96 protein-coding genes and 1 other RNA gene (2 of these 97 running past the window's edge) are annotated in these 113,852 nt (G+C 68.8%); 41 read left to right on the forward strand and 56 right to left on the reverse strand.

Features of this window, described 5'->3' with window-relative positions:
• Positions 1–1,079, reverse strand: the 5' portion of a protein-coding gene (locus Q9R47_RS04475) for a site-specific integrase (protein ID WP_311232006.1). Its footprint begins 121 nt before the window's first position; only the first 1,079 of its 1,200 coding nucleotides appear in the window; the start codon lies at positions 1,077–1,079; the stop codon falls past the left edge of the window.
• Positions 1,080–1,169: 90 nt separating this feature from the next.
• Between Q9R47_RS04475 and Q9R47_RS04480 the strand changes: the two genes are divergently transcribed.
• Positions 1,170–2,168 (forward strand): DNA-binding protein, encoded by a 999-nt coding sequence (locus tag Q9R47_RS04480; RefSeq protein WP_311232007.1) that lies wholly within the window; start codon positions 1,170–1,172, stop codon positions 2,166–2,168.
• A 72-nt stretch (positions 2,169–2,240) separates the two neighbouring features.
• On the forward strand, positions 2,241–3,788 hold the full coding sequence (locus Q9R47_RS04485) for a hypothetical protein (protein ID WP_311232008.1): 1,548 nt from the start codon (positions 2,241–2,243) through the stop codon (positions 3,786–3,788).
• A gap of 58 nt (positions 3,789–3,846) precedes the next feature.
• On the opposite strand, the gene Q9R47_RS04490 is transcribed toward Q9R47_RS04485, so the two are convergent.
• From Q9R47_RS04490 to Q9R47_RS04525, 8 genes are all read right to left on the reverse strand, one after another.
• Positions 3,847–4,077: a hypothetical protein gene (locus Q9R47_RS04490; protein WP_311232009.1), complete on the reverse strand. Its 231-nt coding sequence runs from the start codon at positions 4,075–4,077 to the stop codon at positions 3,847–3,849.
• Between the two features lie 111 nt (positions 4,078–4,188).
• Complete coding sequence (locus Q9R47_RS04495; RefSeq protein WP_311232010.1) at positions 4,189–7,338, reverse strand: efflux RND transporter permease subunit; 3,150 nt, start codon at positions 7,336–7,338, stop codon at positions 4,189–4,191.
• Positions 7,335–8,843, reverse strand: a complete 1,509-nt coding sequence (locus Q9R47_RS04500) for an efflux RND transporter periplasmic adaptor subunit (RefSeq protein ID WP_311232011.1) — start codon at positions 8,841–8,843, stop codon at positions 7,335–7,337. The genes Q9R47_RS04495 and Q9R47_RS04500 overlap by 4 nt, the downstream gene beginning before the upstream one ends.
• A gap of 12 nt (positions 8,844–8,855) precedes the next feature.
• On the reverse strand, positions 8,856–10,169 hold the full coding sequence (locus tag Q9R47_RS04505) for a TolC family protein (RefSeq protein ID WP_311232012.1): 1,314 nt from the start codon (positions 10,167–10,169) through the stop codon (positions 8,856–8,858).
• A gap of 80 nt (positions 10,170–10,249) precedes the next feature.
• Positions 10,250–10,705, reverse strand: coding sequence for a hypothetical protein (locus Q9R47_RS04510; RefSeq protein WP_311232013.1), 456 nt, complete (start codon positions 10,703–10,705; stop codon positions 10,250–10,252).
• Between the two features lie 63 nt (positions 10,706–10,768).
• Positions 10,769–13,027, reverse strand: a complete 2,259-nt coding sequence (locus Q9R47_RS04515; protein ID WP_404977100.1) for a heavy metal translocating P-type ATPase — start codon at positions 13,025–13,027, stop codon at positions 10,769–10,771.
• Positions 13,028–13,421: 394 nt separating this feature from the next.
• A complete protein-coding gene (locus Q9R47_RS04520; RefSeq protein ID WP_311232015.1) occupies positions 13,422–13,835 on the reverse strand; it encodes a DUF305 domain-containing protein in 414 nt (137 codons plus the stop codon).
• Positions 13,836–13,861: 26 nt separating this feature from the next.
• Positions 13,862–14,200: a four-helix bundle copper-binding protein gene (locus tag Q9R47_RS04525; protein WP_311232016.1), complete on the reverse strand. Its 339-nt coding sequence runs from the start codon at positions 14,198–14,200 to the stop codon at positions 13,862–13,864.
• 301 nt (positions 14,201–14,501) lie between these two features.
• Here Q9R47_RS04525 and Q9R47_RS04530 point away from each other — a divergent pair, with 301 nt between their 5' ends.
• The gene (locus Q9R47_RS04530; protein WP_311232017.1) at positions 14,502–14,873 is read left to right on the forward strand and encodes a hypothetical protein; all 372 of its coding nucleotides are present in this window, start codon (positions 14,502–14,504) and stop codon (positions 14,871–14,873) included.
• A 73-nt stretch (positions 14,874–14,946) separates the two neighbouring features.
• Complete coding sequence (locus tag Q9R47_RS04535; protein WP_311232018.1) at positions 14,947–15,477, forward strand: DUF4148 domain-containing protein; 531 nt, start codon at positions 14,947–14,949, stop codon at positions 15,475–15,477.
• A 98-nt stretch (positions 15,478–15,575) separates the two neighbouring features.
• On the opposite strand, the gene Q9R47_RS04540 is transcribed toward Q9R47_RS04535, so the two are convergent.
• Positions 15,576–16,955, reverse strand: a complete 1,380-nt coding sequence (locus Q9R47_RS04540; protein WP_311232019.1) for a heavy metal sensor histidine kinase — start codon at positions 16,953–16,955, stop codon at positions 15,576–15,578.
• Positions 16,952–17,638 carry a heavy metal response regulator transcription factor gene (locus Q9R47_RS04545; RefSeq protein ID WP_311232020.1) on the reverse strand — a complete coding sequence of 229 codons (687 nt, stop codon included), beginning with the start codon at positions 17,636–17,638 and terminating at the stop codon, positions 16,952–16,954. The genes Q9R47_RS04540 and Q9R47_RS04545 overlap by 4 nt, the downstream gene beginning before the upstream one ends.
• Before the next feature lie 206 nt (positions 17,639–17,844).
• Here Q9R47_RS04545 and Q9R47_RS04550 point away from each other — a divergent pair, with 206 nt between their 5' ends.
• The 5 genes from Q9R47_RS04550 to Q9R47_RS04570 are packed head-to-tail and all read left to right on the forward strand — an operon-like array spanning position 17,845 to position 21,883.
• On the forward strand, positions 17,845–18,105 hold the full coding sequence (locus Q9R47_RS04550; protein ID WP_311232021.1) for a hypothetical protein: 261 nt from the start codon (positions 17,845–17,847) through the stop codon (positions 18,103–18,105).
• Positions 18,102–19,538 carry a TolC family protein gene (locus Q9R47_RS04555; protein WP_311232022.1) on the forward strand — a complete coding sequence of 479 codons (1,437 nt, stop codon included), beginning with the start codon at positions 18,102–18,104 and terminating at the stop codon, positions 19,536–19,538. Before Q9R47_RS04550 ends, Q9R47_RS04555 begins: the two co-directional genes overlap by 4 nt.
• A 20-nt stretch (positions 19,539–19,558) precedes the next feature.
• Positions 19,559–20,971 carry a copper oxidase gene (locus tag Q9R47_RS04560; RefSeq protein ID WP_311232023.1) on the forward strand — a complete coding sequence of 471 codons (1,413 nt, stop codon included), beginning with the start codon at positions 19,559–19,561 and terminating at the stop codon, positions 20,969–20,971.
• Positions 20,972–21,019: 48 nt separating this feature from the next.
• On the forward strand, positions 21,020–21,505 hold the full coding sequence (locus Q9R47_RS04565) for a cupredoxin family protein (protein ID WP_311232024.1): 486 nt from the start codon (positions 21,020–21,022) through the stop codon (positions 21,503–21,505).
• Between the two features lie 39 nt (positions 21,506–21,544).
• Positions 21,545–21,883 carry a copper-binding protein gene (locus Q9R47_RS04570; RefSeq protein ID WP_311232025.1) on the forward strand — a complete coding sequence of 113 codons (339 nt, stop codon included), beginning with the start codon at positions 21,545–21,547 and terminating at the stop codon, positions 21,881–21,883.
• Between the two features lie 119 nt (positions 21,884–22,002).
• On the opposite strand, the gene cueR is transcribed toward Q9R47_RS04570, so the two are convergent.
• Positions 22,003–22,569: a Cu(I)-responsive transcriptional regulator gene (cueR, locus tag Q9R47_RS04575; protein ID WP_311232026.1), complete on the reverse strand. Its 567-nt coding sequence runs from the start codon at positions 22,567–22,569 to the stop codon at positions 22,003–22,005.
• A gap of 98 nt (positions 22,570–22,667) precedes the next feature.
• Positions 22,668–22,859, reverse strand: a complete 192-nt coding sequence (locus tag Q9R47_RS04580; RefSeq protein WP_141649611.1) for a heavy-metal-associated domain-containing protein — start codon at positions 22,857–22,859, stop codon at positions 22,668–22,670.
• Between the two features lie 182 nt (positions 22,860–23,041).
• Between Q9R47_RS04580 and Q9R47_RS04585 the strand changes: the two genes are divergently transcribed.
• Together Q9R47_RS04585 and Q9R47_RS04590 are read left to right on the forward strand one after the other, a co-directional pair.
• On the forward strand, positions 23,042–25,489 hold the full coding sequence (locus tag Q9R47_RS04585) for a heavy metal translocating P-type ATPase (protein ID WP_311232027.1): 2,448 nt from the start codon (positions 23,042–23,044) through the stop codon (positions 25,487–25,489).
• Between the two features lie 65 nt (positions 25,490–25,554).
• Positions 25,555–25,899 carry an H-NS histone family protein gene (locus Q9R47_RS04590; RefSeq protein WP_311232028.1) on the forward strand — a complete coding sequence of 115 codons (345 nt, stop codon included), beginning with the start codon at positions 25,555–25,557 and terminating at the stop codon, positions 25,897–25,899.
• 7 nt (positions 25,900–25,906) lie between these two features.
• Here Q9R47_RS04590 and Q9R47_RS04595 read toward each other — a convergent pair whose 3' ends face one another.
• The 3 genes from Q9R47_RS04595 to ppa all read right to left on the reverse strand — a co-directional run bounded on the left by Q9R47_RS04595 (position 25,907) and on the right by ppa (position 28,662).
• Positions 25,907–26,470 (reverse strand): hypothetical protein, encoded by a 564-nt coding sequence (locus Q9R47_RS04595; protein WP_404977093.1) that lies wholly within the window; start codon positions 26,468–26,470, stop codon positions 25,907–25,909.
• 117 nt (positions 26,471–26,587) lie between these two features.
• The gene (locus tag Q9R47_RS04600; protein WP_311232029.1) at positions 26,588–28,015 is read right to left on the reverse strand and encodes an HD domain-containing phosphohydrolase; all 1,428 of its coding nucleotides are present in this window, start codon (positions 28,013–28,015) and stop codon (positions 26,588–26,590) included.
• Between the two features lie 110 nt (positions 28,016–28,125).
• On the reverse strand, positions 28,126–28,662 hold the full coding sequence (ppa, locus tag Q9R47_RS04605; RefSeq protein WP_311232030.1) for an inorganic diphosphatase: 537 nt from the start codon (positions 28,660–28,662) through the stop codon (positions 28,126–28,128).
• Between the two features lie 241 nt (positions 28,663–28,903).
• On the opposite strand from ppa, the gene Q9R47_RS04610 reads away from it, so the two are divergent.
• Both Q9R47_RS04610 and Q9R47_RS04615 read left to right on the forward strand, forming a co-directional pair.
• The gene (locus tag Q9R47_RS04610; protein ID WP_311232031.1) at positions 28,904–31,009 is read left to right on the forward strand and encodes a sodium-translocating pyrophosphatase; all 2,106 of its coding nucleotides are present in this window, start codon (positions 28,904–28,906) and stop codon (positions 31,007–31,009) included.
• A 90-nt stretch (positions 31,010–31,099) separates the two neighbouring features.
• Entirely contained in the window at positions 31,100–32,518 is a 1,419-nt protein-coding gene (locus Q9R47_RS04615) for a M20/M25/M40 family metallo-hydrolase (RefSeq protein WP_311232032.1), read from the forward strand.
• A gap of 115 nt (positions 32,519–32,633) precedes the next feature.
• On the opposite strand, the gene Q9R47_RS04620 is transcribed toward Q9R47_RS04615, so the two are convergent.
• Complete coding sequence (locus Q9R47_RS04620; RefSeq protein WP_311232033.1) at positions 32,634–33,173, reverse strand: Mpo1-like protein; 540 nt, start codon at positions 33,171–33,173, stop codon at positions 32,634–32,636.
• 189 nt (positions 33,174–33,362) lie between these two features.
• Between Q9R47_RS04620 and Q9R47_RS04625 the strand changes: the two genes are divergently transcribed.
• Both Q9R47_RS04625 and Q9R47_RS04630 read left to right on the forward strand, forming a co-directional pair.
• Positions 33,363–34,085 carry a Crp/Fnr family transcriptional regulator gene (locus tag Q9R47_RS04625; RefSeq protein WP_311232034.1) on the forward strand — a complete coding sequence of 241 codons (723 nt, stop codon included), beginning with the start codon at positions 33,363–33,365 and terminating at the stop codon, positions 34,083–34,085.
• 49 nt (positions 34,086–34,134) lie between these two features.
• A complete protein-coding gene (locus tag Q9R47_RS04630; protein WP_311232035.1) occupies positions 34,135–35,568 on the forward strand; it encodes an aldehyde dehydrogenase family protein in 1,434 nt (477 codons plus the stop codon).
• Positions 35,569–35,581: 13 nt separating this feature from the next.
• On the opposite strand, the gene Q9R47_RS04635 is transcribed toward Q9R47_RS04630, so the two are convergent.
• From Q9R47_RS04635 to Q9R47_RS04645, 3 genes are all read right to left on the reverse strand, one after another.
• Complete coding sequence (locus Q9R47_RS04635) at positions 35,582–36,484, reverse strand: ZIP family metal transporter (RefSeq protein ID WP_311232036.1); 903 nt, start codon at positions 36,482–36,484, stop codon at positions 35,582–35,584.
• Positions 36,485–36,556: 72 nt separating this feature from the next.
• Positions 36,557–37,195, reverse strand: a complete 639-nt coding sequence (locus Q9R47_RS04640) for a superoxide dismutase (protein WP_311232037.1) — start codon at positions 37,193–37,195, stop codon at positions 36,557–36,559.
• A 237-nt stretch (positions 37,196–37,432) separates the two neighbouring features.
• On the reverse strand, positions 37,433–38,815 hold the full coding sequence (locus Q9R47_RS04645) for a gluconate:H+ symporter (protein ID WP_311232038.1): 1,383 nt from the start codon (positions 38,813–38,815) through the stop codon (positions 37,433–37,435).
• 231 nt (positions 38,816–39,046) lie between these two features.
• On the opposite strand from Q9R47_RS04645, the gene Q9R47_RS04650 reads away from it, so the two are divergent.
• From Q9R47_RS04650 to Q9R47_RS04670, 5 genes are all read left to right on the forward strand, one after another.
• The gene (locus Q9R47_RS04650) at positions 39,047–39,817 is read left to right on the forward strand and encodes an SDR family oxidoreductase (RefSeq protein ID WP_311232039.1); all 771 of its coding nucleotides are present in this window, start codon (positions 39,047–39,049) and stop codon (positions 39,815–39,817) included.
• 105 nt (positions 39,818–39,922) lie between these two features.
• A complete protein-coding gene (gene moaA, locus Q9R47_RS04655; protein WP_311232040.1) occupies positions 39,923–41,065 on the forward strand; it encodes a GTP 3',8-cyclase MoaA in 1,143 nt (380 codons plus the stop codon).
• Positions 41,066–41,078: 13 nt separating this feature from the next.
• Positions 41,079–41,729, forward strand: a complete 651-nt coding sequence (gene mobA / locus Q9R47_RS04660; RefSeq protein WP_311232041.1) for a molybdenum cofactor guanylyltransferase MobA — start codon at positions 41,079–41,081, stop codon at positions 41,727–41,729.
• Entirely contained in the window at positions 41,726–43,120 is a 1,395-nt protein-coding gene (gene glp, locus Q9R47_RS04665) for a gephyrin-like molybdotransferase Glp (RefSeq protein WP_311232042.1), read from the forward strand. The genes mobA and glp overlap by 4 nt, the downstream gene beginning before the upstream one ends.
• A 61-nt stretch (positions 43,121–43,181) precedes the next feature.
• Entirely contained in the window at positions 43,182–43,535 is a 354-nt protein-coding gene (locus Q9R47_RS04670; protein ID WP_311232043.1) for a thioredoxin family protein, read from the forward strand.
• Positions 43,536–43,577: 42 nt separating this feature from the next.
• Here Q9R47_RS04670 and rnhA read toward each other — a convergent pair whose 3' ends face one another.
• Together rnhA and Q9R47_RS04680 are read right to left on the reverse strand one after the other, a co-directional pair.
• A complete protein-coding gene (rnhA, locus tag Q9R47_RS04675) occupies positions 43,578–44,027 on the reverse strand; it encodes a ribonuclease HI (RefSeq protein WP_311232044.1) in 450 nt (149 codons plus the stop codon).
• Between the two features lie 96 nt (positions 44,028–44,123).
• The gene (locus Q9R47_RS04680) at positions 44,124–45,014 is read right to left on the reverse strand and encodes a methyltransferase domain-containing protein (RefSeq protein WP_311232045.1); all 891 of its coding nucleotides are present in this window, start codon (positions 45,012–45,014) and stop codon (positions 44,124–44,126) included.
• On the opposite strand from Q9R47_RS04680, the gene gloB reads away from it, so the two are divergent.
• Positions 45,013–45,795: a hydroxyacylglutathione hydrolase gene (gloB, locus tag Q9R47_RS04685; protein ID WP_311232046.1), complete on the forward strand. Its 783-nt coding sequence runs from the start codon at positions 45,013–45,015 to the stop codon at positions 45,793–45,795. The genes Q9R47_RS04680 and gloB overlap by 2 nt on opposite strands.
• A 5-nt stretch (positions 45,796–45,800) precedes the next feature.
• A complete protein-coding gene (locus Q9R47_RS04690; protein WP_311232047.1) occupies positions 45,801–47,348 on the forward strand; it encodes a transglycosylase SLT domain-containing protein in 1,548 nt (515 codons plus the stop codon).
• Positions 47,349–47,432: 84 nt separating this feature from the next.
• Here Q9R47_RS04690 and Q9R47_RS04695 read toward each other — a convergent pair whose 3' ends face one another.
• The 6 genes from Q9R47_RS04695 to dnaX form a co-directional block, all read right to left on the reverse strand.
• Positions 47,433–47,585 carry a DUF3096 domain-containing protein gene (locus tag Q9R47_RS04695; RefSeq protein ID WP_311232048.1) on the reverse strand — a complete coding sequence of 51 codons (153 nt, stop codon included), beginning with the start codon at positions 47,583–47,585 and terminating at the stop codon, positions 47,433–47,435.
• Between the two features lie 165 nt (positions 47,586–47,750).
• Positions 47,751–48,812: an ABC transporter substrate-binding protein gene (locus Q9R47_RS04700; protein ID WP_404977094.1), complete on the reverse strand. Its 1,062-nt coding sequence runs from the start codon at positions 48,810–48,812 to the stop codon at positions 47,751–47,753.
• A gap of 183 nt (positions 48,813–48,995) precedes the next feature.
• A complete protein-coding gene (locus tag Q9R47_RS04705; protein ID WP_311232049.1) occupies positions 48,996–49,400 on the reverse strand; it encodes an MAPEG family protein in 405 nt (134 codons plus the stop codon).
• 49 nt (positions 49,401–49,449) lie between these two features.
• The gene (recR, locus tag Q9R47_RS04710) at positions 49,450–50,049 is read right to left on the reverse strand and encodes a recombination mediator RecR (protein ID WP_311232050.1); all 600 of its coding nucleotides are present in this window, start codon (positions 50,047–50,049) and stop codon (positions 49,450–49,452) included.
• A gap of 30 nt (positions 50,050–50,079) precedes the next feature.
• The gene (locus tag Q9R47_RS04715; RefSeq protein WP_311232051.1) at positions 50,080–50,412 is read right to left on the reverse strand and encodes a YbaB/EbfC family nucleoid-associated protein; all 333 of its coding nucleotides are present in this window, start codon (positions 50,410–50,412) and stop codon (positions 50,080–50,082) included.
• 126 nt (positions 50,413–50,538) lie between these two features.
• Entirely contained in the window at positions 50,539–52,467 is a 1,929-nt protein-coding gene (gene dnaX / locus Q9R47_RS04720) for a DNA polymerase III subunit gamma/tau (RefSeq protein ID WP_311232052.1), read from the reverse strand.
• Positions 52,468–52,583: 116 nt separating this feature from the next.
• On the opposite strand from dnaX, the gene ffs reads away from it, so the two are divergent.
• Positions 52,584–52,680, forward strand: an RNA gene (gene ffs, locus Q9R47_RS04725) — signal recognition particle sRNA small type.
• Between the two features lie 43 nt (positions 52,681–52,723).
• On the opposite strand, the gene Q9R47_RS04730 is transcribed toward ffs, so the two are convergent.
• The 3 genes from Q9R47_RS04730 to Q9R47_RS04740 all read right to left on the reverse strand — a co-directional run bounded on the left by Q9R47_RS04730 (position 52,724) and on the right by Q9R47_RS04740 (position 60,667).
• Complete coding sequence (locus Q9R47_RS04730; RefSeq protein ID WP_311232053.1) at positions 52,724–54,118, reverse strand: TIGR03862 family flavoprotein; 1,395 nt, start codon at positions 54,116–54,118, stop codon at positions 52,724–52,726.
• Positions 54,119–54,175: 57 nt separating this feature from the next.
• Positions 54,176–57,808 (reverse strand): UvrD-helicase domain-containing protein, encoded by a 3,633-nt coding sequence (locus Q9R47_RS04735; protein WP_311232054.1) that lies wholly within the window; start codon positions 57,806–57,808, stop codon positions 54,176–54,178.
• A gap of 162 nt (positions 57,809–57,970) precedes the next feature.
• Positions 57,971–60,667, reverse strand: a complete 2,697-nt coding sequence (locus Q9R47_RS04740; protein ID WP_311232055.1) for a PD-(D/E)XK nuclease family protein — start codon at positions 60,665–60,667, stop codon at positions 57,971–57,973.
• Positions 60,668–60,784: 117 nt separating this feature from the next.
• Between Q9R47_RS04740 and trxA the strand changes: the two genes are divergently transcribed.
• Entirely contained in the window at positions 60,785–61,117 is a 333-nt protein-coding gene (trxA, locus tag Q9R47_RS04745; protein ID WP_311232056.1) for a thioredoxin TrxA, read from the forward strand.
• Between the two features lie 321 nt (positions 61,118–61,438).
• The gene (gene rho / locus Q9R47_RS04750; RefSeq protein WP_208911228.1) at positions 61,439–62,701 is read left to right on the forward strand and encodes a transcription termination factor Rho; all 1,263 of its coding nucleotides are present in this window, start codon (positions 61,439–61,441) and stop codon (positions 62,699–62,701) included.
• 89 nt (positions 62,702–62,790) lie between these two features.
• Here rho and Q9R47_RS04755 read toward each other — a convergent pair whose 3' ends face one another.
• Together Q9R47_RS04755 and sbcD are read right to left on the reverse strand one after the other, a co-directional pair.
• Positions 62,791–66,294, reverse strand: coding sequence for an AAA family ATPase (locus tag Q9R47_RS04755; RefSeq protein ID WP_311232057.1), 3,504 nt, complete (start codon positions 66,292–66,294; stop codon positions 62,791–62,793).
• The gene (sbcD, locus tag Q9R47_RS04760; protein ID WP_311232058.1) at positions 66,291–67,511 is read right to left on the reverse strand and encodes an exonuclease subunit SbcD; all 1,221 of its coding nucleotides are present in this window, start codon (positions 67,509–67,511) and stop codon (positions 66,291–66,293) included. The genes Q9R47_RS04755 and sbcD overlap by 4 nt, the downstream gene beginning before the upstream one ends.
• A gap of 147 nt (positions 67,512–67,658) precedes the next feature.
• On the opposite strand from sbcD, the gene Q9R47_RS04765 reads away from it, so the two are divergent.
• From Q9R47_RS04765 to Q9R47_RS04775, 3 genes are all read left to right on the forward strand, one after another.
• Complete coding sequence (locus tag Q9R47_RS04765; protein WP_311232059.1) at positions 67,659–67,922, forward strand: type B 50S ribosomal protein L31; 264 nt, start codon at positions 67,659–67,661, stop codon at positions 67,920–67,922.
• A gap of 141 nt (positions 67,923–68,063) precedes the next feature.
• Positions 68,064–69,833, forward strand: a complete 1,770-nt coding sequence (locus Q9R47_RS04770) for a hypothetical protein (protein WP_311232060.1) — start codon at positions 68,064–68,066, stop codon at positions 69,831–69,833.
• Positions 69,833–71,197, forward strand: a complete 1,365-nt coding sequence (locus Q9R47_RS04775) for an MATE family efflux transporter (RefSeq protein WP_311232061.1) — start codon at positions 69,833–69,835, stop codon at positions 71,195–71,197. Before Q9R47_RS04770 ends, Q9R47_RS04775 begins: the two co-directional genes overlap by 1 nt.
• 123 nt (positions 71,198–71,320) lie before the next feature.
• Here Q9R47_RS04775 and phoR read toward each other — a convergent pair whose 3' ends face one another.
• From phoR to pstS, 7 genes are all read right to left on the reverse strand, one after another.
• Positions 71,321–72,700, reverse strand: a complete 1,380-nt coding sequence (phoR, locus tag Q9R47_RS04780) for a phosphate regulon sensor histidine kinase PhoR (protein WP_311232062.1) — start codon at positions 72,698–72,700, stop codon at positions 71,321–71,323.
• Positions 72,701–72,891: 191 nt separating this feature from the next.
• Positions 72,892–73,599: a phosphate regulon transcriptional regulator PhoB gene (gene phoB / locus Q9R47_RS04785; protein WP_311232063.1), complete on the reverse strand. Its 708-nt coding sequence runs from the start codon at positions 73,597–73,599 to the stop codon at positions 72,892–72,894.
• Between the two features lie 14 nt (positions 73,600–73,613).
• Positions 73,614–74,315, reverse strand: coding sequence for a phosphate signaling complex protein PhoU (gene phoU, locus Q9R47_RS04790; RefSeq protein WP_311232064.1), 702 nt, complete (start codon positions 74,313–74,315; stop codon positions 73,614–73,616).
• Positions 74,316–74,335: 20 nt separating this feature from the next.
• Positions 74,336–75,109 carry a phosphate ABC transporter ATP-binding protein PstB gene (pstB, locus tag Q9R47_RS04795; RefSeq protein WP_311232065.1) on the reverse strand — a complete coding sequence of 258 codons (774 nt, stop codon included), beginning with the start codon at positions 75,107–75,109 and terminating at the stop codon, positions 74,336–74,338.
• Positions 75,110–75,143: 34 nt separating this feature from the next.
• Positions 75,144–76,028, reverse strand: coding sequence for a phosphate ABC transporter permease PstA (gene pstA, locus Q9R47_RS04800; RefSeq protein ID WP_311232066.1), 885 nt, complete (start codon positions 76,026–76,028; stop codon positions 75,144–75,146).
• Positions 76,025–77,035 (reverse strand): phosphate ABC transporter permease PstC, encoded by a 1,011-nt coding sequence (gene pstC, locus Q9R47_RS04805; RefSeq protein ID WP_311232067.1) that lies wholly within the window; start codon positions 77,033–77,035, stop codon positions 76,025–76,027. Before pstC ends, pstA begins: the two co-directional genes overlap by 4 nt.
• Before the next feature lie 89 nt (positions 77,036–77,124).
• Positions 77,125–78,165 carry a phosphate ABC transporter substrate-binding protein PstS gene (pstS, locus tag Q9R47_RS04810; RefSeq protein WP_311232068.1) on the reverse strand — a complete coding sequence of 347 codons (1,041 nt, stop codon included), beginning with the start codon at positions 78,163–78,165 and terminating at the stop codon, positions 77,125–77,127.
• 234 nt (positions 78,166–78,399) lie between these two features.
• On the opposite strand from pstS, the gene Q9R47_RS04815 reads away from it, so the two are divergent.
• The gene (locus Q9R47_RS04815; protein ID WP_311232069.1) at positions 78,400–79,890 is read left to right on the forward strand and encodes a Ppx/GppA phosphatase family protein; all 1,491 of its coding nucleotides are present in this window, start codon (positions 78,400–78,402) and stop codon (positions 79,888–79,890) included.
• A 105-nt stretch (positions 79,891–79,995) separates the two neighbouring features.
• Positions 79,996–80,553 carry a hypothetical protein gene (locus Q9R47_RS04820; RefSeq protein ID WP_311232070.1) on the forward strand — a complete coding sequence of 186 codons (558 nt, stop codon included), beginning with the start codon at positions 79,996–79,998 and terminating at the stop codon, positions 80,551–80,553.
• Between the two features lie 18 nt (positions 80,554–80,571).
• On the opposite strand, the gene Q9R47_RS04825 is transcribed toward Q9R47_RS04820, so the two are convergent.
• From Q9R47_RS04825 to Q9R47_RS04835, 3 genes are all read right to left on the reverse strand, one after another.
• Positions 80,572–81,036 (reverse strand): histidine phosphatase family protein, encoded by a 465-nt coding sequence (locus Q9R47_RS04825; RefSeq protein ID WP_311232071.1) that lies wholly within the window; start codon positions 81,034–81,036, stop codon positions 80,572–80,574.
• On the reverse strand, positions 81,033–83,201 hold the full coding sequence (ppk1, locus tag Q9R47_RS04830; RefSeq protein WP_311232072.1) for a polyphosphate kinase 1: 2,169 nt from the start codon (positions 83,199–83,201) through the stop codon (positions 81,033–81,035). Before ppk1 ends, Q9R47_RS04825 begins: the two co-directional genes overlap by 4 nt.
• Before the next feature lie 124 nt (positions 83,202–83,325).
• Positions 83,326–84,165, reverse strand: a complete 840-nt coding sequence (locus tag Q9R47_RS04835; protein ID WP_311232073.1) for a GNAT family N-acyltransferase — start codon at positions 84,163–84,165, stop codon at positions 83,326–83,328.
• A gap of 251 nt (positions 84,166–84,416) precedes the next feature.
• Here Q9R47_RS04835 and Q9R47_RS04840 point away from each other — a divergent pair, with 251 nt between their 5' ends.
• The gene (locus tag Q9R47_RS04840) at positions 84,417–86,657 is read left to right on the forward strand and encodes an EAL domain-containing protein (RefSeq protein ID WP_311232074.1); all 2,241 of its coding nucleotides are present in this window, start codon (positions 84,417–84,419) and stop codon (positions 86,655–86,657) included.
• A 19-nt stretch (positions 86,658–86,676) separates the two neighbouring features.
• Here the strand turns inward: Q9R47_RS04840 and glmM are convergent, their stop codons facing one another.
• From glmM to Q9R47_RS04860, 4 genes are all read right to left on the reverse strand, one after another.
• On the reverse strand, positions 86,677–88,011 hold the full coding sequence (gene glmM / locus Q9R47_RS04845; RefSeq protein WP_311232075.1) for a phosphoglucosamine mutase: 1,335 nt from the start codon (positions 88,009–88,011) through the stop codon (positions 86,677–86,679).
• 29 nt (positions 88,012–88,040) lie between these two features.
• Complete coding sequence (gene folP / locus Q9R47_RS04850) at positions 88,041–88,901, reverse strand: dihydropteroate synthase (RefSeq protein ID WP_311232076.1); 861 nt, start codon at positions 88,899–88,901, stop codon at positions 88,041–88,043.
• A 171-nt stretch (positions 88,902–89,072) separates the two neighbouring features.
• Positions 89,073–90,998 carry an ATP-dependent zinc metalloprotease FtsH gene (gene ftsH, locus Q9R47_RS04855; RefSeq protein WP_311232077.1) on the reverse strand — a complete coding sequence of 642 codons (1,926 nt, stop codon included), beginning with the start codon at positions 90,996–90,998 and terminating at the stop codon, positions 89,073–89,075.
• Positions 90,999–91,212: 214 nt separating this feature from the next.
• The gene (locus Q9R47_RS04860; RefSeq protein WP_311232078.1) at positions 91,213–91,869 is read right to left on the reverse strand and encodes an RlmE family RNA methyltransferase; all 657 of its coding nucleotides are present in this window, start codon (positions 91,867–91,869) and stop codon (positions 91,213–91,215) included.
• 21 nt (positions 91,870–91,890) lie between these two features.
• On the opposite strand from Q9R47_RS04860, the gene Q9R47_RS04865 reads away from it, so the two are divergent.
• Entirely contained in the window at positions 91,891–92,367 is a 477-nt protein-coding gene (locus Q9R47_RS04865; protein ID WP_311232079.1) for a YhbY family RNA-binding protein, read from the forward strand.
• A 184-nt stretch (positions 92,368–92,551) separates the two neighbouring features.
• Positions 92,552–93,313 carry a glycosyltransferase gene (locus Q9R47_RS04870; RefSeq protein ID WP_311232080.1) on the forward strand — a complete coding sequence of 254 codons (762 nt, stop codon included), beginning with the start codon at positions 92,552–92,554 and terminating at the stop codon, positions 93,311–93,313.
• 50 nt (positions 93,314–93,363) lie between these two features.
• Here Q9R47_RS04870 and Q9R47_RS04875 read toward each other — a convergent pair whose 3' ends face one another.
• The 7 genes from Q9R47_RS04875 to Q9R47_RS04905 form a co-directional block, all read right to left on the reverse strand.
• Positions 93,364–93,777: a DUF4149 domain-containing protein gene (locus Q9R47_RS04875; protein WP_311232081.1), complete on the reverse strand. Its 414-nt coding sequence runs from the start codon at positions 93,775–93,777 to the stop codon at positions 93,364–93,366.
• Between the two features lie 44 nt (positions 93,778–93,821).
• Positions 93,822–94,298 carry a transcription elongation factor GreA gene (gene greA / locus Q9R47_RS04880; RefSeq protein WP_311232082.1) on the reverse strand — a complete coding sequence of 159 codons (477 nt, stop codon included), beginning with the start codon at positions 94,296–94,298 and terminating at the stop codon, positions 93,822–93,824.
• Positions 94,299–94,517: 219 nt separating this feature from the next.
• Entirely contained in the window at positions 94,518–97,778 is a 3,261-nt protein-coding gene (gene carB / locus Q9R47_RS04885) for a carbamoyl-phosphate synthase large subunit (protein WP_311232083.1), read from the reverse strand.
• Entirely contained in the window at positions 97,771–98,955 is a 1,185-nt protein-coding gene (carA, locus tag Q9R47_RS04890; RefSeq protein WP_311232084.1) for a glutamine-hydrolyzing carbamoyl-phosphate synthase small subunit, read from the reverse strand. The genes carB and carA overlap by 8 nt, the downstream gene beginning before the upstream one ends.
• A gap of 173 nt (positions 98,956–99,128) precedes the next feature.
• Positions 99,129–99,713, reverse strand: a complete 585-nt coding sequence (locus tag Q9R47_RS04895) for an EF-hand domain-containing protein (RefSeq protein WP_311232085.1) — start codon at positions 99,711–99,713, stop codon at positions 99,129–99,131.
• A 246-nt stretch (positions 99,714–99,959) separates the two neighbouring features.
• A complete protein-coding gene (gene cycA / locus Q9R47_RS04900) occupies positions 99,960–101,435 on the reverse strand; it encodes a D-serine/D-alanine/glycine transporter (protein ID WP_311232086.1) in 1,476 nt (491 codons plus the stop codon).
• Positions 101,436–102,048: 613 nt separating this feature from the next.
• Complete coding sequence (locus Q9R47_RS04905; RefSeq protein ID WP_311232087.1) at positions 102,049–102,936, reverse strand: LysR family transcriptional regulator; 888 nt, start codon at positions 102,934–102,936, stop codon at positions 102,049–102,051.
• Positions 102,937–103,100: 164 nt separating this feature from the next.
• Here Q9R47_RS04905 and Q9R47_RS04910 point away from each other — a divergent pair, with 164 nt between their 5' ends.
• The 8 genes from Q9R47_RS04910 to Q9R47_RS04945 all read left to right on the forward strand — a co-directional run bounded on the left by Q9R47_RS04910 (position 103,101) and on the right by Q9R47_RS04945 (position 111,607).
• Entirely contained in the window at positions 103,101–104,624 is a 1,524-nt protein-coding gene (locus Q9R47_RS04910) for a CoA-acylating methylmalonate-semialdehyde dehydrogenase (protein ID WP_311232088.1), read from the forward strand.
• Between the two features lie 164 nt (positions 104,625–104,788).
• Entirely contained in the window at positions 104,789–105,211 is a 423-nt protein-coding gene (locus Q9R47_RS04915) for a lysozyme inhibitor LprI family protein (protein ID WP_311232089.1), read from the forward strand.
• Between the two features lie 75 nt (positions 105,212–105,286).
• Positions 105,287–106,453, forward strand: coding sequence for an acyl-CoA dehydrogenase family protein (locus Q9R47_RS04920; protein ID WP_311232090.1), 1,167 nt, complete (start codon positions 105,287–105,289; stop codon positions 106,451–106,453).
• A gap of 22 nt (positions 106,454–106,475) precedes the next feature.
• On the forward strand, positions 106,476–107,051 hold the full coding sequence (locus Q9R47_RS04925) for an MOSC domain-containing protein (protein ID WP_311232091.1): 576 nt from the start codon (positions 106,476–106,478) through the stop codon (positions 107,049–107,051).
• A complete protein-coding gene (locus Q9R47_RS04930; protein WP_311232092.1) occupies positions 107,052–107,543 on the forward strand; it encodes a TfoX/Sxy family protein in 492 nt (163 codons plus the stop codon).
• Between the two features lie 108 nt (positions 107,544–107,651).
• On the forward strand, positions 107,652–108,551 hold the full coding sequence (gene mmsB / locus Q9R47_RS04935; RefSeq protein ID WP_311232093.1) for a 3-hydroxyisobutyrate dehydrogenase: 900 nt from the start codon (positions 107,652–107,654) through the stop codon (positions 108,549–108,551).
• A 177-nt stretch (positions 108,552–108,728) separates the two neighbouring features.
• A complete protein-coding gene (locus Q9R47_RS04940) occupies positions 108,729–109,448 on the forward strand; it encodes a superoxide dismutase family protein (RefSeq protein WP_311232094.1) in 720 nt (239 codons plus the stop codon).
• Positions 109,449–109,453: 5 nt separating this feature from the next.
• Positions 109,454–111,607, forward strand: coding sequence for a TonB-dependent receptor family protein (locus Q9R47_RS04945; protein ID WP_404977095.1), 2,154 nt, complete (start codon positions 109,454–109,456; stop codon positions 111,605–111,607).
• Between the two features lie 53 nt (positions 111,608–111,660).
• On the opposite strand, the gene Q9R47_RS04950 is transcribed toward Q9R47_RS04945, so the two are convergent.
• On the reverse strand, positions 111,661–112,656 hold the full coding sequence (locus Q9R47_RS04950; protein ID WP_311232096.1) for a tripartite tricarboxylate transporter substrate binding protein: 996 nt from the start codon (positions 112,654–112,656) through the stop codon (positions 111,661–111,663).
• Positions 112,657–112,683: 27 nt separating this feature from the next.
• Positions 112,684–113,852, reverse strand: partial view of a galactarate dehydratase gene (gene garD / locus Q9R47_RS04955; RefSeq protein ID WP_311232097.1) — the 3' portion only. 388 nt of this gene lie beyond the right edge of the window; 1,169 of the gene's 1,557 nt are visible here — the last part of the coding sequence; its start codon lies off the right edge, out of view; its stop codon occupies positions 112,684–112,686.

Consider the following 113,852-nt stretch of genomic DNA (forward strand, 5'->3'; position numbering starts at 1 on the left):
GCCTTGATGTCCATGCTGTTGCTTTGGTGGGTGCCGGCTGTGTGGCGCATCCAGTGCGCTGACGCTTGCTCCACGTGAGCCGCTGCGGCCTCGTGATCTGGCCCCAGGGCGCGCAGGCGCGCTGCGGTTTCGCGGAAGATGTCCTTGACCAACTCGTGCACGCCACTGCGCCCCATGGAGCGCGCCCCCCCGATGAGCGGGAGCAGGAGCGCGAGGGCGTCCCCTTCGCGCGGTAGCGGGCTGAGGTTGTTCGCCTTTCGGTACCGCATCAGCTCTGTTACCAGCTCATCGGTCGCTGGTATCACGCGGGTTTTCTCCCCCTTGCCACGCACCTCCAGCCACCAGCGCTCGCGGCCGTCTACCCCTTTGCGCCAGTAGAAGTCCCCCATGGAGTTGTGGCAGACCTCGGAGATCCGCAGCCCACCGATGTACAGCAGCGAGAAAAGCCACCGGTAGCGGGCCGCCTGCAGCGCCAGGCGAGGTGTGGTGGTCGGCAGCGACTCGATGGTGGCGCGAACGTGGGCCCAATGTTCGTGCGGCAAGAACCTGCTCGTGTTTGCCGGCCGCGCCACGGCTTTTCTTCGCCTAAGGGCCAGAGGATTGCCCGCCAGGTAGCCCGCCTGCACCAGCCAGTTGAAAAGGCTGTTGAGGATGGAGAGCGCCTGCCGCTGACTCTGCCGGTCCAGCGCCTTGGCGAACGGCCGCCAGTGGGGTGAGGACCGGGGCGCCTTCTGGGCGATCTGCATGACCCATCGGTCTGCCGGCTGCGGGTCGCCGAGGAAGGTCTCGTACACCAGGAAGTCCTCATGGGTGAGATCAGACAAGGCCTTGCCGTGCTGGTGCACGCACCATAGCAGCAGCCGCTCCGCCTCCTTGCGGTAGCTGGCCAGGGTTGCCGGTGAGTCCTTGTAGCGGGCCAGCCATGCCAGAACCGCAGAGCGGTCGTCGTTGGCAGCGACTTGCGGTAAGCCCGTGGCCCGGTTGCGGCCATGCTCCCCGGACAGGTGAAGGGGTAGCACCAAGCCCTCCAAAGGCTCAAGATGCGCAAAAACGACCGGGGCGACGATCAAACTGCTCATGAGTCGAATTCTATGGACATTAGAGTAATTATGTCCATAGATTAGAAATAAATTCATTGATTTATACGTTATACGTTGTATTATTTGAAGATGAGCGAAGAATCCGAAATCCAAGCCGAAGTTGAGGCCCTGCGGGAGCGTTTCAGCGACACCAAAACGCTGTATCGCGAGGTGTGCGCGCTGCTGTTTTTTCGATACGGCATCACGCCCACGGCCAGCAAGCTCTATCAGCATGTGCGCAAGGGCTCCATGAGCGCACCGGCCGAAGCGCTGGCCAAGTTCTGGGAGGATCTGCGCGGCAAGGCTCGGGTGGAGATCGATCACCCCGATCTACCGGAGGCGCTTAAAGAGGCCGCAGGCCAGGCCGTCAGCGTGCTGTGGGCCCAATCGACAGGATTGGCACGCGAGGAGCTCGCGGCCCTGCGCGTCGAGGCGCGGGCCGAAGCTGACAGCGCGAAGGCAGCGCTGCAAGAAGCACAGCAGCGAAACGCGGCGATCGAGGCTCTCCTCCAGGAAGCGCAGGGCAAAGTTACCGAACTGGAAGGACGCATGCACCACCTCGGCACGGAGCTGGAACACGAGCGCCGCGCGCACGCCGCCACTACGGCGCGTGCCGAGACCCTTTCGCGCCAGGTGGACGAGTTGAAACTGGAGCAGTCCAAAAGCCGCCAGCATTTCAGTGCGGAGCTGGATAAGGGGCGTGCAGCCATCGACGAGGCCGCCTCCCGTGCGGCCGAGGCTGAGCGCCGAGCGCTTCGCGAGATTGACCGGGAGCGCACCGCCCGCGCTCAGGTGGACAAGCAATTGGAGCAGCTGCGAAGCAAGCTCGCAGAGGCGGAGCGGGATCACCACGCCAAGCTCTTGGAGGCCAATGCAGCGCAAGCAAGATTGGCCTCAGATCTGGAGAGTGCACGATCTTCGCTGGCTGACAGCGCCCGCGTGAACCAACTGCAAGGCGTTGAGCTGCAGCAGGCGCTGCAGGCGGTGGCGCAACACAAAGCGGAGGCAGACACCTTGCGCTCTCTGGTCGCGCAGTTTCAACCGCCGACCAGACCCGTGCGCAAGAAGAAGCTTGCGGACAGCCAATGATTGCTTGCACGTCGGCTGCCAGTCAGCGAAAAAGACCCACGCAGAATTTACATACTTGATAGCGACGATGCAATGGCACGCGACGACTTCACTAAACCCACCAAGAATCAGGCTTATCAACGGGTGGCTGGCCGTTGTTCCAATCCCGATTGCCGTGCCACCACCTCCGCGCCAGTGGGTGAAGTTGATTTCTCCAACGTTGGAGTTGGCGCGCATATTCATGCGGCATCCCCCGGGGGACCCCGATACCTCGCGACTATGACAGCAGAAGAACGGCGTGGTTTTGGCAACATCATCTGGTTATGCCAGACCTGCTCGACGATCATTGACCGGGATCGAGACTTGTACTCAGCAGAACTCCTCCAAAAATGGAAATCTTCGGCTGAAGCTAGCGCTCTGATGGAGCAAGGCAAACGGCTTCCCGACCAGAAGGATATCTATCGGATGGCGGCCATGGCCATGGGGACCCGAACGCCGGGGTTTTATCCAGAAGCCATAGGCAACGTACATAAAGCTCTGGTAGATCAATTGGAAGCGGTGGACCCAAGGTTCACCATTTCCACGGCTTACTCGGGTGGCAACACAACGATTACCGTGGGGGCGAAAGAGGCCGTGTCTTTTTCCATCAAGATTGGAGCGGAATCGGCTGCTGTCTGGCGCAAAGGTTTGCAAGCGGCCATCGACGACGGCCGTGAAGCGACGCTGCCACTCGATGGGGTCGTTTTTGAAGGATCAAAACTCTTTGACGTGCTGCACAAAGATGCCGACCTGGCATCGATAACGATCATGCCAGCGGCGCGTCCAGCCGTGTTGAAGATAATTGCCCCCCAGACCGAACCGCCAATTTTCGAAACCATTAATGGGCAACTAACAGCTGGGCGCAAGCAAATCCGATTTGCAGGCGCTGGATGCGGCGGGCTTCTGGACGTGGAAATAGTTTTCACCCCCACTGGTGGCGATGATGTCCACTCGACATCGACGCTGACGACCAATTTAAAAGCGTGGCAAGGACAGGAGGCTTCCAACCCTCCCTACTTGGACGTATTTATCAGCCTGCTTGAAGCAATTCTTGATCCATCTGCTTCTATTTCATTCGCTTTGGGTGTCGAAGGAAATCAAGTTGCAGCGGGGAATTTTCATACACCCAAGCATATAGAAGAAATGAATGAAACGCTCGCGTTCGCTCACTACGCAAGGCGGGCGAGAAATGTGCTCAGATATCTTCGCAAGAGTGCGCCTATCCACATTTTCGAGAGTATTTCCACTGATGATCATCGGGCTTTGGCGCGAGTCAGCGATATCGTTGAGGGAAAGCTCTCCTACCAACGCTCAGAGATCACCGGTTCACCGACGATGAGGGTTGCGTGTACAGACGGGGGCGAATCACTGATGGAAATCGTGCGCAAAGGCGAGTTTTCGGTCCTGCAGCAGAAAGAACCCGCATCAATGGTCACCATCTATGGGAAACCATACGAAGTTCCCCCGACCACAAGCTACTACGCACCAGTGAGACTGCATATCCTGAGCAAGAAGAAGAAAAAAGATGTCGTTGACTTTCGCCTGCGAATCGAGATGGCGGACAACTTCACAAGTCAAACTTTGTTCGACGTACAGCAGTGATCAGTGAAGGCGCGTGCAACATCCTCGCCTCGACAGGCTAAAAAGGGTGCAGGTCGAATCAGCCAGAGAGAGTTTTCGCCCTCACCAGTCCACTCTTGGGCGAAACCATCACCCGGCCAATTGTTGTGATGTAGGTGACAACTGCTGTTCCCTGAACGCCTGGCGGCGGAAGGCTCGCTTCCACGAGTTCCGCCGCCACAAGCACGCGAATCTTGTCGATTGATTGCTCATCGTGAAAAGTCTGCGGCAAGGGCAGACTGGCCAGTTGCTTCAGAAAATCCCGGGGCATTCATCTCCGCGCAAAACGTTCTTCACCACCAAGAAAAAGGCCCAGCGCAAGGGATGGGCACGAACTTGCACAATGCAAGAGGGAGGGATCGCCGTCGAGGGTCTGCGCACATCAGGCAGGCGCGGTTGTGCCAGCACGGGCAGCTTTTGCCCTGCGCATCAACAGGTACGCTGCGGGGATCACGAACAGCGACAACAGCGGCGCCGTCACCATCCCTCCGAGCATCGGTGCGGCGATGCGGCTCATGACCTCCGAGCCTGTCCCGCTGCTCCATACGATGGGCACGAGGCCAGCCAGGATCACCGCCACAGTCATGGCCTTGGGCCGCACGCGCAGCACTGCGCCCTCCTGGATCGCATCCAAGAGCTGCGCCAGCGTGGGCACTTCACCATTCGGGCAGCGCTCATGCAGCGCGTGCTTGAGGTAGATGAGCATCACAACGCCGAACTCCGCCGCGACGCCCGCCAGCGCAATGAACCCTACGCCCGTGGCGATCGACAGGTTGTAGCCCATCAGGTAGAGGAACCAAATCCCCCCGGTCAGGGCAAACGGAAGGGTTGCCATGATCAGCGCGGCCTCGTCCATTCTCGTGAACGTTAAGTACAAGAGCACGAAGATGATCAGGAGCGTGGCCGGCACCACCACCTTGAGGCGGGCATTGGCCCGCTCCAGGTATTCGAACTGGCCAGAGTACGCAACGCTCACGCCTGGCTCCAGTTTGACCTGGCGAGACACCGCTTCACGCAGCTCGTTCGCGACCGAGGCCAGGTCGCGCCCGCGAACGTCCACGTAGACCCATCCGGACGGACGTGCGTTTTCGCTTTTGAGCATTGGCGGCCCGTCGGTGATGGAGACCGTGGCGACAGTCCCGAGCGTGATCTGCTGGCCCATCGGCGTGGAAATCGGCAGTTGCGTCAGCCTCTGCGGGGAGTCCCGCCATTCGCGTGGGTAGCGCAGGTTGATCGGAAACCGGGCCAAGCCCTCCACGGTCTCCGCGATGTTCTCGCCGCCAATGGCACCTGAGACCATCGCCTGGACATCGGCCACGTTGAGGCCGTACCGGCCTGCCGCCGTGCGGTCAATGCGCACGTCCACATAGCGCCCACCGGTCAGCCGCTCCGCGAGCGACGACGTGACCCCCGGGATGCCCTTGGCCACCTGCTCGATCTGGGAGGCAATGTGGTCGATGACGCGCAGGTCGCTTCCGGTCACTTTGACCCCGATCGGGCTTTTGATGCCGGTCGCCAGCATGTCGATGCGGTTTCGGATGGGTGGAATCCAGATATTGGACAGGCCCGGGATCTTGACGGCCTTGTCCAGCTCCTCGATCAGGCCCTCGGGCGTCATGCCGGCGCGCCATTGGTCCCTGGGCTTGAGCTTGACGGTGGTCTCGAACATCTCCAGTGGCGCGGGGTCCGTCGCGGTCTCCGCGCGGCCCGCCTTGCCGAACACCCGCTCCACCTCGGGCACCGTCTTGATCATGCGGTTGCTCAGCTGCAGCAATTCCGTAGCCCTCTGCGCTGAGAGACCTGGGAGGGCCGAGGGCATGTACAGCAGGTCGCCCTCATCGAGGCGCGGCAGGAATTCGCCGCCCAGACGCGATAGCGGCCAAGCCGTGGTCGCAAGCGCCAGTACGGCGATGAACAGTGTCGCCTTGGGACGGCGCAGCACCCACTCCAGACAGGGCCTGTAGACGGCAATCAAAACACGGGTAATCGGGTTTTTTTGCTCATCCGGGATTCGGCCCCGGATCCAGTAGCCCATCAGGACGGGGATCAGCGTGACCGAAAGGCCTGCTGCAGCTGCCATCGCGTAGGTCTTGGTAAAGGCCAGCGGGCCGAACAAGCGGCCTTCCTGGGCTTCCAGGGTGAAGACCGGAACAAACGATAGCGTGATGATGAGCAGCGAAAAAAAGAGCGCAGGGCCCACCTCTTCAGCGGCTTCGGTGATGACGGTCCACCGCTCCTGGCCGACGAGCGCCTTGTCCGGGTGGGCGTGCTGCCAAGCCTCCAGCTTCTTGTGCGCGTTCTCGATCATCACCACGGCAGCGTCCACCATGGCGCCCACGGCGATCGCGATTCCGCCCAGGGACATGATGTTGGCGTTGATGCCCTGGTACCGCATGATCAGGAATGCGGTCGTGACCCCGAGCGGCAAGGAGATGATGGCCACCAGCGCCGAGCGCAGGTGCCACAGGAACACCACGCAGACCAGGGCGACCACGACGAACTCCTCCACCAGCTTGGTCGTGAGGTTGTGGATGGCGCGCTCGATCAGCGCACTGCGGTCGTAGGTCGTGACGACCTCGACCCCCTTGGGCAGGCTGTTTTGCAGTTCTGCGAGCTTGGCCTTGACGGCGGCAATCGTCTCCTGCGCGTTCTTGCCCGAACGCAGGATGACGACCCCGCCGGCCACCTCACCTTCTCCATCTAGCTCCGCGATCCCTCGCCGCATTTCCGGGCCGAGCTGAATGGTTGCCACGTCCCCCAGGCGAACGGCAATCCCCCCGCGCGTCACGAGCGGTACGGCCCTGAAATCCTCCAGTGTCTTGAGGTATCCGCTGGCGCGCACCATGTACTCCGCGCCCGCCAGCTCCAGCACGGCGCCGCCTGTCTCCTGATTGGCACCCATCAAGGCGTCGCGGACCTGTGCCTGTGTCAGCCCTTGGGCGGCCAGCTTGATGGGTTCGATCACCACCTGGTACTGCTTGACCATGCCTCCTACAGAGGCCACCTCGGCCACGTTGGGCAGGCTCTTGAGTTCGAACTTCAGGAACCAGTCCTGCAGCGCGCGCAACTGGGCGAGATCGTTCTTGCCGGTGCGATCCACCAGGGCGTACTGGTAGATCCAGCCCACCCCGGTTGCGTCGGGACCCAGCGCCGACTTGGCGGTGGCCGGAAGCCGGCCTTGCACCTGGTTCATGTATTCCAGCACCCGCGAACGCGCCCAGTACAGGTCGGTGCCGTCCTCGAACAGGATGTAGACGAAGGAGTCTCCAAAGAAGGAGAAGCCTCGCACCGTCTTGGCGCCGGGTACGGAGAGCATCGTGGTCGCCAGTGGGTAGGTCACCTGGTTCTCAACGATCTGGGGCGCTTGGCCCGGGTAAGTGGTTCGGATGATGACCTGCACGTCCGACAGGTCCGGCAGCGCATCCACAGGCGTGCTGCGTACAGCCCACACTCCCCACGCCGTGAGCATCACGGTGGCCAACAGCACCAGGAACCGGTTGAGGACGGACCAGCGGATCAGGCGCGCGATCATGGCTTGGCCCTTTCGATTGCGGTGATCACGAAGTCCGAACCTTTTTGCTCGAAGGTGAAACGCACCTGCTGCTCGGGTTTCACGGCCTTGGCGATCTCGGGACTTGCCAACTTGAAGGGCATGGTCATCGCCGGCCACTTCAACTCCGGCACGGCATCATGTGTGAGGGTCATCTCCGTAGGGGATACCTCGTCCACAACCCCGCGCACGGTAAAGCGCTTGGGGCCGGGCGCTGCAGCGCTCGTACCTTGGCCAACAGGCTCCTCGGGTCCGCTCGCTCCCGCTTGGGGCGGCACCACGCCGCGCAGGCTGGCCTCGGAATCGATCAGGAACTGCGCCGAGGCCACCACCTGCTGCCCCTCCGAAAGGCCGCTCAGGACCACCAACCGGTCCTCGATTTCGGCGCCCACCTGCAGCTCTACGGGGTGGTACTTGCCGGGGCCATCGACCACGTAGGCCAACGCACGTTTGCCGGTGCGGATCACCGCTTCGCTGGGCACGAGGAGCGCGGGTTGAGCCCGCCCCGGAAGAACCACCTGGCCTGACATCCCCGCCTTGAGCTTTTGGGCGGGATTGGGAAGCTCCAGGCGCACACGCACGGTGCGGGTGTCGCGGTTGGTCTCGGGCAGGATGCTCACGACCCGGGCCTTCAAGGTTTCGCCGGGGAACGCAGCCAGCCGCACCTGTGCATCCTGGCCGATCTGCAATGGACCGCTTTGCGCCTCCGGTACCGCCGCTTCGATCCACATGGTGGACAGGCCATTGACCCGCGCGAGACTCGCGCCGGCAGAAACCGTCATGCCTTGGCGCACCATGAGTTCAGCCACGAGCCCGCCCTGCGCAAAAGTGACCGTGAAGCGGCCCTGCGGTTCGCCTGTGCGTTCCACCTGCGCAATGACCGCTGCCGGCATGCCCAGAAGCGCCAGACGCTGGCGGGATGCAGCGGTCAGCGTGTCATCCTTGAGGGATCGCACCGCCAGGAACTCCCGCTGCGCGGCCACCCACTCGGGCAAAAGCAGCTCCGCCAGCGGGGCGCCGGCAGCCACCACGTCGCCGGGAGCGCGGGCGTACACGCGTTCAACGAATCCGGCCGCGCGCGCCTGGATGATGCTCACATCGCGATCGTTCAACTGCACGGTGCCCAGCACGTCCACGTCAGTTCCGATATCACGTCGCTCGACCAGCGCGGTGCGGATGCCCAGCGCCTGGACGGCTTTGGCCGAGACGCTCAAGCCCGGGCCCGACTGCGCATCCTCGTCCGCGTACTTGGGAACCAGTGCCATGTCCATGTAGGGGGATTTGCCCGGTTTGTCGAACTTCTGGGTCGGCACCATCGGGTCGTACCAGTACAGGACCTTGCGTTCGCTGGGCGCCGCAGCGCCCGAGGCATCCGGACCTGCCGGGTGGCTGGAGCCCAGGCGCCACTGGGCGCCAGCCCAGCCGATGGCGATGCCGATTGCCAGCAAGGCCGCAGCCAACGCGGTTTTCTTGAAAATTGGGGTCATGACGTTCTCCGTTCAGTCGGCGATGAGGCTGTTGAGGCGGGCGATCACCGCATTGCGCTGGGCCTGCAGGTCGATAAGGCGCATCTGGGTTTCCAGCACCTGGGTGCGCGCTGCCAGCACGGCGCCCACATCGCCTTTGGCGGCCTGGTAGCTGCTCAGTGCAAGCTCGGCACGTCCTTGTGCCAGCTTCATGCCGCTCGATTGCAGCCGCTCGATCTGGCTGTCGAGCGCCGCCAGCTCTGCGGCGCCATCGTCAAGCTCCTGCAGGTGTTTGCGCGTGAGGTCCTCCTGCTCGGCTTCCAGGCGCTGGAGTTCGATCTGCTTGGCCCGCGTCTGCGGAGCCTGCCTGCGCTCTTGCTGCCAAGGAAGATCGAACGTCACCTGGAAGGACACCATGTCACCCCACTGGCGTGCGCGGCGGCTGTACGCGATCTCCCAGGACCAGTCGCCGCTTGCTTGCGCTTGCGCTTCCCGGACGTCGGCCAGTGCCATGGCCTGCATGGCGGGGTACTGGGCGATCTCGGCATGGCGGCTCACCTCCGAGCGCAGTTGCTCCACTGTGCGGCTCAGCGGACCGGGGGCGCCCTGCAACTGCTCAGTGGCTCGCGTGCCCACCCAGCGCCGCAAGGCCGATCTGGCCCGCGCACGGTCGCGCTGCAAGTCGTCCCTGCGATCCGCCAGGGCTAGCGCCTCTTGGCGCGCCACCAGCAGATCGCCAGCGGCTGCAGAGCCGCCGGCGATGCGCACCGCCATGGTGTCCTGCAGCCGCTGGTTCTGCGTCAGCATTTCGGCCAGCAGTTCATCGCGCTGTTCGATGGCCTGCGCAAGGATCCAGGCCTGGCTCAACTCTTGGCGAAGCGCCAGCCGCTGGGAGGCCAAGGCGGCGCTTTCGCGCGCGACCCTGGCCTGAGCGCCTGCAATCTGCGCATCGCGCTTGGCCCGGTTGGGAACTTCCTGCATCAGCGCCAGGCGCTGCATGGTCATGGATTCCCGGCTCAGGCTGAAGCGGTCCATGCCGCTGATCGGGAAATTCTCCAACCCCACCGAGAGCTTCGGATCAGGGAGCGTCCCTGCAGATTTTTGGGCACTGCTCGCCGCGTCGATCTGAAGCCGCAGGGCCGTGATCCGGGGACTGTGCTGTTCGGCAAGGTCCAGTGCCTCGCCGAACTCCAATGCACGTGCGGGGTTGCTGGCCAGGCCCGTGGCGGCCAGCACGAACGCCAGGGCGGTCAGATGAAGGGTGTGAGTGCGCGCAGAAACGCGCGGGGCAGCGCGCCGGGGCGCAGCCAGGCACTCGCCAGGAGCGCCGAAACATGAGATGGGCATGATGGTCCTCGGAATTCAATGAGCACGAAGTCGGACAGGTGCACAAGCTGCCCACAGGGCGGCTCGCACGCTGCACGCGCTCAATTCCGGAAGACCTGGTGTGTCAGATAGATAGGGGGGGACCCCTCTCGCTGGTCCGCCGCCGCATAGACGGATCGGGGGTCTGCCAGGCGCTGGGCATCCACTACCTGCGGAAGAAAATAGGCCATCCAGATGGCCTGCGCAGCCATTGCCTGCAGGTCTATGCCTTGCAGAGAAGACACCGACTGGCTGTCATCGTCGCAGTGGGCCCGGCACAGCTGGGGATCCTGCTCATCCATGGTGCCGGCCATTGCGTGGCATTCCGGCATGGAAGCCATCCCCACGGCTTCCTCCATGGCCATCCCTGCCTTTTGCATGGACAGGGCATGGGCTGCGGAGTCGATCTGCGGGCAGGCATAGGCGGACAATGCCACCTGCATCAAAAGCAACGCCGCCACCAGGACGCTGGAAATCCAGCGCCCCCGGCGAGACTTGGGGCTTCTGACGAAGATCATGGCGCGATGGTACCTAATTGGCGGTCCGCAGGGTTAACCCATGTCAACTCCGCGCGTGGTCCCTCAGCCCTTGCGCAGCCTGAGCGCGTTGGCGATCACCGATGCGGAACTCAGGCTCATCGCCAGGGCCGCGATCATGGGTGACAGCAGCCAGCCGGTGAATGGGTACAGCAGGCCAGCGGCAAGCGGGATGCCCAGGGCGTTGTAGAGAAACGCAAACATCAGGTTCTGCTTCATGTTGCCCACCGTGGACTCTGACAGCTCCCGCGCCATGGAGATGCCGCGCAGATCGCCCTTGACCAGAGTGACCTGGGCACTGTTCATCGCGACATCCGTGCCCGTTCCCATCGCAATGCCCACGTCCGCCTTGGCCAGCGCCGGGGCATCGTTGATGCCGTCACCGGCCATGGCCACGACACGGCCCTCGGCCTGGAGCCTGGAGACCAGAGCCAGCTTGTCTGCTGGCTTGACCTCGCCATGGACCTCATCGATCCCCAGCTTCGCGCCCACGGCCTTGGCCGTGGTCATGCCGTCCCCGGTCGCCATCACAATGCGCAATCCCGCCGCATGCAGCGCCGCCAAAGCCTCAGGAGTGCTCGCCTTGACGGCATCAGACACCGCCAGCAGTCCCTGCAATTGCCCATCAGCTGCAAGGTACATGACGCTGGCACCCGTGGCACGCAGCGCTTCGGCCTGCGGCAGCAGAGGCTCGGCCGAGACGCCCGCCTGTTCCATGAGAACCGTGTTGCCCAGCGCGAGCTTGCGGCCGCCGACACTGCCTTTGACGCCGATACCCGAGCCCGACTCGAAATCCTGTGGTTTGTCGAGCGCCAGTCCCTTGGCACGGGCTGCTTGCACGATGGCGTCCGCCAGGGGATGTTCACTGCCCTGGTCCAGACTGGCCGCCAGGCGCAGAACCTCGTCCTCCGACACGCCGGGCATGGCCACGACACGCTCAAACGACGGCTTGCCCTCGGTGAGGGTTCCCGTCTTGTCCACGATCAGGGTGTCCACCTTGCGCAGGTTCTCGATGGCTGCAGCGTCCCTGAACAGCACGCCACAGGTGGCGCCGCGTCCCGTAGCCACCATGATGGACATGGGCGTGGCCAGCCCGAGTGCGCAGGGGCAGGCAATGATGAGGACCGCGACGGCGTTGACAAGCCCATAGACCCAGCGCGGTTCGGGACCGAAAAGACCCCAGGCTACGAAGGTGAGCAGCGCGATGGCCACGACGGCCATCACGAAGTACCCGGCCACCTGGTCCGCCATGCGCTGCATGGGAGCGCGCGAGCGCTGCGCCTGGGAGACCATCTGCACGATCTGCGACAACATGGTCGCAGAGCCCACCCGCTCGGACCGGATCACGAGCGCGCCGTTGGTATTGAGGGTAGCGCCGATCACCGCGTCGCCCGGTCCTTTGACGACAGGCACGGGCTCCCCGGTGAGCATCGCCTCGTCCACGGCGCTGCTGCCTTCGACCACGACCCCGTCCACGGGCACCTTCTCGCCCGGCCGCACGCGCAAAAGATCGCCGACGTGGACATGGGACAGAGGCACGTCGCTCTCTTGGCCATTGGCATCGATGCGGCGTGCCGTCTTGGGCGCCAGGCCCAGCAGGGATTTGATGGCCGCCGAGGTCTGCGAGCGGGCTTTGAGCTCCAGCATTTGTCCCAGGAGCGTCAGCGAGATGATCACCGCCGCTGCCTCGAAGTAGACAGCCACCCGGCCCATCGCCTGGAAAGAGGCTGGGAAAACGCCAGGCGCGACGGTGGCCACCACGCTGTACACGAAGGCGGCACCGGTGCCCAGGCTGATGAGCGTCCACATGTTGGGACTGCGGCTCACGATGGATTGGGCACCGCGCATGAAAAACGGCCATCCCGCCCACAGCACGATCGGCACCGTCAACACAAGCTCTATCCAGCTTTGCGTGGCCATCTCGAACCATTGCAGTCGATGGCCGACCATGGCCAGGAAGGTGACGACCAGGGTCAGGGGCAAAGTCCACCAGAAGCGGCGCCGGAAATCCACCAGCTCGGAGTTCTCGCCTTCCTCCAGCGTCGGCAGCAATGGCTCCAGCGTCATCCCGCATTTGGGGCAGTTGCCGGGGTGGTCCTGCTGTACCTCCGGGTGCATGGGGCAGGTGTACACGGCGCCCGGCTCGGCGGCCGGCCCGGTCGCGGGAGGCGGCGCGCTTTCGGGCGGATGGGCCACGAATTTGTGCGGGTCTTCGATGAAGCGGGAGCGGCACTTTGCACTGCAAAAGTAGTAGTGGTTGCCCATGTGGCCCGTGGAATGCGGCGACTGATCGGTCACTGCCATCCCGCACACGGGATCTTTGAGACCCGGCGGCGGGTTCTGCACCTGCGGACCGTTGCCTGTCGGATGGTGATGTCCGTGGTGACTCCCGTGACCGTGATCGTGATCGTGCGACGTGTCAGCTGCCATGGAAAACTCCTTGTGTTGTTCTGCTTGGACCTGCAAAAGCGACCTCAAGTACAGGAAAGCTTGCGTGACCCTGTGCCCTGCGAGGTAACCGAAAAGCGCATGACGCAACCATAGAGCCTGACACGATGGGAATGTCAAGGGGGATTGGTCTTGCGCTTGATCCATCGCACACCAGCGTTGCGCCATCCGACCAGGCCTCGCCAATGAACGCTGCCCCGGCCCTGGACACGTTCCACGGCACGGGGCAGCAACGCAAGCGTCGAAACGGCTACTTTGCGGATCCAGTGGCCGCCTTGCCACTGCGGGCGAGGAACGCATCCAGCACAGCGATTTCCTTCTTCTGAGCCGAAATGATGTCCTTGGCCATCTTGAGCATCTGTGGGTCCTTGCCGTCGCGCAGTTCGCTCTCGGCCATGTCGATGGCCCCCTGGTGGTGGATGCGCATCATCTGTGCGAAGTCCACGTCTGCATTGCCGGTCATCGGGATCGCGGCCATCTTCTCGTTGTTCTCCTTCATCATGGCCTTCATGTCCATCTTGCCGGCAGCTGCGGAGTGATCCATCCCGCCCTTGCCGGCGGAGTGCGCGGCTGTCTGGGCGTGCAGGGCCAGGGGCGAGGCGAGCGCGCCGAAAACAACGGCTGCGGCCAGGATGCGCTTGTGTCTCAGGACTGGTTTTGGCATGGGGTTCTCCTGCTCGTCCGCGAGCTTCAGTGGCTCGCCATGGCGGCGCACTCATCGGCGCAGCGGTAGCACGCCTTGGCGCAGTCCTTGCAGTGCTGCGCTTCATGCTTGGCACATTCGTCGCCGCAAGCTCGGCAGATCTTGGCGCACAGCGCGCAGATGGCCTGCGCTTGTTCGCTGTTGCGGGCCATCGCATTGGCGGCCAGGCTGCAGATGGCGGCGCAGTCCACATCGAGTGCAATGCACCGGGCCATCATCTTCACGTCCTCTTCTTGAAGACAGGCGGCAAAGCACTGGTTGCACGCGGCAGCGCAGTCGAAACAGGCCTGGATGCAACTCTGATGGGGGGTCGAGGTAGAGGTCATAGGTATCTCCTTGTGATCGTTCGAAGGGGTTTTGCGGAACGCAAATCCTGCGCATTTGCAGCGCGAGGAACGGTCATCTTCTGCGTCAGTGCGCGGCGCGCGCTGTAGGCAAGCGCCGACGATTGACCTCTGGATGGCAGGTTTTTTGCGCTGGGGGCGCTGAGGATTACGAGGAGATTTCAGAACCGTAATCGCAAGGTCATCTCTGGGTTCGCGACCGATTTCTAGACTTCTTTCCATGGCGCAAAAAGCGCTATCTGGAAGGTCCATATCGGGCATCCGGCCACCCAGGAGAACCATCATGAAAACCCGCACCGCACTCATCGCTGCCAGCCTCGCCATCTCGGCCGGCGCATCGTTCGCAACCTCGGTCTACCACCCCAGCGCAAGCCAGGAAGAAGGCGTGAGCCTTGCCGCCGATCACCTGGGCGGCGCGGTCTCGCGCCAAGCCGTACAAGGCGCTGTTATCGCTGCGCAGCAAGACGGCTCTTTGCACTGGATCAGCCGTGGTTACCCGGCCACGTACCCGTTGGTGAAAGGACCGGCCCTCACCAAGACGCGCCAGCAGGTCAGCGGTGAGCTGCAAGCGGCAAAGCGCAGTCCCGTCACGCAAGACGGTGTGCGCGATCTCGGTGGCGAAGCCGGCTGGGTGGATGCCCGCCAACTGCCCTGAGGTCCGCTGACCGCTTGCCACTGAAGTGGCCCGAGCGTCTCCAATGTTCGTCATTCACAACGAAGGAAATCCCATGAAACTCCACTCCGCCCTTATCGTTCTATCCCTCATTGCTGCGCCGGCTGCGTTCGCTTCGGACCAAACAGCCAACTCCAAAACCCGCGATCAGGTGCGCGCCGAGCTGCTGCAAGCGGTGCAAAGCGGCGACATGCTGGCCTCGGGCGAATCAGGCCTGACCCTCAAGCAGCTCAACCCGGGTGCTTACCCCTTGACTTCACCCGCTGCGGGCGCCAAGACCCGTGCACAAGTGCAGGCCGAGCTGGTCCAAGCCATCCAAAGCGGCGACCTGATCGCAGTGGGTGAATCGGGCGCGCGGATGAGCGAGCTGCAGCCCGCACGTTACCCCGCAGTGGCAGCGGGGCCGACGAAGACCCGTGAACAGGTCCAACGCGAACTCGCGCAAGCCATGGCCGAGGGTGAGGTGGTTGCCGTGGGCGAAGACGGTCGCACGCTCCACGAGATGTATCCCGAGCGGTACCACGCTGCGCTCCCGGGCGCAGTGGCGGCCAGCTCTCATGCAAGCCCGCAATCGTCCAGTTTCTGAATCTGGTCTGGGCACGCCGTTGCGGCGAGCCGGGTCACGGCACCTGGCTCACCGGTCTCAGGTCTTTGGTTCGACAGCAAGGATCGCTCGCCGCACCTTCAAGGAAGCGTTCGTGGAAACTGCATGGTGAAGCGGGTCGCATCCTGCTCAGACTGCACCGTCAACTCCCCGCGATGGGCGCGCACGATGGCCTGCGTGATCGACAGGCCCAGCCCTGCGCCGTCCGAGTCCGCCTGGCGGCGAGACTTGTCTGCGCGAAAAAACCGGTCAAACAGCCGGGGCAGCATCTCCGGGTCGATGGCGGGCCCGGCATTGGCTACGTGCACGAACACATCGTTGGCCCTTGCTTCCAGCCTTACCTTGACCGTGGTATCGCTGGGCGCATGCCGGATGGCGTTGGACAGCAGGTTGCTCAGCGCCCTGCGCAGCATGAGCCGGTCGCCCGAGATCTGCGCCGTCCCATCGAACGCGAGCCGCACGTGCTTTTCGTCGGCCAGCGCCTCATAGAACTCAAACAGCGCCTGCACCTCTGCATGGACCGCGATGGGCTCCGTGGTCGGCAGGATCAGGCCATGGTCTGCCTTGGCGAGAAACAGCATGTCCGCCACCATCCGCGCCAGGCGCTGGTACTCCTCGGCATTGGACGCCAGGGTCTCGCGGTACTCCTGCGCGGTGCGCGCCTGGCTGAGCGTGACCTGGGTTTGCGTCATCAGGGTGTTGATGGGGGTGCGCAACTCGTGCGCCAGGTCCGAGGAGAACTCCGACAGCCGGTCAAAGTCGTCCTTGAGCCGGCGCAGCATTTCGTTGAGGGTGGACGCGAGGTCGCTCATCTCTATCGGAAACTCCTGCGTGGGCATGCGCTCGTCCAGCCGTTGCGCGGTGATGGCCATTGCCCTGGATCGCATGGCACGCAGGGGCGCCAGCCCGTTCTTGGCGGCCCACCAGCCCAGCAAGCCGGCGACGAGCGTGGCCAGAAGCACGTATACCACCAGCGCCTGGATAAGCGACTGCATGAAGTGCTTGTGGTGCGCGATATCGAGCGCCACCCAGACTTCCAGCGGCGCACCTGACGATCCTGCCGGCATCATTGCTTGCGTCATTCCCCGGTACTCATGGTTTCCATCCTCCCACGCGGCAACTCCCAGGCGTGCAGTGCGCGTCCTCTGCGCGGTGTCGCGCGGAAACTCGAAGTTTGCGGTCGCGTAGACGACCTTGCCCTCGCGAAGCACGCTCACATAGAGGCCCTCGTGGCTGTGCAGCACATCGTCGAGGCGAACCTGCAGGTCCTGTGCAGAACTCGCCTTGCTGATCACCTCGCGCGTCAGGTGGATTTTGTCGCGCAACGCGTCCCGGTCGAGCTCCACAAAGTGCCGGTCGATGGAAATGGCCACCATGGTGCCCAGCCCGACCAGCACCAGCCCGGAGGCCAGCGTAAAAAATGCCGTCAGCCGGGTCGTCAGCGAATACCGCGCGGTCACTCGCCGTCCTCCGGTGCCTCAAGGACATAGCCCATGCCCCGCACGGTCTGGATGAGCTTGATGTCATAGGCGTCATCGATCTTGGCGCGCAGGCGGCGCATCGCCACCTCGATGACGTTCGAATCGCTGTCGAAATTCATGTCCCAGACCTGGGAGGCAATCAGCGAGCGCGGCAGGACTTCACCGTGCCGGCGCATCAGCAGTTCCAGGAGCCCGAACTCCTTGGCCGTGAGGTCGATGCGCTTGCCCGCGCGGCCCACGCGCCTGCGCAGCAGATCCAGCTCCAGGTCCGCCACTTGCAGCACAGTGACTTCGGTGCCGTTGCGCCCGCGCCGCAAGATCGTGCGCACCCGTGCGAGCAACTCCGCGAACGAAAAGGGCTTGACCAGGTAGTCGTCGGCGCCCAGTTCCAACCCTTTGACGCGGTCTTGCACCTGGTCCTTGGCGGTGAGGAACAGCACGGGCATTTCCTGCCCGCCCCGGCGCAGGCTCTTGAGGACCTGCCAGCCGTCCATGCCAGGCAGCATCACGTCGAGAATCACGAGGTCGTAGTCGCCTTCCTGGGCCATGTGCAACCCGTCCACCCCGTTGTGAACCAGATCGGCATTGAAGCCCGCCTCGCGCAAGCCCTGGCGCAGGTATTCCCCGGCTTTGATCTCATCCTCGACGATCAATATCTTCACAAAAGACTCTCCTGGCGCAAACGTGTGTGGCCGCCAGTGTGCCTCCAGACACCGTAGCTTTCAGCGAGATAACAAAGAAGTAATCAAGCCGTTATGTCCCTGGTAGCAGGCCTCAAACAGAATGCCTTTCATCAAGAACGCATGGTGAAACTATGACCCATCCCTGGCTTTCACGACCTACCTCAAGCTACTGGCTGGCCGCTGGAATGCTGCTACCGTCCCTGGCCCTCGCGCAGGCACCAGATACGGCACCGAAGACGGACTACCCGTTGCAGTACAGCTCGGCCTTCTCGGACTACCAGGCCTACAAGGACCAGCCGGTGCAACCCTGGCGGGAGGCCAACGACAAGGTGGGCGAGATCGGCGGCTGGCGCGCTTACGCCAAGGAAATGCGCCAAACAGCGCCGGCTGGCGGGCAGGATCAGCCAGGCCAAGGCCATGACGCCCACCACGGAGGCAAGCAATGAGCCGGGCCGCGTCCATGCCCCGCACCAAGCTGTTGATCGCGCTGGCCGCCGTGGCGGTCTTGAGCGGCTGCGCCAGTGCGAACCTGGAGCAAAGCCTCTCCGATACCAACACGACCACCAAGAGTTTCACGGACGGGCAACTGAGCCTGGCGCGGGACGCCAAGGAGCGTGATGCCCTGCGCAGCCGTGCCTCCGATCTGCTGAGCAGGCCGCTCAGTCAAAAGGATGCGGTACAGCTCGCCCTGGTCAACAGTCCGGCCCTGCAAGCTGTCGTGGCACAGAACTGGGCGGATTCGGCCGCAGCCGCACAATCGGCGCGTATCGCCAACCCGATCTTGACCCTGGAGAGGGTCCGACTGGGCGATGAAACAGAGATCGGCCGCCTGCTGTCCTTTGGGCTGCTGGATCTGCTCACATTGCCGTCGCGCATCGGAGTCGCAGAGCGGCGCATCAAGCAAAACCAGCTCAAGCTCAGCGCCGAAGTGATCGATCAGGTCACGCAGGTACGCCAAGCCTGGGTCCGTGCGGTGGCCGCGCAGCAGACCCTGGCTTACACCCAACAGGTCTATGCCAGCGCGCAGGCCAGCGCCGAGCTGGCCAAACGCCTGCAGTCGGTGGGCAACTTCAACAAGCTCGACCGTGCCCGCCAGCAGGCGTTCTACGCTGATACCGCTACGCAGCTGGCCAGCGCACAGCACCAGACCACGGCCGCGAAGGAGGAGCTGGTGCGCCTGCTCGGCCTGGACGACAGCCAGGCGGCCATGCTGAAGTTGCCCGAGCGCCTTCCGGCCCTGCCCAAGGAACCCATGTCGGCGCAGGAGGCGGGTCGCCTGGCCTCCCAAGGCCGCCTGGATTTGCAGATTGCCAAGGCCGACTACGAAGCCGCTGCGCGTTCGCAGGGCTGGAACACGGTCACGACGTTCACCGACATCGAGCTGGGCGTGCGGCGCGATTCCGTGTTCGACGCCGCAGAAGGCACGCACCAAACCCGGCGCGGTTTCGAAATCAGCCTGCAACTGCCCATCTTCGACTGGGGCGGCGTCAAGCGCGACGCCATGAATGCCCAGACACTCGCAGCGGCCAACCGCCTGGAGGCCGCAGCACGGTCTGCCGGATCGAACCTGCGCGAGAGCTACTCGGCCTATCGCACTGCTTACGACATCGCCCGCCACCACCGCGACGAGGTCATTCCACTGAGAAAGACCATCTCCGAAGAAAACCAGCTTCGCTACAACGGGATGCTGATCAGTGTCTTCGAACTGCTGGCCGACTCCCGCGACCAGGTCAATTCGGTGATGGCCGCGCTCAACGCCGAGCAGCAGTTCTGGCAGGCCGACGCGGCCCTGCAGGCCTCACTCATCGGCAAACCCACCAGCGCCAGCGTGGCAGGCGGTGGAGGCGGCGGCACCGCCGAAGCTGCTGCCGGTCATTGATCCCCACTAGGAATCCACTCATGAATTCGAGAAGAGACTTTTTTCGGTTTGCAGGTATCGCGGGGGGAGCCGTAGCCGCCGCCAGTGTGAGCCGGGTGGCGATGGCCGCCTTGCCCGAGCCGGTGTTCCAGACGAGTCCGGACACCATGGCGCCCCTCGTGCCCAACAGCGGACGCCCTTACAACCCCGTGGTCACGCTCAATGGATGGACGCTGCCTTGGCGCATGAACCAGGGCGTCAAGGAATTCCATCTGGTGGCCGAGCCCGTGGTGCGAGAGATGGCGCCCGGCTTCAAGGCCCATCTCTGGGGGTACAACGGCCAGAGTCCTGGGCCGACCATTGAAGTGGTGGAAGGCGATCGCGTTCGCATTTTTGTGACGAACAAGCTGTCCGAGCACACCAGCATTCACTGGCACGGCCAGCGGCTGCCCAACGGCATGGATGGCGTAGCGGGCCTGAACCAGCCCGCGATTCAGCCGGGCAAGACCTTCGTTTACGAATTCGTCGCTCGCCGCCCCGGGACTTTCATGTACCACCCGCACGCGGACGAGATGACCCAGATGGCCATGGGCATGATGGGCTTCTGGATCACGCACCCCAAGGCCAAGCACCCGCTCATCGATGAGGTCAATCGGGACTTCTGCTTCCTGCTCAACGCCTACGACATCGATCCGGGCAGCTACACGCCCAAGATCATGACGATGCTGGACTTCAATCTGTGGAGCTGGAACAGCCGCATCTTCCCTGGGATCGATTCGCTGAACGTTCGTCTCAACGACAAGGTCCGCATTCGCATCGGCAACCTGACCATGACCAACCACCCCATCCACGTGCACGGGCACGAGTTCCTGGTCACCGGCACGGACGGCGGGCCCACGCCCAAGAGCACGCGGCTCTATGAGGTGACGACCGACGTTGCGGTGGGGCAGATGCGCCAGATCGAATTCGTGGCCGACGAGGAAGGCGACTGGGCGTTCCATTGCCACAAGAGCCACCACACGATGAACGCCATGGGCCACGACATTCCCACCATGATCGGGGTGGACCATCGAGGCGTGGCCAAGAAGATCAACAACCTCATCCCCGAGTACATGGTGATGGGCGAGCGCGGCATGGCGGACATGACGGAGATGGAAATGCCCATCCCGGACAACACCATTCCGATGATGACCGGCGAGGGTCCTTTTGGCTCGGTGGAGATGGGCGGCATGTTCAGCGTTCTGAAGGTGCGCCGTGACCAGAAACCTGGCGACTACAAGAACCCGGGTTGGTACAGGCACCCCGAGGGCACCGTCGCCTACGAGTACACGGGCCCGGTGGCCGAGCCATCGCGCTTCAAGGCCGAAGGCGGGCAATCCATGCCCCGCAAGGACAAAGGCTCCTCCGATACCGTGGTCAAGGTCAAGAAGCCTTCCGCGCACAGCGGCCACTGAAAAACGTTCCTGAAGAATTTCCCCCGAATCCACTCCAACGAGGTACCTATGCAACGCAACCTTTCCCTGATCGCCGCCTGCGCCCTGGTGGCGCTGTCTTTCAACAGCTTTGCCGGTGGCAACCATGCCGGTGGCCACGGCCATGGCAGCGCTGACTCGGCCATCGGCGAACCCGGCAAAGCCGCCAAGGTCAGCCGCACCATCAACGTCGAGATGGCTGACACGATGCGCTTCACGCCTGCCAACATCGCAGTCAAACAAGGCGAGACGGTCCGTTTCGTGATCAAAAACACGGGCCAGGTCAAGCACGAGTTCAGCCTGGGCACCGAAGCCGAGCTCAAGGAACACTACGAGGTGATGAAGAAATTCCCCGACATGGAGCACGAAGAGCCCAGCAAGATCTCCCTGGCCCCAGGCAAGCAGGGTGAAATCATCTGGCAGTTCACCAAGGCCGGGGATGTGAACTTCGCGTGCCTCTACCCAGGCCACTACGACGCTGGCATGAAGGGCCAGGTCAAGGTCAGCAAGAAGTAATTCATTCCAACGCAATCACATCCACGAAAGGAGCCTCCCATGCGCCAAACCCATCGCCACCTCGCCGCTGCAGCCCTGTCGCTGGCCGCCCTGATCCCCGCTGTAGGCATGGCCCAGGCTGCGGCCGAGCCCGCCAAGACCGCTGCGGCCCAGGCCTCCATGACCGACGGCGAAGTTCGCAAGATCGACAAGGACACGGGCAAGATCACCCTCAAGCATGGTGACATCAAGCACCTGGAGATGCCGGGCATGACCATGGTGTTCACCGCCAAGGACAAAGCCTTGCTCGACAAGGTTCAGGTGGGCGACAAGGTCCGCTTCATGGCGGCGAGCGAGAGCGGAAAGATGGTGGTCACGGCCATCGAGCCTGCCAAGTAAGACTGTGTCAGCGCGGGGCGCCACCGAGCGCTCTGCTACCGATAGCACCTGAACGCGGACAGTGGTCCGCGTCGGCCGTGCGTTTCGTGGGAGGCTGCGTATTGCTGCAGCCGTGTGCATCAGTGTCCGCCGCGATGGATGTGTACGCCGCGCATCCAGGTCATGAGATCCAGGTGGCTGGATGCCGCCGCTGGGCCAGCCGGGGCGAGGTGGGCGCCAGCGCCAGACTTGGCGCTGCGCCGTGACGGCTTCACGAAACTGGCGCTGTGCTTGGGGGCGGATGGGCTCTCGCGCGCCAGGTTGTCCAGAATCGCACAGTCGGCGTGGTCGTCGCCAGCGCAGGCCAACACCAGTTGCTCCAGCGCGGATTTCATCTCCACGATCTCCTTGAGCTTCTCTTCCAGATCGACCAGATGGCGCTCGGCAATCGCCTTGACCTGCCGGCTGCTGCGATGGCTGTCGCCCCACTGGCCGATCAGTTCTGCAATCTGCGGCATCGAAAACCCCAGGCGCCGGGACTGCCGAATGAATCGCAGGACCGAGATCTCGCGCTCGCTGTAGAGGCGATAGCCAGACTCGCTGCGCTCAGCTTCGGGAAGCAAGCCCGTTTGTTCATAGTGGCGGATCATCTTCGCAGACACCCCGGCCGCCTTGGCGGCATCCCCAATGTTCATGAGTGCGGTCATGGTCGCTCCTGCTCAATGAATGAAACACGGTGGCAGGACTGTGCACCTTGCCACCGTGTCAATGTCAATACCTCGAACCTCAGAAACTACCCAACCCCTCAGGCGGGCGGGTAGCCCGCCTCGGACAGCGCCTCGGCGAGAGCCTTGCGGTCCTCGCTGCTTTGTACCGACACCTTGCGGTGGGCCATATCCACCTCGATCTTGCAGTCCGGATCCATCATTTTCAGAGTCTGGCTGACCATGCCGGCGCAGTGGCCGCAGGTCATGTTGGGCAGTTGAAATTCAAGCATGTGCACCTCGTGGAAGAAAGTTACGGCAAGGGCAGTTTTGGGCTTGCCACGGTAGCAAGGTCAAGCGCCAGCAAGGTCGCCCCAAAGCCCGCTGCCTGGCATCTTGAGCTTGACCCCGTGGCAACCCTGAAAGTCTCCCTCGTGCCGGCACTCGCCGGTTGAACTCACCACTGGAGCAACCCATGAATTCCACGATGTCAGATACCCGCGCGCCAGCGTCTGTCTCGACGGCGCACCTGAACCTGCCGATCCTGGGGATGACCTGCGCCTCATGCGTGGCCCGGGTGGAGAAGGCACTCAAGGCCGTCCCCGGCGTTCAGGATGTCACCGTCAACATCGCCACCGAACGCGCGGCCGTGGTGGCTACCCCCTCGGTGACTCTCCCCATTCTGGCTGGCGCTGTGCAAAAGGCCGGTTACGAGGTAGCGCAGGAAACGGTGGAGCTGTCCATCAAGGGCATGACATGCGCCTCTTGCGTGGGCCGCGTCGAAAAAGCCCTCAAGGCCGTCCCGGGCGTCACCCATGCCGAGGTCAACCTCGCAACGGAGCGTGCCCTCGTGCGCTTTGGCGCCGACGCCGATGCCGACCTGCTTCTCAAAGCCGTCGAGAAGGCTGGTTACGAAGCCCAGCCAGTAGGTACCGAGTCGTCGCCGGAATCGCCCAGACACGGTGAGCCGTGGTGGCCTGTGGCGCTGGCTGCTGGTCTTTCCGCTCCCCTGGTGTGGCCCATGCTGGGGATGCTCTTTGGTCAAGACTGGGCCTTGAGCGACTGGCTGCAGCTGGCCCTTGCGACGCCGGTGCAGTTCTGGCTCGGAGCGCGCTTCTACCGCGCGGGCTGGAAAGCGCTTCGTGCGGGTGCGGGCAACATGGACCTGCTGGTCGCCTTGGGCACGTCGGCGGGGTACGGTCTGAGCTTGTATTTGCTCCTCAGACACGCCGAACATGGCACGCCTCACCTTTACTTTGAAGCATCGTCCGTCATCGTGACCTTGGTACTGCTTGGCAAGTGGCTGGAAGCGCGGGCCAAAAGGCAGACCACCGCAGCCATCCGGGCGCTGCATTCCCTGCGTCCGGAGGTCGCACGCGTGCGTACGCCCGCCGGCGACATCGACATGCAGCTGGCGCGCGTCAAAGTCGGTGACACCGTCGTGGTGCGTCCGGGAGAACGGGTGCCTGTGGATGGAGAGGTGCTGGAAGGAGCGAGCCAGGTGGACGAGTCCCTCATCACTGGAGAGAGCCTGCCCGTTGCCAAGCACGTTGGGGATCGGGTGACCGGTGGTGCAGTGAACGCAGAAGGCCTGCTGGTGGTTCGCACCACTGCAATTGGCGCAGAGTCCACCCTGTCGCGGATCGTGCGTTTGGTGGAGTCTGCGCAGGCCAAGAAAGCGCCCATCCAGCGCACGGTGGACCAAGTCAGCGCAGTGTTCGTTCCGGTAGTGCTCGGTCTTGCAGCGCTCACCCTGGTTGGATGGGGAGTGGCCACGGGCAACTGGGAGGAAGCCATCCTGAATGCGGTGGCTGTTCTTGTCATCGCCTGTCCCTGCGCACTGGGGTTGGCCACCCCCACGGCCATCATGGCCGGCACCGGAGTCGCCGCGCGCCATGGGATCCTGATCAAGGACGCCGAGGCCCTGGAAACCGCACACCGCATCAACACCATCGCATTCGATAAAACCGGCACACTCACCGAAGGCCGCCCCACGCTGGCCGCAGCGATTCCTGCCCCGGGGCATGGCGAACAACTGCTCTCGTTCGCCGCCGCTATTCAAAATGGCAGCGAACATCCCTTGGCAAGGGCCGTGATGGACGCCGCGCGTGAGCAGGGAACGATCGTGCCCCGAGCCTCCCAAGTGGCCGCCGTGCCCGGCCGGGGCATGTCTGCCGTTGTCAAGGGAAGACAGATCCGCTTGGGAAGTACGCGCTTCATGAATGAGTTGGGGGTCTCCATGGACAGCCTGGCCCCCACGGAGGCTCAGATGCATGCGCAAGGCAGAACGGTGTCCTGGATCGCGGACGTGACGGAAACCCTCGAACTGATCGGTTTGCTGGCATTCGGCGATACGGTCAAGACGAGTGCACGCGGCGCGGTGGGCCAGTTGCACGGGCTGGGCATCGAGACGGTACTCGTCACCGGCGACAACCAAGGCAGCGCGGCCATGGTGGCGCGTGAACTGGGCATTGACCAGGTTCGTGCAGAGGTCCTTCCAGAGAGCAAGTCCGAGATCGTTTCCGAGCTGCGAGCGCAGGGAAAGCAGGTGGCCATGGTGGGCGACGGCATCAATGACGCCCCCGCGCTTGCGGCGGCCAACGTGGGGATCGCCATGTCCACCGGCACTGATGTTGCGATGCACGCTGCCGGGATCACCTTGATGCGGGGAGATCCTGCTCTGATCGCCGATGCGATCGACATCTCACGCCGCACCTACGCGAAAATCCGCCAGAACTTGTTCTGGGCGTTCGCATACAACGTGATCGGTATTCCGTTGGCCGCGTTCGGTCTGCTCAACCCCATGGTCGCTGGCGCCGCCATGGCGCTGAGCAGCGTGAGCGTGGTAACGAACGCGTTGACGCTTCGGTCGTGGAAGCGATCGTCAGGCGCGCCTGAGGAGGGTAGCTCGCCACAACGCTAAGTGCGAAGCCGTTCAGCGGGTGAGCCCTCTATGATGCGGTTCAATCGTTTCAAGAGAGGTGCTTGGTGCCAAAGACGCTGGGTCAAATGAGGAAACGCCTGGAAGAGGCGATGGGCCGCGCCAACGACGCGGAGGCGATCATTCCACTGATGAAGGAGGTGATCGCTCAGTATGACCTGTTGCCCGGCGATCTGTTCGATCAGGCCCACCCAGCGCCAAAGTTAGCACGGCAAAAACACCCGACAACGCCCAGTACCCGGCCACAGGTACAGGCGGCCTACCAAGATGGCAATGGAAACACCTGGGCGGGGCGCGGGAGGCGGCCGACGTGGCTCAACGAAGCCCTTGAACGAGGGCACACCCTTGAGGACTTCAAGGTCTCCAGCAAACGACTGACCCGAGCTAAGTAATTGATATCTAAGGGGGTTTCGCTGGTAGGTTCAGGTTTTGCTCAAAAACCGAGATTGCCCCCATCTCGGGCGCCGCGCCGGGCAGCCAGGCCAGCACCGCCAGCACGTCGCGGCAGCGCAGCGCCTGCTCGCACGCCCAGGCGGCCGCTGCATCGCGCGCATCGGCCGGCGGCGCCACCCAGCACAGCCGCGCGGCCCGCAGGCCGGCCGCGTGCAGCACCGGGACGAACGGCTCATGGGGCGGCGCCACCAGCACCACCCGCCCAGGCAGCCGCGCCACCGCGCCGGCCAGCGCGGGCAGCACCAGCGGCCATTCGTGCCGGCCCCTGCCGGTAAGCAGCACTTCCGACATGGCTCCCAACGGCCAGCCACCGCCCGGCAACTGCGCATCGAGCGCCGCATGCCCCGATGGCTGCACGCGTTGCGCGGCCAGGCCGATGCCAGCCGTACCGGCGCCGAGCGATGCTCCGCGCCACACTCCGGGAACCTCCACGCATCGTCCCCCGCCGCCCTGGCGGGCCATACCGGCCGACGAAGCGGACGGGGAAGGAAGGAATGCGGGGGTGGCCATGGGCTGGATCGAAGTACTGTTTAAATATACAGCATTCGACCCGGCGCGGCTGTCAGCCGCCGTCCCATTCCGCGGCGCAGGATGCCGCCATGGCCTGCGCGTCGGCGGGCCGCGGCGTCAGGCCGCGGACATCAGCAGCGCGCAGTGGGCGCACCAACCGGCCACGGCGGCATCGGCCGCGTCGGTGCTGCCGCCGCCACTGAGTTCGGGCCAGCGCCGCTGGGTGGCATGGACGATGCTCCCGAGCTGCCAGAGCGCTTCGCCGCGCACCAGCGCCAGTTCCGCCGAGCCCTGCGGATCGCCCTGCAGGTAGACGTCGATCTCGCCCTGCTGGCGCGGATGGGCGCCGGCCTCGACCAGCGATTGCTGGAGCGCCTGCAGCCGCTGGTCGACGAACGCCGCGGGATGGCGGCTGCCGCGGCCCAGCAGGTCCGCCGGCAGGCGCGAGCGCACGTCCGCCCAGCGGTCGAAGGCGCCGCCGAGCGTGTCCAGCACGCGGCCTGCCTCTTCCCGCGGGGGCGACAGCGCGACGGCCGTGCCTCCGCCATCCGCCAGCAGCGGCAGCAGCAGCGCGACCAGGTCCGGTGCGAACTTGCGGTGGTTGAGCCGCAGGCTGAGCGACAGCCGCTGCGCGGCCAGCGCGCTGTACTTCTCGAAGAAGGCGGCCGCCACCTCCGACAGCATGAGGATCTGCCCCATGGGTGAGATGTCCGGCCCGCGCAGGCCCCGCGGATAGCCCGTGCCGTCCATGCGTTCGTGGTGCTCCAGCACGGCCGTCTCGACCGAGGCCGGGTAGGCGCCCGGTGCCCGCAGCAGCAGCATGGCGGTGATCGGATGGGCGACGAGGTGCTTGCGGTCCGGGCCGGTGACCTTGTTCTCGGGATCGTTCCATACCGGATCCATGTGCAGCACGCCGATGTCGTGCAGCAGGGCCGCCTCGGCCAGCAGCGAGACGTCCCGTCCGCTGTCGCCACGGCCCAGGGCCAGATGCACCGCCAGCAGCATCACGCACACGCTGTGCCCGTAGAGCGGGGCGCGCTGTGCGCGCATCACCGTGAGCCGGAAGGCCACGGGCGGGGGCAGCAGCAGGCCGCGCAGCGGCGCCAGCAGGGGCTCCGGTCCCCCATGGGCGCGTGCCAGCAGCGCGGCCAGCCCGCCGCCGCCGTCATGGCCGGCATCGCACTGCCGGCGGGCCTCGGCCTCGACGGCAGCTGCGTCCACGCCGCCCTCCGCTCCCAGCAGGCCGTCGATCGGATCGCGCAACGTATGGTGCACGAGCCGGTCGTACAGGCGGCCATCGATCCGCGTGCCCTGGTCGACGAGCTTGATGCCGGTGTCGCTGTAGATCGCACCGCGGGCGACGACCGGCACGCGCTCGGCCATGTCGGTCACGCTGCGCAGGTAGTGCGTGCCGTCCCGCGCCAGTTCCCGCGCGTCGGCCAGGGCCTGCCGGGCCGCGGCGGCGGATGCCTGGGAAGGCGCCTGCGGGTTGCGCCGGTCGCTGCCGCCGTCGCCGTTCTCGGTGCTGCTTGCATTGTCGTTCATGCCGGTTTGACTATACGGTCACCGAGCGACTCGACAGGAACGAAAAAAAGCCTGCGGGCGCACAGCCGGCAGGCTTTTCCGGGTGGCGCGGCCACGAGGGCCGCTGGAAATCAACCCTGGGACTTGGCGTAGCTGGCCACGCCGTCGGTGATCTCCTTGTGGGCGGCCTCGACGCCTTCCCAGCCCAGCACCTTCACCCACTTGCCTTCTTCCAGGTCCTTGTAGTGCTCGAAGAAGTGGCTGATGGCCTTCAGGCGCACGGGGTTCACGTCGTCCACCGTCTTCCAGCCTTCGTACATCTTCAGGATCTTGGTGGTGGGCACGGCCAGCACCTTGCCGTCCACGCCGGCTTCGTCTTCCATCTTCAGGATGCCGAGCGCGCGGCAGGGCACGACCACGCCGGGGTGCAGCGGGTACGGCGTGATCACCAGCACGTCCACCGGGTCGCCGTCGCCGGACAGCGTCTGGGGCACGTAGCCGTAGTTGCAGGGGTAGTACATGGCCGTGGTCAGGAAGCGGTCCACGAAGACCGCGCCGGATTCCTTGTCCACTTCGTACTTGATCGGATCGGATTCCGCGGGGATCTCGATGACCACGTTGAAGGTTTCGGGAAGCTTCTTGCCAGGGGTGACGTTGTTGAGGGACATGGTTGGGATGGTGAGGGAATGCAGCGCGCATTCTAGAGCGGCGGATATCCGATCTCCCGGTGCGCGCGGGAGGCACCGCTTGCGGCGCGCCGCCCGCAGGCGTACATTGGGCGCGTTGGCCAATCGTCTCCACCCGCCTTCGCGGGCCGATGGGCACGAGGAAGCAACGCAGCGGAAACACCGGCTCCCGCGACGCGTTGCGTGTTTCCTCCCGTGCACCCTTTCGCAGGAGACGACGAGCATGGCTGCCTCCCCGCTTCTTTCCTCCACCTTCCCGGGCCCTGCCGGCCCCGCGTTCTGGCTGGCGCTCGCCTGCGGCGCGGTCGCCGTGGGCTACGGCCTCTGGGCGCGCCGCTGGATCCTCGCGCAGGACGCGGGGAGCGAACGCATGCAGGCCATCGCCGCGGCGATCCAGTCCGGCGCGGCCGCCTACCTCGCGCGGCAATACCGCACCATTGCCGTGGCCGGCGCCGTGCTGGCGGTGCTGATCGCCCTCTTCCTCGACCTGCGCACCGCGGCGGGTTTCGTGCTGGGTGCGGTGCTCTCCGGCGCCTGCGGGTTCATCGGCATGAACATCTCGGTGCGCGCCAACGTGCGCACCGCGCAGGCGGCGGCGCGGGGCATCGGCCCGGCGCTGCAGGTGGCGTTCCGCGGCGGCGCCATCACGGGCATGCTGGTCGTGGGTCTCGGACTGCTGGGCGTGGCCGGCTTCGCCGCCTTCCTGCTGCATGGGGCGCCGCCGACAGCCGGCGTGGGCGCGGCGGCGCAGCTGCATCCGCTCATCGGCTTCGCCTTCGGCGCATCGCTGATCTCCATCTTCGCGCGGCTGGGCGGCGGCATCTTCACCAAGGGCGCGGACGTGGGGGCGGACCTCGTGGGCAAGGTGGAGGCCGGCATTCCCGAGGACGACCCGCGCAACCCGGCCGTGATCGCCGACAACGTGGGCGACAACGTCGGCGATTGCGCCGGCATGGCGGCCGACCTGTTCGAGACCTACGCCGTGACGCTGATCGCCGCGATGGTGCTGGGCACGCTGCTGGGCCTCGCGCCCGGGCTGGCCGTGGCCTATCCGCTGGCGCTGGGCGGCGTGTCGATCCTGGCCTCGGTGGCGGGCTGCGCCGTCGTCCGTGCGCCGCCGGGCATGACCAACGTGATGCCCGCGCTCTACCGCGGCCTGGCCGTGGCCGGGGTGCTGTCGCTGGCCGCCTTCGGCCTGGTCACCTTCTGGCTCTTCGCCGATGCCCCGGTTTTCCAGGGGGCCACGCCCTGGCGGCTTTTCGGCGCCTGCGCCACGGGCCTGGTGCTCACGGCCGCGCTGGTGTGGATCACCGAGTACTACACCGGCACGCAGTACGCGCCGGTGCGGCACATCGCGCAGGCCTCCACCACCGGGCACGGCACGAACATCATCGCGGGGCTGGGGGTGTCGATGCGCTCCACCGCCTGGCCGGTGGTGTTCGTGTGCGCGGCCATCCTGGCCTCGTACTCCCTGGCCGGCATCTACGGGGTCGCGGTGGCGGCCACGGCCATGCTGAGCATGGCGGGCATCGTGGTGGCACTGGACGCCTACGGCCCCATCACCGACAACGCGGGCGGCATCGCCGAAATGGCGGAGCTGCCGGCCGCCGTGCGCGCCGTGACCGATCCGCTCGACGCCGTGGGCAACACCACCAAGGCCGTGACCAAGGGCTACGCCATCGGTTCGGCGGGCCTGGCCGCGCTGGTGCTGTTCGCCGACTACACCCACCAGCTGAGCGCGCAGGGGCAGGCGCTGCGCTTCGACCTGTCGGACCCGCTGGTGATCGTGGGCCTGTTCATCGGCGGGCTGGTGCCCTACCTGTTCGGCGCGATGGCCATGGAGGCCGTGGGCCGCGCGGCGGGCGCCGTGGTGGTGGAGGTGCGGCGGCAGTTCGCCACCATCCCCGGCATCATGGAAGGCCGCGCCCAGCCCGAGTATGGCCGCGCGGTGGACATGCTCACCGCCGCCGCGATCCGCGAAATGGTCGTGCCCAGCCTGCTCCCGGTGGCCGTGCCCATCGCCGTGGGCCTGCTGCTCGGGCCGCGCGCTCTCGGCGGGCTGCTCATGGGCACCATCGTCACCGGGCTGTTCGTGGCCATCAGCATGTGCACGGGCGGCGGCGCCTGGGACAACGCCAAGAAATACATCGAAGACGGCCACCACGGCGGCAAGGGCGGCGAGGCGCACAAGGCCGCCGTCACGGGGGATACCGTGGGCGATCCCTACAAGGACACCGCCGGCCCGGCCGTGAACCCGCTCATCAAGATCATCAACATCGTGGCGCTGCTGATCGTGCCGCTGGTGGCTCGGCTGCACGGCGGCGGCTGACGCCACGGCGACGCGCCGGGCCCGGGGCGGGGCCGCGCCTGCGTTAAGGTGGCAGGGACAACCTTCCGCTTTCGACGAAAGACCGCCCCGATGCCGCTGCACGCCTGCGCACTGCTTTCCTTCGCTGTTTCCCATCGTTCTGCCGTCCGCAGAAAGCCCTCCGCCCTGGCGGCAGCGCTGGCTGCCGCGCTTGCCTGGGGCGCGCTGGCCGCGGGCACGGCCACCGCCCAGACGAAGGCGGCCCCCGTGTCGCAGCAGCCGCCCGCGGCCAGCCCGGCCGTGGAACGCGCACTGCAGGCCGTGCGCTCGGCTCCTGCCGTGCAGCAGGTGCTGGACGGCGTGCGTGCCGACCACGACCGCGCCATCGCCGAACTGCGCCAGCTGGTGCAGATCCCCGCGCCGCCCTTCAAGGAGCAGCGCCGCGCCGAATACGTGGTGAAGCGCTTCCGGGAACTGGGCCTGGCCAATGCCGCGATCGACCGGGAAGGCAATGCGGTGGGCATCCGCAAGGGCACGGGCAACGGCCCCAAGCTCGTGGTGTCGGCCCACCTCGATACCGTGTTCCCCGAAGGCACCGAGCTGACCGTGCGCGAGGAAGGCGGCCGGCTGTACGCCCCCGGCATCTCCGACGACACGCGCGGCGTGACGGTGCTGCTCTCCTGGCTGAAAGCGCTCAACGAGCAACGGCTGCAGACGGTGGGCGACATCGTCTTCGTCGCGAACGTGGGCGAAGAAGAGCTGGGCAACCTGCGCGGCATGAAGGCGCTGTTCCGCGAGCACACCGACATCGACGGCATGGTCGGGCTGGAGCCCGGCGACGGCAACGGCATCCTGAACCAGGGCACGGGCAGCCACCGCTACGAGGTGGCCTTCCAGGGGCCCGGCGGCCACAGCTTCGCGGCCTTCGGCCAGGTGCCGAGCGCGATCCATGCGATGGGCCGCGCGATCGCGCACATCGGCGACGTGCAGGTGCCGGCCGACCCCAAGACCACCTTCACCGTGGGCAAGGTGGGCGGCGGCACTTCGGTGAACACCATCGCGGGCGACGCCACCATGGCGGTGGACATCCGCTCCAACGCCCTGCCCGCGCTGCTGCGGGCCGAGAAGGACATCCTGGCCGCCATCCAGCGCGGCGTGGAGGAAGAGAACCGCCGCTGGAACACCGCCGCGAAGATCACGGCCACGCCGAAGATGATCGGCGACCGCCCTGCCGGCGCCACGGCCGCCGATCAGCCCATCGTGCAGGCGGCCGTCGCCTCGGTGATCGCGGCCGGCGGCCAGCCGGCGCTGCGCGCGGCCAGCACCGACGCCAACGTGCCCATGGGCCTGGGCATCCCGGCGATCATCCTGGGCAGCGGCGGCCAGACCGGCAGCTTCCACGCGCTGGGCGAATGGTTCGATCCCACCGACGCCTGGAAGGGTGCGCAGACCGGCCTCGTCACCGTGCTGGCGCTGGTGGGCGTGCAGGGTACAAGCGAGCCGCTGCTGGCCCGCCGGCAGCCCCGTTAGAGCGGGCCCTTCTGGCATCGTTGCCGCATCGTGACGTACCACGTGTACTGCCTGCAATGCGGCGCTTCGCCGGAACCGCTTCGCCGGGCCGTGCAAGCCGCTCTTGGGACGGGCCTCAGGCCTGGGCCGCACGGCCCGGGCGCTGCGCGTTGATGCGCACCGGGCCCGACCGCGCATCGACCGCGGCCTGCACCTCGCGCCGCAGCCCCAGCGCGAAGCCGATCTCGGCCGCCACGAACAGCGGCCCCACGATCAGCCCGACGAGATCGTCCACGAACGCGGGCTTGCGGCCCTCGTAATGGTGGCCCACGAACTGGATCACCCAGCCCACCACGAACAGGCCCACGCCCGCGCCCAGCCAGAGCGCGGTACCCTGCGCCGACAGCCACTGGCCCACGGCCAGCATGGCGGCCAGCACCGCCGCCATGGCCAGCCCGTAGCGCCCGTCGAGCCGGAAATAGAACACGCTCGCCGCCAGCGCGGCCAGCAGCGCCGGCGAGAGCGGCAAGAGCCCCCCGGCCAGCCACGCCGGGCGCGACAGCAGCACGGTGACGGCCAGCATGATCATCGGCACGCCGACGAAATGGGTGCGGATGTTGCGCGGATCGCGGTGGTAATCCGCATACTGCGACAGGTGGTCGATCAGGGTTTTCATGGGTGTCTCCAGGGGTGGCGACCCTCTCGGGCGGGGCGCATCTGGCCGAATAATCCGCAGGTGGCCCGCGGCCGTCTGTCGGCCAGCCGACACAACACCGCGCCGGCCACCCGGCGCCGACCTGCGGTGCCCCCCATCTCCATTCCGCCCACCCCTCTTCCGCGCCTTCCCTCACCGCACGGCCACCGCATGCCGCAGCCCTCGCCCTCCGTCGCCGCCGACCACCTGGCCACGCTCGCCGCGGGCCGCTGGTTCGCGGGCCTGCCCGCCGAGCTGGCGCAGGCGCTGACGGCCATGGCCCACGTGCGCACGCTGCAGCAGGGCCAGGCGCTGTTCCTGCGCGGCGATCCGCCCTGCGGCCTGTATGCGGTGGTGCGCGGCGCCATCGACATCTCGGGCGTGGGCGGCAGCGGCCCGCAGCCGCGCGCAGCCCTGCTCACGCGGCTGGAGCCGCCCGCCTGGTTCGGCGAGATCGCCGTCTTCGACCACGCGCCGCGCACGCACGACGCCCATGCGGCCGAGGCCGGCACGGCGGTGCTGCAGGTGCCGCATGCGCCCCTGCGCGCCTGGCTGCAGGACCATCCCGCGCACTGGCATGCGCTCGGCCTGCTGCTGGCCGACAAGCTGCGCACCGCCTTCGTCGCGCTGGAAGAACTCGCGCTGCTGCCCGCGCCCCAGCGCCTCGCCCGGCGGCTGGTGCTCATGGCCGAGGGCTACGGCCAATGGGCGGGCGAAGGCCGCTCGCGCCGCCTGCTCGCGCTCTCGCAGGAGCAGCTCGCGCTCATGCTCGCACTCTCGCGCCAGACCACCAACCAGCTTTTGCGCGATCTGCAGTCCCGCGGCCTGCTGCGCATGCACCGCGGCGGCATCGAGATCCTGGACCTTCCCGGGCTGCGCGCGGCCTGCGCCTGAGCCGCCGCGGCCGGCCTTCACCAGCCTCACCTGCCGCACAATCGTCCGCATGCAGTACCACCACATCGCCCATGCCGCCGTGCCCTCTTCCGGCGGCCGCACCCTGCCGGTGATCGATCCCTCCGACGGCCAGCCCTACGACGAGATCCAGCGCGGCACGGCCGAGGACATCGACGCGGCCGTGCGCGCGGCGCGGCAGTGCTACGACGGCCCCTGGCGCGCGGTCGCGCCGGCCGAGCGCGGCCGGCTGCTGATGCGCCTGTCGCAGGTGGTGGCGGAGCATGCGGAAGAGCTGGCCGACATCGAGCGGCGCGACTGCGGCAAACCCACACGGCAGGCGCGCGCCGATGCACTGGCGCTGGCCCGGTACTTCGAGTTCTACGCGGGCGCCTGCGACAAGCTCCACGGCGACACGATTCCCTACACCGACGGCTACAGCGTGCTCACCTGGCGCGAGCCGCACGGCGTGACCGGGCACATCGTGCCCTGGAACTACCCGATGCAGATCTTCGGCCGCTGCGTGGGCGGCGCGCTGGCGGCGGGCAACGTCTGCGTGGTCAAGCCGTCGGAAGACGCCTGCCTCTCACTGCTGCGCGTGGCCCAGCTCGCGGCCGAGGCGGGCTTTCCCGCGGGCGCGATCAACATCGTGACGGGCTACGGGCACGAGGTGGGCGACGCGCTGGCGCGCCATCCGGGCATCGACCACATCAGCTTCACCGGCAGCCCGCGCATCGGCACGCTGATCCAGCAGGCCGCGGCCGAGCGGCACTGCCCGGTCACGCTGGAGCTGGGCGGCAAGAGCCCGCAGATCCTTTTCGCGGATGCCGACCTCGACGCGGCCCTGCCCGCGGTCGTCAACGCCATCGTGCAGAACGCCGGCCAGACCTGCTCGGCCGGCTCGCGCGTGCTGATCGATGCGATCGTCTACGAACGCGTGCTGGAACGGCTGGCCAGCATGTTCGAGGCGCTGCGCGTCGGGCCCGCCGCCATGGACCTGGACCTGGGCCCGCTGATCCGCCAGAGCCAGCAGCAGCGCGTGTGGGACTTTCTCTCCGACGCGCAGGTGGCCGGCATTCCGGTGATGGCGCAGGGCACGGTGGTGGATGGCGCGCCGCAAGGCGGCTTCTACCAGGCCCCCACGCTGCTGCGCGACGTGCCGCCCGGCCACCGCCTCGCCCAAGAAGAGATCTTCGGCCCCGTGCTCTGCGCCATGCCTTTCGAGGACGAGGACCATGCCGCGCAACTGGCCAACGGCACGCGCTTCGGCCTGGTCGCGGGCGTGTGGACGCGCGACGGCGGCCGCCAGTTCCGCATGGCCCGGCGCCTCGCCAGCGGCCAGGTGTTCATCAACAACTACGGCGCGGCCGGCGGGGTGGAACTGCCCTTCGGCGGCGTGAAATCCAGCGGCCACGGCCGCGAGAAGGGCCTGGAGGCACTGCACGGCTTCACCACGCTCAAGACCGTGGCGATCCGGCACGGGTGAGCCGGCGGAGTGCTCAGCCCAGCGCGGTATCGAGCAGCATCATCAGCACGAAGCCGATCATGAGCCCGCCCGTGGCCCAGGCCTCGTGGCCCTTGCGGTGCGATTCGGGAATGATCTCGTGGCTGACGACGAACAGCATCGCCCCGGCCGCGAAGCCCAGGCCCCACGGCAGCAGCTGCGCCGACAGGCCGATGACCGAGGCCCCCAGCACCGCGCCCAGCGGCTCCACCAGGCCGGAGGCCATGCCCAGCAGCACCGCCAGCCAGCGCCTGTAGCCCGCGGCCAGCAGCGCCACCGCCACCACCAGCCCCTCCGGCACGTCCTGGATCGCGATGCCGGCCGTGAGCGTGCCGGCCTGCACCGGGCTGGTCCCGCCGTAGGCCACGCCGATCGCCAGCCCCTCCGGCAGGTTGTGCAGCGCGATCGCGAACACGAACAGCCAGGTGCGCCGCAGCGTGCGCGGCGACGGGCCGCCTTCCACGCCCTTGATGAAATGCTCGTGCGGGAGCAGCCGCTCCATCGCCAGCAGCGCGAGCCCGCCCAAAAGGATGGAGCCGCCGATGATGCCGCCCGCGCCCCACGCATCCGCGCCGTTGTCCTTCGCCGCGGCCAGCCCGGGGATGATCAGCGAGAACGAACACGCGGCGAGCATCACGCCGGCCCCGAAGCCGAAGAGCGTGTCCTGCACGCGCTCGGAGAGGCGCTGCGAGAACACCACCGGCAGCGTGCCGAGCGCGGTGGCCAGCGCCGCCACCAGCCCGCCCTGCCAGGCCTGCGCGACACGCGGGTGGGCCTGCAGGAACTGCGTGAACTGCAGCACCAGCACGGCCACGCCCGCCACGGCGATCGCCAGGCCCAGCCAGCGGCGCGGCCCCCAGCCGGGGCGTCGGAAGGAAAGCGTGGTCTCGGCTGGCATGGATGGGTGCTCCGGAGGCGGGTTCGGGTCGGGTTCCTGTGCTCGCGAAAGGAAGGGATGCGTGCCCGGCCGTCAGCCGCGCGCCCTGGCCTCGTCGTAGCGGCGCGCGACCTCATCCCATTTCACGACACGATAGAACGCCGCGATGTATTCGGGGCGGCGGTTCTGGTACTGAAGGTAGTAGGCGTGTTCCCACACATCGAGCCCGAGGATCGGCGTGTGGCCGGACAGCAGCCCGGCCATCAGCGGGCTGTCCTGGTTGCCGCTGCTCTCCACTGCCAGGCGGCCCGCGCCGTCCACCACCAGCCAGGCCCAGCCGCTGCCGAAGCGGGTGAGCGCGGCCTTGGTGAACGCCTCCTTGAATGCATCGAAGCCTCCCAGGTCGCGGTCGATCGCCTCGCCCAGCGCGCCGCCGGGCACTCCGCCACCGCCCTGCCCCTCGGGCGCCATCACCGTCCAGAACAGGCTGTGGTTGGCATGGCCGCCGCCGTTGTTGCGCACGGCCGTCTGCAGCGATTGCGGCAGCGATTGCAGGCCCGCGACGAGCTGGTCCACCGGCGTGCCGGCATGCGGCGTGCCCTCCAGCGCCGCGTTCAGGTTGTTGACGTAGGTCTGGTGGTGCCGGGTGTGGTGGATCTCCATCGTGCGCGCATCGATGTGCGGCTCCAGGGCGTCGTAGGCGTAGGGCAAGGCGGGAAGGGTATGCGGCATGGCGGTGACTTTCTGAACGGAAAAGCGGATGGGATAGAACTTGACGGTCTTTAAATGATAATTATTTCTATTCTCATTGATGTCAAGCAGGAAATGGCTTTTCTGCGAAAACCCACCGAACGCGCGCGCAAAAAAACGAGGCCTGCGGCGCACTCTCTGCGCCGCAGGCCTCGTCGTACGTTCCCGAATGCCCCAGGCCCCGTGCGGGGCCCGGCAGGGGCCGACGCCGCTCCGGTGTCAGGCCAGCGGCGGCAGCAGGTTCATCAGCATCACCATGCCCAGTCCCACCAAGGCCACGATGGACTGCACGACCGAAATGGTCTTGGTGGCCTCCCCCATGTCCATGCCGAACGATTCCTTCACCAGCCAGAATCCGGCGTGGTTCGCATAGTTGAAGAACAGCGAGCCGCAGCCGATCGACAGCGCCAGCAGCGGTTGGTTGCCCACCGAACCGGACCCGGCCAGCGGCGCGAGCAGGCCCGCCGCTCCTACGATGCCGACGGTCGCCGAGCCGGTGGAAACCGACAGCAGCATGGAAACGAGCCAGCCCAGCAACAGGGGCGAGACCGGCAGGTGGTGGCTCAGGTGGACGATCGCGTCGCCCACGTGCGCACTGGTCAATACCTGCTGGAAGGCGCCCCCGCCCGCGATGATGAGCAGCACGTTGGCGACCGGCTTGATGCTGTCGCCCAGGGCCTTGCGGACGGCTTCGGGTTGCCCGGGCCGCAGCACCAGCACGGCGAAGATCACGCCCAGCAGCATCGCGATGATGGGGTTGCCCACGAAGGCGGCGAAATGCATCAGCGCGGAGTTCCGGGGCAGCAGCACTTCCCCCAGCGCGTGCAGCAGCATGAGCACGGCGGGCGCCAGGGCTGCCAGCACCCCCAGCCCGATGCCGGGCAGTTTCCGGTCCGCGCGGCCACGGGCGCCCTCGGGTGCGTATTGCGCGACCAGGGCATCGTCGGGGCGTACCGCCAGGCGACGGGCGATGAATGTTCCGTACACCGGCCCCGCCAGCACGATGGCCGGGATGGCGGCGATGAAGCCGTAGATCATGGTGGCGCCCACGTTCGTCTTCAGCGTGGCGATCGCCGTCAGCGGGCCTGGATGGGGCGGCACCATGCCGTGCATGGCCGCCAGGGCGGCGATCACCGGCACGCCGACGTACACGTAGGCCGAACCGGTGCCTTCCTGCTCGGCCTCCAGCCTCCGGGCCACGCCGAAGATCAGCGGCAGCAAGACGACCAGCCCGACCTCGAAGAACATCGGTATGCCGACGATGAAGGCCACGCCGGCCATCGCCCATGGCAGCGCCTTCCGCGAAGCGCGCTCCAGGATGGCATTCGCCAGGCTGTCGGTGACGCCGGAATCCGCCAGGATCTTGCCGAGCATGGCGCCCAGCGCCACCACCAGTCCGACCGCGCCCAGCGTCTTGCCCGCGCCTGCGGAAATCGCGCTGACCAGCTTGTCCAGCGGCATGCCCGTGAACAGGCCGGCCGCCACGGAGACGATCAGCAACGCCAGCAGCGGATGCAGTTTGGACCGGGAAACGATGAGTGCGACCAGCGCGAGCACGCTGCCCAGCGCCGTGACCAGCAATTGAATGTCCTGTGGGCTCATGGAATCGGAGAAAAGGCAGAAAAGTGATGGATCGACGGCGATCGCGACAAGGATGAGTATCGCCCAACCCGCCTGCGCCCTGCAGGCCCGCCACCGGGACGGATCGCCATGGTCATTCCGGGCGCGGCGGCCGCTACACTGGCCCGATCGCGGCCCGCGCCGGTCCGAAGGACGGTGGTCCGCACCGCCATTCCCGTCGGCGGCGACCGGCCCTCCAGGAGATCTTCCGCCATGCGCGTCCAAGGCAAATCCATCATCGTCACCGGCGCCGGCGGCGGCATCGGCGAAGGCATCGCGCGGCGGCTGGCGGGCGAAGGCGGCCGCGTCATCGTGAACGACATCCGGGCAGAGGCCGCCGAGCGCGTGGCCGGGTCCATCCGCCAGGAAGGCGGCGACGCGCAGGCCTTCGCGGCCGACGTGACGCGCTCGGACGACGTCCGGGCCCTGGTGGCCGAGGCGGTGTCGCGCCACGGCGCGCTCGACGCCATGGTCAACAACGCCGGCTGGACGCACCGCAACCGCCCGATGCTGGAAGTGAGCGAAGAAGATTTCGACCGCGTCTACGCCGTCAACGTGAAGAGCATCTACCTGTCGGCGCTGCATGCCGTGCCCGCCATGCGCGCCAATCCGGCAAAGCGCGGCGGCTGCTTCGTCAACATCGCCTCCACCGCCGGCCTGCGGCCCCGGCCGGGCCTCACCTGGTACAACGGATCGAAGGGCGCGGTGATCGTCACCAGCAAGTCGATGGCGGCCGAGCTGGGTCCGGACAACATCCGGGTGAACTGCATCAACCCGGTCTTCAACCCCGATACCGGCCTGGCCGCGGAGTTCGCGGGCGGCGTGCTGGACGAGGAACGGCGCGGGAAATTCCTGGCCTCCATTCCGCTCGGCCGGTTCTCCACCGCGCTGGACGTCGCCAACGCCGCGCTCTACCTGGTGAGCGACGAGGCCGCCTTCGTGAGCGGCGCCTGCATCGAGGTGGACGGCGCGCGCTGCGTCTGAGGTGCCGGCCCGGGCCGGCGGGCGTGCGTGCGTGTGCGATTGACGGGGATCAATCTCGCGGTCTCCGCCGATACCCCTACCGCGGCCATGCGGCAGAATCCAGGCATGGCCGAACGTGTGATTCCTCTCGTGGACCAGCGCATCGCCGCGCTGCGGCCCCGCGTGCCCGAAGGCCCCTTCGCCGGCCCGGAGGGCTGGCTGGCCGACGCGCTGGGCCGGCCGCTGCGCGACCTGCGCATCAGCGTCACCGACCGCTGCAACTTCCGCTGCAGCTACTGCATGCCCAAGGAAGTCTTCGGCAAGGACTACCCCTACCTCTCCCACAGCGACCTGCTCAGCTTCGAGGAGATCACGCGGCTGGCGTCCGTCTTCCTGGCCCATGGCGTGCGCAAGATCCGGCTCACGGGCGGCGAGCCGCTGCTGCGCCGGCATCTGGAAAACCTCGTGGAGCAGCTCGCGCGGCTGCGCACCGCCGAAGGCCGCGTGCCCGACCTGACGCTCACCACCAACGGCTCGCTGCTCGCCCGCAAGGCCCGTGCGCTGCGCGATGCCGGCCTGGCGCGCCTCACCGTGAGCCTCGACAGCCTGCAGGACAGCGTCTTCCGCCGCATGAACGATGTGGATTTCCCCGTGGGCGAGGTGCTTGCCGGCATCGAGGCGGCGCAGGCCGCCGGCTTCGAGCACATCAAGGTGAACATGGTGGTCAAGCGCGGCACCAACGACCACGAGATCGTGCCCATGGCGCGCCACTTCCGCGGCACGGGCATCACACTGCGCTTCATCGAATACATGGACGTGGGCGCCACCAACGGCTGGCGCATGGACGAAGTGCTGCCCTCCGCGCAGGTCATCGAGCGCCTGCGCGAAGAGCTTCCCCTCGTGCCCCTGCCGGCCGCCACGCCCGGCGAGACGGCCGAGCGCTGGGGCCATGCCGACGCCCAGGGCCGGCACGATCCCGCGCTGGGCGAGGTGGGCACGATCAGCAGCGTCACCCGCGCCTTCTGCGGCGACTGCAGCCGCGCCCGGCTGTCGATGGAGGGCCGGCTCTACCTCTGCCTGTTCGCCACCCAGGGCTGGGACCTGCGCGCGCTGCTGCGTGGCGGCGCGGACGATGCGGGCCTGGCCGCGGCGATCGCCGGCATCTGGCAGGGCCGCACGGACCGCTATTCCGAGCTGCGCGGCAGCCTGCCGCCGGACACGGATGCGACGGCTCCCCGCCGCGTCGAGATGAGCTACATCGGCGGATGACGCCCGCCGCCCCATGGTGATCGCCCGCACCGACATCGCCGGCATCGTGCTGGCCGGCGGACAGGGCTCGCGCATGGGCGGGCGGGACAAGGGCCTGCAGGATTTCCACGGGCGGCCGCTTGCGGCGCTCGCACTGGAGCGGCTGCGCCCGCAGGCCGCGCCCGGCCGGCTTTTCCTGAGCGCCAACCGCAACCAGGCGCGCTATGCCGCCTTCAACGTGCCGGTGCTCGGCGATGCGATGCCCGGCCACCCCGGCCCGCTCGCCGGCCTGCTGTCGGGCCTGGCGCACTGCGGCACGCCCTGGCTGCTGGCGGTGCCCTGCGATACCCCCCGCTTTCCGCCCGACCTGGGTGCGCGGCTGGCCGAAGCCGCCGAGGCCGCAGGGGCGGACATCGCCATCGCCGCCGCGCCCGATGCGCCGGGTCGGTGGGGAGCCTCCGGACCCCGGGCCGTGCGCCTGCACCCGGCCTGCTGCCTGCTGCGTGCCGACCTGTACGATGACCTGCGCAGCCACCTCGCCGGCGGCGGCCGCAAGGTGCTGGCCTGGATGGAACGCCACGCCCTGGCCACCGCGGTCTTCGACCGGCCCGGGGACGATCCGCACGCGTTCCGCAACGCCAACACGCTGGCCGAGCTGCGACTTCTGGAAGCCGACACCGCATGAGCCCACCGAATCCGTTCGCCGCAGATGCCACGCCTGCGGCGCCCTCTTCCGTCCCTCCGCCCCCTGGTTCGCATGACCGGAGTGCGGGCGAGGCCGCGGCACCCGGCGCCGCCTCCGGGCACGACCTTCCGGTGGACGCCATCCACGCGCGGCTCGGCGCCCTCGCGGTGCCCGTGCGCGGGGTGGAAGAGGTCGCCATCTTCGCCGCGCTCGACCGCGTGCTCGCCGAAGACATCGTCTCGCCCATGGACGTCCCCCCGCACGACAACTCCGCCATGGACGGCTTCGCCTTCGACGGAGCTGCCCTGGCTGCCGGCCGGCCGCTGCGCCTGCAGGTGGGCGGCACCGTGCTCGCCGGCCACCGCTGGCCCGGCACGCTGGGCCCGGGCCAGTGCCTGCGCATCATGACCGGCGCGGTGATGCCCGCCGGCGCCGACACGGTCGTGCCCCAGGAAGCCGCCGTATGCCACCGTGCCGACGACGGCACGGAAACCGTCGACATCCCGCCGGGCGCCGTGCGGCCGGGCGACCACCGCCGCCGGGCCGGGGAGGATCTGGCCCGCGGCCGCACCGCCCTCGCCCGCGGCAGCCGGCTCACGCCGGCCGCGCTCGGGCTGATCGCGAGCCTCGGGCAGGCCACGGTGCCGGTGTTCCGCCGCCTGCGCGTGGCGTTTTTCTCGACCGGCGACGAGATCCTCAGCCTGGGCACGCCCTGGCGCGAGGGCGCGGTGTACGACAGCAACCGCTACACGCTCTTCGGCCTGCTGGCGCGCATGGGCGTGGAGCCGATCGACCTGGGTGCCGTGCCGGACGAGCCGCAGGCGCTCGAGGCCGCGCTGCGCATAGCGGCCGGACGGGCCGATGCCATCGTCACCAGCGGCGGCGTGAGCGCAGGCGCGGCGGACCACACGCGCACGCTGCTGGACCGGCTGGGCAGCGTGGAATTCTGGCGCGTGGCAATGCGGCCGGGCCGCCCCATGGCGGCAGGGCGCATCCCGCGACCTCCGTCAGCCAACGACAGCGCCGCGGATGCGGGCCCGGCCGTGCTGTTCGCCCTGCCCGGCAATCCGGTCGCGGCGATGGTCGCCTTCCTCGTCTTCGTGCGGCCGGTGCTCTGGCGCATGATGGGCCGCCGGCACGCGCCCGCGCCCGCGCTGCGCGCCCTGGCGGCCGAGCCGCTCCGCAAACGCCCCGGGCGCACCGAATACCAGCGCGGCGTGGTCTTCCAGGAGGCGGACGGCACCCTGCGCGTGCGCACCACCGGCCCGCAGGGCTCCGGTCTGCTGAGCTCGATGGTGCAGGCCGACGGGCTCATCGTGCTGCCGCACGCCAGCGGCCCCATCGCCGTGGGCGATCCTGTCGAGGTGCTGCTGTTTGACGGCATGCTCTGACACGCCGGGACGCATGCCGGGCGTACCCTGGCGGCATCGTCCACCGAACGGAAAGACACGCATGACCTACACCGCCCAGCACCTTGCCGAATCCCCCACGCGGGAGGACATCGACCGCCTGCAGGGTGCCGCCGTCCTGGAATTCGGCACGCCCTGGTGCGGCTACTGCCAGCGAGCACAGCCGCTGATCGAAAATGCCCTGAAGGACCACGACCAGGTGCAGCACATCAAGGTCGAAGACGGCCCGGGCCGTCCGCTCGGCCGCAGCTTCGGCGTCAAGCTCTGGCCCACCCTCGTCTTCCTGCGCGACGGCAGGGAGATCGACCGGGTCGTGCGCCCGACGGACGCCACCGTGCTGGCCCCGCCGATGCAGGCGATCGCCCACGCACCGGCCATCAGCATCGGCCCGGCCTGACGCACCGGCCGCGCCGGAGCCCGCCAGCGCCCCGGCGGCGCGTCAGCCGCGCCCCAGGGCCTTGTCCACGCCCTTGTTGGCCAGCGCATCCGCGCGTTCATTGCCCGGATCGCCGGCATGGCCCTTCACCCAGCGCCAGTCGATCACATGGCCGCTGCCGGCCACGAGGTCGTCCAGCCGCTTCCACAGCTCCACGTTCTTCACCGGCTGGCCCGACGCGGTGCGCCAGCCCTTGCGCTTCCAGCCCTGGATCCACTCGGTGATGCCCTTGCGCACGTACTGGCTGTCGAGGTAGAGCGTCACCGCGCAGGGCCGCTTGAGCGCCGCCAGCGCCTCTATCACCGCGAGCAGCTCCATGCGGTTGTTGGTGGTCCCGAGCTCCCCGCCGAACAGTTCCTTCTCCAGCGCTCCCGAGCGCAATATCGCCCCCCAGCCGCCGGGCCCCGGGTTTCCCTTGCAGGCGCCGTCGGTATAGATCACAACCTCGTTCAAAACTTTCTCGCTTCCTGTTGAATGGGGGCGCGGCCCGCCCGCCCCTGCGGGCGCGTCGCCGCATCCTGTCGTTTGTTTCCGTTGCCGCCGCCGTCTTCATCGCCCGCGGCGCGGTGGCTCGCCGATCCCGCCCGGCAGCGGCATTTTCGGCACCACGGCCACGGGTGCCGCCCGCCCCTGCGGGGCCTGGCCCGTGCGCCAGGAGGGCTCGAGCAGGCGCATGCCATGCACGCGCTTGACGGCCACCACCATGTAGGCGGCCCCGAGTATCGGCCACCAGCGGGCCCCCACCGCATCCACCCATTCATAGCGCTGCAGCCAGCGCGTGCTGCGCACGGCGGGCCGGTAGGCGCCGAAGCTGATGGTCTCGATCTCGAAATTCAGCAGGCGCAGCCAGTCGCGCAGCCGCCAGTGGCCGATGAATTCGCCCACGTCCGGAAGGTAGAGACGGCCACCGCCGCCCAGGCGCTGGTAGAGCCGCACCCGCCGCTGGCGCAGGCCCCAGAGGCTGACGGGATTGAGCCCGCTCACCACCAGCCGCCCTTCGGGCATGAGCACGCGGTGCACTTCGCGCAGCGCCGCATGCGGGTCCACGCTCAGCTCCAGCGCATGCGGCAGCAGCACCAGATCGAGGCTGTTCTCGGGGAACGGCAGCGCGACCGGATCGGCCAGCAGCGCGGCGCGCAGCGGTGCCCCGGCGGCCCGGTCCTCGCCAGGCGCGTCGCCCTCGGCATGGTGCGCCGTGGAGGGGGCCCCGCTGGCCGGCGGCGGCGGCCACAGCAGCGCCTCGGCCGCGCCGAGCGCCAGCCAGCGGTGCGGCATGCGGTTCGCGCGCAGGCCCTGCAGGCCGGGCATGCCGAGCTGCAGCGCGTGGTAGCCGAACACGTCGGCGACCATTTCGTCATAGCGCTCCTGCTCCCACGCCAGCAGGTATCGGCCGGGCGGTGAGTCGAACCAATGGTGCAAACCTATAATTTCGTCGCTCATGAACTTGCTGCCGCTGCCCGCTTTCACCGACAACTACATCTGGATGCTGCACGACGGGCATCGCGCCGCCGTGGTCGACCCGGGGGAACCCGGCCCGGTGCTGCAGGCCCTGCAGCACCACGGCCTGGCGTTGGAGGCGATTCTAGTCACGCACCACCACGGCGATCATGTCGGCGGCGTGGCGGCGCTGCGCGAGGCCACCGGCGCCACCGTGTGGGGCCCGGCGCGCGAGACCATCCCCGAACCCCTGCACCGGCTGTCGGGTGGCGACACGGTCGAGGTGCTGGGCCTGCGCTTTTCCGTCATCGACGTGCCGGGGCATACGGCCGGGCACATCGCCTACCACGGGGCCGACGCGCCCGGCGGGCCGCTGCTCTTCTGTGGCGACACGCTGTTCTCCGGCGGCTGCGGCCGCCTGTTCGAGGGCACGCCCGCCCAGATGCAGCAATCGCTCGACCATCTCGCCGCCCTGCCCCCCGATACGCGGGTGTGCTGCGCGCATGAATACACACTTTCGAACCTCGCTTTCGCCCGCGCGGTGGAACCTGCCAATGCGGCGCTGCTCCAGTACAGCCGTGACTGCGAAGCGCGCCGTGCCGCGGGGCACCCCACCCTGCCGTCGCGCCTGGGCACCGAGCATGCCGTGAACCCGTTCCTGCGCACGCGGGAGCCCGGCGTGGCCCGTGCCGCGCAGGCTTTCGACCCGCGCACCGATGCGGCCGACCCGGTGGCGGTGCTGGCCGCGCTGCGCGCCTGGAAAAACGACTTCCGACCGAACTGACCTTCATGAAACTCCTGCATATCCTGGGCCTCGTGAGCGTGCTCTGGCTCACCGGCTGCGCGGCACCCGGCTCCGCGAACAAGGACTCCGCCTCCGGCCTGCCCTCGACGGACGGCGCGGTGGGCACGGCGTCCGTCGGCACGGCGCCGCCGCTGCGGCCGATCCGGGCCGCCAACGCCAGCCACGTCGGCGTGGCTTCGCTCGCGGCGCCGACCGATCTCTGGGACCGCATCCGCCGCGGCTTCGCCATGCCCGACCTCGACCAGGACCTGGTGCGTGACCGCGAGCTCTGGTATGCGAGCCGGCCCGACTACATGCAGCGCATGACCGAGCGCTCCAGCAAGTACCTCTTCCACATCGTCGAAGAGCTGGAACTGCGCGGCATGCCCACCGAGCTGGCGCTGCTGCCCTATATCGAGAGCGCCTTCAACCCCATGGCGGTCTCCAGCGCCAAGGCCGTGGGCATGTGGCAGTTCATGCCCGCCACGGGCAGCGACTACCAGCTCAAGCAGAACGCGTTCCGTGACGACCGCCGCGACGTGCTGGCCTCCACCCGCGCCGCGCTCGACTACCTGCAGCGGCTCTACGGCATGTTCGGCGACTGGCACCTGGCCCTGGCGGCCTACAACTGGGGCGAAGGCAACGTGGGCCGCGCGATCGCCCGCAACCAGAAGCAGGGCCTGGGCACCAGCTACACCGACCTGAACATGCCCGCGGAAACGCGCATGTACGTACCCAAGCTGCAGGCGGTGAAGAACATCGTCGCGCACCCCGAGCGTTTCAACACCGAGCTGCCGCTGATCGAGAACCATCCCTACTTCCAGACGGTGGACATCACGCGCGACATCGACGTCTCGCTGGTCGCGAGCCTCGCGGGCGTGCGCGAACAGGACTTCCGCGAGCTGAACCCCTCGCTGCACAAGCCGATCATCCTGGCGGCCGGCATGCCGCAGATCCTGCTGCCCTGGGACAACGCCCAGGTGTTCCGCAAGAACCTGGAGGCCTATACGGAAGGCCAGTACGCCAGCTGGACGGTGTGGAGCGTGCCGACCACGATGAGCGTTTCGGCGGCGGCCCAGCGCGTGGGCATGAACGAAGCAGACCTGCGCAGCGTCAACCAGATCCCCCCGCGCATGCTCATCAAGGCCGGATCGGCGCTGATGGTGCCGCGCGGCAACGCCATCCAGGCCGACGTGCCCGGCCAGCTGGCCGACAACGGGCAGGTCGCGTTCACGCCGGAGATCGTCACGCGCCGCACCACCGTGCGTGCCGGCAAGCGCGACTCCGTGGCGACCATCGCGCGGCGCTACAAGGTCACCACGGCCGACATCGCGACCTGGAACGACGTCAAATCGACGGCCTCCTTCAAGGCGGGCGAGTCGGTGGTGGTGTATCTGCCGGTGCGGGCGTCCTCGGGCGTCCAGGCGGCAGCGCCGGCCCGCAGCAACACCAGCCGGCAGGCTGCGTCCAGGAGGGGCACGCCCCGCAAGGCGGCCGCACCTGCCGCCACCTCCCGCAAGGGCGGCACCCCTTCGCGTGTCAAGAAACGCTGACGCAGCGGCGCGCAGCCCGGGCAGGCGGAACGCGCGGGCGCCTGCCGTTACGGGCCTTGCTGGATGGCCCGTGGTGGTGGCCTGTCAGATCCTCAGGTTGTGCATGCCCACGAGCCCGAGCACGCCGATCAGGATCAGGTAGAGCGCCACGATGTAGTTGAGCAGGCGCGGCATCACGAGAATGAGGATGCCGGCGATCAGGGCCACGAGGGGGCCGATGCTGAGGTTCAGCGACATGGGAGAACGTCCTTCGGGAACGGTGGTGGCCGGCTGCGGGCAGGCCTGCGCGTGTACGGCTGGCCGCTGCCCGGGCGCCGTTTGCCGGGCAGTGGGCGAATCTAACGCCGTGCCGTGGCCCACCCGTGTCGGACCATGGCGCCACTTGGGGCCGCGCGGCACGGTTCAGGCGTTGAACTTGGCCTTGGCCCGCCGGGCGTATTCGTTCGTGAAGGTGCGCGACAGGTCGACGCGCGACGCCGCCCATTCCGGGCGCAGCCGCGTGAGCGCGCGCAGGGCCGTGGCGGGGCCGTCGTCGGGCATGAGGCCGTCGGGCGAGAACGTGTCGCGCACCTTGTGGAAAGCCGCGAGGTAGGCGCTGCGGTCGCCCAGCATGTGCTCCGGCGGCACCACCCGCATGAGATCGGCCGCACTGGCCGTCTGCAGCCATTTGAGCGCATGCACCATGGCGTTCACCATCGCCTGGCACACGGCCGGCTGCTGCTGCACGAACGTGCGCGGCGCATAGAGGCTCGACGCCGGCATGGCACCGCCGAAAACCTCCTGCGCGGCCTTCACGGTGCGGGTGTCGCACAGCAGCCGCACTTCGCCGCGCTGCTCGAGCACGCTCACCACGGGATCGGCATGGCAGAGCGCATGCACGCGGCCCTGCCGCAGTGCCGCCAGGGCACCGCCGCCCGCCGCCCCCACGCCGATGAACGACACGCCTTCGAGCGAGCCGCCGTCCTGCAGCAGTGCCAGCTGCGCCAGCATGTGCGTGGACGAGCCGGGCGAAGTCACCCCGACGCGCAGGCCTTTGAAGCTCTGCACGCTGCGCACCGGCCAGTTGCGCGCCGAGGCCGCGAAGGCCAGCTGCGGCGCCCGGCCCTGCAGCACCAGGGCGCAATGGTTCTGCCCCTGCAACTGCAGGCGCAACGTATGGTCGTAGCCGCCGCAGCACATGTCCGCTGCGCCCTGCTCCACCGCCTGCAGCGCGAGCGCGCCGCCGGCATGGTCCTGCACCGCCACGTCCAGCCCTTCCGCCCGGAAGAAATCCAGCTGCCGGGCGATGGTGAGCGGCAGGTGGTAGAGCAGCCCGGCGCCGCCCACGGCCACCCGCACCCGCCCCGGCGAGGCCGCGCTGAAGGGCGGCACCAGCGCATGCGCGTGCCCGCCCGCCAGGCCGGCCAGCGGCAGGGAAAGGGCCAGCGCGCCGAAGCGGCGGCGATCGGGAGAATGCGACATCATGGAAAAAAGGCGCGGCTCATGCTGCAGTGCAGCAATCGTGCCTCAAAAGGCCTGCGCGGGGACCGGGGAGAATCCCTGTAAACCGGATGGGAAAGTGTTCAGCAGCGCAGGCGCCGCATCGCAGGCATATGGGTGGTGCGCCAATATGAGGCAGCGACGCCGGAAGGGTTCCGGGAACTGCGCTTACCGGTACCCGATGAAGAAGATCGCCACGTTGACCAGGAAGCCGCCGGCCCACACCAGGCTGCGCACGGTGGGCATGTCCGAGACGTACATCAGCACGTAGAAAACGCGCAGCATCACGAAGCCCAGCGCGAGCAGGTCGAGGAGTGTCTGCGCCGCGCCCAGCTGGTGGGCCACGATCACCGCGCCGATGAAGAACGGCAGGCACTCGAAGGTATTGGCCTGCGCGGCCAGGGCCCGCGCGCGCCAGTCGGTCTGCCGGGCGGCCCAGCCGCGCGGATCGCGGTTGTCCGCAGCCTTGAAGCCGCCGCGCTTGGCGAGCATGGCGCAGGCGATCGGCATCAGCGCCATCGCGAAGACGCACCAGTACGCCACGGTGAAGCGCGCGATGTGCAGGGAGTTCATGTCGGCTTTTCGTCGTTGGCGCCCGTGCCGTGCTGTGCCGTGCGGCACGCTAGCGCCGGTCCACCAGGGCATGGGCGATGGTGCCCAGGTCCACGTATTCGAGTTCGCTGCCCACGGGCACGCCCCGCGCCAGCCGCGTCACGTGCATGCCGCGGGCCTTCAGGGTCTCGCTCAGGGCATGCGCGGTCGCCTCGCCCTCGGCGGTGAAGCTGGTGGCGAGGATCACCTCCTGCACCACGCCGTCGGCCGCACGCTCCAGCAGCTTGCCGAAGCCGATCTCGTTGGGGCCGATGCCGTCCAGCGGCGACAGCTTGCCCATGAGCACGAAGTACAGCCCGCGGAAGGCACCGGTGCGCTCCAGCGCCGCCTGGTCCGCGGGAGTCTCGACCACGGCCAGCCGGGACGCGTCGCGCGTCGGATCGAGGCAGGTCGAGCACACCTCGCCTTCGGTGAAGGTGTGGCAGCGCGCGCAGTGCCGCACCGACAGCGTGGCCTCGTGCAACGCGCGCGAGAGTACCTCCGCGCCCGGACGGTCGTGCTGCAGCAGGTGGAACGCCATGCGCTGCGCCGATTTCACGCCCACGCCCGGCAGGCGCCGCAGGGCCTGCACGAGGGCGTCGAGGGAGTGCATGTCGGAAGAAGGCGGCATGGGGCGTAGCGTCGGAGAAAACGGGTCAGATCAGAACGGGAACTTCATTCCGGGCGGCATGCCCGGCATGCCCGCGGTCAGCTTGCCCATTTTCTCCTGCGAGGTCTCCTCCGCCTTGCGCACCGCGGCATTGAACGCGGCAGCGACGAGGTCTTCCAGCATGTCCTTGTCGTCGGCCAGCAGGCTGGGGTCGATGGTCACGCGCTTCACGTCGTGCTTGCAGGTCATGAGCACCTTCACGAGGCCGGCGCCGGACTCGCCCTCCACCTCGATGTGGGCCAGTTCGTCCTGGGCCTTCTTCAGGTTGTCCTGCATGGCCTGGGCCTGCTTCATCAGGCCGGCGAGTTGTCCTTTGTTGAACATGGTGGTTCCTTTTCTGGGGGTTCTAAAGCGAAAACTGAAGCGGGATGGCGGTGATGCCAGCATGCCGCAGGCCCGGTGCGGCCGACGACGCGGTGGCTGCGCACGACAGGCGCGGCGGGGTGTCCATCATGCCGGCTTGATGCTGCCGGGCACGATTCTCGCCCCGAAGTCGCGCACCAGGGCCTGCACGTAGGGATCGTTCTCCACGATCTCCTGGGCGCGCCGCTGCCGTTCGGCGGCGGCATGGGCATTGCGGCGCGCGGGGCTGTCGATGACGGCGCCGACCTCCACGGTGATCTGCCGGGCGAAGCCCGCGGCCTCCAGGGCAGCGCGCAGCCGCTCGCGGGCCGTCGGCTGGTTGAGCGATTCGCGCTCCACGCGCAGCAGCCAGTGGTCGGCATCGCGCGCCACCAATTGCGACTGCAGCGCGAGTTCGCGGACCAGCGCATTGATCGCTTCGGCGGCGACGAGCTGCATCACCGTGGCGTGCCAGTGGTCGCCCTCCTCCGTCGGCGTGTAGCGGGCCGAGGGCGGCAGGGCACCGGGCGCCGCCGCGGGCTGCATGCGCATGCCGGGCTCGGGTGCGACGCGGACGGGGATCGCCACGAAATCCGCCGGGGCGCCCTCGGGAGGCGCCAGGGTTTGCGCGGCAGCGCGCGGCGCCTGCAGGTCGGCCGGCGAGCGGACGGGCAGGCGCACGGCCGGGGCGGATGGATGGCCGGACCCCGAAGGCGCTTCGGCACCGTACCCGGACGCGGCCGAGCCCGTGGCTTCTTCGTCATCGTGCGGTGCTCTGCCAGCGGGCGCGGGCGCGGGCGCTGGCGCAGGCGAAGACGGGTGCGCAGCAGGCTGCCCAATCTGTGGCTGGGCCGCCATTTCGCCCTCCGAACGCTCAGGCGCGGGCGATTTCAGTGTTTTTTTTTCCGCCGGCGGCGTTCCGCCGTCCGCCGCGGGCTTGAACGCCAGCAGCCGCAGCAGCGCCATCGTGAGCGCAGCGTACTCGTCGGGCGCCAGCCCGAGTTCCTGGCGGCCATGCAGGCAGATGCTGTAGAGCAGCTGGGTTTCGTCGGCGGGCAGGGTGCCGGCCAGGCGGGCGATTTCCGCGGCCTCCGGATCGTTGGCGTCCAGCGCGTCGGCCATGCGGGGCACCGCCTGGAACACGGCCATGCGCTGCAGCACGGCGCTCATCTCTTCGAGCGTCGATGCGGCCGAGAGGCCGTGCATGCGCAGCGCGTCGGACGTTTCGACCACCGTGCGGCCGTCGCCGTTCGCCAGGGCTTCGATCAGGCGGAAGACATAGCTGCGATCCACGCTGCCGAGCATCTGCCGCACGCCGGCCTCCTGCAGCTGGCCGCTGCCGAACGCGATCGCCTGATCGGTCAGGGACAGCGCATCGCGCATGGAGCCGCGCGCCGCGCGGGCGAGCAGGCGCAGCGCCTGCGGCTCGGCCGGCACGCCCTCCTGGGCGAGCACTCGAGTCAGGTGTTCCAGCACGGTCTCCGGCGCCATCGGCCGCAGGTTGAACTGCAGGCAGCGCGAGAGCACCGTCACCGGCACCTTCTGCGGATCGGTGGTGGCCAGCACGAACTTGAGGTATTCCGGCGGCTCCTCCAGCGTCTTGAGCATCGCGTTGAAGGCGGTGTTCGTGAGCATGTGCACTTCGTCGATCATGAAGACCTTGAAGCGGCCCTGCACCGGCTTGTAGACGGCCTGCTCCAGCAGGCCCTGCACCTCGTCCACCCCGCGGTTGGAGGCGGCATCCAGCTCGGTGTAATCGACGAAGCGGCCGGCGTCGATGTCGCGGCAGGCCTGGCAGACGCCGCAGGGCGTGGCGGTGATGCCGCCCTGCCCGTCGGGCCCCTGGCAGTTGAGCGACTTGGCCAGGATGCGCGAGACGGTGGTCTTGCCCACGCCGCGCGTGCCCGTGAACAGGTAGGCATGGTGCAGGCGCTGCTGGGTGAGCGCATTCGAGAGCGCCTGCACCACGTGCTCCTGCCCCACCATCTCCGAGAAGTTCCTGGGGCGGTATTTGCGGGCGAGCACGAGGTAGGACATCCGCTGGATTCTACGGGGCCGCCGGGCCCCGGTGCCGGGAGCCAGGGTGCGGATCACGGCGGCCGCGCATGGGAATTCGTCTGGAGGCACCCCGCACAGCGGTTACAATCGGCGGTGACGGGCCTCCCCGCATGGGGAAGCGGCCAACCGGGTCAGGTGGGGAACCAAGCAGCCCTAACCGTGGAGCCAGTGCCGGGGGTAAGGCTCGTCAACTTCTTCTCGTTCAGGGCCTTGCGGCCCTGGACCACGCAGCCCGTCAGCGGGCGGCTTCGGCGGCACTGCCACCGAGCCACTGCAGCACACCCTGCCCCGCCGCCCTGCCGGTGGCCATGCAGGCCGTCATCAGATAGCCGCCCGTCGGCGCCTCCCAGTCCAGCATTTCGCCTGCGCAGAACACGCCCGGCCAGGCTTCGAGCATGCCGCGGGTGTCCATCGCCTCGAACGCCACGCCGCCGGCCGTGCTGATCGCCTCGTCCAGCGGGCGGCAGGCCACCACCGTGATGGGCAGGGCCTTGATGGCGCGTGCGAGGGCCTGCATGTCCTGCATGGCCTCCTTGCCCCATTGCTCGTACAGGATCGCGGCCTTGATGCCGTCCAGGCCCAGGCGGCTCTTGAGGTGGCTGCTCAGGCTGCGCGATCCGCGCGGATGACGCACTTCCTTCTCGACCCGCTCGGGCGTGTGGTCGGGCAGCAGGTCCAGATGGAAGGTGGCGTGCCCATGGGCTTCGATCTCGTCGCGCAGCAGCGCGGAGGCCGCATAGACCAGGCTGCCCTCCACGCCCGAAGCCGTGGCCACGAACTCGCCGCGGCGATGGAAGGACCGGCCCTGGCTGTCGGTGAAATGCAGCGCCACCGACTTGAACGGCTGGCCCGCGAAACGTTCGGTGAAATGGGCCGTCCAGCCCACGGGCGGCGCCTCGCGGCCGACGAGGGCCTGCAGGAATTCGCGCCGCGTCGTGCCGGATGGCGCTTCCGGGCCCATCACGTCGAAGCCGCAATTGGCGGGCCGCAGCGGGGCCACGGCCACGCCCAGCGCTTCCAGCCAGGGCGCCCAGGCGCCGTCGGAGCCCAGGCGCTTCCAACTGGCGCCGCCCAGCGCCAGCACGGCGGCACGGGCCTGCACATGCACCTCGCCGGCGGGCGCGGCAAAACGGAGTTCGGTGGTGCCGGCCTCCCGCGGCGCTGCGTCTTCGGCTGCCGGGGGCAACGGCCCGAGCCAGCGGTGACGCATGTGGAACTGCACCCCCATGCCGCGCAGCCGGTGCAGCCAGGCGCGCAGCAGCGGCGCGGCCTTCATGTCCGTGGGGAACACGCGGCCCGAGGTCCCGACGAAGGTGTCGATGCCCAGGCCCTTGGCCCACTCGCGCAGCGCATCCGGGCCGAAATTCTGCAGCACGGGCTCCAGGGCCGCTGCACGGCCGCCGTAGCGCTGCACGAACGGCTCGAACGGTTCGGAATGGGTGAGATTGAGCCCGCCCTTGCCGGCGAGCAGGAACTTGCGGCCCACCGACGGCATGGCATCGAACAAATGCACCGCCAGGCCGTTCGCGGCGAGCACCTCGGCCGCCATCAGGCCGGCGGGGCCGCCGCCGACCACGGCCACGTCACAGGTCAGGGGGCCGGAAGGCGGCAGGGGGGCGGAGGAAGACATGGTGAGAAAAACGGTGAAGCGGACGATGGGGGGTGGAGTGGCAGCGCCGGGCGCCGTTCAATCGAACAGCGATCCCTGCACGGGCCGCGGCCCGGTGGCCGTGGCGGCGGGCGGTGCCTCCGGCGCCGGCGCCTTGCGGGGCGCCGGGGTGGGCGATGGTAAGGGCTGCGCGGGCCGGCCGCTGCCGGCATCGGGAGAATCCACCTCGACCATCCGGCCGTCGCCGGTCAGGAAGGCGGCGCGCACGGTCTCGCCCGGGAATTGCCCCTGCACGGCGGCCCGGTAGCGGCGCATCTGCTCGACCAGTTCCGCCTGGCGCTCGGGGCTGGCGGCGCTCTTGTAGTCCAGCACCCACCACTGCGCGGCGCTTTCCGGCCCCGCGGCGCGGCGCACGAGGCGGTCGATGCGCAGCGTCTGGCCCCGGTGGACGATGGGCGCCTCGTCCATGGCCGCATCGACCGCGCCCGCATCCCACGCCCAGGCGCCCTCGCCCGCGAGAATGCGGGCCGCCATCTCCGCGGCACGCTCGGCCAGGGCGGCCGGCAGCTCGAAATCCCGCGCCAGCTGCAGCAGGCGCGCGCGGGGCCAGCGGCCGGCTCCAGCCGGCGTTCCGGCCACCGGATGACCGGACAGGCCGGACTGCTCCAGCAACTGGTGCATCGCCTCGCCCAGGCGCGAGGCCGGCGTCGATGGAGCCCGGCGTTCCCCGGGAAGCTCCGTGGGCGCGGCACGGGCGGTCCAAACATCGCCAGGCGGCAGGCCGTCCAGCGACGACGGAGCGGCACCGGCGTCCGCATCCGCGCCGGCATCGGCATGCGCGAGGGCCGCTGTCTCCATCGCCACCCGCCATCCGGGCAGCTCCGGCAGCCAGGCGGTGGCCGCGGCACCGCCGCCCTGTGCCTGCGCCCCGTCCCCCGCGGCATCCGGTGCCGCTGCCTCCGGGGGGGCTGGAATGTCTGCCGCCAGGGGAGCCACGCGGTTCCACCAGCTTCCCGGGGCGGACTGCGACGCGCGCACGCACGACAGCGCAAGGCAGTGGCGCGCCCGCGTCATCGCCACGTACAGGGTGTTGATCTCCTCGCGCTGGCGCTCGACCTGCTCGGCGGCGAGCGCATCGGCGGCGCTCGGCGGCGGCGAGGATTCGCTCGCCAGGAACACGAAGCGCCGCGGTGCCGGCAGTTCGCCGGGCCAGTCCACCAGCACGCCCATGGTCTCGGCCTTCTGCGCGCGGCCGTCGGTGTCCAGCAGCAGCACGGCGTCGGCCTCCAGGCCCTTGGCGCCGTGGATGGTCAGCAGGCGCACGGCCTCCGCGTCGACCCGGCCCGGCGCGCGCTGGCCCGGCCGCTTGAGGGCGCGCACGAAGGCATACGGGGTGAGATAGCGCCCGCCGTCCTGCTGCAGCGCGGACGACAGCAGCGCGCGCAGATTGGCCAGCACTCCCGCGCGCAGCGGCGCGGGCGCGGTGGCGGCATAGCGCGCGAGCACGTCGCGGTGCTGGTAGATCGCGTGCAGGGCATCGTGGGGCGGCCACTGCTCCACCCATTGCCGGTAGCGCCGCAGATCGGCCGACAAACCAGGCACCTCGGCATCCAGCAACGCACCTTCCGACAGCAGCGCGAGCCAGCCGGGCACCGCAGCGGCGGCATCGGCATCGGCCGCATGCACGGCGGCGCGCTCCCGCTCGGCCGCGCGGCGCGCCTCGGCCACGCGCACCAGCAGGTCGTCGCCCACGCCGAACAGCGGCGAGCGCAGCGCGCGCGCGAGCGACAGATCGTGGCCGGGCGACACCAGCGCGTCCAGCAGCGCCACCACGTCCTGCACTTCCGGCGCCTCGCACAGCTCCACCTTCTCGGGCTGCACGCAGGGCAGGTGCAGGTCGCGCAGGGCGTCCTGCAGTGCCGACAGGCGGTCGCGCTTGCGGGCCAGCACCATGATCTGCCGCGCGGGCACGCCGGACGCGATGCGCTCGGCCACCCACTGCGCGGCCTGCCGGCATTCGCGCATGCGCTGGGTTTCCTCCGCCTCGTGCCTCGGCTGGGTCAGGCTGTCGCGCCAGGCCATCGGATCGGGCGCGGCGCCCTGCCCCGCCGCCCCGGCATCCTCCGCCGCGTCCTCGATGGGCGGCAGCCGCAGCAGGATGCCCGCGTCCTTCGATTCGGTGGTGTGGTCGCGGAACCCCGCGTATTCGCCCTGCGCCTGGGCCGCCCCCATCACCGCATTCACCGCGGCGATCACCTCGGGCGCGTTGCGGCGCGTGTGGTCGCAGGCGAGCAGATCGCCGTCCAGGCCCTCCCGCACGAAGGCCTGCGCCGCCCGGAACACCTGCGGCTCGGCGCGGCGGAAGCGGTAGATGCTCTGCTTGGGATCGCCCACGATGAACACGCTGGGCGGCCGCGCCCCTCCCCCGGAACCCACGTAGCCCGCGAGCCAGGCGTGCAGCGCCTGCCACTGCAGCGGGTTCGTGTCCTGGAATTCGTCGATCAGCAGATGGCGCACGCGCGCATCGAGGCGCTCCTGCACCCAGCCGCTGAGCACGGGATCGGAGAGCATCACCAGCGCGGTGCGCTCGACGTCGTTCATGTCCACCCAGCCGCGCTCGCGCTTGAGGGCGCCGAAGGACGCCACGAGCGCGCGCGTGAGCCGTGCCATGCGCTGCTGGTGCTGCCATGCGCCGTGCTGGCGCGCGGCGAGGCAGAGCCGCTGCAGCTCATCTTCCGCTTCCTGGGCCGCGGCGAACTTCTCGAGGTGGCGCGTGAGGCGGTCCTCCTTGGCCACGAACAGCGCGCGCCGCAGCGCCTCCATGCGCACCTGCAGATCGGCGGTGTCGCAGAACGCGGCGACGATGGCGGCCGCGGCCTTCTGCGGCGTCTTCATGGATTCGGCCGCCAGCGCCGCGGCCCGGCCGAGCCAGCGCGCGCGGCAGTCCTCCGCCGCGAGCGCCTCGGCGGGATGCGCGAGGCCCGCCCATTGCGGCCCCTGCGCGTGGAAGGGCGGCACCGAGGCATCGACCACCCCGCCCTCTTCCGCGAGTTCGAACTCCACCCGCTTGGCCAGGGCCGATTCGAGCGCCTTGCGCGTCTGCGAGCGCCCGTGCTGCGCCACCGATTCCGCGAAATCGGCGCCCAGGCCGGCATCGCCCGCCACGCGCTGCAGGAAGACCGGCCAGACCTGGCGGACCGCCTCGGCGTCGTCCTCCAGCAGCTCGTAATGGATCGGCAGGCCGCGCGACTGCAGCACGGCCAGGGGCGCGGTGCCGAGCAGCGCGGCGAACCAGCTGTGGAAGGTGCGGATCTGCACCGGCCGGCCGGAACCCAGCACGCGCAGGAACAGGCCCTGCAGGCGCTCGCAGGCATCGTCCGTCACCTCGTGCGCGGGAACGCCGCGGGCCTCCAGTTCGCGCCGCAGCGCGGGCGCGGGCGTCTGGGAGAAATCCTCCAGCCATTCCAGCAGTCGCTGGCGCATCTCGCCCGCCGCCTTCTTGGTGAAGGTGATCGCCAGGATCTCGTGCGGCGCGCAGCCGTCCAGCAGCGCCCGCAGGATGCGCGAGACCAGCATCCAGGTCTTGCCCGCGCCCGCGCAGGCCTCCACCGCCACGCTGCGCTGCGGGTCGCAGGCCACCGCATAGAAGGCCTCGCGCGCCACGGGCCGGCCGTTGTGTTCATAGGCGGCTTGCACACGTATCTCCATCATGGTGCGGCAGGTGCCCACGCCAGCGGTGCCTGAGACTGGCGCGACCCCGGCCAGCAGACGCCGCGCAAGGGCCGCCCCGCCGCGCTGGCGTCGTCCTCCTGCCCGCGAAGCGCAGCGTAGCGAGAGCGGGGGGAAGGCGCGCAGCGACTCAGGGGGGTGGACTTATTCACTCCAGAAATCCTTCCGGCACAGCCCGCGGGCGGCGCAGTAGTCGCACACGGCGCCCTCGCCGAGCGCCGGCATGGGCGCCCCTTCCGCGATGCGCGCGAAATCGTGCAGGATGCCTTCGACCAATTGGTCGCGCAGGGCCACCACGTCCTCCTGCTCGAAACTGCGGGTCTCGCCGCGCTCGCCGACGTTCACGTAGAGCGCGCGCAGGGTGTCGTCACCCAGCAAGGCCGCATAGAAGGCAAGCTGCGTGTCCTCCGTGCCGGCGGCGAGGCGCCGGCGCGTGGCCGACTCGTTCTCGGTCTTGTAGTCGATCACCATCACCGACGCAGGCTCTCCGGGCACGGGGCTGCGCACCGCATCCACCCGGTCGAGCGTGCCGATCAGCTCCAGCGCTCCCAGCGGCTGCACGCAGCGGCGCTCGGCCTCGCGGAACCGCGCGCCCTGCGCCTCGTGGTCCGCCAGCCAGCGCAGGTAGCCTTCGCGCAGGGCGGGCCAGCCGGAGGAAAACGGCAGGAACTCCGCGGGCGACAGGCGCTGCGCGCGCGTCGTGGCCTCGGCGGCGGCGTCCAGCAGGCTCCGGCGCGCGGCCTCGTCCTCCACGGGCGCATCCCGCAGGGTCTCGTGGAAGCGCTGCAGGACCGCATGCAGCCAGTTGCCGAAATCGCGCTTGTCCACCTCGGCGCCCAACTCGTCGGATTCCTGCAGGCCGAGCAGGCGCAGTGCGAAGAACCGGTAGGGGCAGTGGCGCAGGTCGGAATAGGCGGAGGACGACAGCCGCACGAGCGGCAGCGCATCGCCCCGCGGCAGCGGCCTCGGAACGGCGGCCAGCGGCACCTCCCGCGGCTCCCGCGGGTCGGCGGCATGGCGGCCGGCGCCCGTGGCCTGCAGCGCGAGCACCAGCGGGCTGGCCAGCAGCGGCTCGCCGCCTTCGTCGCCTGCGCGCCAGAGCACATCCACGTGCGGCACGGTGAGCGCATGGTCCCAGGCGGCGCGCTGCGCGGCCTCCAGCACGGCACGCGTCGGCAGGCCGAGGCCGTCCCGCTGTGCCTGCGTCCAGGCGCCCGGCGGCTCCGGCGCGGCCTGCAGCCGCTTTTCGTCGCAACCGGCGGCCACCAGCGCGGCGAACGGCCGCGCCAGCATCTGCGGAAGCGGCACCACCACCGCGTCGGGTGCGCCGTCGCCATCGAACTCCGGGCGGAACCGGCCGGCTTCGAGGACCTCGTCCACCCAATGGGCGAACTCCGCCAGGGTCATCGGACGGCCGGACGCATCCAGCCGCCGCCACTCGCCCTCCTGCGCGAGGTCGAGCCGCAGCTCGGCCAGCACGCGCAGCCCGGCGGCATCGCCTTCCAGGCGCTCCCACTGGCCGGTGGCCTGCAGCAGCGAACGCAGGGCCGCGAGCCAGGCCGGCAGGTCGCGCGGGGACTGCAGCGTGCCGCGCCATGCCTCCGCCTGCCGCACCAGCACGCGCCAACCGTCGGCGGAGTCCGCGCGGCCGTCCGGGGCTGCCGGTGCGCCCTCCGCATCCGGCGCCGCCGTCCCGGCCGCATCGATGCCCGCGAGCCCGGCACCGCGCAGCGCGACCGTCCACTCGCTGCTGCCGTTGCGCCGCAGCCAGCGCTCCGCCTGCCGCAGGGCCTCGGCCTCCGCCGCGGGAACGTGCTTGAGCCAGTCGAGCACCGCATCGCCCGAGGCATGCGCACGGCATGCCCGCAGCGCCGCCATCACGTGGGCTCCGGCACGGGTGGTGGAAAGCGTCCAGCCGTTCTCGTCGTGCACGGCCACGCCACGACCGGAGAGCAACGCGCTGACGCGGCGCGTCAGGGCACGGTCGATCGCCGCCAGCGCCACGGGCGTGCGCCCTTCGGCCACGTGCCGCAGCACGCAGGCGGCGGCGCGCTGCGCCTCGTCCTCCGCATCGGCGGCGGCATGGAAGGCGATGTCTCCGGTCACCGCGGCACCCCTACCGGCAGACGATGGGCCATCGTCTGCGAGGCCGGCCACGCCGGTGACGGCGATACCGGCGGCCGGCAGCGGCACCGCGCAGGCGCCGTCCTCGCCCCAGAGCCTGCACAGCGCGTGCGCCAGCGGGTCGGGCTGGAACCCGTCCAGCACCACCAGCGCAGGCGTCGCGCGGCGCACCTGCGGCCCGAACAGCACATCGGTCGCATGCCGCGTGGCGAGCGCCCATTCGAGCGCGATGCGCGCCACGGCCGCTTCGTAGCGCAGCGCTGCGCCTTCGCCCGCCGGCGCCAGCAGCGCGCGCGCCTCGGCCGCCCAGGCATCGCGCGCTTCCGGCGGCACCGCGGCCACGGCCGGGGCCAGCTGGCAGGCGGCTTCGAGCAGCGGGGCCGCCAGCACGTCGCGGTGCTCGGCCAGGCCGGCGCGGTCCAGCAGCGAGCGCGCCGTGAGCGTGTCGCGCGCGGTATCGCGGGCGAGGTCGTCGCCCTCGGGCACGAAGGGCGCGACGCGCGCGGCCCAGTTGCGCGTGGTCTCGAACCGCGGGGCGAATCCATCCGGGTAGGCGCGCGCCCAGCGCCGCTGGGCCTCGCCCATGAGCTGCGCGTAGGGAACGAGCACCACGACGGCGCCCGCCGGCATGCGCGTGCCGCGCATGAGCGCATGCACCCGGCCGAGCACGGCCTGCCAGGCAGCGTCCCGGGCATCGGTTTTCGCTATGACTGTCATAGCGTTGGAGTCGCCGCCCATCACATCGAACGGGGAATGTCTTTCTGTCACAATCCCACCACTGTATCCGCACCCTCCCACAACCCGAATCCCTTTCGCATCCTCGAGGAAAGCGCCATGGCCAGCGAACTGATCAAACACATCTCCGACGCCAGCTTCGAAGCCGACGTGCTGCAACCCGGCACCACGGTGCTGGTCGACTACTGGGCCGAATGGTGCGGCCCCTGCAAGATGATCGCCCCCATCCTCGACGAGGTGGCCGGTGCCTACCAGGGCAAGCTCACCGTGGCCAAGATGAACGTGGACGAGAACCGCGAAGTGCCCGCCAAGTTCGGCATCCGCGGCATTCCCACGCTGATGCTGTTCAAGGACGGCCAGCTGGCCGCCACCAAGGTCGGCGCCATGAGCAAGGCCCAGCTGACGTCCTTTATCGACCAGCAGATCGGCTGATCCGGCTCCGCCCCGCCCCGCCCGGCGCGGGACGGGCCCTTCGGCCCTCCCGCTGCCGGCGATCCCGACCCCCTTCCCCCCGCGCACTTCGGCGCATCCCCCTTCCCGACCGGCGCAGCCATCGGCACATCCGCGCCGGCTGCCGCGAAGACCCCGATGAGCAGGCGTCTTTTCCTGTCATAATCCGCACAGATCACCGGGTCGGCCCAGCCAAGGCACCCCGTCGCAGATCCCCCAGACCCGCCGAGACGCCATGAGCAGTCCACACGGCATGCGGTCTCCCCCTCTGATTCCTATTCACTCCGTTCCGGAGTCACCCCCATGCATCTAAACGAACTCAAGGCACTGCACGTGTCCGAAGTGCTCAAGCAGGCCGAAGAGCTGGAGATCGAGAACACCGGTCGCATGCGCAAGCAGGAACTGATGTTCGCGATCATCAAGAAGCGGGCGAAGGCCGGCGAGCAGGTCTTCGCGGACGGCGTGCTGGAGATCCTTCCCGACGGCTTCGGCTTCCTGCGCAGCCCGGACACGAGCTACACCGCGAGCACGGACGACATCTACATCTCCCCCAGCCAGGTGCGCCGCTTCAACCTGCACACGGGCGACATGATCGAGGGGGAGGTCCGCACGCCCAAGGACGGCGAGCGCTACTTCGCGCTGACCAAGCTCGACGCCGTGAACGGCGGCCCGCCCGAGCAGAACAAGCACAAGGTCATGTTCGAGAACCTGACCCCGCTGTTCCCCAAGGAGCAGATGAAGCTCGAGCGCGACATGAAGGGCGAAGAGAACATCACGGGCCGCATCATCGACATCATCGCCCCCATCGGCCGCGGCCAGCGCGCGCTGATCGTGGCGCCGCCCAAGAGCGGCAAGACGATGATGATGCAGCACATCGCCCACGCCATCACGGCCAACAACCCCGACGTGCACCTGATGGTGCTGCTGGTGGACGAGCGCCCCGAGGAAGTGACCGAGATGCAGCGCACGGTCAAGGGCGAGATCATCGCCTCCACCTTCGACGAGCCCGCCGCCCGCCACGTGCACGTGGCCGAGATGGTGATCGAGCGCGCCAAGCGCCTCGTGGAGCTGAAGAAGGACGTGGTGATCCTGCTGGATTCCATCACCCGCCTGGCCCGTGCCTACAACAACGTCGTGCCCTCCTCCGGCAAGGTGCTCTCGGGCGGCGTGGACGCCGCTGCGCTGCAGCGTCCCAAGCGCTTCTTCGGCGCCGCGCGCAAGGTGGAAGAAGGCGGCTCGCTCACGATCATCGCCACGGCCCTGGTCGATACCGGCAGCCGCATGGACGAAGTGATCTTCGAAGAGTTCAAGGGCACCGGCAACAGTGAAATCCACCTGAACCGCCGCCTCTACGAGAAGCGCGTGTTCCCGGCGATCGAGCTCAACAAGAGCGGCACGCGCCGCGAAGAACTGCTGCTGCCCCCGGAAATCCTGCAGAAGACCCGCATCCTGCGGCAGTTCCTCTACAACATGGACGAGATCGAAAGCATGGAGCTGATGATCAAGAACATGAAGGCCACCAAGACGAACGTCGACTTCTTCGACATGATGCGCCGCGGCGGCTGATCCGCGCGACGCATTCCCTGCGAAGGGCCCAGGGGCCCCGCCACGGCGACGCGGCGGGGCCTTTTCGCATGCCGGCCCGCCGCGCGGGGTCAGCCGCCGCCGCCACCGCCGGCGGTCACGGCGAAGCGGCGCTCCAGCGCGCTGTAGCCCAGGCCCACGCCCTTGCGCACGCGGATCTGCACGGGAATGCGGTCTTTCACCGCCTCCACGTGGCTGATGATGCCGATCGCCTTGCCGCCGGATTGCAGGCTGTCGAGCGCGTCGAGCGCGATCTCCAGCGTGTCCGGGTCGAGCGTGCCGAAGCCTTCGTCGAGGAACAGCGAGTCGATGCGGGTCTTGTGGCTCACGAGGTCGGAGAGCGCCAGGGCCAGCGCCAGGCTCACGAGGAAGCTTTCACCCCCCGACAGCGTGCGCGTGTCGCGCGCCACGTCTGCCTGCCAGGTGTCGATCACCTCCATTTCGAGGTCGCCCCCGGCGCGGCGAGCGAGCTGGTAGCGGCCATGCAGCCGCTGCAGCCGCAGATTGGCCAGGTGCACCAAGTGGTCCAGCGTGAGTCCCTGGGCGAACTTGCGGTACTTGGCGCCGTCGGCCGACCCGATCAGGCCGTTCAGGTGCTGCCATGCGTCGGCATCGGCCTCCAGCGCCGCGATTTCCGCAAGCAGCGCCTGCAGGCTCTCGCGCCGGCGCGCGTCCTCCCGCAGCCGGCCGGCGATCTCGCCCTGGCGCTGTGCGGCCTGCGTGCTCTGCGCCTCCAGTTCGGCCAGCTCGGCCTCCACCTCGGGCAGCGCGCGGACGGAACGCGGCGCTGACAGCAGCGTCTCCAGCGCCTGTGCGGCCTCGCGGTGCAGCGCCTGCGCGGCGGTGAGCGCCTGCCGGGCGCGCTCCACGCCGTCTTCCAGGGCCTGCCGTTCGGCGGGCTCCAGACGGGCGGCGAGGAAGTCTTCGGCATCCGCGAAGGGGCTTTCCGCGAGGGTGGATTCCCAGGCGGCCGCGCTGCGTACCCGCTCTTCGGCCGCGAGGGCATGGGCCTGCCGCTGCGCGTCACGCGTGCCCGCCAGCGTGGCCAGGGCTGCTGCATGGGTCTGCACATCCTGCGCCGCCTGCTGCAGCAGATCTTCCAGCCGGTCGGGCGCCCACGCTTCGCCGTCCACGCCCGCGGAATCTGCATCGGGCAAGGCAATGCCCCCGGACGCACGCAACGACGCATCCCGGCGCTGCGCCCATTCCTGCGCCACGGCCTCTGCGTCCTTCGCCCGCTGCTGCTGCAGCGGCAGTTGCGCCAGCAGGCCCTGCCGGCGGGCGCAGTCGGCCTGCCATGCCTCCAGTGCGTGCGTCCGCTGCTGCAGCCAGCGCCCCGGCTGCGCGGGCATGTCGTACCCCTGGTCCGCGAGTTCCCGCGCCAGGGCGTTCTCGGTGTTCTCCAGCTCCGCCGCCAGCCGGTCGAGCGTTTCCGCCAGAGATTGCAATTGCTGCCGCTGGGCCTGCAGGTCCCGCTCCGCCAGTGCCCGTGCCTGCCGCGCGGCGCCGGCCTCGCGTTCGGCCTGTTGCAGCGCGCGCTGCGCGGTGTCGACGCGCTCGCGCGCCCGCGCCAGTTCGGCTCCGCGCGCCTGCACGTCCGCCACGGTCTCGGCATGCCGCCGTCGTGCGTCCTCCAGCGACACGCTGTCGGTGCGATCGGTGGGCCAGTTCAGGGCCTCGCACAGCGCCCGCCATCGGTCCTGCAGCTCCGCTGCGGTGCGATCTCCGGCGGCTGCATCCTCCCGGGAGCGGACCTGCTGCGTGCGCAGCGTGGCCCACTCGGCTTCGGAGCGGCGCCGCTCGTCGGCGATGGCGTCCAGCGCGCGCCTGGCGCTCTCCAGCGCCGCCTCGGTGGCGGAAACGTCCAGCGCGTCGTAGGCATCCAGCGCCGGGTGCTCGGTGGCGCCGCAGAGCGGGCAGGATTCACCGGGCCGCAGGTGCTGGCGGTGGGTTTCGAGCGACTGGATGCGCCGCTCCTGCGCGAGCAGGCGCTCCTGGTCGCGCACGCGCTGCTGGCCGTCGGCATGCCGTGCGGCGAGCTGCTGCAGCGATGCCTCCAATGCGTCCGCTCGCCCTTGCCGCTCCGACTCCTCCGCCGATCGCCGCGCCTGTTCCGCACGCAGCGCGTCCATGCGCTCCCGGCATTCGAGCGCCTGCACCCAGAGGTGTCCCTGACGAGCGAGCCGCATCGGCTCTTCGCGCCAGTAGGCCTCGTCCCGGCCCGCCAGCCGCTCCAGGTACGCGCCACGGGCCTGCTCCACGCCCACCTGCGCGTCGGCCTGCAGCGCATCGGCAAATCGCGCAGCCTCGCCCGCGGCCTGCAGCAGCCTTTCGTGCTCGGCGCACCGATCTGCCGCCTCCTGCCGCTGCGTCCGTGTGCGGCCGATCTCTTCCTGCAACAGGGCCCGCGCCTTGAAGCGGCTGCGCCAGTCGCCCAGCCGTTCGGCGAGCGCCGCGTGGCGCGGATCGTCGATACCGCCGGCCGCAAGCGTTGCCAGCGCTTCCCGGCCCGCCTGCCATTCGCCGAACCGCAGCGCCGCGAGATGCCGGCCCGCGCCGGCCGCACGGGCCAGCGCCAGCGCATGCGCCGCGGCAGTTGCCTCCATCCGGCCGATGCTCTGCTGCAGCCGCAATGCGCAGGTGGCCTCGGCCTGCTGCGCGGCTTGCCACGCCGCATGCACGGGTGCCAGGCGCATGGCCGGCTCGGCGCGCCGCAGGCGCTGCACGTCGGCGTCCCGCGCGGCCCAGGCCCCCTCCGCCGCGACGGCATCCGCCTGCGCGAGCGTGCTGCGCTGCCGCGCCCGGTCCACCGCGGCGAACCAGTCGCGCTCGTTCTCGGCCCCGGTGCGCCGCGCCCGCAGGGCACGCAACTGCGCCTCCAGGCCCACCGCCTCCTGCTCCAGCGTGTCGCGGGCCGGCGCGTCCAGCAGCTCGACGCCTCCGGCCCGGGCACGCGCGGCCTCCAGCGCGCCCCTCGCGCCGCGCGCGCGCTCGTGCACGCGCTGCGAGATGCGTCCGTAGATGTCCGTGCCCGTCAACTCCTCGAGCAGTTCCGCGCGCTTGCCGGCGGGCGCCTCCAGGAACGCCGCGAAGCCCCCCTGGGCGAGCAGCATCGACTTGGTGAAGCGCCCGAAATCCAGCCCCGTCAGCGTTTCCACATGCTGCAGCTTTTCCTGCACCTTGCGCGTGACCGGGCGGGCCGCGCCATCGTCTGTGAGGATCTCCGCCAGCTCCACCTGGGCGGGCTGCAGCGCGCCGTCGGACCGGTCGCGCGCGCGCCGCTGGCTCCAGAAGGCCCGGTAACGACCGCCCGGCACGGCGAATTCCACCTCGGCGAGGCATTCGGCGGTGTGCCGCGTCATCAGTTCGTTGCCCCCCTGCGAGACGCCGCCGATGCGCGGTGTCTGGTGGTAGAGCGCCAGGCAGATCGCGTCGAGCAGCGTGGTCTTGCCCGCCCCCGTGGGGCCGGTGATCGCGAACAGCCCGCCGTCCGAGAACGGCGCCTGGGTGAAGTCGATGCGCCACTCGCCCTTCAGGGAATTGAGGTTCTTCAGCCGCAGCGACAGGATCCTCATGCGACCCCCTCTTCCCGCAGGTCGGACAGCACGACCCGGTGCAGGGCCGCGAGCCGCTCCCGCAGCGCCTCGTCCAGCGTCTCTTCCCGCAGGCGCCGCTCGAACACATCGCCGGGTGCCAGTTCGTCGAGCGTTTCACGGGCGATGGGCACGAGGGCCGGCGCGGCTCCGCCGCGCGCGCGGCGCACCCGCAGCACCTCCACCGGCAGGCCGTCGGCCATCGCCGCCACCCGCGCCTGCAGATCGGGCAGGTAGTCGTCGCCAGCCACCTCCACGTCGAGCCAGGCGGGCGTCTGCGGCGTGCCGGCCCGCGCCGCGGCGGCCAGCTCCGCAGGCAGGGCCGCGAGGCTGCCGCGCAGGGACGCCATCGGCTGGAAACACGGCACCGGCAGCGGCGTGACCGACTGCAGGCCCGCGAGGTCGAAATCCACCTGCAGCACCTCCTTGTGCTGCGCGGCCTCGTCGAATCCCAGCGGAATCGGCGATCCGCAATAGCGGATGTGCTCGTGCCCGCCCACCCGCATCGGCTGGTGGATGTGCCCGAGGGCGATGTAGTCGGCGGCCGGGAACGCATCGGTCGGGAAGGCCTCCAGCGTGCCGACGTAGATGTCCCGCACGGCATCGCCGCCCGTGGCGCCGACGGTGGCGAGGTGGCCGGTGGCGACGATCGGCAGGCCGCCCAGCGATGCGCTGCGCTCGCGCGCGATCTCGAACAGCGCTCCGTAGTGCGCGCGGATCGCCTGCTGCAGGGCCACCCGCTTGTCGGCCGCGCTCTCGCCGGGCAGGCTGAGCAGCAGCTCCCGTGCGCGCAGATACGGCACCGCGCACAGCACGGCGCCCGGCCCGCCGCTGCGCCGCTGCAGCACCAGCACCTGTTCCTCGGGCGTGGCAGCCGCGCAGGGCACCACGCGCGCCCCCAGTTCGGCCAGCAGCGCGCGGCTCTCGCCGAGCACCGCGGCAGAATCGTGGTTGCCGCCCAGCACCACCAATGCGGCCCCCGCATCGCGCAGCGACAGCACGGCGTGGTGATAAAGCTCGCGCGCATGGCTGGGCGGGGCCGAGGTGTCGAACACGTCGCCGGCCAGCAGCACGGCATCGGCCTGGCAGGCAGCCGCCTGCGCGGCCAGCCAGTCGATGAACGCACGGTGCTCGGCCTGCCGGCTCTTGCCCATGAAATGCTGGCCCAGGTGCCAGTCGGAAGTGTGCAGCAGACGCAAAATGGAGGGCTTTCCAGAAAGGTGCATCCGGGCGGCTGGCGCCCTCGGGTGCGGGTATGCGATAATGGTAGGCTTTTTCGAAGCGGAAAGTGCGTCGCAATGGGTGCGGCGTGGCTACCGCAGCAGCCCCCTTGAAAGGACCATGCCATGAAAGAAGGCATTCACCCCAACTACCGCGAAGTGCTCTTCGTGGACCTGTCCAACGGCTTCAAGTTCGTGACCCGTTCCTGCGTCAACACGAAGGAAACCGGCACGACCGACGACGGCCGCGAACTGCCGCTCTTCAAGCTGGACACCTCCAGCGAATCGCATCCTTTCTACACCGGCACGCAGAAGTCGGTGGACAACATGGGCGGCCGCGTGGAGCGCTTCCGCAACCGCTTCGGCAAGACGTCCACGGCTGCGAAGTAATTCCAGCCCCCGCCGGACCGGCGGGCGCGCGCCGGGGCCACGGCCCCTGCGGCCCCCCCTCCTCCAAAGGCAGCCCGGCACGTCCGCGCTGCCTTTTTGCTTTTCCCCTTACTGTCGGGCGATCGTTCCAGCCTTCCACGCGTGAATCCTCCGAACCCCGCCATCGTGACCCGAGGCGCCGCACGGCCGCTGCCGCGCTGGGCGCTGCTGCTGCTGTGCCTGGCGTATGTCGTGCCCGGTTTCGTGGCCCGCTCGCCCTGGAAGAACGCGGACGTGACCGCCTTCGGCTACATGCTCGAGCTGGCACGCGGGGCCACCGACTGGATGTCGCCCTCGCTCGCAGGCATGGCGCCGGACACCGACGGCCTGCTGCCCTACTGGCTCGGCGCGCTCGCCATCCAGGCCGCGCCGTCCTGGCTGGCCGCGGAGACGGCCGCGCGCCTGCCCTTCGCCGCGCTGCTGGTCGCCACGCTCGCCGCGACCTGGTGGGGCATGTACCACCTCGCCCGCAGCCCGGCCGCCCAGCCCGTGGCATTCGCCTTCGGGGGCGAGGCCTCGCCGCCCGACTATGCCCGGGCCATGGCCGACGGCGCCCTGCTGGCCCTGCTGGCCTGCCTGGGCCTCGCGCAGCTCTCCCACGAAGTCACGAGCTACCTCACCCAGCTCGCCTTCACGGCCCTGCTGTTCTTCGCGGCCGCCAGCCTGCCCCGGCGGAGCCTGCCGGCGTTCGCGGCCAGCCTGGCCGCTGCAGCGGCCGGACTGCTGGGACTGGTGCTGAGCGGCGCCCCGACCCTCGCCATGCTGCTGGGCGGCGGCAGTGCCCTGCTGGTCGCATGCACCACGGGCGCCGACGACGACGGCGCCGTCTCCGCCAGGCCATCGCCCGCCCCGCGGTGGGCGGGGGGCGTGGCGCTCGCCCTGCTCACGGCCCTCGCGGCGGGGCTGGCGGGCGCGCTCGATCTCTGGCGCTGGCGCATCGTCACCGAAGACGAAGCTAAGGAATGGCAGAGCCTGGTGCGCCTGCTGATCTGGTTCGCGTGGCCGGCCTGGCCCCTCGCGCTCTGGACGCTCTGGCGCTGGCGCCGGCAGATCGTCAGCAGGACGCTGCACCGGCACCTGCTGCTTCCGCTGTGGTTCGTCGCCGTGACCGTGTCCGCCACGGTGACGACGCAGCCGGCCGACCGCGCCCTGCTGCTCGGGCTCCCCGCCCTGGCCACGCTCGCGGCCTTCGCCCTGCCCACGCTGCGGCGTGCCATCGCCTCGCTCATCGACTGGTTCACGCTGCTGTTCTTCAGCGCTTCGGCCATCGCCATCTGGGTGATCTGGATCTCGGTGCAGACCGGCGTGCCCGCGAAGCCGGCCGCGAACGTCGCGAAGCTCGCGCCCGGCTACACCGCGGAGTTTTCCGCCGTGGCCTTCGGCGTGGCCCTGCTGGCCACCCTGGCCTGGTGTGCGCTGGTGGGGTGGCGCGTCTCGCGCAACCGCACCGAAATCTGGAAAAGCCTGGTCCTGCCGGCCAGCGGCGCCGCCCTCGGCTGGCTGCTGCTGATGACGCTGTGGCTCCCGCTGCTGGACTACGGCCGCAGCTACCGGCCGCAGTCCGACAGCCTTGCGCGCGTGCTGGGTGCCGATCCCGGCTGCCTGCTCGTACACGGCCTCGGCCGCGCGCAGACCGCTGGCCTGCAGTACCACGGCAGCTGGACGATGCTGCCCGTGACGCGCGCTTCTGAAATACGCCAGAGCGAATGCCGATGGCTGGTGGCCGACGCCTCCACGCAGCAGACCGTCGACCGGCTGACCCGCGGCGGCGGCTGGGAGCAGGTGGCGGTGGTGCCGCGCCCGACCGACCGCGGCGACCAGCTGCTGGTGCTGCGGCGCATCGGCGCCGGCCCCGGCGGCGGACAGCCCTGATGCCGTCGGAACGCGCGCAGGTCGCGCGCCACGCAGCCACCGTGCTCGCGGGGCAACTCGCCGTGATGGCCTTCGGCGTCACGGACACCATCGTCGCGGGCCGCCATGCGCCCGCGTCGCTCGCGGCACTCTCCATCGGCTCGGCGGTCTACGTGAGCGTGTACGTCGCGCTCATGGGCATCCTGCAGGCGCTGCTGCCCGTCTGGGCCGAGCAGCGCGGTGCCGGGGAAACCACCGCCATCGGCCGCTCGGTGCGGCAGGCGCTCTACCTTTGCGCGCTCGCCAGCCTGCTGGGCATGGCGGTGCTGCTGTCGCCGGGCGCCATCCTCCGCTGGACCGAGGTGCCGGCCGATCTGCGCGCGGAAGTCGGCCGCTACCTGACCGTGCTCGCCGCCGCCCTGCCGCCGGCCCTCGCCTTCCGCCTCTACACCACGCTCAACCAGGCCCTGGGCCGACCGCAGCTCGTCACCTGGCTGCAGGTGGGGTCGCTGCTGGTCAAGATCCCGCTCTCGATCGCCTTCACCTTCGGCTTCGCGGGCCTGCCGGCGCAGGGTGCCGTGGGCTGCGCCTGGGCCACGCTGGCGGTCAACTACCTGCTGCTGGCCATCGCCATCGGGCTGGTCCGGTCCTCTTCCCTCTATGCGCGGCTCGCATTGTGGCGTCGGCTGGAGCGGCCGGACCGCGCACAGATCGCACGCTTCGCCCGGCTCGGCGTTCCCGCCGGGCTCGCCGTGATGGTGGAGGTCACATCCTTCACGCTGATGGCGCTCTTCATCGCCCGGCAGGGCACGGTGGCCGCCGCGGCGCACCAGATCGCCGCCAACCTCACCGCCGTCCTCTACATGGTGCCGCTCTCGCTCGCCATCGCCACCAGCGCGCGCGTGAGCTACTGGCGCGGCAGCGGCGACGAGGCCCTGGCCCGCCAGGTGGCCTGGATGGGTTTCCGGATGGCGGGGGCCATCGCCCTCGCGCTCTCCGCCCTGCTCTATGCGGCACGCGCGTCCCTGGCGTCGCTCTATACCGCGTCGGCGGACGTGCTTGCGATGGCCTTCGGCCTGCTGGCCTGGGTGGCGCTCTACCACGTCGCCGACGCGCTGCAGACGTTCTGCGCCTTCGTGCTGCGCTGCTACGGCATCACGATCGCGCCCCTGTCCACGTACGGCGTGCTGCTCTGGGGCGCCGGGCTGCCGGCCGGCTACGCACTCGCCTATACCGGTTTCGCGGGCCGGGAGCCCTTGCACTCGCCCGCCGCCTTCTGGATCGGTGGCGCGCTCGCCCTGGTGGTCACCGCGGCCGTGTTCACCGCCATGCTGGCGCTGGCACTGGGGAAAGCGGGCTCGGCCGCGCGGGCCGGCGGGCGCTGAAGCGGCTCGCACGCCGCTGCGGACGGAGCCGCATCGCATCCTCCGGCTCCACATCCGTCATGGCGGCAGCCGGGCTGCGCCACAGTGCGCCATGCCGTGCCATGACCGCCTCGCCGGGCCGCCTCAGCCGCTCCGGGTTGCCGGCGCCGGCAGCGCCATGCCCCGGGGGGCCGTGCTGCGCTGGATCCGGTGCGGCGGGAACGTGACCGAGAAGACCGAACCCTTGCCGACGGTGCTCTCGATCTGCAGCGTCGCGGAGTGGCGCTGCACCACGTGCTTGACGATGGCCAGGCCCAGCCCCGTGCCGCCGGTATCGCGCGAGCGGCTCCGGTCCACGCGGTAGAAGCGCTCGGTCAGGCGGGGAATGTGCACCGAATCGATGCCCGGCCCGGTGTCGCGCACGGAGAACCGCGCGCCGCCGTCGGGCATCGGCGTCCAGTCCACCGTGATGCAGCCGCCGGCGGGCGTGTAGCGCACCGCGTTGCCGATCAGGTTCGCCAGCGCGCTCTGCAGCTCGGCCGACACACCCACCAGTTGCCCCGCGCCGCGCAGGGCTTCCGCCGGCGGGAACTCCAGCACGTGCGCGGCCGACTGGCTCCGCGTCAGCAGCGCCGACAGGCCCCGCGCCTCGTCCTCGCAGCGGCGCAGCAGCGCGTCGATGGCGGTGCACTCCGTCAGGCCCGGTGGCGGGCTGCCTTCGAGCCGCGACAGCGTCAGCAGGTCCTGCACCACGCTCTGCATCCGGCCCGCCTGCTGCGACATCATCCCGAGGTAGCGCGATCGCTCCTCGGCCGAAAGCGGCAGCGTCTGCAGCGTCTCGACGAAGCCCATCAGCACCGTGAGCGGCGTGCGGATCTCGTGGGACACGTTGGCCACGAAGTCGCGCCGCATGGCCTCCGCCTGCTCCAGCGCCGTGACGTCGCGGGACAGCAGCAGCTTGCGGCCGTCGCCATAGGGATGCAGGTGCACCGAGATGCGCACCGGCCGCGAGGCCGTGCTCTCGCGCCCCTGCAGGACCACGTCGCCGGAGAAATCCTGCGCGGCGTAGTAGGCACTGAATTCGGGATCGCGCAGCAGGTTGCCGATCGACTGGCCCAGATCCCGCGTGGCATCCAGCCCGAAATGCGCGGCAACGATCTGGTTGCACCACTCGATGTGCCCTTCGGCATCGAGCAGCATCACGCCGTTCGGCGTGGCCTGCAAGGCTTCCAGGATCTCCTGCAGGCGCGCGTCGCTCGCGGCGATCTCGGCCTGCTTCTGGCGCAGCAGGCGCCGCGTGCGGTCGGCCAACTCGCCCCACACACCCTTGAGCGCAGGGGCCTGCGCCAGATCACCGTCGCGCAGCCAGCGCACCACGCGGTAGCCCCGCGTGAGATCCCAGAGGAACCAGGCCCAGGCCGCGCCGGCGGCGGTGGCCACCGCGCCCCAGCGGCCACCCCACAGCCATCCCAGCAGCAGGCCGGCGACCTGGAACGACAGAAAGAAAAAGCAACGCCACACCATGGAAGTCCGGGGAGGTTGCGCAGGAACCGCCGTCTGCCGGTCCTGCACGCTCCTGCCGCCTCGTTGTCAGATAACGCACGCCGCCTCGCAGCCCGGACTCCAGGCGGTACGGAAGTCACTCCCATCCGCCTTCGCCAACCGGTACGCATCGGCAATCAACAAAAAAGCCCCCGCTGGGGGGCTGGTGGAAGTCAGGCGCGCATCAGGGCGGCCGGCTGCGCCGTCAGGCGGTAGCCCGCGCCGCGCACGGTCTCGACCATCGCGCCCGCGACGCCCAGCGCCTCCCGCAGCCGCTTCACATGCACGTCCACCGTGCGTTCCTCGATGAACACATGGTCGCCCCACACCTTGTCGAGCAGTTGCGCGCGACTGTGCACGCGCTCGGGATGCTTCATGAGATAGTGCAGCAGCTTGAACTCCGTCGGGCCGACCTTGAGCTGCTGCCCCTGGTAGGTCACGCGGTAGGTGCCGGCGTCCAGCACCAGTTCGGAGATGGTCACCGTGTCCGTCGCCTGTTCCGGCGCGCGGCGGCGCAGCACCGCGCGGATGCGCGCCAGCAGTTCCTGCGTGGAGAACGGCTTGGTGATGTAGTCGTCCGCGCCGGCATCCAGCCCCGCCACCTTGTCGGGCTCGTCGCCACGGGCCGTGAGCATGAGGATGGGGATGGGCTTGGTGCGGGCATCGGCGCGCCACTTGCGCGCCAACTGCAGGCCGCTCTGGCCGGGCAGCATCCAGTCGAGCAGGATCACGTCGGGCAGCACGGCATCGAGCTCGCGCTGCGCGGATTCGCCGTCCTCCGACCAGATCGGCTGGAAGCCGTTGTGGCGCAGGTTGACCGCGATCAGTTCCGCGATCGCGGACTCGTCTTCGACAATCAGTACGCGGGGAAGTCTCTTCATGGACAGCGGGCCTTTCAGAGGACGGCCGACTCGATCTCCTCGAGGGCCGTGTGGCGCACGTCCTTGCCCTTGACGAGATAGATGATGAGCTCGGCCACGTTCTTGGAGTGGTCGCCGATGCGTTCGATGGCCTTGGCGAGGAACAGCAGATCGAGGCTGGCGGAAATCGTGCGCGGGTCTTCCATCATGTAGGTGATTAGCTTGCGCACGAAGCCGTCGAACTCGCGGTCGATCAGGTCGTCTTCCTTCAGGATGGCGACGGCCGCCTTCGTGTCGAGCCGGGCGAACGCGTCCAGCGCCTTGCGCAGCAGGCCCGACGCCAGGTCGGCCGCCACGCGCAGGTCGGTGGTCGGCAGCGAACGCGCCGAGCCGCTCTCGATGATGGACTTGACCATGCGCGCCATCTTGTTGGCCTCGTCGCCCATGCGCTCCAGATTGGCCGTGGCCTTGGAGAACGCGATCAGCAGGCGCAGGTCGCGGGCCGTGGGCTGGCGGCGCGCGATGATGGACGACAGTTCATGGTCGATCTCGACCTCCATCGCATTCACGCGATGCTCGGTGGCGGCCACCTGGTCGGCGGCCTCCACGCTGAACTGCGACAGCGCGTAGATGGCCTGGCGGATCTGGGATTCGACGAGCCCCCCCAGCTCCATGACGCGGGCGGAGATGCTGTTGAGTTCGCTGTCGAACTGGGAAGAAAGGTGTTTTTCGGGCATGCGGAAGTCTCCTCGTCCGTTCAGCCGAAGCGGCCGGTGATGTAGTCCTCGGTCTCCTTGCGCTGGGGCTTGAAGAACATCTGCTCGGTCTCGCCGAATTCCATCAGGTCGCCCAGGTACATGTAGGCCGTGTAGTCGCTGCAGCGTGCGGCCTGCTGCATGTTGTGGGTCACGATGACCACGGTGTAGTCGTTCTTCAGCTCGGCGATCAGTTCCTCGACCTTGGCCGTGGAGATCGGATCGAGCGCCGAGCACGGCTCGTCGAGCAGCAGCACCTCGGGCTTGATCGCGATGCCGCGCGCGATGCACAGGCGCTGCTGCTGGCCGCCGGAGAGGCCGGAGCCGCTCTGGTGCAGCTTGTCCTTCACCTCGTTCCAGAGGGCCGCCTTGCGCAGCGCCCATTCCACGCGGTCGTCCATGTCGGTGGCGTTCAGGCTCTCGAAGAGCTTCACGCCGAAGGCGATGTTGTCGTAGATCGACATCGGGAACGGGGTGGGCTTCTGGAACACCATGCCCACCTTGGCACGGATCAGGGCCACGTCCTGCTTGCTGGTGAGCAGGTTCTCGCCGTCGAGCATGATCTGCCCCTCGGCGCGCTGCTCGGGATACAGCTCGTACATGCGGTTGAAGGTGCGCAGCAGCGTGGACTTGCCGCAGCCCGACGGGCCGATGAAGGCCGTGACCTTCTTCTCCGGAATGTCGAGGTTGATGCCCTTGAGGGCGTGGAACTTGCCGTAGTAGAAGTTCAGGTCGCGGACCGTGATCTTGGAGGCGCCGGTGGGAGTCGTGGACATGGGAATGGACCGATCTGGGCGGAAATGGTTTGTCTCAGGATTTCTGGCGCGTCAGCACCCGGGCGAGGATGTTCAGGCCCAGCACCGCGACGGTGATCAGGAACACGCCGGCCCATGCCAGCTGCTGCCAATTCTCGTACGGGCTCATAGCGAACTTGAAGATGGTCACCGGCAGGCTGGCCGTGGGCTTGGACAGATCGGCGTTCCAGAACTGGTTGTTGAGCGAGGTGAACAGCAGCGGAGCCGTTTCGCCGGCGATGCGGGCCACCGCGAGCAGCACCCCCGTGATCACGCCGGCACGGGCCGCGCGCAGCGTCACCAGGGTGATGACCTTCCACTTGGGCGTGCCCAGGGCATACGCGGCCTCGCGCAGGCTGGCCGGCACCAGCACCAGCATGTTCTCGGTCGTGCGGATGACCACCGGGATGACGATGAGCGCCAGCGCCAGGATGCCCGCGTAGGCCGAGAAGCTCTTGAAGCGCGCGACCACCACGGCGTAGACGAACAGGCCGATCACGATGCTGGGTGCCGACAGCAGGATGTCGTTCACGAAGCGCGTGGCGGATGCGAGCCAGCTGCTCTTGTCGTATTCGGCCAGGTACACGCCGGCCATGATGCCGATGGGCGTGCCGACGAACGTGGCCAGCATCACCATCACGAACGACCCGAAGATCGCGTTCGAGATGCCGCCGGCTTCGTTGGGCGGGGGCGTCATCTGCGTGAACAGCGCGACGCTGAGGCCGCCGATGCCCAGGCGGATCGTCTCCCAGAGGATCCAGACCAGCCAGAACACGCCGAAGGCCATGGCCGCCAGCGACAGGCCGAGGGCGATGTTGTTCAGGCGCTTGCGGCTGGCGTAGCGCGCCTGCCGTTCGCTGGCCGTCCGGGCCGCGGAAATGAGTTGCTGCGAGGTGCTCACGAGCGGGTTCCTTCATTCTTCTGCAGGCGCGACAGCAGCACCTTGGAGAGCGACAGCACGACGAAGGTGATGAAGAACAGCACCAGGCCCAGATAGATCAGCGAGGCCTGGTGGAGGCCTTCGCCGGCTTCCGCGAATTCGTTGGCGAGTGCCGACGTGATGCTGTTGGCCGCCTGGAAGACGGACAGCGAATCGAGCTGGTTCATGTTGCCGATCACGAAGGTGACCGCCATCGTCTCGCCGAGCGCACGGCCGAGGCCCAGCATGACGCCGCCGAGCACACCGGTCTTGGTGTAGGGAAGCACCACCTTCCACACCACTTCCCAGGTCGTGGAGCCCAGGCCGTAAGCGGACTCCTTGAGCAGCGCGGGGGTGACTTCGAAAACGTCGCGCATCACCGAAGCGATGAACGGAATGATCATGATCGCCAGGATGATCCCGGCCGACAGGATGCCGATGCCCACCGGCGGACCGGACACCAGGGCGCCGAGGTAGGGAACGCCCGACAGCAGCGACTGCAGCGGCTGCTGCACCCAGGCCGCGAGGATCGGGCCGAACACCATCAGGCCCCACATGCCGTACACGATCGACGGCACGGCGGCGAGCAGTTCGATGGCGGTACCCAGCGGGCGCTTGAGCCAGGCCGGGGAAAGCTCGGTCAGGAACAGCGCGATGCCGAAGCTCACCGGCACCGCGATCAGCAGCGCGATGAACGAGGTGGCCAGCGTGCCGTAGATCATCACCAGGCCGCCGTAGTCGTTCTGCACCGGATCCCACACGCTGCGGGCCAGGAACGTCACGCCGTACTTCTCGATGGACGGCCACGCGCCGATCACGAGCGACACCAGGATGCCGATCAGCAACGCCAGGGTCAGCATCGCGGCCCCCCGGGCGAGCCACGCAAAAATGCGGTCGGCCACGGCTCCGGAGAGCAGTGGCGCGCGGGGAGGTGTGGTGTGGGGGACGCCTGCGCTGCGCTGCAGCGGTGGGGCGGAACGTGCGGGCATGGTGCTGGACACGGCGTGCGGCCTTCTTTGCAGGGGTCTGGCCGTCTTCCGCCCGATCAGGGGATCGGGGCGGAAGACGGCGGTGGAACTTACTTCAGCGAGATCGCCTTGCCCGAAGTGTCCTTGATCTCTTCCCAGGACTTCAGCACCACGGCCTTCACGGCGTCGGGCATCGGCACGTAGTCGAGGTCGGTGGCGGTCTTGTCGCCGTTCTTGTAGGCCCAGTCGAAGAACTTCAGCGACGTGGCGGCCTGCACGGGCTTGTCCTGCGCCTTGTGCATCAGGATGAAGGTGGCACCGGTGATGGGCCAGGACTCCTTGCCCTTCTGGTTCGTCAGGATCTGGTAGAAGCTCTTGGACCAGTCGGCGCCGGCCGCAGCGGCCTTGAAGGCATCGTCGTCGGGCGACACGAAGGCGCCGTCGGCGTTCTGGAGCTGCACGTAGGTCAGCTTGTTCTGCTTGACGTAGGCGTACTCCACGTAGCCGATCGAGTTGGGCAGGCGGCCCACGAACGCTGCGACGCCTTCGTTGCCCTTGCCGCCCGCGCCGGTGGGCCAGTTCACGGCCGTGCCTTCGCCGACCTTGGACTTCCACTCCTCGTTCACCTTCGACAGGTAGTTCGTGAAGATGAAGCTGGTGCCCGAGCCGTCGGCACGGCGCACGGGAGCGATCTGCGCGTCCGGCAGGTTCACGCCGGGGTTCAGCGCCTTGATGGCGGCATCGGACCAGTTCGTGACCTTGCCCAGGTAGATGTCACCCAGCACCTGGCCGCTCAGCTTGATCTGGCCGGGGGCGATGCCCTTGATGTTGACGACCGGCACCACGCCGCCGATGACGGTGGGGAACTGCACCAGGCCCTTCTTCGCCAGCTCTTCGTCCTTCAGGGGGGCGTCCGATGCGCCGAAATCGACCGTCTTGGCCTCGATCTGGCGCAGGCCGGCACCGGAACCAACGGACTGGTAGTTGATCTTGACCCCGGTTGCCTTGTTGTAATCGGCCGCCCACTTGGAATACAGCGGAGCGGGGAAACTGGCGCCAGCGCCCGTGGCTTCCTGCTGAGCCCACGCGCTGGAGAACGCGCCCGCCGCCACCACACCCGACACCAGAACCCGAATCACAGACAGTTTCATGAAGGAACCTCTTGGTTGAGAAATCAGTGATGGCGAATGTAGAAGCGCTTTATGACAGCACTGTGACGACCCTGCCCCGCTGTCATGCCGGGCTTCCCCCGGAACGGGGGGCCAAGGGACTGCCGTCCTGTCATCGAATTGTCATGCCGCCGCCTTACGCTGGGCGCTCGCGACAATGCGGCCCTGAGTGCTATGCTGCGCCGCCTGAAAAACCAGCGCGCAGAGCGCGACACCATGCACGACGGAACCTTGCTTGCCGCGGTGGATCTCGGATCCAACAGCTTTCGCCTCGAGATCGGGCGTTTCGAACACGGGCTGATCCGCCGGATCGAGTACCTGAAGGAAACCGTCCGCCAGGGCAGCGGTCTGGACGGCGAGCGCAACCTCACGCCGGAGGCCATGCAGCGCGGCTGGGACTGCCTCGCCCGCTTCGCCGAGCGCCTGAAGGGATTTCCAGCCGACCGCGTCCGGGCCGTGGCCACCCAGACCCTGCGCGAGGCGCGCAACCGGGATGCATTCCTGCAGCAGGGCAGCGCCATCCTGGGGCACCCCATCGAGGTCGTCTCCGGCCCCGAGGAGGCCCGCCTGATCTACCAGGGCGTGGCGCACCTGCTGCCCCAGTCGGACGAACGGCGCCTGGTGGTGGACATCGGCGGCCGCTCCACCGAACTCATCCTCGGCCATGCCTTCTGCGCCGACGCGGTGGCCTCGTTCCGCGTGGGCAGCGTGGCCTGGTCCAACCGCTATTTCGCCGACGGAGCGTTCACGGCGGAATCCTTCCGCACGGCGGAGATCGCCGCGAAGGCGGTGCTGGACGAGGCGCTGAACACCTACCGCCCGCAAGCATGGGACGTGGCCTACGGCTCCTCCGGCACCGCCGGCGCGGTGGGTGAGATGCTGGCCGCCGCGGGGGGCACGCCCGGCCTGATCACGCGGGACGGCCTCGACTGGCTGCAGGAGCAGCTGCTGCGCGCGCGCTCGGCCGACAAGGTGCGCCTGGAGGGCCTCAAGGAAGACCGCCGGGCCGTGATCGGCGGCGGCATCAGCGTGCTGCGCGCCGTCTTCGACCTGCTGGAGATCCGCACCATGCAGGTCGCCCAGGGCGCGCTGCGCCAGGGCGTGCTCTACGACCTGCTGGACCGCGAACTGCCGGCGGACGACGTGCGCTCCTCCACGGTGCGCGGCCTGATGGAGCGGTTCCAGGTGGACGCGCAGCATGCCGGCCGCGTCGCCCGCACGGCCGCCCTGCTCCACGCGCAATTGCACCCGGTGGCGCAGCCCGGCGCACCGGACCACGGGGACCGCGAGCTGGTGTGGGCCGCGCAACTGCACGAGATCGGCTGCATCGTCTCCCATGGCGACCACCACCACCACGGCGCCTACATCCTGGAGCACACCGACGCGGCGGGCTTCTCGGTCTCTGAACTGCACCACCTCAGCCTGCTGGTGCAGGGGCACCGCGGCAAGGTGCGCAAGCTCGAGGCCAATCTGGACAACCCGCGCCTCGCCCGCGAACTGGCCTGCCTGCGCATGGCGGTGGCCCTGTGCCACGCGCGCCGCGACCCGGACCTGGAAGGCATCGCGCTGGCTTGCGAAGGCCACCGCTTCGTCGCGCGGGCCCGGGCCGGCTGGGCCGCGGCCTTCCCGCAATCCGCGCACCTGCTGCGCGAGGAAGGCGTCGCGTGGCAAAGAACCTCGTGGGAATTCGCGGCCGAATTGCCATGACGTGACGGGGGCCACATGACGCTGCGGGGGCCATCCCGGCCGCGGGGGATGCAAACTCATCCGTAACGGTATAAACTGTTTATACCGTTTACTACATTGCATTCCATGTCCGACTCCACGTCCGCCGCACCCCAATCCGCCCACGCCACCGCCGACGCCGCTGCAGCCCCTGCCAGCGCATCCGCATCCTCGGCACCGGCCGCCCGGGCGAAGGCCAAGGCCGGCGCCAAGCCCAAGGCGAAAGCCGATCGCAAGACCCGCGCAGACGCCAAAAGCGGCAGCGGCAAGCCTGCCGCGGCACCGGCCGCCACCCCGGCGAAGAAGAAGGCCGCGGCCGCTGCCCTGCCGGCCGAGCGCGACGCCAAGGCCCGCAAGCCGAAACTCGTGCGCGACAGCTTCACGATGCCCAAGGACGAATACGCGGCGATCGAAAACCTCAAGCAGCGCCTCGCGCTCCAGGGCACCCCGGCCAAGAAGAGCGAGCTGCTGCGCGCCGGACTGGTGCTGCTGAACGGCCTGCAGGACGCCGCGCTGGCCAAGGCCATGCAGGCGATTCCCTCGCTCAAGACGGGGCGCCCGCGCGCCGAACCGGCCAAGACCGAACCGGTCGCACCCGCCAAGGCGGCGAAGACGGCCAAACCGCGCGCCGACAAGAAGAACTGAAGCCGGGCGGCGGGCGCGCTACAGGAAGTCGGGCGCCTGCACCGCCATGAGGATGGTTTCGCTTTCCTCGGCGCGTGCACGCCGGCGCAGCCACCAGACGGCTCCCTTCCGGATGGCGCATTCCGGGGCACGCAGCCCCAGCAGTTCCGCGGCCACCTGCCCCAGCATGGGCTGATGGCCCACGACCAGCACGGCGCCGCGGCCATGCGGCCACTGCGCCAGCTCCAGCAGGTCCGCGGGGGTGCCGCCGGGAAGCAGTTCCGCCCGGAGCTTGTACTTGCGACCCAGCGCCTTCGCGGTGGATTCCGTGCGCACCGCGGGGCTCACCAGCACACGCAGTCCCTCCGGCAGCTGGCGGTCCAGCCAGGCCGCCATTCGCGCGGCCTGCTTCTCGCCACGCGGCGTCAACGGGCGCTGCAGATCATCGGCGCCCTCACGCGCTTCCTCGGCTTCGGCGTGCCGCCAGAGGATCAGGTCCATCATGGACGCGCTGCCGAGGGCGGCGCTCCGGCCAGGACGGGGCCCGGAGGCCCGTAGCGCAGCATGAGTGCCTGCTGGGCCCCATGCCCCGAGACAGGGTGCGGCGCACGCAGGTACGTGCCGTCGGATTGGAGCGTCCACGCATCGCGGTCGTCCTGCAGGTAGGCCACCAGGCATTCGTCGATGATGCGCTGGCGCAGCTCGGGGTCGTCCACCGGCCAGGCCAGTTCCACCCGGCGCAGCATGTTGCGGTTCATCCAGTCCGCGCTCGACAGCAGCAGCTGCTCGTCGCTGCCGGCACGGAAGTAGAACACCCGCGTATGCTCCAGGAAGCGCCCGATCACCGAGCGAACGCGGATGTTGTCGGCCACGCCCTTGCGCTGCGCGGGCAGCATGCAGGCACCGCGCACGATGAGGTCGATCTTCGCGCCCTTGCGCCCCGCGTCCACGAGCGCGTTCATCAGCGCCTCGTCGGTCAGGGCGTTCATCTTGGCGACGATGCGGGCATCCTCGCCGCGCGCAGCGGCCTCGCCCACCGCGGCGATCAGGTCCTGCATCTGGCGGTGCAGATGGAACGGCGCCATCACCAGGCGTTTGAGCTTGGGCAGCTTGTTCTGGCTGGCCAGGTGGTTGAACACCGCGTCCATGTCCGCGGTCACGTCCGCGTCCGCCGTGAAATAGCTCAGGTCGGTGTAGAGGCGCGCGGTGCGCGGGTTGTAGTTGCCGGTCGACAGGTGGCCGTAGCGCCTCAGGTGTTTGCCCTCGCGGCGGGTCACCAGCAGCATCTTGGCGTGCGTCTTCAGTCCGACCACGCCGTACACCACCTGCGCGCCGATGGATTCGAGGGCCTCGGCCCAGTTGATGTTCGCCTCTTCGTCGAAACGGGCCTTCAGCTCCACCACGGCCATCACTTCCTTGCCGCGCCGCACCGCCTCGCGCAGCAGCTCCATCATCTCGGAGTCTGCCCCCGTTCGGTAGATGGTCTGCTTGATGGCCAGCACCTGCGGATCGTTCACCGCCTCGCGCAGGAACTGCAGCACCGCGTCGAAACTCTCGAACGGCTGGTGCGCCAGGATGTCGCGGCGCCGGATCTGCTCGACCAGCGGCGTGCCGGCCTGCACCTGCCGGGGCCAGGCCGAGCGCCAGGGCGGGAACAGCAGCGCGGGTTCGTTGACCAGGTCCACCAGCTGCGTGAGGCGCACCAGGTTCACGGGGCCATGCACGCGGAACAGCGCGGCATCGGGCAGCGCGAACTGCGACTGCAGGAAATCCGACAGGAAACGCGAGCAGCTCGCCGACACTTCCAGCCGGACGGCCTGCCCGTAATGCCGGTGCTGCAGGCCCTGCCGCAGGGCCGTGCGCAGATTGCGCACGTCGTCTTCGTCCACCGCCAGGTCGGAATGCCGCGTCACGCGGAACTGCGAGAACTCCGTCACCTCGCGCCCGGGGAACAGTTCGCTCAGGTGTGCCCGCACAATGCTGGACAGACTGACGCACTGCGCCCCCCCGGGCGCCACCTTGACCGGCATGCGCACCAGCCGCGGCAGGACGCGCGGCACCTTGACGATGGCGATCTCGTTCTCGCGGCCGAAGGCATCGTTGCCCTTGAGCCGCACGATGAAGTTCAGCGACTTGTTCGCCACCTGCGGGAACGGGTGGGCCGGATCCAGCCCCACCGGCACCAGCAGCGGACGCACCTCGCGCTCGAAATACTCGCGCACCCAGCGGCGCTGCTCCGCGGAGCGCTCGCCGTGCGAGACGATGTGGATGCCCTGCTCCGCGAAAGCGGGCATCAGCGATTCGTTGTAGAGCGTGTATTGGCGGGCCACCAGATCATGTGCGATGGCGGAGATCGCCCCGAACGAGGCGACCGTATAGGGCCCTTTGGTTTCGCCGCTCTGCGCCGCGGTGATGTGGGGCGCGGCCCGCACTTCGAAGAACTCGTCCAGGTTGGACGACACGATGCAGAGATAGCGCAGCCGCTCCATCAGCGGCACGTCGGTGCGGGCGGCCCAGTCGAACACGCGCTCGTTGAAGGCGAGGATGCTGTGGTCGCGGTCGAGGAAGTCGGTGCCGGAATCTCCGGCGGGATGGACGGGCGGAGTCAAGGGTTCCTGGGATTCGGTAGAGGGAGCCGGTTCCGAAGAAAACGAAGGCGATGGGGGCATGGGGGGCTTGGGGTCTGGACCAGATTCGGTTTCAGTATTCAGCTCAACCATGACATTTTCATGACATGTCACCGTCTCTGTCATACGCGGACGCCCTGGCTCCATTCTGGTCTCTGCGGCGCGGTTATCCAAGGAAATGCTTGCGGTAGCGGCTCGGCAGGTCGTCGATGCGCATGAGCATCGGCAGGTCGGCCGTGTTGAAGTCCGGGTCCCAGGCGGGAGCGCCCAGCACGCGCGCCCCGAGGCGCAGGTAGCCCTTGATGAGTGCGGGAGGCTCCACGGCCAGCGAGCCGTCGAGCTGCTCCACGGGCAGGGGAAGGCGCGGAGACACTGCGTATTCCGGGGCCGCGAGGTGGGTGGCGCGGAGCTGGGCCCAGATGCTGGCGGCCGCGTTGCCGCTCAGCACGCCGTTGTGCAGCATCGGAATGCTGGCGCAGCCGATCATGGTGTCCAGCCGGTTGCGCACCATGAAATCCGCGAGCGCGCCCCAGAGCGCCATGATGACACCGCCGTGGCGGTGGTCGGGATGTACGCAGCTGCGGCCCAGCTCCACCATGCGGCCCCGCAGGTGCGCGAGCCTGGCCAGATCGAATTCCGTGTCGCTGTAGAGCCCGCCGGCGCGCAGGGCCTGCGCGGGGGTGAGCACCCGGTAGGTGCCGATCACGGCGCGCGTCTCCGTGTCGCGGACCAGCAGGTGCTCGCAATAGGCATCGAACGCGTCCACGTCGTGGCCGGGGACGGCGGTGTCCAGCCGCGCGCCCATCTCGCCCGCGAACACGAGATACCTCAGACGCTGCGCTTCCCGGACTTCCGAGGCGTCACGGGCCCAGGAGACCTCGATGCATGGGACAGCGGACGAATCGCGCCGGGGCGCCGGAACCTCCACAGGACCCGGTCGATGAAGAGACCTCCGGAAGGACATGTCCGGAGACAGGGGCAGGGTGGGAACAGGAAGGTCGCTCACGAAATACTCCCAATGGACCGTTGAACCGTCGGAGGGCGTGATGGCACGCCGCCGCGCTGGACAATGTCGCAGCGGGGCATGACAGCGCGGTGTCGTGACCATGGCGCCTTCGTGACAGCATCGGGAAATCGGCGCGCTCTCCCACGGTGATCGGGCGCGCACTCGTGGTATGCCCTGCCCTGTTGGCGGAAACAGGCTGCTACACTTTGGCGCCCTGCCGGCTCCGAGGCACAGGCCCCCTCCATCCCCCCATGCTTTCTTCCAACGTCCGGTCCATGCCTGTCCTGGCGACACCCAGCGGCCCGGCGGTGGAGCGCCTTCTCCGGGAGCAGCAGACGCTGCTGGACAGCGCGGGCGTGGGCATCGTTTTCATCCGGCAGCGGCAGGTGGTGCGCTGCAATCCCCGCTATGCGGAGATCTTCGGCTACGCCTCCACCCACGAGGCGATCGGCCTGAGCAGCCAGAGCCTGTACCCGAGCACCGCGGCATTCCGCGCCCTGGGCCGGGCGGCCTATCCGACGCTCTCCCGCGGCCTGCCCTACCGCTGCGAGTGCCAGATGCAGCGCAAGAACGGCCGGCTCTTCTGGGCCAGTCTCACGGGGCGTCTCATCAATCCCGCCGACACGTCGGAAGGCTCCATCTGGATCGTCGACGACATCGACGAGCATCGCCACGCACAGGTCCGCCTGCAGGCCGCCGTGCGGGAGAAGCAGGCCCTGTTCGACCATGCGATGGTGGGCATCGCCTTCGTGCGCGGCCACCGGCTGACCCGCTGCAACCGCCATTTCGAGCAGATGCTGGGCTATGCGCCCGGCGAGCTGGCCGAAGGCTCGCCCCGCCACTGGCATTTCAGCGACGAGGACTGGGCGGCGGTGGAGCGCGGCCATGGCGGCTCCGGTGGCCAGGAGGATGCGACCGGCTTCACCGGCGAGATCGAACTGCGCGCGAAGGACGGACGCACGGTGGTCTGCGAAGTGCGCAGCCGGGCGCTCGATCCGCTGCACCCCGGCCAGGGTGCCATCTGCATCGCCCTGGACGTGAGCGAACAGCGCAAGACGCAGGCCGAACTCGCGCGCATGCATGCCGAGCTCGAGCACCAGGTCCGGGAACGCACCCGGCAGCTGAGCGAAACCGTCGAGAGCCTGCACCGCGAGATCAACGACCGCAAGCACGACCAGGAGCGCATCTACTGGCTGGCCCACTACGATCCGCTCACCGGGCTGCCGAACCGGACCCTGCTGGCCGAACGCGCCCAGCATGCGATCCGCGTGGCCCAGGAGAACGGCACGCCGCTGGCCGTGGTGTTCCTGGATCTGGACCATTTCAAGCACGTCAACGATTCGCTCGGCCACCGCGTGGGCGATGCCCTGCTCGTCGAGATCGCCAAACGCCTGCGGGCCGTGGTGCGCGACCGCGATACCGTCTCGCGGCTCGGGGGCGACGAATTCATCCTGCTGCTGCCCGGAGCGAACGCGCACGGCGCGGCGCGCGTGGCCACCAAGCTGCAGGAGGCGTCGCGCCAGGCCTACCAGATCGGCCACCACGAACTCACCATGGCGCCGTCCATGGGCATCGCCCTCTTCCCGAGCGACGGCAGCGATTTCGAGACGCTCACGCAGTCGGCGGACGTGGCGATGTACCGGGCCAAGCTCGACGGCCGCAACACCTACCGCTTCTTCACGCCGGAGATGCAGGCGCAGTCGGTGCGCGCGCTGCGGCTGGAGAACGCCCTGCGCCGTGCGCTGGAGCGCGGCCAGCTGCAGCTGCATTACCAGCCGCAGATCACCATCGCCACCGGCGAGATCCGGAGCGTGGAAGCCCTGATGCGGTGGCAGCATCCGGAGCTGGGGTCGGTGTCGCCCGCGGAATTCATCCCGATCGCCGAAGACAGCGGGCAGATCCTGCAGATCGGCGAATGGGTCATGCGGACGGCGCTGGCGCAGCTGCAGGTCTGGCACGGCATGGGCCTGGGCTGGCTGTCGGTGGCCGTGAATCTTTCGGCACTGCAGTTCCGCCAGCCGCAGTTGCCCGAACTCGTCAGCCGGATCCTGGACGAAACGCAGCTCGTTCCCCAGCGGCTCGAGCTGGAGCTGACCGAGGGCGTCGCCGTGGACGACCCGCGCTCGGCCATCGCCACCATGGACCAGCTGTTCGCGCGCGGCGTGCGGATGTCGATGGACGATTTCGGCACCGGCTATTCATCGCTGAGCCAGTTGAAGCGCTTCCAGATCTACAAGCTCAAGATCGACCAGTCCTTCGTGCGCGACCTGGGCGTGGACAGCAACGACCGGGCCATCGTGAGCGCCATCATCCGCATGGCGCAGGCCCTGGGCATCCGCACCACCGCCGAAGGGGTGGAGACGGCCGAACAGCTCGAATACCTGCGGGAACAGGGCTGCGACGAGGCGCAGGGCTACTATTTCAGCCGGCCCCAGTCCGCCGAACACATCACCCCCCTGCTGCTGCAGCGCCGGCTCGCCATCGGCGGCTGACCGCGCCCGTGCGGCCGCTTCAGCCCGCCCGGGCCGCGTCCGCCAGCTGGTGCGCGAAATGGCTGGCGCGGTCCGCGTCCGCGGTCTCGACCATCACGCGCAGCAGCGGCTCGGTCCCGCTCGCCCGCACCAGCACGCGGCCCTCGCTGCCCAGTTCCGCTTCGACCGAGCGCAGCGCGTCCTGCAGCACGGCGTTGGTTTTCCAGTCCTGGCCGGGGAGCAGCCGCACGTTGACCAGCACCTGCGGAAAGAGCCGCACGCGCTCCAGCGACTGCGCCAGGCTGCGCCCGCTGCGCACGCAGGCCTGCAGCACCTGCAGCGCGCTGACGAGGCCGTCGCCCGTGGTGTGGCGGTCCAGCGCCAGCAGATGGCCGGAGCCCTCGCCGCCCAGCAGCCAGCCGTGGCGCGCCAGCTCTTCCAGCACGTAGCGGTCGCCGACTTTGGCGCGCACCAGCTCCACGCCGTCGGCCTTGAGCGCCAGCTCCACCGCCATGTTGGTCATGAGCGTACCCACCACGCCGGGCAGGCGCTCGCCGCGTGCCAGCCGGTCGCAGGCCATGAGATAGAGCAGCTCGTCGCCGTTGTAGAGGCGGCCGGCGGCATCCACCATCTGCAGCCGGTCCGCGTCGCCGTCGAGCGCGACGCCGTAATCGGCGCGGTTGGCGCGCACCGCCCGGACGAGCGCGTCCGGATGGGTGGCACCGACCTGGTGGTTGATGTTGAGGCCGTCCGGCGCGCAGCCGATCGCCAGCACCTCGGCGCCCAGTTCATGGAACACCTTGGGCGCGATGTGGTAGGCCGCGCCGTGCGCGGCGTCCACGACGATCTTCACGCCGCGCAGCGTCAGGTCCTGCGGGAACGTGCTCTTGCAGAACTCGATGTACCGGCCGGCGGCGTCTTCCAGGCGGCGCGCCTTGCCGAGCGAGGCGGAATCCGCCCAGCTCGGCGCCTCGTCCAGCGCCGCCTCCACGGCCAGTTCCCACTCGTCGGGCAGCTTGGTGCCGCGGGCGCTGAAGAACTTGATGCCGTTGTCGGGATAGGCATTGTGGCTGGCGCTGATCACCACGCCCAGGCTCGCGCGCTGCGCGCGGGTCAGGTAGGCCACGCCGGGCGTGGGCAGCGGCCCGAGCAGCACCACGTCCACCCCGGCGGAATTGAAGCCCGACTCCAGCGCGCTCTCCAGCATGTAGCCGGAGATGCGGGTGTCCTTGCCGATCAGCACCGTGGGGCGCTCTTCGGTGCGCCGCAGCACGCGACCGACGGCGTGCGCCAGCCGCAGGACGAAGTCCGGCGTGATGGGCGCCTGTCCCACGGTTCCGCGGATACCGTCCGTTCCGAAATATTTACGGGCCATGCGTAGATCTCCTTGTCGTTCCGTTGTTGTTATGCAGCGGGGCGCCCCATCGGCTCCTGCACCGGTGGCCGCGCCGCGTTCCAGACCTGCAGGGCCGCGACCGTCTCCGTCACATCATGCACCCGCACGATGCGCGCTCCGCGCTCCACCGACAGCAGCGCCGCGGCCACGCTCGGGGCCATGCGTTCTTCCACGGGCAGCCCGGTCACGGCGCCCAGCGAGGACTTGCGCGACCAGCCCGCCAGCCAGGCATGGCCGCTATCGGCAGCCAGTTCGTTCTGCCGGGCCAGCAGCGCGAAGTTCTGCTCCACCGTCTTGCCGAAGCCGATGCCGCAGTCGAGCACGATCCGGGAAGCCTCCACGCCCCGGCCGCGCAGTTCCGCGGCGCGTGACGCGAGGAAAGCGCGCACCGGCTCCACCGGGTCGCCGTGCATGGGCGCAGTCTGCATGGTCTGCGGATCGCCGTGCATGTGCATCAGGCACACCCCGCATTGCGCATGCCCGGCCACCGCCTCCACCGCGCCCGGTTGCCGCAGCGCCCAGATGTCGTTGACGATGTCGGCTCCCAGGTCGAGCACTGCCCGCATCACCGCGGGCTTGTAGGTATCCACGGAAACCGGCACACCCCAGCCGACGGCGGCCTTCACCACGGGCAGGACGCGCGCCAGCTCTTCGTCGAGCGGCACGGCCGGGCTGCCCGGCCGGGTGGACTCACCTCCGATATCGAGGATGTCTGCGCCCTGGCGCAGCATCTCCTCGCCGCGGCGCAGCGCATCCGCGACCGCCTGGTGGCGGCCTCCGTCGGAAAACGAATCCGGCGTGGTGTTCAGGATGCCCATCACACGCGGGCGCGAGAGGTCGATGCGAAACCGCGAGGTCTGCCAATGCATGCGGAGAGCCGGTTCAGTCAAGGAAAGCAATGAATGGAACGGAGATCATCGCAGCGGTCGCCGGGGATGGAGCGCAATGGCGCACGACGCTGCGCTCCAGGCGCGGAAAACGCAGAAACGGGGCCGAAGCCCCGTTTGCACGAACCCCGGAAGGGGGTTGGTTCTCCCGCGTCACGCCGCGGTGGGCGCCGTATCGCTCGCCACCGGCGCGGGCGTGCCGCCACCGGAGGAGTTGTCGCCGCCGGACGACGGCGTGCGGGGCGTCCAGTCCTTGGGCGGGCGCGGCGGCTTGCCGGCCATGATGTCGTCGAGCTGCTCGGTGTCGATGGTCTCCCATTCGAGCAGGGCGTTCGCCATGGCGTGCATCTTGTCCTGGTTGTCCTCGATGAGTTTGCGCGCCAGGGCGTACTGCTCGTCGATGATGCGGCGGACTTCGCCGTCCACCTTCTCCATCGTCTGCTCGCTCATGTTGTTCGTCTTGGTGACCGAACGGCCGAGGAACACCTCGCCCTCGTTCTCGGCATACACCATGGGGCCCAGGGCCTCGGTCATGCCGTAGCGCGTGACCATGTCGCGGGCGATCGAGGTGGCGCGCTCGAAGTCGTTGCTCGCGCCGGTGGTCATCTGGTTCATGAAGACCTCTTCCGCGATCCGGCCGCCGAACAGCATGCTGATCTGGTTGAGCATGAACTCGCGGTCGTAGCTGTAGCGGTCCTTCTCGGGCAGGCTCATCGTGACACCCAGCGCACGGCCGCGCGGGATGATGGTGACCTTGTGCACCGGGTCGCACTTGGGCAGCAGCTTGCCGATCAGGGCGTGACCGGACTCGTGGTAGGCCGTGTTGCGGCGCTCTTCCTCGGGCATGACCATGCTCTTGCGCTCGGGGCCCATGATGATCTTGTCCTTGGCCTTCTCGAAGTCCTGCATCTCGACGGTGCGCGCATTGCGGCGTGCGGCCATCAGCGCAGCCTCGTTGCAGAGGTTGGCCAGATCGGCGCCGGACATGCCGGGGGTGCCGCGGGCGATGACCGCCGCGTTCACGTCCTGGCCCACCGGAACCTTGCGCATGTGCACGTTCAGGATCTGTTCGCGGCCGCGGATGTCGGGCAGCGTGACATAGACCTGTCGGTCGAAACGACCGGGGCGCAGCAGCGCCTGGTCCAGGATGTCGGGACGGTTGGTGGCCGCCACGACGATCACGCCGAGGTTGGTTTCGAAGCCGTCCATCTCGACCAGCATCTGGTTGAGGGTCTGCTCGCGCTCGTCGTTGCCGCCACCCAGGCCGGCACCGCGCTGGCGGCCCACCGCGTCGATTTCATCGATGAAGATGATGCAGGGTGCGTTCTTCTTGGCGTTCTCGAACATGTCGCGCACGCGGGCCGCGCCCACGCCGACGAACATCTCGACGAAATCGGAGCCGGAGATGCTGAAGAACGGCACCTTGGCCTCGCCGGCGATGGACTTGGCCAGCAGCGTCTTGCCGGTGCCGGGAGGGCCGACCAGCAGCAGGCCGCGCGGGATGCGGCCACCCAGCTTCTGGAATTTCTGCGGATCCTTCAGGAAGTCGACGACTTCCTTGACTTCTTCCTTGGCCTCGTCGCAGCCGGCCACGTCGGAGAACGTGACGGTGTTGTTGTTCTCGTCAAGCATGCGCGCCTTGCTCTTGCCGAAGCTGAAGGCGCCGCCCTTGCCTCCGCCCTGCATCTGCCGCATGAAGTACACCCAGACGCCGATCAGCAGCAGCATCGGGCCCCAGCTCACGAGCAGGGTCATCAGCAGGGAGCCTTCCTCGCGGGGCTTGACGTCGAACTTGACGTTGTTGCTGATCAGGTCGCCGACCAGGCCGCGGTCGAGGTAGGTGGCCGTGGTGCGGACCTTGCGCTCGTCGTTGGTGGTGGCGACGATCTCGGTGCCGCCCTGTCCTTCCTGGATGGTGGCGTTCTTGATGCGGCCGCCACGCACTTCATCAAGGAATTCCGAATACCCGATATTGCCGGCGCTGGCGCCCGCACGGGTGTCGAATTGCTTGAACACCGTGAAAAGCACCATGGCGATCACGAGCCACACGGCAATTTTCGAAAACCATTGATTGTTCAAAGCGGGGCTCCAGAATCGAGGGGGAGAACAATGGCCGGATCAGAGACTCACCGACGGCATGTTCCTGCGCATTTAGGGCGCATTTTAGGCCTTTCAAGGCATTCGGCCGCGCGCCTTTACCCCAACCGCGGCTATGGTCACCATAGGAAGCGTGCCAGGCCGTCGCGGGCACGGCGCGTCGGCCGTCACCCGCCCGGGGCGATTTCCCGCGCGGTTATTTGCGCAATCCCATGCCGACGAGAAAGGTTTCCGAGGATTTGTCGCGCGAGGCCTTGGGCTTGACCGATTTGACGGTGCGGAAACTCTCCTTGAAGAGCTGCACCAGCTGCGCATAGCCGCTGCCATGGAAGAGCTTCACCACCAGCGCGCCGTCGGGTTTGAGGTGCTGCTGCGCGAAATCCACGGCCAGCTCGATCAGGTGGGCGATCCGCACCGCATCCACCGACTCCACGCCCGAGAGATTGGGCGCCATGTCGGACACCACCACGTCCACCGGCCGCCCCTGCACGGTCTCCTGCAGGCGGGCGAGCACGTCCTCTTCGCGGAAGTCGCCCTGCAGGAAGGTGACGCCCTCGATCGGCTCCATCGGCAGGATGTCGAGCGCGATCAGCGTGCCGTTGAGCTGCCCGGTGGCCGCGCCGGAGGGCGCCATGCGCCGCCGGAGGTACTGGCTCCAGGCGCCGGGCGAGGAGCCGAGATCGACCACCACCTGGCCGGGGCGGATGAGCCCGAGGGTCTCGTCGATCTCCTTGAGCTTGTAGGCGGCGCGTGCGCGGTAGCCCTCTTTCTGGGCGAGTTTGACGTAGGTGTCGTTGACGTGGTCGTGCAGCCACGCCTTGTTCACCTTCTTGCTTTTCGTGTTGGCTTTCATCCTGCCTCGATAATACGGTCCATGCCCCAAATCCAATTGACCCCCGCGGAGCGCCGGGAACACCGCGCCAACGCCCACCACCTGGACCCCGTGGTGATGATCGGAGGCGACGGCCTCACCGCAGCGGTCCAGAAAGAGGTCGATGCCGCGCTGTCGGCCCACGGCCTGATCAAGGTGCGCATTCTCGGCGACGACCGTGCCGCGCGCGACCAGATCTACCAGAAACTGGCCGACGAACTGGATGCCGCCCCCATCCAGCACATCGGCAAGCTCATCGTGCTCTGGCGCCCTCCGGCGCAGAAGGCCAAGACGGTCGACGAGGACCGCATGCCCGGCCCGCGCGACATCAAGGTGCTGAAATTCAGCAAGCGCGGCGGCCAGCGCCCGGAAGTGAAGCAACTGCGCGTGCTGGGCAACCAGCGCCTGACGCCCGGCGGCCAGATCAAGCGGGCCAAGAAGCCCAAGCAAACCTCCGTCAAGAAGCGCCAAGCCGACTGATGCGACGACACCCTCCTGAGCGGCTTCGCCGCTTCCCCCCGCTCTCGCCGTGCTGCGCACGGCGGGCAGGGGAACGACGCCAGCGGCCGGGCAAAGCCCGTTCCGCGGCGTCTGCCGGCATGGCCTGCTCCGCGGCCCTCGGCCAGGTGACGCAGCACCGGATATCGCGCCATCCATCACTGAAATGAGCACGGCAGCCGATTTCCCGATGCGGGATTCCCCTCAGCGCCACGTGCTCTGCATGAAGTGGGGCACGAAGTACGGCCCGGAGTACGTCAACCGCCTCTACGCGATGGTGCGTCGGCACCTGACGGGCCCGTTCCGCTTCGTGTGCCTCACGGACGACACGCGCGGCATCCGCGGCGAGGTGGAGTGCTTCCCGATTCCGGCGCTCGAGCTGCCCGAAGGCATTCCCGAGCGCGGATGGACCAAGCTCGCCACCTTCCACCCTGACCTGTACGGGCTGCGCGGCCCGGCGCTGTTCCTCGACGTGGACGTGGTGGTCGTCGGCCCGCTGGACGACTTCTTCACGCAGCCGGGCGAATTCGTCATCATCCACGACTACAAGCGGCCCTGGCGGGTCACCGGCAATTCTTCGGTCTACCGCTTCGAGATCGGCGCGCACCCGGACGTGCTCGCCTACTTCCGCGACCACTTCGATGCGATCCGCTCGAACTTCCGCAACGAGCAGGCCTACCTGTCCGACTTCCTGCACCAGCAAGGCAAGCTGAGCTACTGGCCCGCGCCGTGGTGCCCGAGCTTCAAGTACCACAGCATCCCGCGCTGGCCGGCCAACTACTGGCGGCCGCCCGCGATCCCGCCGGGCGCGCGCATCGTGATCTTCCACGGGGAATGCAACCCGCCCGATGCGCTGGCGGGACGGCGCAACCGGCGCTGGCGCCACATCGAGCCCACGCTCTGGGTGGCGGAGCACTGGCGCGAGTGAGCGGCGCACTGCGGGCCGGTGCCCGCAGGTTCAGAACCATCGGGAGCCGGTCAGCGCGGCGGCCCCGACACGCGCAGCAGCACGCGCAGCGCGCAGATCCACTGCACGGCATACATCGCCGTGCCCACGCTATGCCAGAGGCGCAGATCGGTGCGGGCCACGATGCGCGGTGCCACGCCGAACTGCACCAGCAGGGCCAGCAGCATGCCGCCGATGATCCAGGGCATGGCATCGCGTGCCCAGGCCTCCTGAGGCGCGTCGCCCCGGCGCATGGAGGCCAGCAGCAGGGCCAGGCCACAGCCGGCGGAGACGAAGGTCTGCGCCTCGAACAGGCGTGCCGCAAGGGTGCCGGCCATGGCCGGCGTCGGCAGGTGCTTGAAGAGCATCGGCACGGCCAGGAAGCCGATCGCCGACAGACTGCCCCACCAGAGGGCGGCCAGCAGGACGGGAAGGCGTTGTCGCATCGCGGGCTCCTGGGGTGTCCGGCCGTGCCGAGGCGGCGGACGGATCAGAGGTAACGGACGCCCACGACCTCGTAGCGGCGCAGGCCGCCGGGTGCCTGCACCTCGGCCGTGTCGCCCTCTTCCTTGCCGATGAGCGCGCGCGAGATCGGGCTCGACACGTTGATCAGGCCCTGCTTGAGGTCCGCCTCGTCTTCGCCGACGATCTGGTAGGTCACGCGGTCGCCGGATTCCTCGTCCTCGAGGTCCACCGTGGCGCCGAACACGACCTTGCCGCCCGCGTCGAGCTGCGAGGGATCGATCACCTGTGCGGCGGACAGCTTGCCCTCCACTTCCTGGATGCGGCCTTCGATGAAGCCCTGGCGGTCCTTGGCGGCTTCGTATTCGGCGTTCTCGCTCAGGTCGCCCTGGGCGCGGGCCTCGGCGATGGCATTGATGACGGAGGGCCGCTCGACGGTCTTCAGGCGGTGCAGCTCTTCCTTGAGCTTTTCCGCGCCGCGCTTGGTGAGGGGGATGGTGGCCATTGAATCAGTCTCCACGTTCAACTCATGCCGCGCCCGTGGCGCGGCCTACCGGCGCCGGAAGTCCGGGAGTGTCCCGGCGGCGCCCCAAAAGCAAACCGCCGCGCGTTGCCGCGCGGCGGTCTCGGTCTGTGTCACCGGCAAATTATGCCGGTTTTTCCCGCCATTCCCCACCCGTTCGCCATCCCGGAAGGGACAGCGGACGGGCGGACGGCGGCGGCGTCACACGGCGGCCAGCTGCGCGTGCAGCTCCTGCACCGAATACACCTCCAGGCTCTGCAGGTGCTTCATGCCTTCCACCGCGGCTTCGGCGCCGAAGATGGTCGTGAAGGTGGTCACGCGGGCCTGCAGCGAGCTGGTGCGGATCGCGCGCGAGTCGGCGATCGCGTTGCGGCGCTCCTCCACCGTGTTGATGACCATGACGATCTCGTCGTTCTTGATCATGTCCACGATGTGCGGGCGGCCTTCCGTGACCTTGTTCACCACCTTGACCGGCACGCCGGCGTCGGAGATGGCCGCGGCCGTGCCCTTCGTGGCCACGAGGTCGAAGCCCATGGCCGCGAGTTCGCGGGCGATCGCCACGGCGCGCGGCTTGTCGCCGTTCTTCACCGTGAGGAACACCTTGCCCGAGGTGGGCAGCTTGGTGCCGGCGCCGAGCTGGCTCTTGACGAAGGCTTCGCCGAAGGTCTTGCCCACGCCCATCACTTCGCCGGTGGACTTCATCTCGGGGCCGAGGATCGTGTCCACGCCCGGGAACTTCACGAAGGGGAACACCGCTTCCTTCACGCTGAAGTACGGCGGCGTCACCTCCTCGGTGATGCCCTGGGATGCGAGCGACTGGCCGGCCATGCAGCGCGCGGCCACCTTCGCCAGCTGGATGCCCGTGGCCTTGGAGACGAACGGCACCGTGCGCGAGGCGCGGGGGTTCACTTCCAGCACGTAGATCACGTCCTGCCGCGCGCCGTTCTCTTCGCGCTCCTGGATGGCGAACTGCACGTTCATCAGGCCCACCACGTTCAGGCCCTCGGCCATGGCGGCGGTCTGGCGCTTGAGCTCGTCGACCGTGGCCTTGGAGAGGTAGTACGGCGGCAGCGAGCAGGCGGAATCGCCCGAGTGCACGCCGGCCTGCTCGATGTGCTCCATCACGCCGCCGATGAACACCTTGCCTTCGGGGTCGCGCAGGCAGTCCACGTCGCACTCGATCGCGTCGTTCAGGAAGCGGTCCAGCAGCACCGGGGAATCGTTGCTCACCTTGACGGCCTCGCGCATGTAGCGCTCGAGGTCGCGCTGCTCGTGCACGATTTCCATCGCGCGGCCGCCCAGAACGTAGCTGGGGCGCACCACGAGCGGGTAGCCCAGGGCGGCGGCCTTCTCCAGCGCCTCGGCCTCGGTGCGGGCGGTGGCGTTGGGCGGCTGGCGCAGGCCCAGTTCATGCAGCAGCTTCTGGAAGCGCTCGCGGTCTTCCGCGGCATCGATCATGTCCGGGCTGGTGCCGATGATCGGCACGCCTTCGGCCTCCAGGCCCAGCGCGAGCTTGAGCGGCGTCTGGCCGCCGTACTGCACGATCACGCCCGTGGGCTTTTCCTTGTCGACGATCTCCAGCACGTCTTCGAGCGTGAGCGGCTCGAAGTACAGGCGGTCGGAGGTGTCGTAGTCGGTGGAGACCGTCTCGGGGTTGCAGTTGACCATGATGGTCTCGTAACCATCCTCGCGCATGGCGAGCGCGGCGTGCACGCAGCAGTAGTCGAACTCGATGCCCTGGCCGATGCGGTTCGGCCCGCCGCCCAGCACCATGATCTTCTTCTTCGAAGACGGCTCGGCCTCGCACTCTTCCTCGTAGGTCGAGTACATGTAGGCGGTGTTGGTGGGGAATTCGGCGGCGCAGGTGTCCACGCGCTTGTACACGGGGCGCACGTTCAGCGCGCGGCGCGCCTCGCGGACGGCTTTCTCGTTGGTCTTCAGCAGCTTGGCCAGGCGGCGGTCGGAGAAGCCCTTCTTCTTGAGCACGCGCAGCGTGTCGGCGTCCAGCGCGGCCAGCGCGCCCTCGCCCTTCTCGTCGCAGAGCCGGTCGAGGTCGAGCTCGATCTTCACGATCTCCTCGATCTGCACCAGGAACCACTTGTCGATCTTGGTGAGGTCATACACCTCGTCGACCGACAGGCCCATGGCGAATGCGTCGCCCACGTACCAGATGCGCTCGGGACCGGGCTCGCCCAGTTCCTTTTCGAGCAGTTCGCGGTCCTGGGTCTTCTCGTTCATGCCGTCCACGCCCACTTCCAGTCCGCGCAGGGCCTTCTGGAAGGATTCCTGGAAGGTGCGGCCCATGGCCATCACCTCGCCCACGGACTTCATCTGCGTGGTGAGGCGGCTGTCGGCGGTCGGGAACTTCTCGAACGCGAAACGCGGGATCTTGGTGACCACGTAGTCGATCGAGGGCTCGAACGAGGCCGGCGTGGCACCGCCCGTGATGTCGTTGCGCAGCTCGTCGAGCGTGTAGCCCACGGCCAGCTTGGCCGCGACCTTGGCGATCGGGAAACCCGTGGCCTTGGAGGCCAGCGCCGAGGAGCGCGACACGCGCGGGTTCATCTCGATGACGACCATGCGGCCGTCCTTCGGGTTGATGGAGAACTGCACGTTGGAGCCGCCGGTGTCGACGCCGATCTCGCGCAGCACGGCCAGCGAGGCATTGCGCAGGACCTGGTACTCCTTGTCGGAGAGCGTCTGCGCCGGTGCCACGGTGATCGAGTCGCCCGTGTGCACGCCCATCGGGTCCAGGTTCTCGATGGAGCAGATGATGATGCAGTTGTCCGCCTTGTCGCGGACCACTTCCATCTCGTACTCCTTCCAGCCGAGCAGCGATTCCTCGATCAGCAGCTCGTTGGTGGGCGAGGCTTCCAGGCCGCGCTTGCAGATGGTCTCGAACTCTTCCGGGTTGTAGGCGATGCCGCCGCCGGTGCCGCCGAGCGTGAAGCTGGGGCGGATCACCGTCGGGAAGCCCACGCTGCGCTGCACGGCCCAGGCCTCGTCCATCGAGTGGGCGATGCCGGAACGCGCCGAGCCCAGGCCGATGCGGGTCATCGCGTCCTTGAACTTCAGGCGGTCCTCGGCCTTGTCGATGGCCTCGGGCGTGGCGCCGATCAGCTCCACCTTGTACTTGTGCAGCACGCCGTTGCGCCACAGGTCGAGCGCGCAGTTCAGCGCGGTCTGGCCGCCCATGGTGGGCAGGATCGCGTCCGGGCGCTCCTTGGCGATGATCTTCTCGACCGTCTGCCAAGTGATCGGCTCGATGTAGGTGACGTCGGCCGTGGCCGGGTCGGTCATGATCGTCGCGGGGTTGCTGTTGATCAGGATGACCTTGTAGCCCTCTTCGCGCAGCGCCTTGCAGGCCTGCACGCCGGAGTAGTCGAACTCGCAGGCCTGGCCGATGATGATCGGGCCGGCGCCGATGATGAGGATCGATTTGAGGTCGCTGCGCTTAGGCATTCTTGTTCTCCGTCTTGTGCTTTTCCATCAGCGCCGTGAAGCGGTCGAACAGATAGGCGATGTCGTGCGGGCCGGGCGATGCCTCGGGGTGGCCCTGGAAGCAGAACGCGGGCTTGGACGTGTGCTCCAGGCCCTGCAGCGTGCCGTCGAACAGGCTCACGTGGGTGGCGCGCAGGCTGGCGGGCAGCGAATCGGCCTCCACGGCGAAGCCGTGGTTCTGGCTGGTGATGCTCACGCGGCCGTCGTCCAGGTCCTTCACGGGATGGTTCGCGCCGTGGTGGCTGTTGTCCATCTTGAAGGTCTTGGCGCCGCAGGCCAGGGCCATGATCTGGTGGCCCAGGCAGATGCCGAAGAGCGGCACGCCCGCGTCGATGACGCGGCGCGTGGCCTCGATGGCGTAGTCGCAGGGCGCCGGGTCGCCGGGGCCGTTGGAGAGGAACACGCCGTCGGGGTTCATGGCCAGCACCTCGGCCACGGGCATCGTGGCGGGCACCACCGTGAGCTTGCAGCCGCGCTCGGCCAGCATGCGCAGGATGTTCTTCTTCACGCCGTAGTCGTAGGCCACGACGTGGAAGCGCGGGGCCGACTGGGTGCCGTAGCCTTCGCCCAGCGTCCATTCGGTCTGGTCCCAGGCATAGGCGCTCTGCGTGCTCACCACCTTGGCGAGGTCCAGGCCCTTCATGCTCGGCGCGGCCTTGGCGGCGGCCAGAGCTTCGTCGATGCGCGCCTGCGTGACGGATTCGCCGGCGCCCAGGCCGAGGATGGCGCCGTTCTGCGCGCCCTTGTCGCGCAGCAGGCGCGTCAGCTTGCGGGTGTCGATGTCGGCGATGGCCACGGTATTGCCGCGCGCGAGGTACTGCGAGAGCGTCTCGGTGCTGCGGAAATTGCTGGCCAGGAGGGGCAGGTCCTTGATGATGAGACCTGCGGCATGGATCTTGTCGGCCTCGACATCCTCGGAGTTGACGCCATAGTTGCCGATGTGCGGATACGTCAGCGTGACGATCTGCTGGCAATAGCTGGGGTCGGTGAGGATTTCCTGGTAGCCGGTGATGGCGGTGTTGAACACCACTTCACCGACCGTGGTGCCGGCGGCACCGATCGAGCGACCAATAAAGACCGTGCCGTCTGCGAGCGCCAGGATGGCGGGCGGGAAGGTTCCCTTGAGAGACAAAAGCACTGGGTTCTCCGGATGGTTACGGGTCGCCCGGAGCCCCCCGGCGAGAAACCTGGGAAGCTGCTTTTATGGAAGGATTGCTTTGGTTGCGGCCGGGCGACGTTTTTGCGGGAAAGCCTCCAATTGTAGCCTCACCCGCATGCCGCCGGTGCCCCGCCGGCATTCACCCGACCCGCTCAGAGGGTGTTGCGCGGGCGTTGCGACAGCTGGGCGAAGGCGGTGGTGAGCGCGCTCAGCTCGCCCGCGCCGACGGTGCCGTCGCCATTGCCCGCGGCGCCCCGGTCCACGAGACGCAGCAGCGACTGCGCGAATTCTCCGCCGCCCTGCGGGCCGGTCGTCTGTGCGAGGCCCTGCAGGAACTCGTCGCGCGTGATGGTGCCGTCCTTGTCCGCGTCGAAGCCGGCCGTGAGCTGCTCCTTCTGCGCATCCGTGGCGCCGAAGCGGGTGAGCAGCGCCTGGAAATCCTCCTTCGGCACCGGCTTGTTGGCGGACAGGGCCTGCAGCGCGCCACCGGCCGCGCCACCCGCGCCCAGCAGGCCGACACGGGTTTGGCCCACCGTGCCGGACGAGGCCAGCACGCCCTGGCCCGCCAGGCGCGCGAGCCCCCCGGCATCCTGGCTGAGGGTGACGATGGCGGAAGGATCGGGTGCGGACGGCGCATCGCTGCCCTGACGCGCCGTGCCGGCCGACGCCTTGGAGGAGGACGCCGCATTGAACAGCATGGACGCGACGGACGCGAGACCGGAAACGATGGGGGACATGGCCGCTGGCTCCTGGTGGACGGGCTCCCGCGCGCCCCGGGCACCCTGCCCGGCGCGCAGCCACGGGCGCCCACCGCAAGGGTACGCGGCCGGGTGGCGGACGATCGCCGGAAGAAGACGGCAAGCACCCGGCTTTTCGGGCGCCTGCCGCGCGCCGCCTACGGGCACGGCGCGGACCTGCGAGAACCTGCGCGGCGCTGCACCGCGCCGGGGATGCAGGTCGGAGGGGTCAGCGGCAGCGGCGCTTCAGCGGCTGTGACCGTGTCCGCGCACCGCGCCCGGCGCTCGTCCGCGTTCGGCCACGGCCCCGCCGGCCTGGCGCGAGCCGGGGCGCATCAGGGCATAGGCCGCGGCGAGCAGCACGAACCACAGCGGCGTCGCGATCAGGGCCTGGCGCGTGTCGGCTTCCAGCGCGAGCAGCCCCAGGATGAAGACGAAGAACGCCAGGCAGACGCCGCACATCGCCAGGCCGCCGGGCATGCGGTAGATGGAGGCCGCATGCCGCTCGGGGCGCTGGCGGCGGTAGGCGATGTACGACAGCAGGATCATCGACCAGGTGAACATGAAGAGGATCGCCGAGACGGTGGTGACCAGCGTGAAGGCCTCCACCAGGTCCGGAATGATCCACATCAGCACGGCGCCGGCCAGCAGGCAGGTGCAGGAGAACAGCAGCCCGCGCGACGGTACGTGCTGGCGGGACAGCTTCTGGAAGGCGCGGGGTGCGTCGCCCTTGAGCGCCAGGCCGTAGAGCATACGGCTGGTGGAGAACACGCCGCTGTTGGCCGATGAAGCCGCCGAGGTCAGCACCACGAAGTTGATCACCCCGGCCGCTGCCGGCAGCCCCGCCAGCACGAACAGTTCGACGAACGGGCTCTTGCCGGGCACCACCTCGCGCCACGGGGTGACGGCCATGATCGCGATGAGGGCGAGCACGTAGAAGACGATGATGCGGATGGGAATGGAGTTGATGGCGCGCGGCAGGCTGCGCTCCGGATCCTGCGCCTCCGCGGCAGTGGTGCCGACGAGTTCGATGCCCGAGAACGCGAACACCGCGATCTGGAAGCCCGCGAAGAAGCCCATGAGCCCGTGCGGGAACATGCCGCCGTCGTTCCACAGGTGGCGCAGGCTCGCCTCGTGGCCGGCGGGCGAGACGAAATGGGTGGAGACCATGTAGAGGCCGGTGCCCACCAGCGCCACGATGGCGACGATCTTGATCATGGCGAACCAGAATTCGATCTCGCCGAAGAGCTTCACGGTGAGCAGGTTCAGCGACAGCAGCAGGCCGACGCAGGCGAGCGCCGGTGCCCACTGCGGCAATTGCGGGAACCAGAACTGGCTGTAGGCGGAGATGGCGATCACGTCGGCGATGCCGGTGACGATCCAGCAGAACCAATAGGTCCAGCCCGTGAAGAAGCCGGCCCAGGGCCCGAGCAGATCGGCGGAGAAGTCCAGGAAGGATTTGTAGCGCAGGTCGGAGAGCAGCAGCTCGCCCATCGCGCGCATCACGAAGAACAGGACGAAGCCGATCACCATGTAGACGAAAACGATGGACGGGCCGGCGAGGCTGATCGTCTTGCCCGAGCCCATGAAGAGACCGGTGCCGATCGCGCCGCCGATGGCGATCAGCTGGATGTGGCGGTTGGTGAGGGTGCGCTGCAGATGTTCGCTCTCGTGCGCGGGGCCGGACGGGCCCTGGGCCGGCGGCGTGGCCTGACGGGTCATTCAGGAAGCTCCAAGGGAAAGGGAAGGAAAAGGGAAAAGAAGAACAGGACAGGAAGCAGAGGAGTTCCAGGCGACGGCTCGGAAAGCGGGAGGACGCAGCGTGCCGGCACGGGCGCGGCGGATGGCCGGGCCACGCAACGCAATGCGACGCAAAGCAATGCGACGAGGCACGACATCGCGCCGCAGCACGGAGCGGGCAACCGGGATGCCGCACGCATGCCGCATCGGAATCGCATGCCGCACCGGATTCGGCAGCCGCGCGAGGCCGGCATCTTAGGGCTTCCGCGACCATCCCCGCGCGCGGCGGACGCTGGCCGGCGCCGATGCGGCCTCTGCGCCCGTGCCCGTCACCCTCCGCACCCCGGGGTTCCGCACGCCCTGCTCCACACCCCCGCGGCGCTGGCTGCGGGGGTGTGGAGCACTCTTCGATCGGGGCGGCCATGCCGTCGTCTGCGGCCTTGGCCCTGCCCTGCCCTTCCTCGTTGTCCTCAGGAAGTTGGAATGATGGCATGCCACCATCCATAGGCAGTGCCTTCGGCGAGCATGCATTCCATTAACGATTATTTGACACCTGTCCACGGCGCCGTGGCAGCGCCTGCGGTGCCGGCGGCCCCTAGACCGGCATCAGCCGGGCGGATTCCTGCTGCCCCACGTCCTTCAGAAAACCCCAGACCGCCTGGGTGCGCGCCTGGTATTTCGCCTCCGCCGGCATGCTCATCCAGAACGTGCGTGTGAAGCGGGCTTCTCCTTCGAGCACGCGGGCGAGCAGCGGGTCGCGGTCGGCCAGGAACGCCGGCAGCACGGCGAGGCCCGCCCCGGCGCGCACGGCTTCGTACTGCGCGGTCACGCTGGTGCTGCGGAACGCGAAGCGCTCGGGCGGCACCAGCTGGTCGAGGAACTGCAGCTCCTTGGTGAACAGCAGATCGTCCACGTAGCTCACGAAGGCATGGTGGCGCAGGTCCTCGCGCCGCGTGACGGGAGGCCGGCCCGACAGGTATTCGCGCTGGCCGTAGAGGTGGAGCGTGTAGTCCGCGAGCTTCGAGACGATCACGGCGCCGCGGGTGGGCCGCTCCAGCGAAATGACGATGTCGGCCTCGCGCCGCGACAGGTGCAGCATGCGCGGCAGCGCCAGCAGATCGATGCTCAGGTGGGGGTACTGCAGGGTCAGCCGGGCCAGGTGCGGCGCGAGCACCTGCGTGCCGAAACCCTCCGTGGCGCCGACGCGCACGAGGCCCACCGGGCCGATGCCGCTGGGCCGCACGCGCTCCACGCCGAGCACGGCCGTCTCCATCGCCTCGACGGCAGGCAGCAGGTGGCGGCCGGCCTCGGTCAGGCGGTGCCCGCCCGCCTCGCGGGCGAACAGCGATTCGCCCATCTGCTTTTCCAGGGCCTGGATGCGGCGCGCGACGGTCGTGTGTTCCACGCCCGTGCGCCGCGCGGCGGCGGCCAGCGTGCCGGTGCGGGCCAGTTCCAGGAAATAGCGGAGGTTCTCCCAATCCATCGTGAGCACTCAAGTCTGCGGGGTGGCGATTGTGGTGTGCAAATTCGCAAAGCATACGTGCGATTTTCCTCTATTGATCTTGCAATTTCGCACGGATAGCATGTGTCGGCCTGTCGGCTCCACGCCGGCACACCGAGATTCCATCCCAGACAGGAGACAAGCGCATGAATGCCCCCCAATCCACGGCCGTCCTGGCGCCCACGGTCAAGCTGCTGATCGGCGGCCAGTTCGTCGAATCCAAGACCACGCAATGGCGCAACGTGGTGAACCCCGCCACGCAGGAAGTGCTGGCACGCGTGCCGTTCGCCACGCCCGAAGAGATCGATGCCGCCGTGGCCTCGGGCAAGGAGGCCTTCAAGACCTGGAAGAAGACGGCGATCGGCGCGCGGGCGCGCATCTTCCTCAAATACCAGCAACTGATCCGCGAGAACATGGCCGAGCTGGCCGCGATCCTGACGGCCGAGCAGGGCAAGACGCTGCCCGATGCCGAGGGCGACGTGTTCCGCGGCCTGGAGGTGGTGGAGCACGCCAGCGCCATCGGCAACCTGCAGCTGGGCGAGCTGGCCAACAACGTGGCGGGCGGTGTCGATACCTATACGCTGATGCAGCCGCTGGGCGTGTGCGCGGGCATCACGCCGTTCAACTTCCCGGCCATGATCCCGCTCTGGATGTTCCCGATGGCCATCGCCACCGGCAATACCTTCGTGCTCAAGCCCTCCGAGCAGGACCCGATGGTGACCATGCGCCTGTGCGAGCTGGCGCTGGAGGCCGGCGTGCCGCCGGGCGTGCTGAACGTGGTGCACGGCGGGGAGGATGCGGTGAACGCGATCTGCGACCACCCGGACATCAAGGCGATCAGCTTCGTGGGCTCCACGAAGGTCGGCACCCACGTGTACAACCGCGCCAGCCTGAACGGAAAACGCGTGCAGTGCATGATGGGCGCGAAGAACCACGCCATCGTCATGCCCGATGCCAACAAGGAGCAGACGCTCAACGCCCTGGCGGGCGCGGCCTTCGGCGCCGCGGGCCAGCGCTGCATGGCACTGTCGGTGGTGGTGCTGGTGGGCGAGGCGCAGCACTGGATTCCCGAGCTGGTCGCCAAGGCGAAGACGCTGAAGGTGAGCGCCGGCACCGAGAAAGGCACGGACGTGGGCCCGCTGGTATCGTGCGCCGCGCGGGAACGCGTGGAGGGCCTGATCGAGCGCGGCATCGCCGATGGCGCCACGCTGGAGCTGGACGGTCGCAAGCCCCAGGTGGCCGGCTACGAGAAGGGCAACTTCGTGGGCCCGACGGTGTTCAGCGGCGTGAAGCCCGGCATGTCCATCTACGACCAGGAAATCTTCGGCCCGGTGCTGTGCCTTGGTGCTGCGAAGGACATCGACGAGGCGATTGCCTTCATCAACGACAACCCGAACGGCAACGGCACCGCCATCTTCACGCAGTCGGGCGCGGCGGCACGCAAGTTCCAGGAAGAGATCGACGTGGGCCAGGTGGGCATCAACGTGCCGATCCCCGTGCCGGTCCCGCTGTTCTCGTTCTCGGGCTCGCGCGCCTCCAAGCTGGGCGACCTGGGGCCGTACGGCAAGCAGGTGGTGCTGTTCTACACGCAGACCAAGACGGTGACGGCACGGTGGTTCGACGACAGCACGATCAGCCACGGCGTGAACACGACCATCAGTCTGAAGTGACGTCCTGAATGAAGTGACATCCCCCTGAGGCGCTGCGCGCCTTCCCCCTTCTCTCGCGCTGGCGCGCGGGAATGGGGGACGCAGCCAGCGCGGCGGGGCGGCCCTTGCGCGGCTGCCGCTGGCCTGGGCCGCGCCGGTATCTGGCGCAGTGGTACAAGCGAAGGATGGACATTCCCAAGATTTGGCAACGACTGCCCGAAATATTCCGAGCCGCTGGAGCCCTCGCCGTTTCAATGTGCAGTGCCGGTGCCCTGGCCCAGGCCGGCGCGGCCTGCGATCCCCAAGGCACCGTGGCGGAGACGAATGCCTGTGCGGTGCAGGCGTGGCAGCAGGCGGACACGGCCATCGCGGTGCTGTACGGCGACGTGATGCGGGCGCTGTCGGCGCACGAGCGGCCGCAGCTGCGGCAGGAGCAGGCCGCGTGGCAGCGCGAGCGCATCGCCCGGTGCAAGCAGGCGACGCGGGCGACCGAGGCGCTGCCCGAGGGGCCGCGCCTCTACCACGAGTGCCTGACGGCCGAGACCGAAGCGCGGCGCCGGGGCCTGATGCGCTGGCTGACGCTGGAGCATCCTTCCGCGAAACCCTGACGGGCCCGGCCCATCCACAGAGCCCACCAGAACGAAGACACGACAAGAACGACGAGCAGGAACGAGACACGCACCATGGATTTCGAGCTGACCGAAGAGCAACGCGCCTTTGCCGATACCGCCCGGGAATTCGCCCGGGCCGAGCTGGCCCCCCACGCCGCGCAGTGGGATGCGGAAGGCATCTTCCCGCGCGAAGCGATCGCCAAGGCGGGGGCGCTGGGCTTCTGCGGACTCTACGCGCCGGAGAGCGCGGGCGGCCTCGCCCTGCCCCGGCTGGACGCCACGCTGGTGTTCGAGGAAATGGCGGCCGTCGATCCCTCGACCACCGCCTTCATCACCATCCACAACATGGCGACCTGGATGCTCGGCACCTGGGCCACCGATGCGGTGCGGGACCACTGGGGCCCGCTGCTCACGAGCGGCGAAAAACTCGCCAGCTACTGCCTGACGGAGCCGGGCGCGGGATCGGATGCGGCGTCGCTCAAGACACGCGCCGAACTCGTCGGAAACGAATACCTGATCAACGGCGCCAAGGCCTTCATCAGCGGCGCCGGAAGCACCGACGTGCTGGTGCTCATGGCGCGCACGGGTGCGCCCGGCTCCGGCGCGGGCGGCATCAGCGCGTTCGTGGTGCCGGCCGATGCACCGGGCATCCAGTACGGCAAAAAGGAAGAGAAGATGGGCTGGAACAGCCAGCCCACGCGCACCATCAGCTTCGACAACGTGCGCATTCCCGCGGACCACCTGCTGGGCTCCGAAGGCGAAGGCTTCAAGATCGCCATGAAGGGCCTGGACGGCGGGCGCATCAACATCGCCACCTGCTCGGTGGGCGCGGCGCAGGGCGCGCTCGGCGCTGCGCAACAGTACATGCAGGACCGCAAGCAGTTCGGCAAAGCCATCGCCAGCTTCCAGGCGCTGCAGTTCAAGCTGGCCGACATGGCGACGGAGCTGGTGGCCGCGCGCCAGATGGTGCGGCTGGCCGCGTCCAAGCTGGATGCCGGCGCGCGCGATGCCTCCACCTACTGCGCCATGGCCAAGCGCTTCGCCACCGACGCGGGCTTCCAGGTGGTGAACGAGGCGCTGCAATTGCACGGCGGCTACGGCTACATCCGCGAATACCCGCTGGAGCGCCTGCTGCGCGATGCGCGCGTGCACCAGATCCTGGAAGGCACGAACGAGATCATGCGCGTCATCATCGCCCGGCGCATGCTCGACGGCGACGCGCCGGACGCCATCCGCTGAGCCCCTTCCGATTCCTGCACCCATGGTCCCCACAGCTCTGCACACCACCGTCCTGGCCGTCCATCGCGATGCCGAACACCAGTTCTCCAAGGAGACGGTGCCGTCGATCCTGCTGGAGGCGGGCCTGGGCGTGGCGGGCGATGCCCACCACGGCCGCACGGTGCAGCACCGCTCGCGCGCGAAGGCCCACCCGGATCTGCCCAACCTGCGGCAGGTGCACCTCATCGCCGCTTCGCTGCTGGACCACCTGCTGGAGCAGGAATTCGTCGTGGCGGCCGGCGAACTCGGGGAGAACATCACGCTGCAGTCCGCCCCCGGGCTGTCGTGGAGCGACCTGATCGCCCTGCCCCGGGGAACGCAGCTGCATTTCGCGCATGGCGCGGTGGTCGAGCTGACCGGCCTGCGCAACCCCTGCATCCAGATGGACCGCTTCCAGCGCGGCCTGATGGCGGCCATGCTGGACAAGGACGCATCCGGCAATGTGGTCCGCAAGACGGGGGTGATGGGCATCGTCCTGGCGGGTGGCGAGGTGGCCGGCGGCGATGCGGTGCAGGTCCGGCTGCCTGCGCCTCCGCACCGGCCCATGGAGTGCGTCTAGATGCCCGCGCGCCCCCTCTCCGACGAGACACTGCACCTCATCAATGCCGCGCGCGATGCGCTGGTGCAGCGCTGCGGCGCCTCGGCGCTGGAGGAGCGCACGCTGTTCGGCTGCTGGGCGTTTTTCGTTCACGGCAAGCTCTGCATCGGCGTGAAGAACGGCGAGATGCTGGTGCGCCTGCCACCCGAGCGCCACGGCGCGTTCCAGGAGATGCCGAACACACGCGAACTGTCGCCGGGCGGCGGCATGCAGGGCTATTTCTGGATCGAGCCCCAGGGCTTCGCGCGTGGCGCGCAGTGGGCATCCTGGCTGGACGAAGCCGTGGCCTACAACCCGCGTGCGAAGGCCACGCCGCGGCGCAGGCGGCCGGCGGTCCGGGCCTCCGCAGCCGTTGCACGCGCGAAGCCTGCAACGGGCGAAGGTCCTCCGCACCGCGGAGCTGAACCGGTATCGCCCCGCAAGCGGCACAGCATTTTCGAGGCAGATGATTAAGCCGCCTCCAGACGCTCAGTGGGCGATCTGACGCCGACACGCACGAACGGCGCGGCGCCCTCCAGACACAGGACATTTCCCCATCACACCACCCCAGGAGACAAGCACATGAAGATCGCATTCATCGGACTCGGCAACATGGGCGGCCCCATGGCCCTGAACCTGCACAAGGCCGGCCACGAGGTCGCCGCCTTCGACCTGTCCCGTCCCGCCTGCGAAAAGATCGCCGCGGACGGCGTGCGGGTGGCCAGCGACGCGGGCGCCTGCGTGGCGGGCGTGGAGGTGGTGATCAGCATGCTGCCCGCGAGCCCGCACGTGGAAGCGCTCTACCTCGGCCGTGACGGCCAGCCCGGCCTGCTGTCCCAGCTGCCTGCGGGCACGCTGGCGATCGACTGCTCGACCATCGCCGCGGCCACGTCGCGCAAGGTGGCCGACGCGGCGCGGGCGCAGGGCGTCGCGTTCATCGATGCGCCCGTGTCGGGCGGCACCGGCGGCGCGGTCGCCGGCACGCTGACGTTCATGGTCGGGGCCGAGCCGGCCGACCTGGAGCGTGCCCGCCCGGTGCTGGAGAAGATGGGCGCCAACATCTTCCATGCCGGCACGGTGGGTGCCGGCCAGACGGCGAAGATCTGCAACAACATGCTCCTGGGCATCCTGATGGCCGGCACCAGCGAGGCGCTCGCCCTCGGCGTGGCCAATGGCCTCGATCCCGCCGTGCTCTCGGAGATCATGCGGCGCAGTTCGGGCGGCAACTGGGCGCTGGAGAAGTACAACCCCTGGCCCGGCGTGATGCCGCAGTCGCCGGCCAGCAAGGACTACGCGGGCGGATTCGGCACCGACCTGATGCTCAAGGACCTGGGCCTGGCCCAGGAAAACGCCACCGCCGTCCGGGCGGCGACCCCGCTGGGCGGGCTGGCACGCAGCCTGTATGCGGCCCACAGCCTGGCAGGCCATGGCGGGCTGGATTTCTCCAGCATCGTGCGCATGGTGCGCAAGCCGTCGGCCTGACGGCAGGAGGGGCAGTCCGCGCGGTACGCTGGCGGCGGGACGTTGCGGCCGGGCGACGGAAAGGTCAGACGCCGCCGTTGTCCTACGCCGACTGTCGGGTTTCGGCTGCATGCTGCGGGAAAGCTCCCGCCGACCTGCGGGCCCCTTTCCCCGTCCTGCCATAGCGCCGTGCCGATCATGCATTCCTCTCACGCCCTCTCGTCCGCCGCGCCTGCCTCGTCCCGTTCGGGCCTGCGCAAGGCTGCTCCATTCGCCGCGCTCGGCGTCCTGCTCGCCCTGGCGGGCTGCGGCACCCCGGGCGGCGGCACGCCCGCGCCCCATGCCACCGAAGCGGCCAGCGCCGCGAAAACGCCGGTGCCGGGCCCGGAGCGCGCCACCGCGTCCGCCCGCCTGATGACCGCGGACGGCAAGCCCGCCGGCACGGCCGTGCTGACCGAAACCCCCACCGGCGTCGAGATCGTCGCCCAGGTGCAGGGCCTGGCCACGGGGCTGCACGGCTTCCACATCCACGCCAACGGCCAGTGCGCGCCCGGGCCGGATGCCGCCACCGGCAAGACCGTGCCGTTCGGCGCGGCCGGCGGCCACTTCGACCCCGGCATGTCGCACCAGCACGGCCAGCCGGGTGCGCCGGCCGACCGGGCCCACGCGGGCGAGCTGCCCAACATCAACGTGGGCGCCGATGGCCGCGGCACCGTGCGCTACGTGAACTCCAACGTCACGCTGACGCCCGGCAAGGCGTCGGTGATGGGCCGCGCGCTCGTCGTGCACGAGAAGGAAGACGACTACCGATCGAATCCCGCCGGCAATTCCGGTGGCCGCGTGCTGTGCGGCGTGATCGAGCCCGCGCAGCCCAGCAGCGTGGTGGGCCAGGCCCCGGCCGCCGCGGCGCGCAGCTGACCGGCATGCGGCGCATGCCCCTGCTATCCCCCCAGCCCCCCTTCCCGAGCCGATCCACCGCTGCCGCGGCGTCCCTCGGGACGCCGTGGTGGCTTGCCGTGGCCGGCTGCGCCGTGTGGGCCGGCATTCCGCTGGCGGCCTCCGCGCAGGCCGCCGCGCCCACGCTGCCCACGGTGGAAGTGTCGGGCGGCCAGGCCGAGGCCCAGCGCCGGTTCGACGCCGCCGCGAGCCAGACCGCCATCCCGGTGGACCCGTTCACCGCCGCCACGCCCCTCGTGAACCTGTCGGAGCTGCTGGCCGGCCAGGCGGGCGTCGTGGTGTCGGAGCGGCAGAACTATGCACAGGATCTGCAGATCGCGATCCGCGGGTTCGGATCGCGCTCCACGTTCGGCGTGCGTGGCGTGCGCATCCTGGTGGACGGCATTCCGGCGACGATGCCCGACGGACAGGGCCAGGCGGCCACGGCCCAGCTGGCCTCGGCCGCGCGGGTCGACATCCTGCGCGGCCCGCTCGCGCAGCAGTACGGCAATGCGGCCGGCGGCGTGCTGCAGGTGACCACGCGGGAGCCGCGCGAAGGCGGTGGCGCCTCCGCCTCCGTGGCGGCGGGATCGTTCGGCCAGCGGCTGGCCGAAGCGTCGCTGGATTTCGGCGACAGGACGCTGGGCGGGCTGGTGGACGTATCGCGTTTCGAAACCGATGGCTGGCGCGACCACAGCGCGGCGCGCCGCACGCACCTGAATGCCAAGCTGGTGGCGCGGCCCGCGAGCGACACGCGCGTCACGGTGCTCGTGAACCTGTTCGACCAGCCGCTGGCGCAGGACCCGCTCGGCCTCACACGTGCGCAGTGGCGCGCCGACCCGCGCCAGGCACCTTCCGTCGCCGACGCCTTCGATACCCGCAAGACCGTGCGGCAGAACCAGCTCGGCGTGGTGGTGGAGCACGCGGTCACGGCCCGCGACAGCGTGCGCGCCCGGGTGTATGGCGGCACGCGCAGTCTGTTCCAGACGCTGTCCTTCACGGGCAGCGCGGCCAACGGCGCGGGCGGCGTGGTGGACCTGGATCGGGACTACTACGGCGTGGGCGTCGCCTGGACGCACAGCGACCGCACCTCCGCCGGGCTGCCCTGGTCCTGGACGGTCGGCATGGATGCGGACCGTCTCTCGGAACACCGGCGGGGCTTCGTCAACGACGCAGGCACGCCCGGCGCGCTGCGCCGCGACGAGCAGGACCGCGCCGGCAACACCGATCTGTTCGCGCAGGCGGACGCCTGGATCGCCCCCACGGTGCGCGCCATCGCCGGCCTGCGCGCCACCCGCGTGCGGCTGTCGGTGGACGACCGCTTTCCCGCCAGCGCCGCGAACCCGGACGACAGCGGCAGCCGCAGCTGGCATCGCACCAGCCCGGCCGCCGGCCTGGTCTGGGCGGTGTCCGACCAGCTGAACCTGTATGCCAATGCCGGCGGCGGGCTGGAGACGCCGACGCTCGCCGAGATGGCCTACAGCCGCACCAACAGCGGTCCCAACTACGGGCTGGAGGCGGCGCGCAGCCGGCAGTTCGAGGTCGGAGCCAAATGGCAGGGCGCCGTCCACCGCGTGGAAGCCGCCTGGTTCGACGCGCGCACGCGCGGCGAGATCGTGCCGGCCGCCACGGTGAATGGCCGCACCGTGTACCAGAACGCCGATTCGGTGCGCCGCCGCGGCATGGAGCTGTCCTGGAGCGCGAGCGCCGGGGCGTTCACGCCGCGCGCGGCCTATACCTACCTGGACGCCTTCTTCGGCAGTGCCTACACGGGCGCGGGCGGTACGGCGGTGCCGGAAGGCAACCGCCTGCCGGGCACGGCGCGGCACGTGGCGCGGCTCTCGCTGGACTATGCACCCAACGCTGCCTGGACCGTGGGGGCGGCCGTGGACCTTTCCGCCAAGGCCTATGCCAACGATACCAACACCGAATCCGCCCCCGGCTACGCGGTGGCGGGCCTGCGCGCGGGCTACGGCTGGAAGTCGGGCGGCACGGTGCGGTGGCAGGCCTGGGCGCGGCTCGACAACCTGTTCGACCGCCGCTACGTGGGATCGCTGATCGTGAACGACGGCAACGGGCGCTTCTTCGAGCCCGCCGCCGGGCGCCGCGTCATGGTGGGGCTGCGCGCGCAGTTCCTCTGAAGTGGGACCGCCGGCGGCCGGCGACGCCCGAGAGCACCGCCGGCCCCGGCCCGTCAATCGACCTTGACGTTCGCCGCCTTGATGACCTGCGCCCATTTCTCGACCTCGGCCTTCTGGAAGGCTGCGATCTGGGCGGTGGTCAGGTCGGCCGGCTCCATGCCGAAGCCCTTGAGCTTGGTCTGCATGTCGGGCTGCGCCAGGATCTTGCGGATCTCGTCGTGCAGGCGGGTGACGACGGGCGCGGGCGTGCCGGCCGGCACGAAGATCGCCTGCCAGGACACCACCTCGAAGTCCTTCAAGCTGGCCACGCCCGATTCGGCCACCGTGGGCACGTCGGGCATCGAGGCCAGGCGCTGTGCGGAGGTCACGGCGATGGCGCGCAGCTTGCCGCTCTGGATGTGCGGCGCGGCGACGACGGTGGTGTCGAACATCATGTCCACCTGGCCGCCGATCACGTCCTGGATCGCGGGGCCGCTGCCCTTGTAGGGCACGTGGGTGAACTTCGCGCCCGACTTGTAGGCCAGCAGTTCCAGCGCCAGGTGCTGCGAGGTGCCGGTGCCGGCGGATGCCGAAGAGAGCCCCCCGGACTTGGCCTTGGCCGCGGCCAGCACGTCCTGCAGCGTTTTGTAGGGGCTGCTGGCGGCCACCACGAGCACGACGGGGTTGGTGCCGATGAGCGTGACCGGCGCGAAGGATTTCACGGGGTCGTAGCCGAGCTTGGGGTACAGGCTCACGTTGATCGCGTGCGAGCTGATGGTGCCGCCGAGCAGCGTGTAGCCGTCCGGCGCCGCGCGCGCGGCGATCTCGGAGCCGACGCTGCCCCCTGCCCCGCCCTTGTTGTCGACGACGACCGTGGTGCCGAGGGCCGTGCCCAGCTGCTGGCTGATCAGCCGGCCCAGCGTATCGGTCGTGCCGCCGGCCGCGAACGGCACCAGGTAGGTGATGGTCTTGCCCGTGGGCCACGTGCCCTGGGCGAAGGCCGGCAGTGTGGCGAGGCCGGCTGCGGTGCCCATGGCGATCGCGCCCAGGGCGAAGGTTCTGCGTTGCATGGCTGTCTGTCTCCTTTGTAATGAATCTCAGGTCACCGGTGCCGGGTTGAACAGCACCAGTGCGTTGGCCAGCTTCCAGTGCTCGGCCCAGGTCTTCTTGCGGCCGCTGGCCACGTCGAGCATCAGGTGGAACATCTCCCAGCCCAGCGACTCGATGGTGGCGTCGCCGTCGGCGATGCGCCCGGCATTCACGTCCATCAGGTCGTGCCAGCGCCGCGCGAGGTCGCTGCGGGTGGCCACCTTGATCACCGGCACCTCGGCCAGGCCATAGGGCGTGCCGCGGCCGGTGGTGAACACGTGCAGGTTCATCCCCGCCGCGACCTGCAGCGTGCCGCAGATGAAATCGCTGGCAGGCGTGGCGGCGTACAGCAGACCCTTTTGCCGGGCCTTCTCGCCGGGCGCCACCACGCCGCTGATGGGTGCGCTGCCGCTCTTGACGATCGAGCCCATGGCCTTCTCGACGATGTTGGAGAGGCCGCCCTTCTTGTTGCCCGGGGTGGTGTTGGCGCTGCGGTCCACCCGGCCCTGGCTCAGGTAGGCGTCGTACCAGGCCATCTCGCGCACCATGGCCGCCGCCACGTCGGGCGTGGCTGCGCGGGCGGTGAGCTGATCGATGCCGTCGCGCACCTCGGTCACTTCGGAGAACATCACCGTCGCGCCCGCGCGCACCAGCAGGTCGGTGCAGAAGCCCACCGCGGGGTTGGCGGTCACGCCGCTGAAGGCATCGCTGCCGCCGCACTGCACCCCCACCACCAGTTCGCTGGCGGGCACGGTTTCGCGGCGGCGGCGGTTCAGGCGCTCCAGGTGCTTCTCGGCCTGGCGCATCACCGACTCGACCATCGACATGAAGCCCACGTGGGCCTCGTCCTGCAGGCAGACCACGTCGAGCGGCGCCTCCTGCAGCGTGCGCTCGTCCACCAGGGGAATCGCGCCGGGCGGCAGCAGGCGCTCGGGCTGCAGCTTCTCGCAGCCCAGGCTGACGACCATCACCTCCCCGCCGAAGTTCGGGTTCAGGCTGATGTTGCGCAGCGTGCGGATGGGGATCACGGCGTCGGGCGCGTCGATGGCCACGCCGCAGCCGTAGGTGTGGGCCAGGGCCACCACGTCATCGACCTGCGGGTACTTCGGCAGCAGCTCCGCCTTGATGCGCTGCACGGCGAACTCCGTCACGCCGGCCACGCACTGCACGGTCTCGG

The organism is Acidovorax sp. PRC11, assembly GCF_031844105.1.
In the GTDB taxonomy this organism is placed as follows: domain Bacteria; phylum Pseudomonadota; class Gammaproteobacteria; order Burkholderiales; family Burkholderiaceae_C; genus Paracidovorax.

Coding starts and splice junctions, on each gene's coding strand:
- Q9R47_RS04490 (WP_311232009.1), bottom strand. CDS start 4,077: ATGCCCCGGGATTTTCTGAAGCAACTGGCCAGTCTGCCCTTGCCGCAG.
- Q9R47_RS04520 (WP_311232015.1), bottom strand. CDS start 13,835: ATGCCAAAACCAGTCCTGAGACACAAGCGCATCCTGGCCGCAGCCGTT.
- Q9R47_RS04550 (WP_311232021.1), top strand. CDS start 17,845: ATGCTGCTACCGTCCCTGGCCCTCGCGCAGGCACCAGATACGGCACCG.
- Q9R47_RS04755 (WP_311232057.1), bottom strand. CDS start 66,294: ATGAGGATCCTGTCGCTGCGGCTGAAGAACCTCAATTCCCTGAAGGGC.
- moaA (WP_311232040.1), top strand. CDS start 39,923: ATGGCCGAACGTGTGATTCCTCTCGTGGACCAGCGCATCGCCGCGCTG.
- Q9R47_RS04910 (WP_311232088.1), top strand. CDS start 103,101: ATGAATGCCCCCCAATCCACGGCCGTCCTGGCGCCCACGGTCAAGCTG.
- Q9R47_RS04875 (WP_311232081.1), bottom strand. CDS start 93,777: ATGCGACAACGCCTTCCCGTCCTGCTGGCCGCCCTCTGGTGGGGCAGT.
- Q9R47_RS04485 (WP_311232008.1), top strand. CDS start 2,241: ATGGCACGCGACGACTTCACTAAACCCACCAAGAATCAGGCTTATCAA.
- Q9R47_RS04515 (WP_404977100.1), bottom strand. CDS start 13,027: ATGGCAGTGACCGATCAGTCGCCGCATTCCACGGGCCACATGGGCAAC.
- Q9R47_RS04595 (WP_404977093.1), bottom strand. CDS start 26,470: ATGGCCACCCCCGCATTCCTTCCTTCCCCGTCCGCTTCGTCGGCCGGT.
- Q9R47_RS04555 (WP_311232022.1), top strand. CDS start 18,102: ATGAGCCGGGCCGCGTCCATGCCCCGCACCAAGCTGTTGATCGCGCTG.
- Q9R47_RS04480 (WP_311232007.1), top strand. CDS start 1,170: ATGAGCGAAGAATCCGAAATCCAAGCCGAAGTTGAGGCCCTGCGGGAG.
- Q9R47_RS04570 (WP_311232025.1), top strand. CDS start 21,545: ATGCGCCAAACCCATCGCCACCTCGCCGCTGCAGCCCTGTCGCTGGCC.
- Q9R47_RS04815 (WP_311232069.1), top strand. CDS start 78,400: ATGCACGACGGAACCTTGCTTGCCGCGGTGGATCTCGGATCCAACAGC.
- mobA (WP_311232041.1), top strand. CDS start 41,079: ATGGTGATCGCCCGCACCGACATCGCCGGCATCGTGCTGGCCGGCGGA.
- pstS (WP_311232068.1), bottom strand. CDS start 78,165: ATGAAACTGTCTGTGATTCGGGTTCTGGTGTCGGGTGTGGTGGCGGCG.
- Q9R47_RS04865 (WP_311232079.1), top strand. CDS start 91,891: ATGCCCCAAATCCAATTGACCCCCGCGGAGCGCCGGGAACACCGCGCC.
- Q9R47_RS04915 (WP_311232089.1), top strand. CDS start 104,789: ATGGACATTCCCAAGATTTGGCAACGACTGCCCGAAATATTCCGAGCC.
- cycA (WP_311232086.1), bottom strand. CDS start 101,435: ATGACCCGTCAGGCCACGCCGCCGGCCCAGGGCCCGTCCGGCCCCGCG.
- dnaX (WP_311232052.1), bottom strand. CDS start 52,467: ATGTCCTACCTCGTGCTCGCCCGCAAATACCGCCCCAGGAACTTCTCG.
- Q9R47_RS04615 (WP_311232032.1), top strand. CDS start 31,100: ATGCCGCTGCACGCCTGCGCACTGCTTTCCTTCGCTGTTTCCCATCGT.
- Q9R47_RS04820 (WP_311232070.1), top strand. CDS start 79,996: ATGTCCGACTCCACGTCCGCCGCACCCCAATCCGCCCACGCCACCGCC.
- rho (WP_208911228.1), top strand. CDS start 61,439: ATGCATCTAAACGAACTCAAGGCACTGCACGTGTCCGAAGTGCTCAAG.
- Q9R47_RS04610 (WP_311232031.1), top strand. CDS start 28,904: ATGGCTGCCTCCCCGCTTCTTTCCTCCACCTTCCCGGGCCCTGCCGGC.
- folP (WP_311232076.1), bottom strand. CDS start 88,901: ATGCATTGGCAGACCTCGCGGTTTCGCATCGACCTCTCGCGCCCGCGT.
- recR (WP_311232050.1), bottom strand. CDS start 50,049: ATGCCGCCTTCTTCCGACATGCACTCCCTCGACGCCCTCGTGCAGGCC.
- Q9R47_RS04925 (WP_311232091.1), top strand. CDS start 106,476: ATGGTCCCCACAGCTCTGCACACCACCGTCCTGGCCGTCCATCGCGAT.
- pstB (WP_311232065.1), bottom strand. CDS start 75,109: ATGTCCACGACTCCCACCGGCGCCTCCAAGATCACGGTCCGCGACCTG.
- Q9R47_RS04930 (WP_311232092.1), top strand. CDS start 107,052: ATGCCCGCGCGCCCCCTCTCCGACGAGACACTGCACCTCATCAATGCC.
- Q9R47_RS04715 (WP_311232051.1), bottom strand. CDS start 50,412: ATGTTCAACAAAGGACAACTCGCCGGCCTGATGAAGCAGGCCCAGGCC.
- ppk1 (WP_311232072.1), bottom strand. CDS start 83,201: ATGCCCCCATCGCCTTCGTTTTCTTCGGAACCGGCTCCCTCTACCGAA.
- Q9R47_RS04565 (WP_311232024.1), top strand. CDS start 21,020: ATGCAACGCAACCTTTCCCTGATCGCCGCCTGCGCCCTGGTGGCGCTG.
- Q9R47_RS04505 (WP_311232012.1), bottom strand. CDS start 10,169: ATGCCCATCTCATGTTTCGGCGCTCCTGGCGAGTGCCTGGCTGCGCCC.
- Q9R47_RS04625 (WP_311232034.1), top strand. CDS start 33,363: ATGCCGCAGCCCTCGCCCTCCGTCGCCGCCGACCACCTGGCCACGCTC.
- Q9R47_RS04940 (WP_311232094.1), top strand. CDS start 108,729: ATGCATTCCTCTCACGCCCTCTCGTCCGCCGCGCCTGCCTCGTCCCGT.
- ppa (WP_311232030.1), bottom strand. CDS start 28,662: ATGTCCCTCAACAACGTCACCCCTGGCAAGAAGCTTCCCGAAACCTTC.
- Q9R47_RS04645 (WP_311232038.1), bottom strand. CDS start 38,815: ATGAGCCCACAGGACATTCAATTGCTGGTCACGGCGCTGGGCAGCGTG.
- glp (WP_311232042.1), top strand. CDS start 41,726: ATGAGCCCACCGAATCCGTTCGCCGCAGATGCCACGCCTGCGGCGCCC.
- Q9R47_RS04740 (WP_311232055.1), bottom strand. CDS start 60,667: ATGACAGTCATAGCGAAAACCGATGCCCGGGACGCTGCCTGGCAGGCC.
- phoU (WP_311232064.1), bottom strand. CDS start 74,315: ATGCCCGAAAAACACCTTTCTTCCCAGTTCGACAGCGAACTCAACAGC.
- Q9R47_RS04600 (WP_311232029.1), bottom strand. CDS start 28,015: ATGAACGACAATGCAAGCAGCACCGAGAACGGCGACGGCGGCAGCGAC.
- Q9R47_RS04825 (WP_311232071.1), bottom strand. CDS start 81,036: ATGATGGACCTGATCCTCTGGCGGCACGCCGAAGCCGAGGAAGCGCGT.
- Q9R47_RS04905 (WP_311232087.1), bottom strand. CDS start 102,936: ATGGATTGGGAGAACCTCCGCTATTTCCTGGAACTGGCCCGCACCGGC.
- Q9R47_RS04735 (WP_311232054.1), bottom strand. CDS start 57,808: ATGATGGAGATACGTGTGCAAGCCGCCTATGAACACAACGGCCGGCCC.
- Q9R47_RS04840 (WP_311232074.1), top strand. CDS start 84,417: ATGCTTTCTTCCAACGTCCGGTCCATGCCTGTCCTGGCGACACCCAGC.
- Q9R47_RS04690 (WP_311232047.1), top strand. CDS start 45,801: ATGAAACTCCTGCATATCCTGGGCCTCGTGAGCGTGCTCTGGCTCACC.
- Q9R47_RS04620 (WP_311232033.1), bottom strand. CDS start 33,173: ATGAAAACCCTGATCGACCACCTGTCGCAGTATGCGGATTACCACCGC.
- mmsB (WP_311232093.1), top strand. CDS start 107,652: ATGAAGATCGCATTCATCGGACTCGGCAACATGGGCGGCCCCATGGCC.
- trxA (WP_311232056.1), top strand. CDS start 60,785: ATGGCCAGCGAACTGATCAAACACATCTCCGACGCCAGCTTCGAAGCC.
- Q9R47_RS04495 (WP_311232010.1), bottom strand. CDS start 7,338: ATGATCGCGCGCCTGATCCGCTGGTCCGTCCTCAACCGGTTCCTGGTG.
- Q9R47_RS04870 (WP_311232080.1), top strand. CDS start 92,552: ATGAGCACGGCAGCCGATTTCCCGATGCGGGATTCCCCTCAGCGCCAC.
- Q9R47_RS04730 (WP_311232053.1), bottom strand. CDS start 54,118: ATGTCTTCCTCCGCCCCCCTGCCGCCTTCCGGCCCCCTGACCTGTGAC.
- Q9R47_RS04530 (WP_311232017.1), top strand. CDS start 14,502: ATGAAAACCCGCACCGCACTCATCGCTGCCAGCCTCGCCATCTCGGCC.
- Q9R47_RS04525 (WP_311232016.1), bottom strand. CDS start 14,200: ATGACCTCTACCTCGACCCCCCATCAGAGTTGCATCCAGGCCTGTTTC.
- Q9R47_RS04670 (WP_311232043.1), top strand. CDS start 43,182: ATGACCTACACCGCCCAGCACCTTGCCGAATCCCCCACGCGGGAGGAC.
- Q9R47_RS04585 (WP_311232027.1), top strand. CDS start 23,042: ATGAATTCCACGATGTCAGATACCCGCGCGCCAGCGTCTGTCTCGACG.
- phoB (WP_311232063.1), bottom strand. CDS start 73,599: ATGAAGAGACTTCCCCGCGTACTGATTGTCGAAGACGAGTCCGCGATC.
- Q9R47_RS04650 (WP_311232039.1), top strand. CDS start 39,047: ATGCGCGTCCAAGGCAAATCCATCATCGTCACCGGCGCCGGCGGCGGC.
- Q9R47_RS04775 (WP_311232061.1), top strand. CDS start 69,833: ATGCCGTCGGAACGCGCGCAGGTCGCGCGCCACGCAGCCACCGTGCTC.
- carB (WP_311232083.1), bottom strand. CDS start 97,778: ATGCCTAAGCGCAGCGACCTCAAATCGATCCTCATCATCGGCGCCGGC.
- Q9R47_RS04535 (WP_311232018.1), top strand. CDS start 14,947: ATGAAACTCCACTCCGCCCTTATCGTTCTATCCCTCATTGCTGCGCCG.
- Q9R47_RS04705 (WP_311232049.1), bottom strand. CDS start 49,400: ATGAACTCCCTGCACATCGCGCGCTTCACCGTGGCGTACTGGTGCGTC.
- Q9R47_RS04630 (WP_311232035.1), top strand. CDS start 34,135: ATGCAGTACCACCACATCGCCCATGCCGCCGTGCCCTCTTCCGGCGGC.
- Q9R47_RS04635 (WP_311232036.1), bottom strand. CDS start 36,484: ATGCCAGCCGAGACCACGCTTTCCTTCCGACGCCCCGGCTGGGGGCCG.
- pstC (WP_311232067.1), bottom strand. CDS start 77,035: ATGCCCGCACGTTCCGCCCCACCGCTGCAGCGCAGCGCAGGCGTCCCC.
- Q9R47_RS04580 (WP_141649611.1), bottom strand. CDS start 22,859: ATGCTTGAATTTCAACTGCCCAACATGACCTGCGGCCACTGCGCCGGC.
- Q9R47_RS04700 (WP_404977094.1), bottom strand. CDS start 48,812: ATGATGTCGCATTCTCCCGATCGCCGCCGCTTCGGCGCGCTGGCCCTT.
- glmM (WP_311232075.1), bottom strand. CDS start 88,011: ATGGCCCGTAAATATTTCGGAACGGACGGTATCCGCGGAACCGTGGGA.
- Q9R47_RS04945 (WP_404977095.1), top strand. CDS start 109,454: ATGCGGCGCATGCCCCTGCTATCCCCCCAGCCCCCCTTCCCGAGCCGA.
- Q9R47_RS04500 (WP_311232011.1), bottom strand. CDS start 8,843: ATGACCCCAATTTTCAAGAAAACCGCGTTGGCTGCGGCCTTGCTGGCA.
- Q9R47_RS04640 (WP_311232037.1), bottom strand. CDS start 37,195: ATGCCGCATACCCTTCCCGCCTTGCCCTACGCCTACGACGCCCTGGAG.
- Q9R47_RS04860 (WP_311232078.1), bottom strand. CDS start 91,869: ATGAAAGCCAACACGAAAAGCAAGAAGGTGAACAAGGCGTGGCTGCAC.
- greA (WP_311232082.1), bottom strand. CDS start 94,298: ATGGCCACCATCCCCCTCACCAAGCGCGGCGCGGAAAAGCTCAAGGAA.
- Q9R47_RS04560 (WP_311232023.1), top strand. CDS start 19,559: ATGAATTCGAGAAGAGACTTTTTTCGGTTTGCAGGTATCGCGGGGGGA.
- Q9R47_RS04695 (WP_311232048.1), bottom strand. CDS start 47,585: ATGTCGCTGAACCTCAGCATCGGCCCCCTCGTGGCCCTGATCGCCGGC.
- Q9R47_RS04920 (WP_311232090.1), top strand. CDS start 105,287: ATGGATTTCGAGCTGACCGAAGAGCAACGCGCCTTTGCCGATACCGCC.
- phoR (WP_311232062.1), bottom strand. CDS start 72,700: ATGGTGTGGCGTTGCTTTTTCTTTCTGTCGTTCCAGGTCGCCGGCCTG.
- Q9R47_RS04895 (WP_311232085.1), bottom strand. CDS start 99,713: ATGTCCCCCATCGTTTCCGGTCTCGCGTCCGTCGCGTCCATGCTGTTC.
- Q9R47_RS04950 (WP_311232096.1), bottom strand. CDS start 112,656: ATGCAACGCAGAACCTTCGCCCTGGGCGCGATCGCCATGGGCACCGCA.
- Q9R47_RS04680 (WP_311232045.1), bottom strand. CDS start 45,014: ATGAGCGACGAAATTATAGGTTTGCACCATTGGTTCGACTCACCGCCC.
- cueR (WP_311232026.1), bottom strand. CDS start 22,569: ATGACCGCACTCATGAACATTGGGGATGCCGCCAAGGCGGCCGGGGTG.
- Q9R47_RS04510 (WP_311232013.1), bottom strand. CDS start 10,705: ATGATCTTCGTCAGAAGCCCCAAGTCTCGCCGGGGGCGCTGGATTTCC.
- Q9R47_RS04765 (WP_311232059.1), top strand. CDS start 67,659: ATGAAAGAAGGCATTCACCCCAACTACCGCGAAGTGCTCTTCGTGGAC.
- gloB (WP_311232046.1), top strand. CDS start 45,013: ATGAACTTGCTGCCGCTGCCCGCTTTCACCGACAACTACATCTGGATG.